Here is a 109,177-nt window from a genome sequence, read left to right on the forward strand (position 1 = left end):
CCCGGTTACATTCCGAACCCGGAAGCTAAGCCTTACAGCGCCGATGGTACTGCAGGGGGGACCCTGTGGGAGAGTAGGACGCCGCCGAACAAATCGTGAGAAAACCCCCGTACCAATAATCGGTACGGGGGTTTTCTGCGTTCCGCTACGGTGACTGTATGAGCTACAAGATCCGTTCCATACGCGCCGACGAGTGGGCCGAGGCAAAGGCCTTGCGCCTGGTGTCTCTGAAGGACCCCGTGGCGCATCTGGCCTTTCTGGAGACCTACGACGAGGCCTCGGCCCATCCCGACTCGTTCTGGCAGGAGCGCACTGCCGGCGGTGCCGAGGGTGCGCTCGGTGCGCAGCAGTTCGTCGCCGAGGGGCCGGACGGGGAGTGGGTCGGAACGTTGACCGTGCTGATCGAGGAGGCGGGGGAAACCGACTGGGCCGGGTTCCCGATCGAGCGGAAGCAGGGGCATGTCGTCGGGGTGTTCGTAAGGCCCGAACACCGCGGGATCGGTCTCACGGAAGTGCTCTTCGACGCCGGCCTGGAGTGGGCGTGGGGGCGTGACGTCGAGCGGGTGCGGCTCATCGTGCACGAGGACAACGGGCGGGCCCAGGCCTTCTACCGCCGGGCGGGGTTCACGCCCACGGGAAGGGTCGTACCGCTCGCGAACAACCCGGAGGACACCGAGCTGGAGTATGTCCTGGAGCGAGACGGAAGCTGAGCCGCTACACCGGCAGTTCGTCGTGCGGCCAGCGGGCGCGGCCCTGTTCGCGGGAGCGGAGCAGGGCCAGCGTGGGCAGGCCCCGGTCCGTCCCGGTGGACAGCAGCTCCGGGAGCTGGGGAAGCGGAGCCACTGCTGCGACATCGTCCAGGACGAGTGTCAGTGGTGGGTCGAGGCGACCGGAGGATGACCGTTCGGCCATGCGCCGGCCGCGCTCGACCACGCTCGAGACGAGGGCCGTCAGGAGGGGCATCGCGCCTGGATTGGTCCTGGGGTCCTCGATGGATTCCCCCACCACATAAAGCGTGCCCCCTTCGTCGACGAAGGAATCCAAGGCGAGTGCATCAGTTCGGTTTGGAGTGCAGGCCTCGCGGATGTTGACCGTGAAGAGGGCGGCGAGGGCTCGGCTCGTCAACTCCTGGGCGATGTCGCGGCGTTCGGGGTGGGCGGTGAGCGCGGCCTCGAGTTCGCCGCCGGAGCCGTGGGCCGCCTTCGGGTTCGTACGGAGAATGCGGACCGCGTCCTGGATCTGGGTGCCCTGGGACCAGCGGTGGACGTGGCGGATGGTGCGGCCGTCGATGGCGGCGGCGTGCAGATAGCTGCGCAGTAGCGTTTCCGCGGTGTCGCTGACCGCCTGGTCGAGTCGTGAGGTCGGCCGGACCGGGGTCAGGAGGGCGGCTGCCGTCGACGCCGCCGTCTGTTTGTTCTCGCAGCCCGTGGTGGGGGACCAGTGGACGCGGGCCGGGGTGTCGCAGGCGTGGGTGGGGTCGTAGAGGTGGACCGGGCCCAGTTTGGCTCGGGCGTCCTTCGTCTCCTGCCAGAGGGAGGGGTTCGAGGTGACGACGAGAGCGGGGCCCTCCGCGTCGCGTACGGCCTGGGCCGCGGTGGTCTGGCGGCTTTCCCTCGGGGCTACGAGTATTTTCTCCCAGCCGCCGACCGGTTTTGCGCCGAAGAGAGGGGCGGGCGTCTCGGCCGTATCCACTGTCTCGGCCGTGTCCACTGCTTGCTCGTGGAATTCCGTGGGTTCGGGTTGGAGTGGTGCCGTCCTCGGTGTCGGTACCTCGTAGTGCTGCGGTGCGGGCTCACTCGTGGCGGTGGGTTCTTCGAACGCGGCTGCCCGCTCTGCCCGTCGCCGCAGGCGTCCCGCTCGCCAGCGTGCGACCGTGCCCATCACGAACACGGTCAGTACGAACAGGATCATGAGCTGGCCGATGAACAGGCCCCAGAACAGGCCGTATCCGGAGAGCTGCGTTGCCGGTGTCTCAGGCCAGGCGCCGGCGATGTCGTGCGGTTCGCCGATGAGGTGGCGCATGGCGATGGGTGTGCGGGTGAAGGTGATGCCGTCCGGCCAGGAGCCCTTGGCGAACCAGCCGGCCAGGCCGGTGGCGGACCACACCAGCAGGGTCATGCCGAGGAGGAAGGCGAGTATGCCGATCAGTAGCCCGTCGGGGATGCCGCCCTGGCCCTCCCGAGCGTCCCGTCTCCGGTCGTCCGGTCTCACCACTTCTGCCTCCCGCTACGCCACCGTCGACTCGGACGAGCCGTCGAAGTCGCTGAGGTGCTGCTCCACGAAGGCCGCAGCCCGCTCCTCCGCCTCCATTTCGGCGGCGTGCAGGGCGTCGTCGGCCAGGTCGGCGGACGACTCCGTCATCGCGCGGTCGGTGAAGACCAGCGGGCGTTCCGTCTCCGTGACCAGGTGTTTGACGACCTGGACGTTGCCGTTGACGTCCCAGACCGCGATGCCCGGGGTGAGGGTCGGGATGATCTCCACCGCCCAGCGGGGCAGGCCCAGGACCCGGCCCGTCGCTCTCGCCTCGTCGGCCTTCTGGGCGTAGATCGTCCGCGTCGACGCCATCTTCAGGATCGCGGCCGCTTCCTTCGCGGCTGCTCCGTCCACCACGTCGGACAGGTGGTGGACGACCGCCACGAAGGACAGGCCCAGGCGCCTGCCGAACTTCAGCAGGCGCTGGAACAGCTGGGCCACGAACGGGCTGTTGATGATGTGCCAGGCCTCCTCGACCAGGAAGATGCGCTTCTTCCGGTCGGGGCGGATCCAGGTGTGCTCCAGCCAGACGCCGACGATCGCCATCAGGATCGGCATGGCGATGGAGTTGCGGTCGATGTGGGACAAATCGAACACGATGAGGGGCGCGTCCAGATCGATGCCGACCGTCGTCGGGCCGTCGAACATGCCGCGCAGGTCACCGTCGACCAGACGGTCCAGGACCAGCGCCACGTCCAGGCCCCATGCCCGTACGTCCTCTATGGCGACGTTCATCGCCTCGGCCGACTCCGGCTCCGGGTGCCGTAGCTGCTCGACGATGTCGGTGAGGACCGGCTGGCGTTCGACGATCGTCTCGTTGACGTAGGCGTGCGCGACCTTCAGGGCGAAGCCGGAGCGCTCGTCCAGCCCGTGGCCCATCGCGACCTCGATGATCGTGCGGAGCAGGGCCAGCTGGCCGGTCGTCGTGATCGCCGGGTCGAGAGGGTTGAGGCGGATGCCGTGGTCCAGGGCCGCCATCGGGTCCAGGCGGATGGGAGTTATCCCCAGCTCCTGTGCGATGAGGTTCCACTCACCGACGCCGTCCTCGCCCTGGGCGTCGAGGACGACGACCTGGCGGTCGCGGAAGCGCAGCTGCCGTAGGACGTACGTCTTCTCCAGGGCCGACTTGCCGTTGCCGGACTCGCCGAGGACCAGCCAGTGCGGGGCGGGCAGCTGCTGGCCGTACAGCTGGAAGGGGTCGTAGATGTAGCCCTTCCCGGAGTAGACCTCGCGGCCGATGATCACGCCCGAGTCGCCGAGGCCCGGGGCGGCCGTGGGCAGGTAGACGGCCTGGGCCTGGCCCGTCGACGTGCGCACCGGCAGGCGGGTCGTCTCGACCTTTCCGAAGAGGAAGGAGGTGAAGGCGTCGGTGAGGACGGACAGCGGATCCCGCATCAGAACTCAGCCCCTACCTTCGGATGCCGGTGGCGAACGGAAGCGTGTTCACGAAGGCGCGATGGTGTTCCCGGTCGCACCACTCCAGCTTCAGGTACGACTTTCCGGCCGAGGCGCGGATGGTCCGCTTGTCGCGGGCGAGGGCCTCGGGGGAGCGGGAGGAGACGGTGATGTAGCCGACCAGGTTGACGCCCGCCGCGCCGCTCGCCAGGTCCTCGCCGCGCTGGTCCAGGCGGTTGTGGGCGGCGACGTCGCGGGGGTCGACCGTGCGGTTCATCTTGGCGGCGCGGGAGGCCTCGGCCTCGTCGTTGGTCTTCTCGGTCAGCATGCGTTCGATGGCTACCTCGGTGGGCTCGAGATCCATCGTCACGGCGACCGTTCGGATGACGTCCGGGGTGTGGACCAGCAGAGGCGCCAGGAAGTTCACGCCGACCGGGGTCATCGGCCACTCCTTCACCCAGGCGGTGGCGTGGCACCAGGGCGCGCGGGTGGAGGACTCCCGGGTCTTGGCCTGGAGGTACGTCGGCTCCATGGCGTCCAGCTCGGCCGGCCAGGCGTTGCGCTTGGTCATCGCCTGGATGTGGTCGATCGGGTGGTCGGGGTCGTACATGGAATGGATGAGCGACGCCAGCCTGCCTTGTCCCAGCGGCTGGCGGACGCGGATGTCGGCCTCCTGCAGGCGCGAGCAGATGTCGGTGAGCTCACGGGCCATGACGACCGCGAGTCCGGCGTCCCGGTCGACCTTGCGGCCGCTCTGGGGACGGGCCGCGCGTGCCATCGTGTGTGCCTCGGCCGCGAGTTCGCGGGTGAAGTGCATGCAGGCGACCAGGTACGCGCGGTGCTGCTCGCTGCTGGTGGACACCATGGACTGCAGTTGGTCGTACGACGACTGCAGCCACGGCAGCGACTTCTCGTCCCCGCGTACGGCGACGTCCTTGGCGTGGGCGTCCGGGTCGGCGGGGAGGGTGCGGGCGAGCATCTGCAGGCGGGTGACGAAGCCGTCGCCGTTGGCCACGTGCTTGAGCAGCGTGCCGAAGCGGTCGACGAGGGCCTCCTGGTCCTCGGAGTCGCGCAGGCCCACGCCGGGGCCCTCGATCTCGATGGCCGCGGTGACCGTCCTGCGGTCGGCGTGCAGGAGCACGGCGATCTCGTCGGGGCCGAAGGGGGCGGCCAGCCAGGTGATCCGGCCGATGCCGGGCGGCGGGCCGATCTCGACCTCCCGCCCGTCGAGGTGGGTGCCGGCCTCGACGACGCCGCTGCGGTAGACGGTGCCCTGCTTCAGGGTGCGCTTGTAGCTGCGGTTGATCTCGAACCACTTGTAGAACGTGCGGTGCTTGTACGGCACGTAGACCGCCGCCAGGGCGACCAGCGGAAAGCCCATCAGCAGCACGATGCGCAGCGACAGCACCGGGACGAGGAGTCCGCACATCATGCCCAGGAAGGCGCCCGCGATGATGAGCGCGATCTCGCCGGACTCGCGGTTCCGGCCGACGATCGCGTTCGGCCGGGCGCGGCCGATGAGATATGTACGGCGGGGCGTGACCGGATGGGACAGGTGGGACTCGGTCGTCAACGCCCTTCACCTCCCGTGCGGTTGCTACTGCTGTTGCGGGTGTTGCCGGCGTGCGGGGTGTTCACCGGGCTCGACGAACGGGGTGCGGGTGCGGCGGAGGGGACACTTCCGCCGCCACCACCGTTCGAGGTGCGGGTGCTGTGGGCTGCGACGCCGCCGGAGACCGGGTTGGCCGGGCGGGCGCCGCCGTTGGAGGAGGACTGGCCGCCGCCTCCGTTGTCGTTCGCGCGGGCGCTGTGCGTCTTGATGCCCTGCGCGACCATGGTCGCCGGGGAGCTGATGACCGCGGCGGCCTTGCTCTCGGCGCCCTGCATGATGCGGTTGTTGCGGGAGCTGGCGATCTCGTCGCCGAAACCGGGGACGAAGCGGTAGATCATCGCGCTGGCGAAGATGGCCAGCAGGATGATCGCGAGGCCGGAGACGACTGCGGAGAAGGCGTTGGGGCCGTTGTCGGAGGACAGTGCGCCCGCGAGGCCCAGGACGATCACGATCACCGGCTTCACGAGGATCACGGCGATCATGATGCCCGCCCAGCGGCGGACGTGGCCCCACAGGTTCTTGTCGACGAGACCGGCGTAGACGACGGTGCCGAGGAGGGCGCCTACGTAGAGGAGGGCGGCGCGGATGACCAGCTCCAGCCACAGGACGCCCGCGGCGAGGATGCTGACCAGGGACACGACGATCAGCATGATCGGGCCGCCGCCGATGTTCTCGCCCTTGTCGAGTGCGCCGGAGAAGGTGCCGAAGAAGGTGTCCGTCTGGTCGCCGGTCGCCTTGGCGAGGACGTCTGTCACGCCGTCGGTCGCCGATACGACGGTGTAGAGGATGAGCGGTGTGAAGGCGGAGGCCAGGACGGTCAGCCAGAGGAAGCCGATTGCTTCGCTGATGGCCGTCGTGAGGGGGACGCCTCGGACGGCCCGCTTGGCCACGGCCAGCAGCCACAGCACGAGGGTGAGGATCGTGGAGGCGGCGAAGACCACGGCGTACTGCTGAAGGAACTTGGTGTTGGTGAAGTCGACGTTGGCGGTCTCCTTCACGGCCTCGCTGAGCTTGTCGATGGTCCAGGAGGCGGCGTCGGCACAGCCCTTGGCGAGGGAGGAGAGGGGGTCGAGGGTGGAGGTGGGGTCGATGCCGCCTCCGGTGCCGGTGGTGCCCTTGTCGCCGTTGCCGCGTTCGCAGTACTGCTTCGCGGGGCCGACGATGAGGTCGCACTTGTCGTCCGAGGTCGTCGGCGACGGAGAGGGAGCTGCCGCGGCGCGGGTGGCCAGCAGCACGGCCGTGGTTTGTACGGCTGTGAGGACGGCGGCGACCTTGAGTGCGCGGCGCGGGCTACCGGGCATAAGTGAAGCCTCCGTACTCCTCGACGGCCTTGGACATGTCGTCGGCGCTGGATGCCTTGTCGTCTCCGGGGACGGGTGCGGGGCCGTCCTTCTGGGAGAAACTCTCGACCTTCCAGTCGCCGTCCACCCAGCGGAGCTCGAGCGCCATGGTGAACCAGTCGCTGGTGACCGGGTTGGTCGACTTCTCACCCGCCGTGCCGTACAGCCCGGTGCACCAGACCTCGATGGCCGCCGTGGTGTCCGAGTAGGCCGTGGTCTTGGTGCCGATCGGCACGGTGCGCGAGACGTAGGTGCTGCCCGCAGCCGCGTTGCCGTTCTCGTCCAGGCCGATCTTGCTCAGGAAGTCCTTTGAGTAGGCCTTGTTCAGCTTGTCCAGTAGCTCGGCCTGCTTGTCGGCGACGAAGACCTGCTGCACGATCCCGGTTCGCTGGGTGGGCTTGAGAATGTCGGCCGAAACGAGCACCGTCGCATAGTTCGCCGCCGCGCTCTGCGCCCCCTGCATGTCGTGCGCGAACCCCGTCGCGATCCCCCCGGCCTTCGGCTGCACCGGCTTCGTGCCGCTGGCTGCCGTCGTCGACGACTCCGGCTTGTTTCCGGAGGTGTCCGTGGAAGAGGAATCGTCGCCTCCACGGTTCGCGAAGGCGATCGCGGCGATCAGGAGGACCACCACGCCGACCACCGTGACCAGGCTTCGGGACGACGAGCGGCCGCCCCGCCGCGCGCCCCCGTACACATCGCCGCCGCCCTCGGGCAGCCGTGTACGAGTCTGGCCCGTACCCCCGTAACCGCCGGAGGCATCCCGCTCGTCTCCGAGACTCATGCCGCGTACGCCCTCTCCACCTCGTAGACATACGACGGTAGCCGTGCTGGTTCCCGCATGGGCGCGGTGTGGTGACTCGACATCAGGGAAACGCAACCTCAGCCGGTGAGCACGACGGTCGGGTGGGGTGAAGGGGGAGGGGGTGGGCTAGACGGCCATGCCGTACACGATGGTGAAGAGCGTGCCCAGGGAGCCGATGATGAATACGCCGGTCAGACCGGCGATGATGAGGCCTTTGCCTTGTTCCGCGCTGAAGGTGTCGCGGAGCGCGGTCGCGCCGATGCGCTGCTTCGCGGCGCCCCAGACGGCGATGCCGAGGCAGAGCAGGATGGCGACAGCCATCACGACCTCGATCATGACCTTGGCCTCGTTGCCCAGGCTGCCGAAGGGGCCCCAGTCCGGAGCGATCCCGCCGATGATGGTGTTGATGTCTCCCTTGTCGGCCGCAAAGAGCATGTAAGTCACCGCCCCTGGTGGGTAGTTCCGGTTCCGCAGCCCCCTGCGGGGTGCAGAGGTCAGGCTCATTCTCGCCGACAATGCTGCCGTCGTATGTCGACTTGGCGTCATTGCCTGGCGGGTTTCGTACGAAAAGCACGTACGGTCACTCTGTGTATCACGGCAGGTCACGCCGGGCAATGAGGCCTGGGCGGAACCTTTGTGTGGTTCCGTCGTTGACCCCTCTTGTGCCCCGGCCCGTTTCTGACGGTTTGTCGGGGTGAGTCGTCGTGCCGGTGTTCTCCGGGTGAAGGGTATCCCGCGCACGGCGAGCGGGCCGCGGCTGGTCGCCGCGGCCCGCTCGGTGACGGAGAGTCAGCCGGTCAGCCTGTGAACGCGGAGACTCCCTCCGGAGTGCCCCAACCCGTCGGGCCGTCGTATCCCGACTGGGCGGTGCACAGATAGGTGGTGGAGCAGCTGCCGTTGTTGCCGCTGGTCACGTCGTTCAGTGCAGAGGTGCCCGCCGCGGCGTACGGGAAGGAGGCCGGGTAGGAGGACGACGACGGGGTGCCGGCCAGTGCGTAGACGCCCGCGATGATCGGGGACGAGGCGCTCGTTCCGCCGAAGGTGTACCAGCCGGCGGTGATGCCGTAGGAGTCGTAGACCGAGACTCCGGTGGCGGGGTCGGCCACCGCGGAGACGTCCGAAATCGTGCGCCTGGTGCAGCCGGTGTCGGTCTGCCAGGAGGGCTTGGCGTCGTACGACGAGCAGCCGGAGCCTGTCGCCTCGGAGCTCGATGTCTTCCAGACGGTCTCCGACCAGCCTCGGGTGGTGGAGGCCGCCTTCGAGAGGGCCGTGCCGCCCACCGACGTCACGTACCTGGAGGCCGCCGGGTACTCGGCGCCGTAGCCGCTGTCGCCCGCGCTGACGGTGATGGCGACGCCCGTGTGGTTGAAGTACGAGGAGTCGTAACTCGTGTCCGACGAGGACTCGGAGCCGCCGTAGCTGTTCGACACGTACTTCGCGCCCAGGGTGACCGCCCTGTTCACCGCCGTGCCCAGGTTGGCCATCGTCGCTGAGGTCGCCTCGACGAGCAGGATGTTGCAGTTCGGGCAGATGGCGGAGGCCATGTCGAGGTCGAGGGAGATCTCCTCGGCCCAGCCCGTGTTGGCCGACGGGAGTGAGGTCGTGGAACCCGTCTGGCTGACCTTCTTGAAGCAGCCGTTGGCCGTCGTGCAGGCGCTCAGGCCGTAGTACGAGCGGTAGGTGGCGAGGTCGGCCTCGGCGTTGGGGTCGTCGTAGGCGTCGACGATGGCGATGGTCTCGCCGGAGCCGTTGGAGGCGGCCGCGGAGGTCAGGCCGTAGGCGGACTGGAGGTCGGTGGGGCCGTAGCCGGAGGGGGTGGCGGCGTCGGCGGCCTTGGGGGTGACGCCGGTCTTCGCGGCCTGCTGCTTCTGGAAGGCGGTGAGGCCGCCGGTGACGCGGTAGGAGTTGCAGGCGAGTTCGCCCTTGTGCTGCGGGGTGGCGCAGGGGGTCGCGGTCCAGGTGACCTTGGTGGACGCGGTCTGCTGTGCCGCGTCGGCCTGGACGGCGGTGCCGAAGCCGGTGAGGAGGAGGGCGGCCGTGGCGGCCGCTGCGGTGCCCATGCGGCGCAGGCCGCGGCGGGCGGTAGGTCTGTTGGGGGGAGTGGAACGCATCGTGCAGCCTCCTGGTGTTCCGGTGGTCCTGATGGGGGTGGAACAGGGGCGGTGCGGGTGCGATGCCGACCATCTCTTGTTGAGTACGCGACAACAAGGGAGTCCTGGAATCCTGACTTCCGGCTTACTGAACCAGGTCCGGCGCTTTACTCAACTCACAGGTGTCTCAAGGGTGTTGTACGGAAAAACGGGCCGCGGCCGGCTGCCGTGACCCGTTTCCCTTTCCATGCCGCCGAGGAGTCCCCACGTACTCCTCACTCGGGCGGCTCCCCGTGACCCGACGGGGAGGTCCTGCTGGGTACTGCTGCTGTCAGCTCGCCGTGAAGGCGTCCAGGCCCTCCGGGGTGCCCCAGCCGGTCGGGCCGTCGTAGCCCGACTTCGCGGTGCAGAAGTAGCTGGTGGAGCAGGTGCCGTTGTTGCCGCTGGTCACGTCGTTGAGGGCGGACGTGCCGGCCGCGTTGTACGGGTACTCGGCCGGGTAGTCGCTGCTGCCGGGGGTGCCGGCGAGAGCGTAGACCGACGCGATGATCGGGGACGAGGCGCTGGTGCCGCCGTAGGTGTTCCAGCCGGTGCCGTCGGAGCCGTAGGTGTCGTAGACGGAGACGCCGGTGGCGGGGTCGGCGACGGCGGAGACGTCACTGATCATGCGCTTGGTGCAGCCGGTGTCGGTCTGCCAGGACGGCTTGGCGTCGTAGGAGGAGCAGCCGGAGCCGGTGCCCTCGGTGCTGCTGGTCTTCCAGACGCTCTCGGTCCAGCCGCGGCTGTTGGAGGAGGTCGACAGCTTGGTGCCGCCGACCGCGGTCACGTACTTGGAGGCGGCCGGGTACTCGGCGCCGTAGCCGCTGTCGCCCGCGCTGGCGGTGATGGCGACGCCCGGGTGCTTGTAGTACGAGGAGTCGTACGTGGTGTCCGAGGAGGACTCGTCGCCGCCGTAGCTGTTGGAGACGAACTTGGCGCCGAGCTTGACGGCCTCGTTCACCGCGGTGCCCAGGTTGGCGTCGGACGCCGACTTGGCCTCGACGAGGAGGATGTTGCAGTTCGGGCAGGTCGCGCTGACCATGTCGAGGTCGAGCGAGATCTCGCCGGCCCAGCCGCTGTCGGCGGAGGGGAGGGAGGTCGTGGAGCCGGTCTGGCTGACCTTGGAGAAGCAGCCGTTGTCCGTGGTGCAGTCGGACAGGCCGTAGTACGAGCGGTAAGTGGCCAGGTCCGCCTCGGCGTTGGGGTCGTCGTAGGCGTCGACGATGGCGACGGTCTCGCCGGAGCCGTTGGAGGAGGCGGCGTCGGCCAGGCCGTAGGCCGACTGGATGTCGCTCGGGCCGTAGCCGGTCGGGTCGTCCTGGGCGGCGTTCGGCTTGATGGTCTTGGGGGTGACGCCCTTGAGGGCGGCCTGCTTCTCCATGAAGGCGGTGGTGCCGCCGGTGACACGGAGGGCGTTACAGGCGGCGTAGCCCTTCTTCGGGGTCGCGGCGCAGGCGTTCTCGTACCGGACATGGGCCTTCGCCACCTGGGCGGCGATGGTCCTGGCGCTCACCTTGTGGGCGGAGGTGGTGGCCGCGTTCGCGTGGACCGCGGTGCCGAGGCCGGCGAACACGAGGGCTGCGGTGGCGGCGGCTGCCGAGCCGACGCGGCGCCATCTGCCGGATATGTGGGGGGAGTTGGGGGTGGACGTACTCAACGTACAGCCTCCTGGGAGTGGGTTGCAGAGGCCTGCGGGTGGGGGGTCCACCGGTGAGGTTGCCGGTGGGGGCGGCGGCCCGCGACGACCATCGCTTGTTGAGTACGCGACAAACAAGACAGTTTCGGAATTCTGACTTCCGCATTACTGAAGAGTGTTGGGGGGTTACCGGTCAATGGGCGGGCGATGGAGGGAGGTTGGCGGTGGCTTGACTTCGCGCACAGGGGGTGCACAGAGGGTGCACAGGTTTACGCGCGTGGACCGGGCGTGCGTCGGGTCGTCGGACGGTCATCGCTCCAATTGCCGCTTCAGGTTCCGGTAGCTGATCGGTGCTCCCTTTGCCGCCTGGCGCCGGACCAGGGGCAGGAGCGGTATGCCGATGCCCTGCGGCTCGAAGTCGAGGGAGAAGGTGATGCGGGAGGCCGTGCCGTTCGCCAGCGGCTCGACGGTGATGTCCATCAAGGGGCGCAGCGGGCCGTCCAGGCCGCGGGCCGACCAGTGGGACGGAGGCCGGGAGTCGGTGACCTCCTGGGTGAACGTCCGTTGCGAGGGGCCGATTCGGCGGGTGGTGGTGAAGCGGCCGCCGCCGTCCGTCTCCACCTTCACCACGTCGCCCTGCCAGTCGGCGAAGTGCGCCGGGTCGGTGACGTAGGAGAAGACCTCGTCCGCCGTGCGGGCTGTCTCGATGCTGGACACGAGCGGTGCCATGATGCGCCCTCCTGGCTCTGTGTGTGCCTGGGTCTGCTTCTTCTACGTCCCTGACGGATCGGGGGCCTCGTCTGTGACCGGCGGGCTTGTCGCCGCCACCCGGTCTCTTGCGAATCAAATCCATCCGCGCGCGCCTATTCGCAGGCCGGCGGGTGACGGTGTACGAGCGCGTCGCGTCGGCCCGTACCGGGCACTGACCCGGACCGTGTACGCCGACGTCACGCCGAGGTGCCGTCGGCAGCGGAGGCGGAGACGGCGGGCGCACCGTACGGTGGTGGCATGTGTCTGTTGCCCGAGGTGCCCCAGTCGCAGAAGGGGCCGTTCACGGAGAGTTTTCAGTGAACGGCAGACGTTTTTCTCACCTTCGTCGGTCACAGTGGTTTCCGATGAAGCGCACCTCACGCATCAACAGCCGCGTCGCCATGCCCCTCTACGCCGCCGTCGTCCTGCTCGTGCCGGCCGTCACCTCGGCCTCCCTGGCATCGGCCGACGACGGTCCGGGGCCCTTCGGCGTGACTGCCGTCGCCGCCGCGACCGCGCAGAGCGCCCGGGTCGGGGCCCTCTTCGGGGCCGACCGGAGGTCCAAGCTCGCCGGCGGGCACTTCTGTACGGCCTCCGTCGTCCACAGCGCGCGGCGGGACCTCATCGTCACCGCCGCGCACTGTCTGGACGGCGACAGCGGGGACCTCGTGTTCGTGCCCGGATACCGGGACGGCCGGGCGCCTTATGGGGTGTGGGACGTGAAGAAGCGGTTCCTGCCCGACGGGTGGGCCAAGGGGCAGGACGAGGACAGCGACGTGGCCTTCGCCGTCCTCGGCGACCGGGACGGCAAGGGGGTCGAGGACGTCGTCGGCGGGAACAGGTTCGCCGCCGGGACCGCGACCGGGGCCACCGCCGTCACCGTCACCGGGTATCCCAACACCCGTGAAGTGCCGGTCAGTTGCACCAACAAGCCGAGCGCTCACAGCCGCACCCAGCAGCGGATCGACTGTCCCGAGCTGAGCGGTGGGACCAGTGGCAGCCCCTGGGTCAACGGGGACCAGGAAGTCGTCGGAGTGCTCGGCGGGCACGAGGAGGGCGGGGCCACGGACGACATCTCCTACAGCGTGGTCCTCGGGGCGGAGGCCGCCGAGTTGTACCGGGACGCCGCGTCGGATCCCTGATCCCCTGATTCCCTGACCGCCCCATCCGCTCGGCTCGACCGGTTCGGGATGTACGGCCGGATCGATCACCCCGGAACCCGGGACGCGCCCCTACACTGACGTGGGCGAACGGACTCGTGGGCGGCGAGGGGCGGTTGACGGTGCGTAAGGCATGGATCGTGGCGACCGTTGTCGTCGGCTCGGCCCTGTCCTTCGTGATGCTGCTCGTCGTCGGGGTGTACGTCGTCGCCGGGAACCTCATCAACGGGGTGGGCGGAGGGACCAAGGCGCTGGCCAAGGGGTCGGTGCCCGCCGCGTACTCGGCCATCGTGCAGAAGTGGGGCAACCTCTGCTCCGCCATCAACCCGGCGCTGCTGGCCGCCCAGCTCTACCAGGAGAGCGGGTTCAACCCGAACGCGAAGAGCGCGGCCGCGGCCGAGGGGATAGCTCAGTTCATCCCGGGGACCTGGGCCACGCACGGGATCGACGGCAACGGGGACGGCGTCAAGAACGTCTGGGACCCGCAGGACGCGATTCCGTCCGCCGCGTCGTACGACTGCAAGCTCGCCTCGTACGTGAAGGACGTACCCGGGAATCTGACCGAAAACATGCTGGCCTCGTACAACGCCGGGGCCTACGCGGTGATCAAGTACGGGGGTGTGCCGCCGTACAAGGAGACCCGGAACTACGTCAAGACGATCACGACGCTCGAGGAGAGCTTCGCCGCGCCCACGACGCGGGTGGATCCGTCCAAGCAGGCCGCGGGAGCCATCTACTACGCGCAGAAGAAGCTCGGCACGCCCTATCTGTGGGGCGGCAACGGAACAGCCGCCGACGACGGGCGTTTTGACTGCTCGGGGCTGACCAAGGCCGCGTACGAGAGCGTCGGGATCACGCTGCCGCGGGTGGCCAACGACCAGTACAACGCGGGGCCGCACCCGAAGCGGGACGAGCTGCTGCCCGGCGATCTCGTGTTCTTCTCGAAGGACCCGACCGACTCCCGGGCCATCCACCACGTGGGGATCTACGTGGGCGGCGGATACATGATCGACGCGCCGCGCACGGGTGCCGTGATCCGCTTCGACCCCATCGACATCTCCGAGTACTTCGGGGCGACGAGGGTCACCGAAGATGGCGCGAAAGCATTGCCCACCACGGTGTGAACCGAGCGTGAACCCACCCCCTGAGCTGCGGCGATGAGTCTCTCTTCGATAACGTCTGCGTGATCATTCGGTGGAGTGTGGAACGTAGTAACCGGGACCGTGCGTTCCTGTTCTCGTAGTCATCTGTAGTTGTCTACAACGTGATCTACAACCACGGGGGTGGGTAAGCGCGGCGCACGCGAGTGCGCCCGAGGCAGACGACGAAGGGGCCGCAGCACGATGGCTGGACTCGCCGAATCCGGGTCGAACCCCGACGTCGACCTGCTCTACGACATCAATGGCCTGGCCAAGGACGCGCCGCGCTGGATCGACCGGGTCATGGAGTTCGTCGGGGAGTACGGGCTGCTGCTCGCCATGGTGCTGCTGGTGGTCTGGTGCTGGTGGTCCGTGCGCCGGCGCGGGGCCGAGGACGCCGCGACGTCCGTGGCCGCGCTGGTGTGGACGCCGCTGGCCGCCGCGCTCGCGGTGCTGGTGAACGTGCCGATAAGGGGCTTCGTCGAGCGGCCCCGGCCGTTTCGCGACCACCAGGGGCTCGACGTCCTGGTGTCCGGCAAGACCGACTACTCCTTCGTGAGCGACCACGCGACGATCACCATGGCCATGGCGGTCGGACTGTTCGTCGCCAACCGGAAGTTCGGGCTCGCGGGCATCGCACTGGCCCTGCTCGAAGGCTTCTGCCGGGTGTACATGGGCGTGCACTACCCGACGGACGTGGTCGGCGGGTTCGCGCTCGGCACGGCCGTCGCGCTTCTGCTGTCGCCGCTCGCCATGGCCCTGCTCACACCGCTGACGAAGGCGGTCGAGCGGTCGGCGTGGGGCGGATGGATCGTTCGGGCCCGGGGGCGGTCGGCCGTAGGGCAGGACGCCGTGATCCCCGGGGCCCGCAAGGACGTCGAGTCGGAGGAGCGGGACCTCGCCGCGTAGCGGCCTTACAACGCCTGGGGGTAGGTGAAGAAGCGGTTCGGGTCGTACTGCTTCTTCACGGTCGCCAGCTTCGCGGCCGCGTCGCCGTAGTACGCCTTCCGCCAGTCCGTCAGGGTCGGGTCCGTGTAGTTCTGGTACGCCGCTCCGGAGGCGTACGGCCGCATCGCGTCGTGGGTCTTCGTGAGCCAGGACTGGGGCGCCGTGCCCGTCGTGCCGGCGCGCCAGGACGCGATGTACTGGGCCAGCATCCGGGAGCGGCGGTGGACGAAGGCCGTCGCCGTGGGGGAGACGCGGTTGACCGCGCCGCCCAGGGCCGTCAGCGCGATGCTGCCCGCGCCGCCCGGGACGGAACTGATGCGGGTGAGCAGGGTCTGGATGCCGGCCGCGGAGATCGAGCGGTCGAAGAAGTCCGAGCGGGCCGTGTAGGTCTCCCGGCCCAGGGCGCCCTGCGGGTTGCGGCCCGGGGTGGAGCCGGGCAGATGGCACTGGGCGTCGGTGGCGAAGGACGAGCAGCCCGCGTACGCCTCCATCGCGCCCTCGTAGGTGTGCCGTTTGAGGGTGGCGCTGCGGGCGGGCGAGCCGACCCTGGAGACCAGGCGGTCGATCGCGTTCTGCAGGTCGCCGTACGTGCCGATGGAGAAGGCCGCGACCGACACGGTGGGCGAGCCGCCGTTCTCGAGGTGGCAGGAGGACCAGATCTCGTCGGGCTGGTCGGGGCCCCACTCCTGCCAGGCCTTCACCACGGCGGCGGCCTTCGACCAGGGCCAGGTCACGTACGCGGACACCGCCTGCGGTGCCGGGTGGGTCTTGAAGTGCAGTTCGGTCACGACGCCGAAGTTGCCGTTGCCCGCGCCGCGCAGGGCCCAGAACAGGTCCTTGTTCTCACTCGCGTCGGCGGTCAGCTGCTTGCCGTCGGCCGTGATCAGCGTCGCCTGGGTGAGGCTGTCGCAAGTGAGGCCGTACGCCCGGGAGACGACGCCGTGGCCGCCGCCGAGGACCAGGCCGGAGACACCGACCGTGGGGCAGGAGCCCGCGGGTATGGTCACGCCCTTCGCGGTGAGCGCGCGGTAGACGTCGATCAGCTTGGAGCCGGCGCCGACGACCGCCTGGCCGCCGCTCACCCGGATCTGCTTCAGCTTCGAGACGTCGAGGATCAGCTTGCCGTTGCCGGAGGACCAACCCGCGTAGGAGTGGCCGCCGTTGCGGATCGCGACCTTGATGCCGTGCGCCCGGGCGTAGGCGAGGGTCGTACGGATGTCGTCGGCGTGGGCGACGTAGGCGACGGCCGCCGGCTTCAGTCCGTCGAAGCGCGTGTTGTAGAGCTGGTGGGCCGTGGCCCAGTTCGCCTCGCCCGGGCGGATCAGGCTGCCGTCGAGGTCGCGGGCGAGGGCGGTCCAGTTCGCGGGAGCCGCGGCGGCGGACCTGATCGACGTACCGGAAGATGACGACGAGCCGGTGGTGTCCGCGTCGGCGGACCCGCCCTTGCACGCGGCCGTGGCGACCGCTGCGATCGCGGCCGCGCCGCCGCCTATGAACGTACGCCGTTCCATGCTGTGCCTCCCGATTGCTCTCGGGGGATGAGATGGCTCGCCGATCTCCCGGGTTCCGGCGGAAGTGTCACTCCTGTGTCACCGTAGAGTCTGTGACCTGTGTCACTGCCTGCTTGTCCACCGGATCAGCCCGGCTTCGTGGCCCGGGACCTTCACGTGCCCTCCCCGTGAGCATTCCGTGACCTAACCACAAAGTCTGCAGGGGTTCACCTCTCGTTCATTTGCGGCCATCGGCGCCTTCACCTGATCTGCCTAATTTCAGCCTCAACGCGATGTGGGCCGCGGCCGAGCAGTACGTGTCCCCATCACCCGGAACTTCGCACGCCGCCGGATTCAGGCCGACGGCTCCTGGAAGGAACTCCCTCAGTGAAGCTTCAGCGCATGAACCGGCGGGCCATCGCCCTCGGTGCCCTCGCCGCGTCCGGCGCCCTGGTCCTCACGGCGTGCGGCTCGGACGACACCAGCAGCAGCAGCGGCGGCAGCAGCGCTTCGGCGACGACGGGCGGCAGCTCGATCAAGTGTGACGACGCCAAGGGTCAGCTGCTGTCCGACGGCTCGTCTGCGCAGAAGAACGCGATCGACGCCTGGGTCGCGCAGTTCTCCAAGGCCTGTGGCGTGCAGATCAACTACAAGGCCGGCGGTTCCGGTGCGGGTGTCACCTCCTTCACCCAGGGCCAGCTCGCCTTCGCCGGTTCCGACTCCGCGCTGAAGCCCGAAGAAGTCACCGCCTCCAAGAAGGTCTGCTCCGGCGGCCAGGGCATCGACCTCCCGATGGTCGGTGGCCCGATCGCGGTGGGTTACAACCTGTCCGGCGTCGACAACCTGGTCCTGGACGCCCCGACCCTTGCGAAGATCTTCGACAGCAAGATCACCAAGTGGAACGACCCGGCGATCAAGAAGCTGAACCCGTCCGCCAAGCTGCCCGACCTCAAGATCCAGGCGTTCCACCGCTCGGACGAGTCCGGTACCACGGACAACTTCACCAAGTACCTGATCGCCTCCACCCCGGACAACTGGAAGTACTCCGGCGGCAAGGCCTGGCAGGCCAAGGGCGGCCAGTCCGCCGCGCAGTCCTCCGGTGTGGCCGCGCAGGTCAAGCAGACCAACGGCGCCATCGGCTACTTCGAGCTGTCCTACGTCGCCGAGGGCGTGAAGGCGGTCAGCATCGACACGGGCGCCAGCGCCCCGGTCGCGCCCAGCAGCGACAGCGCCACCAAGGCCATCGCGGACGCCAAGGTCGTGGGCACGGGCAAGGACCTGTCGCTCCAGCTGAACTACGCCACCAAGGCCGACGGCGCGTACCCGATCACCCTGGTCACCTACGAGATCGTGTGTGACAAGGGCAACAAGGCCGACACGCTCCCCGGCACCAAGGCGTTCCTGCGCTACATCGCCTCCGAGGACGGCCAGAAGGTTCTGCCCGACCTCAAGTACGCCCCCATCCCCGCCGACATCATCGCCAAGGTCCGCACCACCATCGAGGGCCTGAGCTGATCTGAGTGCGGCCCGGTCCCGGGCCTGAAAACCCGGGACCGGGCCGCATCGTCCGGTGCACCGCCGCCACGAGCCGTACGTCGCGTACGGCTTCGCAGAGCCGCACAGCGCGTGCGGTTCCGCAGACCGGAGAACCCGATGGACACATCAACACAGATAACCGACGCACCGCCCCCCACCCCTGAGCCCTCCACGGCCGAGCAGAAGCGCGCGGCCCGTGGCGCCACCCGACCCGGCGACCGGATCTTCCTCGGTCTGTCCCGTGGGTCGGGCATCCTGCTGCTGGTGATCATGGCCGCGATCGCGGTCTTCCTCACCTACCGCGCCTCGCTCGCGATCAGCAAGGACCACGGAAACTTCCTCACCACCTTCGAGTGGAACACCAGCCTCCAGCCGCCGTCCTTCGGTATCGCCGTCCTGGCCTACGGCACGGTGATCTCCTCGATCATCGCCATGGTCATCGCGGTCCCGATCGCGGTGGCCATCGCGCTGTTCCTCACGCACTACGCCCCGCGCAGGCTGAGCGGTCCCATCGCCTACGTGATCGACCTGCTCGCCGCCGTGCCGTCCATCGTCTACGGCCTCTGGGGCGCGCTGATCCTCGTTCCGCACATGAACGGCCTCTTCGGCTGGCTGAACGACTACTTCGGCTGGACCGGCCTGTTCTCCTGGGACGAGGGCGCCCCGCGCTCGATGCTCACCGTGGGCATCCTGCTCGCGATCATGATCCTGCCGATCATCACCAACGTGAGCCGCGAGGTCTTCCGGCAGGTCCCGCAGATGCACGAGGAGGCCGCGTTGGCCCTCGGCGCCACGCGCTGGGAGGTCATCCGCATGGCCGTCCTGCCCTTCGGCCGCTCCGGCGTGATCTCCGCCTCGATGCTCGGCCTCGGCCGTGCGCTCGGCGAGACGATGGCCGTCGCGACCGTGCTCTCCCCGGACTTCCTGATCCACGCCAGCCTGCTCAACCCGGGCGGCGGCACCTTCGCCCAGAACATCGCCAGCAAGTTCGGCGAGGCGGACGAGTTCGGCCGTGACGCGCTGATCGCCTCCGGTCTGGTCCTGTTCGTCATCACCCTGCTGGTCAACGGCGCGGCTCGCATGATCATCGCCCGCCGTGCGGAGTACTCGGGGGCCAACGCATGAGCAACGCCGCCATCGCCGAAAAGCGCCCCAGCACCCTGCGCGGCGCCTCCCTGCCGAAGTGGTCGCCGTGGGCGATCGCCGTCGGCTCCGTGGCCGTGGCCGTCGGCATCGGCCTGGCCGCCGGTCTCGACAGCAAGGTCCAGTGGGGCCTGATCGCCGGTCTGGTCTTCCTCGTCGCCACGTACGGCATCGCCGCGAGCGTCGAGGGCCGCCGGCAGGCCAAGGACCGCATCGCGACCGCCCTGGTCTGGGTCGCCTTCCTGCTCGCCGTCGTGCCGCTGGTCTCCCTGGTGTGGACGACCGTCGCGCGCGGCGTGAAGGTCCTCGACATCTACTTCCTGACCCACTCGATGGGCATCGTCGCCGACTCCCAGCCGGGCGGCGGCATCTACCACGCCATCATCGGCAGCCTGGAGCAGGTCGCCCTCGCGACGCTCATCGCCGCCCCGATCGGCGTGCTCACCGCGATCTACCTGGTCGAGTACGGCCGCGGCAAGCTTGCCCGGGCCGTCACCTTCTTCGTCGATGTGATGACGGGTGTCCCGTCGATCGTCGCGGGTCTGTTCATCCTGTCGCTGATGCTGATCTTCGACATGGAGCCGTTCGGCTTCGCCGGATCGCTGGCCCTGGCCATCCTGATGATGCCGGTGGTCGTCCGCTCCACGGAGGAGATGCTCAAGCTCGTTCCGAACGAGCTGCGCGAGGCCTCGCTGGCGCTCGGTGTCCCGAAGTGGCGCACCATCCTGAAGGTGGTCCTGCCGACCTCGATCGGCGGCATCACGACCGGCATCATGCTGGCGATCGCCCGTATCGCCGGTGAGACCGCGCCCGTGCTGCTGCTGGTGTTCGGCAACCGCTTCATCAACAACAACCCCTTCGAGGGTGCGCAGCAGTCGCTTCCGCTGTACATCTATCAGCAGTACGCGAACAGCGCAGGCAACAACGCGGCGTACGACCGAGCCTGGGCGGCGTCGCTCACGCTGATCGCCTTCGTGATGATCCTGAACCTGGTGGCCCGCGGCATCGCCCGCTGGAAGGCCCCGAAGTCCGGTCGCTGACGCGGCCATACAGCGACCAGTCTCCCCTCGAAAGAAGCAGTGATTTCCAATGGCCAAGCGAATTGACGTCAGCGGCCTCAGCGCCTACTACGGCTCGTTCCGTGCCATCGAGGACATCTCGATGAGCATCGAGCCCCGTACCGTCACGGCCTTCATCGGCCCGTCCGGCTGCGGCAAGTCCACGTTCCTGCGCACCCTCAACCGGATGCACGAGGTGACGTCGGGCGGCCGGGTCGAGGGCAAGGTCATGCTCGACGACGAGAACCTGTACGGCGCCGGGGTCGACCCGGTGGCGGTGCGGCGTGAGGTCGGCATGGTCTTCCAGCGTCCGAACCCCTTCCCGACGATGTCCGTGTTCGACAACGTCGCGGCGGGTCTGCGGCTGAACGGCTCGTACAAGAAGAGCGAGCTGAGCGACGTCGTGGAGAAGTCGCTCAAGGGCGCGAACCTGTGGAACGAGGTCAAGGACCGTCTGAACAAGCCGGGTTCGGGTCTGTCCGGTGGTCAGCAGCAGCGCCTCTGCATCGCTCGCGCGATCGCGGTCGAGCCGAAGGTGCTGCTCATGGACGAGCCCTGCTCGGCGCTCGACCCGATCTCGACCCTCGCCATCGAGGACCTGATCGGTGAGCTGAAGGAGCGCTTCACGATCGTCATCGTGACGCACAACATGCAGCAGGCGGCGCGTGTCTCGGACCGTACGGCGTTCTTCAACCTCGCGGCGGTCGGGCAGCCCGGCAAGCTGATCGAGATCGACGACACGGAGCGGATCTTCTCCAACCCGTCGGTCCAGGCCACGGAGGACTACATCTCCGGCCGCTTCGGCTAGGCCGCCACAAACCCCTCGCGGTGCTGCATGGCGGTGCCACCGCGAGGACGATGAAGGGCCCGCCCCCGGCTCCCGGGGGCGGGCCCGTCGTCGTATCGGAAGGGCTTACAGGAACGCCAGGTTCACGACTCCGAACGCGCCTGCCGCCACCAGTGCTGCTGCCGGCATCGTGATGAACCAGCCCAGGATGATGTTCTTGGCCACGCCCCAGCGGACCGCGTTCAGACGCTTGGTGGCGCCGACGCCCATGATGGCCGAGGTGATGACGTGGGTCGTCGAGATGGGGGCCTTGAAGATGTAGGCCGTGGTGAACATGATCGACGCGCCCGTGGTCTCGGCGGCGAAGCCCTGCGGCGGGTCCAGTTCGATGATCTTGCGGCCCAGGGTGCGCATGATGCGCCAGCCGCCGGCGTAGGTGCCCAGGGAGAGCATGACCGCGCAGACGATCTTCACCCAGACCGGGATCGGGTCGCTGAAGGTCTGGTGGCCGGAAATCACCAGGGCCATGACGACCACGCCCATCGTCTTCTGCGCGTCCTGGAGGCCGTGACCGAGGGCCATGCCGGCCGCGGAAACCGTCTGCGCGATGCGGAAGCCTCGCTTGGCCTTGTGCGGGTTGGCCTTGCGGAAGAGCCAGAGGATCGCGGTCATGACGAGGTAGCCGGCGATCAGGCCGACCACCGGAGACAGGAACATCGGGATGACGACCTTGTCCAGGACGCCGTTCCAGTGCACGGTCGTGCTGCCGGCCAGTGCCGCGCCCACCAGGCCGCCGAACAGGGCGTGGGAGGACGACGAGGGCAGGCCGTAGTACCAGGTGATCAGGTTCCAGACGATCGCGCCCGTCAGCGCCGCGAAGAGGATGCCCATCCCCGTCGCGCCCTCCGGCGTCGAGATCAGGCCCTCGCTGACGGTTTTCGCGACTCCAGAACCGAGGAAGGCGCCCGCGAGGTTCATCACAGCGGCCATCGCCAGGGCCGCTCGCGGGGTCAGTGCCCGCGTCGACACCGACGTCGCGATCGCGTTCGCCGAGTCGTGAAAGCCGTTGGTGTACGTGAAGAAGAGCGCGACCGCGATGGTCACGACCAGAGCGAAGGTGTCCATGAAGGGGTCAGGACTCCTTGACGGCGATGGTCTCCACCGTGTTCGCCACGTGCTCGAAAGCGTCCGCGGCCTCTTCGAGCACGTCCACGATCTGCTTCAGCTTCAGCACCTCGATGGCGTCGTACTTGCCGTTGAAGAGGTGGGCGAGCAGCTTGCGGTGGATCTGGTCCGCCTGGTTCTCCAGGCGGTTGACCTCGATCCAGTACTCGGTGAGGTTGTCCATCGTGCGGAGGTTCGGCATGGCTTCGGCCGTGAGCTCGGCCGCCCGCGCCAGCACCTCGATCTGCTGCTCGACGCCCTTGGGGAGCTCCTCCACGTTGTAGAGGACGACCAGGTCGACGGCCTCCTCCATGAAGTCCATGATGTCGTCGAGGGACGAGGCGAGGGAGTAGATGTCCTCGCGGTCGAAGGGCGTGATGAAGGAGGAGTTCAGCTGGTGGAAGATCGCGTGCGTGGCGTCGTCACCTGCGTGTTCAGCGGCCCGCATACGCTCTGCGATCTCGGCCCGGGCGGAAGTGTCCGCCCCGAGCAGTTCCATCAGGAGCTTCGAGCCCGTGACGATGTTGTCCGCGGATGCGGCGAACATGTCATAGAAGCTCGTCTCCCTGGGGGTCAGACGAAAGCGCACAAGGGGTCCTCGGGGTGCATCGGTTTCGGTCAGGCTGATGCTAGGTGCATCATCCGGCCACGGCTAATGGGCCGTCCCCCAGTGTCGCCCATCGAGCAGAGTGATCAGCACGGGGGCGGTACGGGGCTTCGTTCCGGGCCTTGGCCAAGGGCCCTATACCCCGCAAAGTTCGTTACGATATACCCACTAGGGGTATATGTCTGGAGCTGGAGGACGCGATGACGACCACTGAGGCCGGCGCGGCTGCGCCCTCCGCGCACGAGACGCACGGCTACCACAAGCAGAAGGACGAGCACCTCAAGCGACTGCGCAGGATCGAGGGCCAGATCCGTGGCCTGCAGCGCATGGTCGAGGAGGACGTCTACTGCATCGACATACTCACGCAGGTGTCCGCCTCCACCAAGGCCCTGCAGTCCTTCGCCCTGCAGCTCCTGGAGGAGCACCTGCGCCATTGCGTCGCCGATGCCGCCGTCAAGGGCGGTGACGAGATCGACGCCAAGGTCGAGGAGGCGACGAAGGCGATCGCCCGCCTGCTGCGGACCTGAGCGGCCGTCGTACCGCTGTGGCTTGATCGGGGTGCCTCCGGCTCAGTCGCCGGAGGCTTCCTCGCGTTCTTGGGCCACTTTCAGCACCTCGTCGATGCTCTCCAGGCTGAGCCGGTCCTCCGCGGCCGAGGCCGCGATGATGAGCTCTCCGCACAGCTCGATCTCGGCGAGGGCCACGTGGTCCTGAACTGCCGTACCGCCGACCGGAGCCACGTGCATCACCTCTTCTCTGCCGTTACCGACTTCCTAGAGTAGGGAGCGGCCTACACACCGCGCATGGCACGGAAGGGCTAGTTCTTGACGCCCGTCGGTCCTCCGTGCGTAGGGCCTCGGGGGCCTCAACGCTCGGCGATCTTTCCCTCGTAGATGTCCTTCGACGCCGGCAACCGTACGTCGACGGGGGTCCCGAAGTCGTACAGCAGCGTCGTCGAGGCGACCGCGACGGTGGCCTGCTCGCGGCCGTTGACGAAGCTGAAGCGGTGGCGGATCTTGCGGATGCGGCCCTGGTCGTCGAGGTACACGTCGAACGGGACCCGGGTCGTGGCGAACCCTTTCGCCGCCGCGGCAAGTGCCTCCCGGGTGCCCTTGGCGGCGCCCTTCGCGGCCAGCGCGAGGTCGGCGGTGCCGCGGTAGTGCCGCACCTTGGCGCCCGCGACCTCGGTCCGGCCGAGGTAGGTCGCCGTGCGCGTCCCGCGCAGCAGCTCGGCGGAGGTGAGCGGGTCGGTGGCACCGCCGGTGACCAGATTGCCGTCGGAGAGCGTGGCCGTGTCCACCCGCACCCACTTGTCGGCGGGGACCCCCGCACCCCGGTTCTTCATGAACAGGGCGCCGGGCGCGAGGAGTTCGGTGATCGGGCGGTGCTCGGCGGCGCCCGCCGGGTCCGTCGGGGGCTGGACCTGCAGCCGGCCGAGTTGCTCGGTGTAGTCGTAGACGCCCTCGCCGCGAATGGTGACGCGGGTGCCGCCGGTGGCCATCTCCATCGACGTACGGGCCTTGGAGCTGCCCGCGTCCAGGAGGGTGCCGGCGGCACGCTGCAGGGTGTGGACGGGGTCGGCGGCGCGGGCGTCCTCCGCGGCCGCGCCGCTGCCGGAGCACCCACTGGCCCCGAGACAGACGACGAACCCCGCGACAACCGCTCCGCCGACCCTGCGCTGCCGCTCTGCCATCGCCTGCCAACCCCCAGCCGGTACGTCCGTCACGGGCCCCCTGTCGTTCCGCTTAACGACGGGTACGGGGGGCCGTCACGCGCATACTCGCCCTTTACTCGGGCTGGGTAACGTTGTCAGCGTGGCGCAGCAGGAACATCGCACGACAACGGTCGAACAGGGCCGTTTCTGTTTTGCCCGGTGCAGCTGCGGATGGCGCGGGCCTGCCCGCAGAGCGCGGAGTCAGGCCCGGACGGACGCCGAGGGGCACGTCGGCCTTCAGGCGTGACGCAGGGTGGTGAGCAGCTCGTCGACCAGCGTGCGGTCCCGGAACTGGGTCAGGCGGCTGCGGGCGGCGGCGGGGGAGAGCCACAGGATGCGGTCCACCTCCGCGGTGGGGGCGAAGCTGCCCGAGGTCGCCTCGGCCGCCCAGTAACGGACCTGCTTGGGCCGGTTCTGGGCGAAGTAGCGGAGGGTCGACAGCTCGGCTCCCGGGTCCGCTCTGTAGCCCGTCTCCTCGGCCACCTCGCGCAGGGCGGCCGCGAGGTGTTCCTCGCCGCGCTTGAGCTTGCCCTTGGGGTGGGACCAGTCGTCGTACTTCGGCCGGTGGACCAGGCAGACCTCCAGGTCGCCGTCGACCGGGGAGCGGCGCCACAGGACGCAGCCGGCCGCCTCGATGGGGGTGTCGTTGCTGTCGGGGTTGTGCGTCACGTACTCACCACCTGTTTCTGCCAGGACTGTTGGAACGCGAAGCGGGCTGCCTCCACTTCGTGGCGCTGGTCGGCGTGGAGCACGCCGAGGGCGTACGCGGTGGCCGGGGCGATGCGCGGAGTTCGGGCCGCGGAGGCCGCGGCGGCCGCCGCCTCCGAGGCGTCGCGGTGGCGGTCGAGGGCCTGGCCCGCGGTCAGCAGGCGGACGTCGATCGGGGCGCCCGTGCCGTAGAGGGTCTCGCGGGCGTAGCGGTGCAGGCGCAGGAGCAGGCGGACCTGGTGCCAGGGGGCGTCCTGCGGGTGCGGGGAGGGGTCCGGGGAGAGGCCGTGGATCAGGGCCTCCGCGTTGTAGGGGCTGCCGGCGGTGACCAGCGGCAGCGCGGTGACCGCGTCCGTGAGGCGTTCCTCGGCGGCGGCGGCGAGGGGGCGCAGGTCCGCGCCGGGGGCGGTGGCCGTGAGGGGGACCTCGCTGGCCAGGACGGCGACCTTGTCCGCGACGGCGTGGAAGCGGGAGGAACCGAGGGCCTGGAGGGCGGTGCTGTGGGCCCGGGTGCGGGCGAGGGTGAGCTGGCGTTCCAGCAGGGCGCCCGCCTTGGCCGCGCCAACTGTCAGGTTGCCGCGGTCCGTTGGGGGCGGGGCGGGCGGACCGGCGGTGGTGCCGGCCGCGGAGACGGCCGCGGCCACGCCCGTCTGCGCCGGGAAGACCGCCCCCGACAGCCTGTGCAGCGCCAGCAACAGGCGCTCCAGGCGGCACGCGTACGCGTTCTCCATCGACAACGTCCCCGAAAGCCATGCCAGTTCGGGGCGCAGACCCTCCGACCAGTCGGCCTCCAGGAGCGGGCGGAACGTGTGCATGCTGCCGCTGATGCGGCGGACCGAGCGGCGCAGGGCGCGCGCCGCGTCGACGGACTCCTCCGTGCCCGCCGCGGCCGGGCCGGTTTCCCGGTGCAGCCGCAGGGCGCGGAGGAACTCCGTGGCCTGGGCCCGCAGGTAGCCCGCGAGGGCATCCCCGACGGGAGTATCTCCCGCTCGAGCGGAGTCGAGAGTGGGGGAGGGCCCGGCCGCGGGGTCCGTCGGGTCAAGGTGTTGCTGTGCCACGCCGGCGCCTCCGGGCGTCTATGAGCATCTCCTGAACGTTGCGCAGGGGTTGGCCGTCCGCGTCGGTGGCGTGCCGGGTCCACTCACCGTCCGGGCCGAGGTGCCAGGAGGCGGTGGTGTCGGACATGCCGGTCTCCAACAGCCGGTTCAGGGCTGCGCGGTGGGCCGGGTCGGTAACCCTGACCAGGGCCTCGATACGGCGGTCGAGGTTGCGGTGCATCATGTCGGCGCTGCCGATCCACACTTCCGGTTCGCCGCCGTTGCCGAAGGCGAAGACACGGGAGTGCTCGAGGAAGCGGCCGAGGATCGAGCGGACGCGGATGTTCTCCGACAGGCCCGTGACGCCGGGGCGGATCGCGCAGATGCCGCGCACCCAGACGTCGACCGGCACGCCGGCCTGGGACGCGCGGTAGAGGGCGTCGATGAGCGCCTCGTCCACCATCGAGTTGACCTTGATGCGGATGAACGCCGGGCGGCCCGCGCGGTGGTGCTGGGCCTCCTTGTTGATCCGTGCGATCAGGCCGTCACGAAGGGACTTGGGGGCGACGAGCAGGCGGCGGTACGTCTCGCGGCGGGAGTAGCCGGAGAGGCGGTTGAAGAGGTCCGAGAGATCGGCGCCCACCTGGGGGTCGGCGGTGAGCAGGCCGAGGTCCTCGTACAGCCGGGCCGTCTTGGGGTGGTAGTTGCCCGTGCCGACGTGGCTGTAGCGCCGTAGCGTGTCGCCTTCCTGACGGACCACCAGGGACAGCTTGCAGTGGGTCTTCAGGCCGACCAGGCCGTAGACCACGTGGCAGCCGGCCTCCTCCAGCTTGCGCGCCCACTTGATGTTGGCGTGCTCGTCGAAGCGGGCCTTGATCTCGACCAGGACGAGGACCTGCTTGCCGGCCTCGGCGGCGTCGATGAGCGCGTTGACTATGGGGGAGTCGCCGGACGTCCGGTACAGGGTCTGCTTGATCGCGAGGACGTCGTCGTCCTCGGCCGCCTGCTCCAGGAACGCCTGCACCGACGTCGAGAAGGAGTCGTACGGGTGGTGCAGCAGCACGTCCCGGCTGCGCAGGGCGGCGAAGATGTCGGGCGCGGACGCCGACTCGACCTCGGCCAGGTCGCGGTGGACGCCGGCGATGAACTTCTTGTACTTGAGCTCGGGACGGTCCAGACCCGCGATGCGGAAGAGGCCCGTGAGGTCCAGGGGGCCGGGCAGGGGGTAGACCTCGGCCTCGGAGATCTTCAGCTCGCGCACCAGCAGGTCCAGGACCTCGCGGTCGATGGACTCCTCGACCTCCAGGCGCACCGGCGGCCCGAAGCGGCGCCGCATGAGCTCCTTCTCCAGGGCCTGGAGGAGGTTCTCGGCGTCGTCCTCCTCGACCTCGAGGTCCTCGTTGCGGGTGAGCCGGAAGGCGTGGTGCTCCAGGACCTCCATGCCCGGGAACAGCTCCTCCAGGTGGGCGGCGATGACGTCCTCTATCGGGACGTAGCGGCCCGGGGAGCTCTCCAGGAAGCGGGACAGCAGCGGCGGCACCTTGACGCGCGCGAAGTGGCGGTGGCCGCTGACCGGGTTGCGCACGATGACGGCCAGGTTCAGGGACAGGCCGGAGATATAGGGGAAGGGGTGCGCCGGGTCGACCGCCAGCGGGGTCAGGACCGGGAAGATCTGGTGCCGGAAGAGTGTGAAGAGGCGGGCCTGCTCCTTCTCCGTCAGCTCGGCCCAGCGGACCAGGTGGATGGCCTCCTCCGCGAGCGCGGGGGCGACGTCCTCGTGGTAGCAGGCGGCGTGCCGGGCCATGAGCTCGCGGGAGCGGGCCCAGATCATCTCCAGTACCTCGCGCGGCTGCAGGCCGGACGCGGAACGGGTGGCGACCCCGGTGGCGATACGGCGCTTCAGACCGGCCACCCGGACCATGAAGAACTCGTCCAGGTTGCTGGCGAAGATCGCGAGGAAGTTGGCGCGCTCCAGCAGCGGGGTGTTGGGGTCCTCGGCGAGTTCGAGGACCCTCTCGTTGAACGCCAGCCAGCTGCGCTCCCGGTCGAGGAAGCGGCCCTGCGGCAGCTGAGGCCCGTCGTACGGCGACTCCTCGTACGCATCGAGATCTGCGTCGATGTCGGGTTCCAGGTCGGAGACCGCGGCGGCCACCGTGTGCGGGCGGTGCGCGGCTATGGAGCCCACGGAGGGCTGCGCGTGCTGGACCTGTGCCTGGGCGGTGTCTGGCTGACTCATGAACCCATTCTTCCGCGCTCCGAGCGAAACGGGCGCGTCAGAAGCAGCGGGCGGGAGCGTGTACACGGATCGGAGGGCGTCCCCGTTCCCCGCGGGCCCCTCAGGGGGCGGCGAAGGCTCTGGCGCGGCGGGCGTCATTGGCCGAGCGTCGCAAGCCCGTCTGAACCGTTGGTTACGGCGACATGGCGTGCGGGATATCTGGGGGCGGCTCCCGGGCGTCTACGTCGGCGGGACCGACGTAACAGCCTGCTGGGAGCCGCCCCGAGAATACGTACGTCCATCCCCCCGTGGAAGGACGTACGCGCATCGGATGCCTCACACGGCGCTGCGGCGCAGCAGCCGGAGGGCGATCACCACGGCCGCGGCGGCGACGGCGAGGACGAGCCCGGTCTCGACGAGGCGCAGGGGCCAGGAGTGGGGCAGGAGGTGCCGGTTGCGGGAGTAGCCGGTCGCGACGAGCACGGCTTCCGTGCTCGCGACGGCGACGGCCATTGCGGGCAGGGACCGGCGCAGCACCAGGCCGGCGAGGGCGCCGAGGGCGAGGCCGAGGAGGGGGTTCGCCAGGGCGAGGGCGCTGTCGGTGGGGAGGTTCTGGCTGTCGTTCCAGCGCCAGTCGTACGGGAACGGGGGCGTCGCGGCCATGAGGTGGTGCAGTACGACGAGGAACGCGGAACCGGTGGTGAGCAGTACGGCGGGCAGCGCGAGCTTGGCGGTGAGCCAGCGGGCGGGCGGGACGCTCTGGGTCCAGGCCAGGTGGGCGGTGCCGGACTCCAGTTCGCGGCCGGTCAGGGCGGCGCCCGCCCAGGCGGCGATCGGCAGCGGGAGCACCGCGATGACGGCCTCCGCGAGGGTGCGGGCCCGGTAGTAGTCCGCGATCGCGCTGCCCCATGTGCAGGGCACCCCCGGGCCGCAGGTCCGCAGCCACTCGGCGCGTGCCGCGTCGTGTCCGGGGCCGTGGGCCCACAGCATGAGGGCCGAGGTCAGGGCGACCAGGACGGCCCAGGTGATCAGGGCCGGGCGGTGCAGCCGGAGAAGGACGGCCGGGAGGCCACGGCTTCCCCCGGCGACCGGTGCCATGACCGGCGCCTTGATGCCGGGCGCGGTCATGCGAGCGACTCCTTGCGGGGCGTGCGGGCGGTGCGGTGCCCGAGGACGAGGAAGGCGGCGGCGGTCGCGAGGGCGGCGATGGTGAGGAGGATGCCGGTCTCCACGAGGTTCATGGGCCAGAAGTGGGACTGGGGGTGGTAGGTGGCGGTCCGGCCTGTGGCGGAGGTGCGGGTCACCGTCGGCCAGAGGTCCTCGCGGTGCGGCTCCATGTACTGGTTCAGCGCGATCATCACGGCGACGGCGACAGCGAGCGCGGCCAGTGAGCGGCGCAGTGCGACGGCGGCGAGCGCGCCGACCGCGAGGGCACACAGGGCCCACGCCACCACGGCCGGGCCGCGGGCCGCGAACACGTCGTTGAAGGTCCAGTCGTCGCCCATCAGGTCCCGGTTCGCCGACCAGGCCCAGCGGAAGACCGGGACGAAGAGCGCACCGCCGAGGACGAGCACCAGCGCGGGCACGGCGAGCTTCGTCGCCAGCCAGCGGGCCGGGCTGACGCCCTGGGTCCAGGCCAGGCGCGCGGTGCCGTTCTCCAGTTCACGGCCGATCAGCGAGGCGCCCGCCCAGGCGGCGACGGCCCAGAAGCTGTAGTAGACGACCGTGCTGATCCAGCCCATGGGTTCGGTGTAGTCGCGGGTCGCCAGGAAGGCCGAGCAGAAGCCCGTGTCGGGCTTGCAGGTGGCCGCCTGCGCACGCGCGTCGGGCGCGGTGACCTCGTTCAGCCACACCAGATACGCGACGGCGCCCACGATGAACGCGGCCCACACGATCAGCGCCGTGCGGTGCACCCGCACCACGGCGCGCGCGGTGCCGGTGGCGAGGGCGGTCATGCGGCGGACTCCTTGCGGGCGGCCCGGGTGCGGCGGGGCAGGAGGCGGAAGGCGAGGACGGTCGCGAGGGCGGCCACGGCCAGGACGATGCCGGTCTCCACGAGGTGCAGGGGCCAGTAGTGGGACTGGGGGTGGTAGACGGAGTAGTAGCCGGTGATGTCCAGGTCGGCGGCGCACCGCTTGACCTGGGCGGGGTTGCCCTCGCACGGCGAGCTGCCGGTGTATGCGACGCGGTGGCCGTGCTGGATGGTGCCGTTCTCCACCTGCCATGCGTGCCTGGGCCACAGGAGTTCGTGCGCCGAGACACGGGTCACCGACGGCCAGAGGCGTGCGCGGCAGTTCTGCAGGACGACGCTCAGCAGCCCCATCGCGGCGAGGGAGACGCCGAGGGCGGGCAGTGCGCGGCGCAGCAGCAGCGCGGTGAGGGTGCCGACGGCGAGGGCGCACAGGGCGTAGGCGACCGTTGCCGGGCCGCGGGCCACGAAGGTGGCGGCGGAGGTCCAGTCGCCGTCGCGCATGGCGGGGTGTGCGCTCCAGGCCCGGCGGTAGGTCAGGACCAGTGCGGTGGAGCCGAGCGTGACCAGCAGTGCGGGCACGGCGAGCTTGGCGGTCAGCCAGCGGGCGGGGGAGACGCTCTGCGTCCACGCCAGCTGCGCCGTACCGGACTCCAGTTCGCGGCCGATCAGCGCGCCGCCCGCCCAGGCGGCGACGCCGAGGAAGCAGTAGCTGACGAGCGCGGCGATCCATGCCGTGCGCTGGCTGTAGTTCAGCATGTTCAGGATGTTGCAGGTCTCCTGAACGTCGCAGGAGGCCCGTTCCTTCTCGCCCACGCTCGACGTCACCGTGTTCAGCCAGACCAGCCAGCCGATCACGGCGGCGACGAACACACCCCACACGATCAGCGCCGGGCGGTGCAGCCGCAGGACCGTCCGGGGCAGCCCCGGCAGCGGGAGTGTGCTCACAGCGCGGCCTTCTCGTGCTCGGCCGGGGTCGTGCCCGGGGCCTCGGGGTTGCGCAGATAGGACAGGACGAGCTCCTCCAGGGAAGGGGTGCTCGTGCGCAGGCCGTCCGGGAGCGGACCGGAGGGGCGGATCAGGGCGGACAGCTGGCGCCCGGTCGTACGGGACTCGACGATGGTGTGCGGTTCGAGGGAGGTCTCCGCGAGGCCGGACACGCGTACATGTGCCTCGAGCAGGTCGTCGATCTCGCCGGCGAGGCGGACGCGGCCGCCGCCTATGAGCAGCAAGTGATCGCAGGAGCCCTCGAGTTCGGCGACCACGTGCGAGGACATCACGATCGTCGTGCCGTACTGCGCGGCCTGCGCCATCAGCACGCCCATCAGTTCGTGCCGGGCCAGCGGGTCGAGGTCGGCCATCGGCTCGTCCAGGAGCAGGAGTTCGGGTCGCTTGGCGAGGGCCAGGGCGAGCGCGATGCGGGTGACCTGGCCGCCGGAGAGCGCGCGGATCTTCGTCTTCGGGTCGAGGCCGCCGTCGGCCACGATCCGCTCGGCGACGTCCGCGTCCCAGCGGCCGGGGTTGAGGTCGGCGCCCGTGCGCAGCGTCGCGGCGACCGTGAGCTGCGGGTACAGCGGCTTGTCCTGCGCGACGAAGCCCACGCGGGTGCGGGCGGACGCCGGGTCCGTGCCGAGGACGGTGACCTTGCCCTCGGTCGGCACCAGCAGGCCTGCGGCGAGGGCGAGCAGCGTGGACTTGCCCGCGCCGTTCGGGCCGACGACGGCGCACACTCGGCCGGCCGGCAGCCGGAAGCCGCAGTCGCGCAGCGCCCAGCGGGACCTGCGCAGCCCCCCGAAGCGCTTGCCCAGAGCGGCCGCCTCCAGGGCGAGGCCGGCGGTGTCCGTCATGAGGGGTCCCCCTGGCTGTGCTTGTCGAAGTGCTTCTCGAGTACGGCGGTGAAGAGCGCGGCCACGTCGTCCCGGTCCAGGCCGGCCTCGCGGGCCCGCGCGGCCCAGGCGTCCAACTCGCCGTGGAGCGGGGACTCGGCCGGGGCGGTGCCCAGGGAGCGTCGGACGAAGGTGCCCAGGCCCCGGCGGGCCTCGACCAGGCCCTCGCGTTCCAGTTCCCGGTAGGCCTTCAGGACGGTGTTCGGGTTGATGGCGGTCGCCTCGACCACCTCGCGGGCTGTGGGCAGCTTGTCTCCCGGCTCCAGGAGGCCCAGACGGAGGGCCTGCTTGGTCTGCTGCACGATCTGGACGTAGGTGGCGACGCCGGAGCGCCGGTCGATGCGGTACTCGACCACGCCTGCAACCACCCTTTCACTAATTGAGTAGTGAAAGGGTGGTGGAAGTGGCCTGAGAAAGTCAAGAGCGAAAGTCGGGAGCGATCGTGTGAACCGATCCGTGGGTCCGGTCCGATGAGGAGACGTGAGCGAAACGAGAAGCGACGGTGAGCTGCTGCGGGCCGCAGCGGACGGGGACCGGCGCGCCTTCGAGGAGCTGTACCGGCGGTACGCGCCGTGGCTGACCGCGCGCCTGCGCGGCCGGTGCGCCGACGCCGGTGTGGTCGACGACGTCGTACAGGAGACGTTCCTCGCGATCTGGCGGGGCAAGGCCCGCTATCACGAGGACGGCGATGTGGCCGGGTGGCTGTGGCGCATCGGCTCGCGGCGGCTGATCGACGCGCTGCGCGGCGACGGGGCACGGGGGCGGCTGCGGCAGACGCTGGCGCGGCTGCGGCACCGGGACGAGGCGTCCGCGGAGGAGCGCGTGCTCGCGGGGGTGGAGCACGGGGACCTCGCGGGCGCCCTCGTCCGGCTGTCGCCGGAGCTGCGCGCGGTGCTCCAGGCCACGGTCATCGACGGGCTGACCACCCGGGAGGCGGCCGTCCTGCTCGGGATACCGCCGGGGACGGTCAAGACGCGGGCGATGCGGGCCCGCAAGCAACTGCGGGAGGCGCTGGCATGACATGGCATGTCGACACGGAAGATCTACGGGCCTACGCCCAGGGCGAGTTGGCGCCACCCATGCTCTGGTCGGCCGACACGCACCTCACCGCGTGCGCACAGTGCAGGGGTGTGCTCGCCGACGTCGGCGACGCCGTCTCCCTCGACGCCGGCTGGGAGCGGCTGGACGCCGAACTCGACGCCCCCCGGCCGGGGCTGTTCGAGCGGCTGCTGCTGCGGATCGGCGTCGCCGACCACATCGCGCGGCTGCTGTCGGCCACGCCCGTGCTGCGCCGCTCCTGGCTGGGCGCGGTCGTCGCCGTGCTGGTCATGTCCGTACTGGCCGCCCAGATCGCGGACTCGCCCGCGCTCTTCCTCGCCCTCGCGCCGCTGCTGCCCCTCGCCGGGGTCGCGCTCTCGTACGGGCCTGCGCTGGATCCGACGTACGAGATGGCGGTCGTCGCCCCCGTGCACGGGTTCAAGCTGCTGATGATCCGCACGGTCGCCGTCCTCGCCGCCGGCCTGGGCCTCGACGGCCTGGCGACCCTCGCCCTGCCCGGCTTCGGCCTGCGCGCCCTGGCCTGGCTGCTGCCCGCGCTCGCGCTCACCTCGACCGGCCTCGCCCTCTCCGCGCGGCTCGGCCCGGTGCTCGGGCCGTCGCTGGTCGGCGGGGCGTGGGTGGCGCTGCTGCTGGCGGCCCACGCCCACGACGCCAGGGCCACGCTCGTGCCGTTCACCGCGGCCGGCCAGGGGGTGGCGGCGGGGGTCGCCGCGCTCGCGGGCGGGCTGCTCTTCCTCGTACGTGACCGATTCGACCGCTTCCAGGGGACCGCCGTATGACACCCACCGTTTCCGCCTCCGGGCTCAGCCTCCGCTACGGCGGGACCCGTGCCCTCGACGACGTGTCGCTGCGGCTGACCCAGGGCGTCACAGGGCTGCTCGGGCCCAACGGGGCCGGAAAGACCACCCTGTTGAGGGTGCTGGCCACTGCCGTGCCCGCGGACCGGGGTGCCTTCACCGTGCTCGGACAAGACCCCGGCACAGCGGCCGGCCGGCAGGAGGTGCGGCGCCGGCTCGGCTATCTGCCGCAGACGCCCGGCTTCCATCCGGACTTCACGGCCTTCGAGTTCGTCGACTACGTGGCGATCCTGAAGGAGCTGACCGACCGGGGCGCACGCCATCGCGAGGTGCGGCGCGTGCTGGACGAGGTCGCCCTCGCCGACGTACGCGCAAAGCGCATCAAGAAGCTGTCCGGTGGCATGCGGCAACGGGTCGCGCTGGCCGCCGCGCTGGTCGGCGACCCGGGATTCCTCGTCCTCGACGAGCCGACGGTCGGTCTGGACCCCGAACAGCGCATGCGCTTCCGGGAGTTGATCGCGCAGGCGGGCGAGGGGCGGACCGTGCTCCTGTCCACCCACCAGACCGAGGACGTGGCGATGCTCTGCCACCGTGTGCTGGTGATGGCCGGCGGCCGCATCCGCTTCGACGGCACCCCCGCCGAGCTGACCGCACGGGCCGCCGGACGGGTGTGGAGCAGCACGGAACGCCACCCCGAGGCGAAGGCGGGCTGGCGCACCGGCACGGGCGCCTTCCGCAACGTCGGCAGTCCGCCGGACGGCGCCGACCTTCTCGAACCGACCCTGGAGGACGGCTACTTGCTCACTCTCGACGACGCCGGGGCGGAGGTGGCGGCGGTATGAGCGCGGTACTGGAAACGACGGCCCCGCCCGTCGCACGGGACGAACAGCGCAGGCCGTGGGCGGCCGTGATCGCGCTCGCCCGCTTCGAGGCACGCCAACAGCTGTGGTTCCTCCCGGTGTTCGCGACCCTGCTGATCTACATCGGCTACACCGTCTGGCAGTTGGTCTTCCCGAAGGACGGCATGGCCGCCTTCCCGGCCCTCCAGGACGCCGACCGGGCGACCCAGTCCGGGCCGATGCTGCTGGGCGTCGCGCTGTTCATCTGCGTCAACCGGGCCGCGCTGCGGGACCGCCGGCGGGGCACCGACCGGCAGTTCGACGTGCTGCCGATGGAGCTGTGGCGGCGCACCCTCGCGCACCTCCTGTCCGTGGTCCCGTACGCGGTGGTCACCGCACTGATCGTGCTCGGCGAGTTCACCTGGCAGGCGCTCCGGCCGGGCGCGGTGGGCCACGGTTCGCCGGCCGAACTGGCCGTCGGCCCCCTGTTCGTGCTGCTGTGCGGCACCCTCGGCGTCCTGGCCGCCCGGCTGGTCCCGTCCTCCGCCGCTGCCCCGCTGCTCGTCTTCGCCCTCTTCACCGGCAGCGTCCTCGTCTCGGCCGGCACGGGGGGCGCGGAGTGGTCCCGCTGGCTGTCGCCGATCGTGGGCGAGATCAGCCACGACACCCTTCCCTCGGACCTGATCGGGCGGCCCGCCGCCTGGCACGCGCTCTACCTGACCGGGCTGGTCCTCCTGGTGGCCGTCGGCGCCGTGCTGGCGGGCGGCGGACGCACCCGGGTCCTGGCGGCGGGCCTCGCGGGCGCGCTGGCACTCACGCTGGCCGGTGCGGTGGGCCAATCGGGCGGTGTCTCACCGGAGTTGACGGCTGCCCGGGAACGGGCCTCGGTCAGCCCGGAGAAGGAGCAGACCTGTGTGCGCGAGGGCGGGTCGACGTACTGCGCCTTCCCCGAGTGGACGGTGCGCACCGGCACCTGGGCGGGGGTCGTGCACGAGGTGCAGTCGCTGTCCGGCGGCACCGCGCACACCCAGCCACTGCTCGTCCAGCAGCGCATCGAGGCCCGCTACGGCCTGGACGGCGACGCCGCGATCGAGCCGTCGACCACCCCGCACCAGGTGACCGTCGGCGCCGCGTGGGGCGGCAACCGCGTCCCCGAGTTCTCGGCCGCCGTCGCCTCCGTACTGGTCGCGGGCAACGAGAAGGCGGCGGGCGAACTGTGCGACGGCCGCATGGTGACCGTCATGTGGCTCGCCCTGTCCTGGCAGGACCACCCGATGCAGTCCCTGCGCAACGTCCGCCTCGACGACAGTGTCACCGGCTCGGCGATCGTCCTGGCACCGACGGACCCGCTGAGCATGACGGCGGCCCAGACGGATGTCGTACGGCAGTTGCTGGGCAGGGGACGTGACGAGGTCGGGGCGCGGGTGAAGGCGCACTGGGCCGAGCTCACGGCGCCGAAGCTGACGACGGCACGGGCGGCGAAGCTGCTGGGCGTCGCGGTGCCGAAGGGGAAGATGGACAAGTGCGAGGCGTGATACGAGAGTTGACGCCCCCGGTCTGCCGCACCCTGCCCTGGCGGGCGTTGGCCGTCGGCAGCGGGCTGGGTCTGCTGCTCGCCGCGATGCCCCGACTGTCGGACAGCGTCCTCGCAGGCTGGTCGCCCCTCACTCTGCTGCGCACCGCCGCCATCGCCCACGCCCTGTCCCTCACGTTCCTCCTGGACGACCCGGCCCGGCACACCACCGCTGCGGTGCCGACCCGGCGGGCGCTGCGCACCGGCATCCGGCTCGGGCTCGTCGTCCCGCTCACCGCGCTGTGGTGGACGGCCGCACTGCTCCTCGTCCCGTCGGAGGCACGGCCCCCGGCATTGGGCGTCACCCTGGAGGCGGCGGCGACCTGCGCCCTCGCACTCGCCGCCGGCACGGCCGCGATCCGTCTGACGGACGAGCCCCGGCCGGGCCCCTCGGTGGCGGCGGCCCTGCTCTTCACGGCCATCATGGCCCCGCTGCTGCTGCCGGAGCGCTGGCAGCTGTTCGTGTGGCCGGAGGACGAGCGGTGGGACGCGGTGCACGAGAGGTGGGCGTGGTTGCTGGTCGGGGCGGTGGCGGCGCTGGCGCTGTGCCTGCCGGAGCCGGTGAGACGCTTTCAGCCCCTCCGCAGGTTGAGGGTCACGTCTCCGAGCGGTACATCAGGTCCGTCTCGTACGTCGTGAACCCCAACCGCTCATAGACGGAGACCGCGGCCTTGTTGTCCGCGTCGACGTACAGCATCGCCGTCGGCAGGCTCTGGGCCTCCAGGTGGCGCAGGCCGATCGTGGTGAGGGCCTTGCCCAGCCCGCCGCCCTGCGCCCCCGGCCGCACTCCGAGGACGTACACCTCGCCCAGGCGTTCCGCCGCGTGCACCTTCGTCCAGTGGAAGCCGACGAGTTCGTCGCCGCGGAAGGCGAGGAAGAAGCCCGCCGGGTCGAACCACGGTTCGGCCTTGCGGTCGTCGAGGTCGCGTTGGGTGAGGGAGCCCTGCTCGGGATGGTGGGCGAAGGCGGCGGCGTTCACCGCGAGCCAGGCGGTGTCGTCCTGGCCGGGGACGAAGGTGCGGACGGTGACGTCCAGGGGGAGCACCGGCTCCGGCAGGTTCAGGTCCGCCAACGAGCGCCGCATCTGGCGGAGTTCGCGGAACAGGGTCAGGCCCAGCACCTGCGCCAGATGCCGCGCCGCCGAGTGGCCCCCGTGCGCCCACACCCGCAGCCGCTTGCCGGACGCCGCGAGCAGGGCCGCCCCCAGCGCCCGCCCGTGACCGTGGCCCCGGTGCGCCGGGTGGACGACCAGTTCCGCGGCCGGCGCCTCCACCGGGTCGGTGTCCTCCAGCTGCGCGTAGCCGACGAGTTCGCCGCCGACGCTCAGCAGCAGATGGGACACGCCCTCGCGTTCGCCACCGCGCAGCTGCAGCCGGCCCTGCTCGGACACCGCCTGCTGCCCGTCGTTGGCGGCGGCCTCCGCCAGCAGTGCGAGCACGGCCTCGGTCTGCTCGGGCGAGAGCACGGAGTAGGTCTCGATGGAGCGGGTCCGGCCCGCGTGTGCGGTGTCGTCGCTGGTCATGCGTACGAGGGTAAGGGGCGCGCCCGACAAAGTGGGGGCACGGGGCAAACGGAGCAGAAAGGCAAAGCAGAGGGCAAAGGGAAACCAGGATGTAACCAAGAACCCCCTGTTGTGCTACGCGCGTTGACCCTAGGCTGCGCCGGACGGGGACATGACACCCAGCAGACCCACAGGGGGGCGCATGCCAGCCACTTCCCAGCCGTACCCGCGCCGCAGACGGACGTACCGTCTCATCGCCGCAGCCGCCGGACTCGCCACCGCCGGTGCCCTCGCCGCCGCTCTGCCGGCGGACGCGCACGAGAGCAAGCCGGGCGGCCACCTCCCGAGCCGCTACCAGGACGTGCAACTGCTGTCCTTCAACGACCTGCACGGCAACCTCGAACCGCCGTCGGGCTCGTCCGGCCGCGTCACCGAACTGCAGGCCGACGGCACGACCAAGACCATCGACGCCGGTGGTGTCGAGTACCTCGCGACCCATCTGCGCGAGGCCCGCAAGGGCAAGGCGTACTCCATCACCGCGGCAGGCGGCGACATGGTCGGCGCCTCCCCGCTGATCTCGGGCCTCTTCCACGACGAGCCCACCATCGAGGCGCTGAACAAGCTCGACCTGGACGTCACGTCCGTCGGCAACCACGAGTTCGACGAGGGCGCCAAGGAGCTGGCCCGGCTGCAGAACGGCGGCTGCCACCCGACGGACGGCTGCTACACGGACGAGGAGTTCGCGGGCGCCGACTTCCCGTACCTGGCCGCCAACGTCCTCGACGAGAGGACCAACAGGCCGATCCTCAAGCCGTACTGGGTCTGGAAGAAGAAGGACGTCCGGATCGGCTTCATCGGCGTGACGCTGGAGGACACCCCGGGTGTCGTCTCCGCCGACGGCGTCAAGGGCCTGAAGTTCAAGGACGAGGTCGAGACGATCAACAAGTACGCCAAGGTGCTGCGCGCACAGGGCGTGAACTCGATCGTGGCCCTGATCCACGAGGGCGGCCTGCCAGCCTCCGGCTCGTACAACTACAACTGCGACTCCCCGGGCGCCGGTGACGGCATATCCGGCCCGATCGTCGACATCGCGAAGAACATCACGCCGTCGGTGGACGCCCTCGTCACCGGCCACACGCACGCGGCCTACGTCTGCACCGTCCCCGACCCGTCGGGCAAGCCCCGCATGGTCACCTCGGCCGCGTCCTTCGGCCGCCTCTACACGGACACCACGCTGACGTACGACCGCTTCACCGGCGACATCGCCCGTACGTCCGTGAAGTCGGCGAACCACGTGGTCACCCGGACCGTCGCCAAGGCGCCGGACATGACCGAGCTGATCGGCAAGTGGAACACCCTCGCGGCGCCCGTCGGCAACCGCTCGATCGGCTACATCTCCGCCGACATCGCCAACACCGGCACCGAGTCCCCGATGGGCGACCTGATCGCCGACGCGCAGCTGGCGTACGGCAAGGAACTGGACCCGGAGACCGACCTGGCGCTGATGAACCCGGGCGGTGTGCGGGCCGGGCTGACCTACGCGGCCAAGGGCAGTGAGGGCGACGGGGTCGTCACCTACGCCGAGGGCTTCACCGTCCAGCCGTTCTCCAACACGGTGAACCTTCAGGACTTCACGGGCGCGCAGCTGATCCAGGTACTGAAGGAGCAGGTGAGCGGCACGAACGCCGCCTCGCCGAAGGTCCTGCAGCCGTCCTCGGGTCTGACGTACACCCTGGACCTGACGAAGACCGGCGCGGACCGGGTGGTCACCGACTCCATCAAGCTGAACGGCACCGCCATCGACCCGGCAGCCACCTACCGCGTCGCGACCAACAGCTTCCTCGCGGGCGGCGGCGACGGCTTCGCCACGCTGGGCCAGGGCACGAACGACCTGGTCGGGTCCGACGACCTGGCGGCGCTGGCGAAGTACCTGACGGCCAACTCCTCGGCCACCAGCCCGATTTCACCGCCGGCGGCGAACCGGATCACGATCGTGAGCTAGATCGCATACCTGAGGTACAGGTTGCGGGTGGGGGGCGTTCGCATGGTCGGATGGATCGATGCGTGCCCCCCACCACATAACGACGCATCCTGATACAAACATCAACGACTTCGTTGCGAGTGTCTTTGTCGCAAGCGAGGTCGAGGAAGAGGACGAGCCCTGGGCCCCGCCCAACCACCGCCGTGGCGGCCGACGCCGTAGGCGAAGCCGCTTCGCGGGCCTCCCGCTCGCGCTGAAGGCGGTGGTGGGCGTCGTCGTCCTCGCCGCCTTCCTCACCCTCGCCGACCGCTGGGCGCTGCTGTACGCAGAGCGCCGGGCCGCCGATGCGCTCAAGGACCGGATGCACCTGAGCGCGGCGCCCGAAGTGGAGATCGCCGGCTTCCCCTTCCTCACCCAACTCGCCGACGACCGGCTGAAGTCGGTGACCGTGACCGTCCCGGACGTCGCGGCCGACCGGGTCTCGCTGGCCCGCGTGACAGCGACCGCACACGACGTACGGCTGAACGCCCCCGACGGCCCGACCTCCGTACGGGGCGCGGGAATTCCCCGCCTCGACGGCGACGTCCTGCTCTCCTTCGACGACCTGAACCGCGAACTCGGCGCGTCCCAGGTGTCGTTCACCGGACACGGCCACGACCGCGTCCTGGCCCGCGGCACGCTCCCCGTCGCCGGACACGACCTGCGGCTGCGCGCCGACGCCCGGATCCGCCGCGACGGCGACCGCGCCGTCGCCACGCAGATCGGCGGAATGCGCCTCGACATAGGGGACCTGGCGACCTACCGGCCCGGCGTGCGCGCCTCCGAGGGCCTCCATCTCACCCGCAGCTCCGCCGCGCGGCTCGCGCACGAGACCGGCAAGGCGAAGGCGCTGTTCGCGGTTCCCTCGGTGGTACGGCGGCTCGGCGTGCCCGACTCCGCCGTGCGCGAGGCCCTGCGCTCCGACGCGAAACTGGCGCGGGTGACCGGCACGCCGCGCTTCGTCCACCGGGCCATGCGGCTCAACCTGATCGACCTGGCTCTGGAACACCCGGCGCTGCTGAAGCGGCTCGGCTTCGCCCCGGCGCTGCTGGACGCCCTGCCCCGGCTCACCCGCCCCGTCCTCGCCGACCAACTGTCCCTGGGCTTCCGGCTGCCCAAGCCACAGCGCGGGGAACTGCGCCTCAGGGACGTGCGCGTGGAGAAGGACGGGATCCGGGTGCGGATCGAGGGCTCGGGGCTGGCCGTTGGTCGCTAAAACCTGTGTAAGCACGGGTTCGGTTCCCGGGTTCGCCTGAGATTTTATTTTCAGAGGCAACTCACAACGATCCTTATTGATGTCTAAGGCGAAAAGGCTTTTTTGGCTTCGGGAATGCCGTAGTGTTTTCCATGTCGAAAGCGAACGACGCAGACGACAACCAACGACGCGAAAGCGAAGGAGAACACGATGAGCTTCCACAGGATCGCCCCGGTGAAGAAGGCCCACAAGCCCGCCCCGGCCCCGAAGAAGAAGGCCCCGAAGAAGCCCGCACCTGCGCCGAAGCGCCGCCCGGTCGGCCACAAGTAAGCCCGCGTAAGCCCGGCGTAAATCGAGCCTGAGACAAACATAAGAATTCAGGGAGGGAACTAACCATGAGCTTCCACAAGATCGCCCCCGTCAAGAAGGCCCACAAGCCCGCTCCGGCGCCCAGGAAGAAGGCCCCGAAGAAGCCCGCTCCGCGACGCAAGCCCATTGCCCACAAGGGTTGACGCGGAATTTACCGAAGTAAATCACAGGCAATTGCAGCAGATCGGTAGAAGGACTGTTGCAGAACCGCAGCAAAGAGGGACACAGACATGAGCTTCCGCAAGATCGCCCCGGTGAAGAAGGCCGACTGCAAGAAGGCCGCCCCGGCCCCCAGGAAGAAGGCCCCGAAGAAGCCCGCCCCGAAGCGCCGCCCCGTCGGCCACCAGGGCTGAGCCACACCGCGCGGCGGGGTCACCGGTTGGCGAGCGTGCTCGCCCGGTGGCCCCGCCCGGCCATGTCCTGGCCAGTCGAAGGGAGTCGACCATGAGAGAGGTCCGCGAGGCCTTCCGCCGTTTCTGGCCGCTGACCCGCGGCGACCGCAAGTGGCTCGCGGCGATCGTCGCGTGCGTGGTGGTGTCCGCGCTCGCCGAGACCGCCTCGATCCTGCTGTTCGCCGAGCTCACCGACAACGCCCTGGAGGCCGGCTCGCTCTCCGCGTTCTGGGGTCCGGCCGGCGCCTGGCTGGGCGTCGCCGCGCTCGGCGCACTCGTGGGCTACCTCGGCAACTCGCTCGCCACCTGGACCGCCGAGAGATTCGTCCTGCGCCTGCGGGCGAACGTCTTCCGGCACGTCCAGGGCCTGCCCCCGCACTTCTTCCAGAAGCACCGCCAGGGCGACCTGGTCGAGCGGCTGACCGGTGACGTCGAGGCCATCGAGCAGATGGTGGTGTCGGGCGTCGTCGGCACGGTGTCGGCCGCCTTCTCGGCGGTCTTCTACTCCTGCGCCGCCCTCTACCTGCGCTGGGACCTGGCCCTGGCCACCTTCGTCCTCGCGCCCCTGTTCCTGCTCGCCGCCCGCCGCTTCTCCGGCCGTATCAGGACGGCCTCGCAGGACGAGCGGGTCGCCGACGGCGCGATCACCTCGGTCGTCGAGGAGTCGCTCGGCAACGTGGTGCTCACCCAGGCGTACAACCGCCGCGCCGACGAGGAGAAGCGGCTCGACGTCGAAGCCCGCGCCTGGATGAGGGCGAGCGTGCGCGGCGCCCGGCTCAGCGAGATGTACGAGCAGTTCGTCGAGGTCGTCGAGACACTGTGCGTGCTGGCCGTGATCGGCCTGGGCGTCTGGGAGATCTCCGCGGGCCGCATGACCCTCGGCCAGCTCCTCGCCTTCGCCGCCTTCATCGGCTACCTCTACCCGCCGGTCCGCAACCTCGGCCAGCTCGGGCTCACCCTCACCGCCGCCACGGCGGGAGCCCAGCGCCTGAACGAGATCCTCGACACCAGGCCCGCGGTCACCGACCCCGCCGAACCGGTCGCCGAATGGCCCGTGCGCGGCTGGCTCGGCCTGCACAACGTCTCCTTCCGCTACCCGGAGTCCCGCCGCGCCTCCCTGCGCGACGTGTCCTTCACCGCGGGCCCCGGCGAACTCGTGATCGTCACCGGCCCGAGCGGCGCCGGCAAGTCCACCCTGTCCAAACTGCTCACCCGCTTCTACGACCCCGCACAGGGCACGATCACCCTGGACGGCGTCCCGCTCACCGACGTACGGCTGGAGTTCCTGCGCGAGAACGTGGCGCTGCTGCCCCAGGAGACACTGATCCTGAACGGCACCATCCGCGAGAACATCGAGTGCGGGCGCCCCGGCGCGAGCGACGAGGAGATCGAGCGGGCGGCGCAGGAAGCGGCCGCGCGCAACTTCATCACCGCACTCCCCGAGGGCTACGACACCCACATCGCACCCGGCACCGCCGCCCTCTCCGGCGGCCAGCTGCAGCGCATCGCCATCGCCCGCGCGATGCTGCGCGCCGCACCGGTCCTCGTCCTGGACGAACCGACCGCGGGCCTGGACGCGGTGGCCGCCCGCCAGGTGGTGACACCGCTGCGCAAGCTGATGGCGGGCCGTACGACGATCATGATCACGCACGACCTGAGCCTGGCGCCCGACGCCGACAAGATCCTCGTCGTCGACCGCGGACGCCTGGTGGAGGCGGGCACCCACAAGGAACTCGTCGCACAGGGCGGTGCCTACGCGGCACTCGCCGAACCGCTGCCGGACGCCGTGGCCGACGTACCGCAGGCGACGGACGAGACCATGATCCTCAGGTGGTAGCCCTGAGGGTGTAACCGAGCCCCCGCACGGTCTGGATGAGCCGCGGTTCGCCGCGGCTCTCCAGCTTTCGCCGCAGGTACATGACGTACACGTCGAGGGTGTTGGAGGCGGGCTCGAAGTCGAACCCCCAGACGTCACGCAGGATCTGCGTCCGGCTGAGCACCTTCGCCGGATGCCGCATCAGATACTCCAGCAGGCAGTACTCGGTCTTGGTGAGGTCGAGCGGCCGGCCGCGACGGGTGACGACGCGGGTGCGCGGGTCCATGACGACGTCCTGGAAGGCGAGCCGATCGTCGGCCCTCGGGGCCTCGGCTGCCGTCCGGGGCGCGCGTCGGAGCAGGGCCCGCACCCGCGCGAGCAGCTCCTCGACCGCGAAGGGCTTCATCAGGTAGTCGTCGGCGCCGTTGTCGAGGGCGACGATCCGGTCGCCGACCGCGTCCCGCCCGGTGATCATCAGGATCGGCACGGTGCACCCGGAGGCCCTGATCCGCCGCGTCGCCGCCAGCCCGTCCAGCCCGGGCATGGTGACGTCCATCAGCACGAGATCGGGGGCATCCTCGTCCTCGGCCATCCCGACCAGCTCGACGACGGTACGTCCGTCCCCGGCGAGCAGGGTGTCATACCCCTCGAACCGGAGCAGCCGCCCGACACCTTCCCTCAGGTCCGCGTCGTCGTCGGCCAGCAGAACCGTTGTCTTGCGCGCCATGTGAACAAGGTGTGGTGACGGGCTGTGCTGATGCTGGCAGGCGGTTATGGGTGAGCTGGGGGCTCTTTCAGGTGTGCGCTGCTGGTGTCGGCGCCCTGGGAGGGCGACGGCACGGCCGCGAGCAAGCCGAAGCAGGGGCCGTTGACCGGCTCCCACCAGGGGGCGTTCAAGATCGGCACGACCTACCGCTGCGAGTTCGAGCGGCACCACGGAAGCCGCTTCGGCCCGAACACCGAGATCGCCGTCAAGCGCTTTTAGGCCGCCAGGAAGCTGCCCGACGTCGACGGACTGGTCGGACCGCAGACCTGGGGGGCGCTCGGCAAATGAGCGCAGACGCGCCGGAATGCGTGCGGCTGGCCGAGGCGCTGCGCGAGCTGCGCGGCGGTACGGGCCTGAGCCTGAGCGCGCTCGCCGCGAGGATCACCTTCAGCAAGTCGTCCTGGGAGCGGTATCTCAACGGCCGGAAGCTGCCGCCGCGTTCGGCGGTGGAGGCGCTGTGCCGGGTGGCGGGCGTGCCCGCCGGGGGTATCCGGCGCTCTGGGACTGGCCGAGGTGGCATGGAGCGGCCGGGGTGCCCGTCCCGCGGTGGCTCAGCCAGAGCCTGAACCCCCGGTCACGGACACCCCGTTGTGGCACCGTCCCCCCGGTGACGGCGGCCGCGGGCATCGTGGTGTGTGCGCTCGCCGTGGTCCTGACGATGGCGCTCTGGCCGACCGGCGAGCCGCCCGCTCCCTCTCGTGCCGACGCGCGGAGCGACGTCGCCCGGCAGGTTCTCTGCCACGGTGCGGGTGCACCGGCCAGGAGCCCTTGGCGACGGGCTGCGGGGACGTGGAGGTGCAGGGGGCGCCGAAGGTCCTGCGGACGCTCAGGAGATCGGGCGTCGAGGTGCAGATCCGCTGCAAGCCGGAGTGCGGCGCGGCCGCCCAACACCTCGTGATCGCGGACAAGTTCGTCACGGGGATGTACCGCGCGTCGCCGATGGTCGCGGTGCAGGCGGGGGACACCAGGGCGGTCCGGGCATGCGCCGGGTTCGCCGGAAGCGGCGCACGGGAGTGCTTCCGGCCGCAGCGGGGGGACGGCTGCCCTCGCCACGGCCGGAGCAGACCTCAGGAAGCCGTCGGCGTCCAGTCGCCCAGCCAGTCCGCGACCTCCTGGCCGGCGGCCTGGGCGTCGGTCAGTTGCGGACGGTCGCTGCTCGCCGCGCCCGAGCCCGCGCCGGTGTTCTTGTACTCGGCGAAACGGTCGTCCTTCCAGGAGAAGCCGCCCATGTCCGACCAGGGGGTGGACTTGATCGCGGCACTCAGGGTGGTGTTGCGGACCGTGGTCTGCGGGTCGACGGTCGTGCTGCCGCCGGGGTGCCAGTTGCGCCCGAGGTAGAAGGAGGCCGCGGAGACATCGCCGTTGACCGTCGACTTGTTGATCAGGATGCCCTTGCGGTTCGCGGCGGTCGACGGGGCGGTGACGTAGCCGGCCGAGGTGCCGTTCCAGCGCTTCTTCAGAGTGATGACGGACTTGTCCACGACAGCCGTCGCCCGGCCGAAGATGAAGTCGACGTTGCCCGTGATGTAGGAGTTGGCGATGTACACCCGGCCGAGCTTGTCCGCGGCCGCGGTCTCCATCTCCAGCGTGTCCTGGTCGCCGTTGACGATGATCCCGTCCAGGAAGATCCGGTCCGCCTGTGTCAGCAGCGCCACCGCCTGGCCCGCGATGTCCTGGTGCGCGGCCTCGTCGAAGTCGTTGGTGACGGTCAGGTTGCGCAGCTGGGAGTCGTCGGACAGCACGGAGACCGTGGCGCTGCCGGGAGTGCCGTAGGTCGACCCGTCGGGCTTCTTCGTCCCCGCCGCGTTGTTGTAGACGATCACCGTGTCCTTACGGCTGCTGCCCGCGCCCTGGATGGTGACGTGCGGCTTGTTCGCCGGGACCTTGACGACCTCGCGGTACGTGCCCGGCTTCACGGAGATGACGACACGCGAGGAGTTGTTCGCGGGTACGGCGTCCACGGCGGCCTGCACGGTCTTGTACTGCCCGCTGCCGTCCTTGGCGACGGTGAGCGTGGTGGCAGCGGCCGAGGTGGTCGTGGCAGTGGTCGTACCGATCGAACTGCGCGGCCCCGCACCGGACTTGAGCAGGCTCGGCACATCGGCGGCCTTGTCGAGCGTGTAGCTGTAGTAGCTCTTCGGGTCCCAGGAGGCGCCGGAACCCCCGCTCTCGTTCTTGCCCGTGGTCCCGGAGAAGACGTTGCCACGCTGGACGAGGGTGGCGGTGGAGTCCCGTACGACCGGGTTGTTGATGCCCTGGAAGTAGGAGTTCTCCAGCAGCATGTTGGTCTTGCCGCGGGAGTAGTTGCCGTAGGAGGACGTGATGTCCGTCCCCGCCACGTCCTCCAGGTAGTTGTTGTAGAGGTGGGCGTGGGCGACGTTGTCGGTCGACGGGTTGCGCTGCTCGGTCTCGCGGATCCAGTTGTGGTGGACCGTGATGTTCGCGGTGACGTTGTCGGTCCAGCCGATGCCGAAGGCCTTGTTGTCCTGGCTGAGCTTGTTCCAGGAGACGGTCAGGTAACTGGTGTCCTTGCGGCTGTCGATGAGGCCGTCGGCCATGTGCCGGATGTCGTTGTGATCGATCCAGACGTGATGGGCGCCGTCCATCTGGATGCCGTCGTAGTCGTGGTCCTTGTCGTTCCAAGTGCCTTGGTACGTGTCCCGGATGGTGAGGTTCCGGATGATCACGTTGTGGACGCCGGAGCCGAGGAAGAATCCGCCGCCGACGATCTGCCCGGCCGTCCCCGACCCGACGATGGTCTTGTTGCTCTGGACCTTGATCTCTTTCCCGACCGGATCGATGTTGATCGCCGCGGCCACGACGATGACGTACGGATCGGCGGACGTCGCGTACTTCTCCAGGTCGGCGGCCGACTTCACGGTGACGGTCTTGCCGTCCCGGCCCCCGTAAGTGCCGTTCTGCCCAAGGGCGTTGACGGAGGCGAAGCCGTCGGCGGTGGCGGTGGCCCAGGCGGGGGCGGTGGTCGCGGCGGAAGCCGTGCGCTGCGCGTCCGACCCGAAGAGGCCGAGGTCCGTGCCGTAGGCGAGAGCACCGGCGGCGGTCAGGGCGAGGGGAGCGCCGAGAGCCAGGGCGGTTCCGCGCCGGCGGTGGCGGGCCTTGCGGGTGCTGTCACTCATGCGGGTTCCGTTCCATGCGGGGGATGGGCCGCTGAGCAGTCGCCACCCTGCACGGAAAGGTTGCCGCCCGGAATGAACCGGTGCGAGCGCCCGGCCAGGTTCGTGGGGGGAGTGCCGGGCCGGGCGCCGCGCCTCAACTCTCGCGGTCCCCGGCCCTGCCAGACCTCGGCCGAACGGTCAGGCCTCGCTCCGGGGTTCGGCCGAACGGCTGAGGCGGGTGTCCAGGCCCTCGGTCACGGCGCCTCGGGCGGAGCGGTCGGGGCCCCCGGCAGGCGTACGGTCGCCACCGTGCCGCCGCCGTCCGCGCGGGCCAGGGTGACCTCGCCGCCGGCCTCTTCCACCGTGCGGGCGACGATCGACAGGCCCAGGCCCGAGCCGGGGAGGGCGCGGGCGCTCGGGGAGCGCCAGAAGCGGTCGAAGACATGGGGGAGTTCCTCGGCGGGGATGCCGGGGCCGTGGTCCCGCACGGTCAGGATGCCGCTGCCGAGCTCCACCTCGATCGTGCCGCCGTCCGGGCTGAACTTCACCGCGTTGTCGAGGATGTTGACGATCGCGCGCTCCAGGGCGGAGGGCTCCGCGCGGACGTACCAGGGCTGGAGGTCGGCGTTGATGGTGAGCTCCGGGCCGCGGAGCCTCGCCCGGCGCAGCGCCGCCTCGACCGTGTCCTGGAAGGACACCACCTGCACGCGCTCACCCCGCTGCCCCTCCGACCGCGACAGCTCCTGCAAATCGCCGATCAGGGACGCCAGTTCGGTCATCTGCGCCTTGACCGAGGCGAGCAGCGCCTTGCGGTCCTCCGGGGGGATCGGGCGGCCGGTCTCCTCGCTGCGGGTGAGGAGTTCGATGTTCGTACGCAACGACGTGAGCGGTGTACGCAGCTCGTGACCGGCGTCCGCGATGAGCTGCTGCTGCAGTTCGCGGGAGCTGGCCAGGGAGGAGGTCATCGAGTTGAAGGAGCGGGAGAGCCGGGCGACCTCGTCCTCGCTGTCGTCCTCCACCGGGATGCGGATGCTCAAGTCCTCGGTACGGGCGACGTGTTCGACGGCTTCGGTGAGCTTGTCGACGGGACGCAGACCTGCGCGTGCGACCGCGAGACCGGCGGCGCCGGCGCCGATGACTCCGATGCCGGAGACGAGCAGGAGGATCAGCGCGAGGTCGTTCAGGGTCTTCTGGGTGCTCTTCAGGGGGACGGCGACGACAATTCCGATGTCGGGGCCGGCCTCTCCTGCGGAGTTGGTGGTGGGGGCCAGGTAACGCGTCATCACGCGTACTTCGGTGCCGTCGTCGGCGGTTCCGTTGCGGAAGTAGAGCTCGCGGACGTTCGCCTTCTTGATCACGTCCTTGTCGGCCTGGGTGATTTTGACCGTGCCGACGGAGTCATCGGTGATGCAGACCTTCCCGTTCTCCGTGACCACCTGGGAGTAGGTGTTCCGGAAGAAGCCGGCGGTGTTCTGCGGGTTCTTGGTGCAGTTGATGATGGCGATCTGGGCCTGTTGGATCTGCCCTCCGGGTCCCTTCCCCTTCTGCAGGTCACTGTCGAGCTGCTGGTACAGCTTCCCCTGCACGATGAACCAACAGGTGACCGAAACCGCCGCCACCCCGAACGCCACCGCCGCAGCCACCAGCATGGCCAGCCGCGTCCGGATCGGCAGCGTCTGGAACCGGCGCAGAACCTTCTTCACTCCGCCCCACCCTGCCGCAACACATACCCCACGCCCCGAACCGTGTGCACGAGCCGCGGCTCGCCACCGGCCTCGGTCTTCCGGCGCAGGTACATCACGTACACGTCCAGCGAGTTGGAGCTCGGCTCGAAGTCGAAGCCCCACACCGCCTTCAGGATCTGCTCACGCGTGAGCACCTGGCGCGGATGGGCCATGAACATCTCGAGCAACGTGAACTCGGTACGGGTCAGCTCCACCGGCCGTCCACCCCGCGTCACCTCCCGCGTCGCCAGATCCATCCGCAGGTCGGCGAAGGTCAGCGCCTCGTCCTCCTGAGCCGTACCGGCGACAGCCGCGGCCGCGTACGAGCTGCGCCGCAGCAACGCACGTACACGCGCGAACAGCTCGTCCAGTTCGAAGGGCTTTACCAGGTAGTCGTCCGCGCCGGCGTCCAGACCGGTCACCCGGTCACCCACCGTGTCCCGCGCGGTCAGCATCAGGATCGGTGTGGTCGTGCCGGCCCCGCGCATACGGCGGGCGGCGGTCAGGCCGTCCATGCGCGGCATCTGGATGTCGAGGACGACCAGGTCGGGCTGGTACGCCGTGGTCTTCTCCAGGGCGTCCGCGCCGTCCACGGCGACTTCGGTGTCGTACCCCTCGAAGGCGAGGCTGCGCTGGAGTGCTTCGCGCACGGCCGGCTCGTCGTCGACGATCAGGATGCGCTGGGGGTCACGGTCGCCATCGGCGGGGCTCATGGGCTTCGGATTCCTCGGTGCGGTGGGACGACATGGGGCCGAACGTGCTGGACGCCTTCAGCCTCGCATGTTTCCCGGTGGGCGCGTAAAGAGAGGAGCTCGGGAGGAACTCGGCGAATCAGCCGCGCATCGCCGCAAGCCGGTTCAGCTGCACCTTGCGGCGGTGCGGGCGGCCGGCGGTGGCGCGCAGCCCCATCATCTGCGGGGCCAGCTCCGGAGCGCGGGTCGCCGGGGCGTGCAGTTCGTACGCCACCTCGAGGGCCAGGGCGAGGCCGGCCGGATCGGTGCCGGCGACGGTGTGGGAAACCTGCTTGATCATGACGTACTCCCTGCTGGTGAGGTGCGGGGTCAGTTGGTGGAACCGGACCGGAGCGTGGCCAGGTCGGACTTGACGGTGTTGATCGGGATGGCGAAGCCGAGGCCGACGTTGCCGGCGTCCGAGGAGCCGGAGGAGGACTGCGAACTGGCCGAGTACATCGCGGAGTTGATGCCGATGATGTTGCCCGCGGCGTCGATCAGCGCGCCGCCGGAGTTGCCCGGGTTGAGGGAGGCGTCCGTCTGGATCGCCTTGTACGTCGTCGTGGACGAACCGGTGTCGCCGTTGAACTGCTGGCCGCCGAAGGAGAACGGCCACTGGCTGTTGCCGCCGCCCTGACCCTGGTCCTGGCTCTGGCCCTCGTCGGTCGCGACGGTCACGTCGCGGTTGAGGGCCGAGACGATGCCGCTGGTCACGGTGCCGCTCAGGCCCTCGGGCGAGCCGATCGCCACGACCGTGTCGCCGACCTGGACGCCGTCGGAGTTGCCGAGGGTGGCCGCCTTCAGGCCGGAGGCGTTCTCCAGCTTGATCAGGGCGAGGTCCTTCTTGCTGTCGGTGCCGACGACCTTCGCGGTGTAGCTCTTGCCGCTGCTGGTCGTGACCTTGATCGACGAGGCACCGGAGATCACGTGGTTGTTGGTGACGATCTCGCCGTCGCTGGTGATGATCACGCCGGAGCCGGTGGACGAGCCGTTGCTCAGCGTGGCGCTGATCTCGACCACGCTCGGGCTGACGACCGCGGCGATGGTGGCGACGTCGCCCTTCTTGCTGGACGGCACCACGTTGGTGCTGGTGCTGCTGGAGGCGACGGTGTCGCTGCCGGTCAGCTCCTGTATGCCGTACGCGGTACCGCCACCGATGGCCGCGGCGACGATCGCCACGGCGGCCAGGAGGGCGAGGGGCCCGCGGGTCCGCTTCTTCGGAGCGGGCGCCGGGGCGGCGGGCTCCGCGGGAGGGGCGGAGAGGAGAGCCGTACCGCCACCGCTGCCGTCACCGCCGTACCCGGAACCCTCGACGGTGACCGGCTGCACCGGCGGCTGCGCCGGCGGGGGCGGCCACTCGGGGTTCACGGGGGCGGAGGCGTGCTGCTGGACGCCCTGGTACGGGTTCTCGTAGCTCTCGTACTCGCCGCTGAGGCGGAAGCTCTCGGTCATGACAACGAGCTTGTCGCGCAACCATGAGAGCTTCCTGAGCGCCCGCTGAGAAGCCCGGCAGAACCTCGTATGCCCGATATAAAGACGGTACTGGCAGCTGGGCGGGGCCTCTCAGCCAAGGTTCATGGAAGCGCCCCGTCAGGGGCGCGGGGAACTGCGCGACCAGCCACAACGCACCGCAGGACGAACAACGGCCGAACCAGCGGAGCTACTCGCAGCCGCAGGACCTACGCACAACCAACCGCGACGGAAACGTCTTCAACCGCTCCCGCCGAGCCCCCGCCACCCGAAGCCCGTCATCCAGCACAAGATCCACCGCAGCTCGAGCCATGGCGCTACGGTCCGATGCAACGGTGGTCATCGGAGGATCCGCAAGCGCCGCCTCCTTGATGTCGTCGAACCCGACGACCGCCAGCTCCCCCGGCACATCGATACGCAGCTCGCGCGCGGCCCGCAGCACACCGATCGCCTGGTCGTCGGTGGAGCAGAAGATCGCGGGCGGCCGCCGCGGCCCGGAGAGAATCTCCAGCCCCACCTGATACGCGTCATAGCGGTTGTACGGCGCCTCGAAGAGCCGCCCCTCGGTGGAGATCCCGGCCTCGTCCATCGCCCGCCGCCAGCCCTCGACGTGGTCGGAGACGGGGTCGCCGACCGCGGGGGTCTCGGCCGTACCGCCCATACAGGCGACGTACTCGTAGCCGTGCTCGATCAGATGCTGTACGGCGAGCCGGGCGCCGCCCAGGTCGTCCGTGACGACGGCGACGTCGTCTATGGCCTCGGGCCGCTCGTGCAGCAGCACCACCCGGGCGTCCCAGGCCTCGATCTCCGCGGCGGCGAGGTCGTTGAGGGCATGGCTGACGAGGATGAGCCCGGAGACCCGCATCCCGAGGAAGGCGCGCAGGTAGTGGACCTCGCGCTCGCCCACGTAGTCGGAGTTGCCGACGAGCACCATCTTTCCGCGCTCGGACGCGGCCTGTTCGACCGCGTGCGCCATCTCCCCGAAGAAGGGCTGGCGCGCGTCCGGCACGATCAGGCCTATGAGGTCGGTGCGCCGGGACGCCATCGCCTGGGCAACCCGGTCCGGCCGGTACCCCAGCTCCTTGATGGCGGCGAGGACACGCTCGCGCGTGGCCGGGGCGACCGGCCGGGGTCCGTTGTTGATGACATAGCTGACGACGGCGGTGGAAGTTCCCGCCAGCCGCGCCACATCATCCCGAGTCACCTTGGCCACGCGCGGAGTCTACGCGGATATACCGGCTCTGGGCAGGGCGAGAAGGAGCTTCGCTCGACGCTCCCTGTGCGGAAGCAATGCCCTGCCCGGGCGGCCGCTATGCCTCCGCCGGTACCTCGGCTGCGTCCAGGGCGGCCGTCTCGTCCGCATCCTCCGGCTTTGCGGCGGCGGCCTTGGCCTTCGCCTCGTCCGAAGTGCGGTCGGCCTTCTCGGGAGTAACGAATCGATAACCGACGTTCCGGACGGTTCCGATCAGCGACTCGTGCTCGGGTCCGAGCTTGGCGCGCAGGCGTCGTACGTGGACGTCGACGGTCCGGGTGCCGCCGAAGTAGTCGTAGCCCCAGACCTCCTGCAGCAGCTGTGCGCGCGTGAAAACACGGCCGGGGTGCTGGGCGAGGTACTTCAGGAGCTCGAACTCCTTGAAGGTGAGGTCGAGGACGCGGCCCTTGAGCTTCGCGCTGTAGGTGGCCTCGTCGACCGACAGGTCGCCGTTGCGGATCTCCATGGGGGAGTCGTCGTTGACGATCTGCTGCCGGCCCATGGCCAGGCGCAGACGGGCCTCCACCTCGGCCGGACCGGCGGTGTCGAGCAGTACGTCGTCGATACCCCAGTCGGCGGTGACGGCGGCGAGACCGCCCTCGGTGACGACGAGGATGAGCGGACAGCCCGGGCCGGTGGAGCGGAGCAGCTGGCAGAGGCTGCGGACCTGCGGCAGGTCACGGCGGCCGTCGATGAGGATGACGTCGGCGCCGGGTGTGTCTACGAGGGCGGGGCCTTCCGCCGGAGCCACTCGCACGTTGTGCAGGAGCAGGCCGAGAGCGGGAAGCACCTCCGTCGACGGCTGGAGGGCATTGGTCAGGAGCAGCAGAGAACTCATACGTCTGGTTCCTCCTCGGTCCCTGCGAGGACGTTGTGCGGTGCGGCACTGCTCTGCGATCCCGAAGGCCCGTACACCTGCGGTTTCCCGCGTCGTATACAACGCTTCCGAAAGCACAAAAGGACCCGGGGGCTACGCTGCCCGAGTCCTCTGCCCAGCAGAATAGCCCACATGAGCACTACTCCGGCAGGTCATGTGGCGCGATCCACCGTTCGTCCGAACTCCGAGACGATCAGACGCACATCTTTACGGACGTTTCTACACACGGACGACGGCGTCACGATCGATTCCGTATACGACCCGGGCCGGGCCGTATACGACGCCTCCGCGCCACCTGCCGTTGATCTCGTGTTCGTCGTCGCCCACGGCTTCACCGGCGATGTGGACAAGCCGCACGTGCGGCGGGTGGTCGAGGCGTTGACGCAGTACGGGGCCGTGGTCACGTTCTCCTTCCGCGGCCACGGGGCCTCGGGCGGGCGCTCGACGGTCGGTGACAAGGAGGTCCTGGACCTGGCTGCCGCGGTGCGGTGGGCACGCTCGCTCGGTCACACGCGCGTGGCGACCGTCGGCTTCTCCATGGGCGGCTCGGTGGTGCTCAGGCACGCGGCGCTGTACGGGGCCGACGGGGAGCGGCACGAGGGGAAGCGCGAGGGGCGCACGGAAGCGGCGACGGACGCGGTGGTTTCGGTGAGCGCTCCCGCCCGTTGGTACTACCGGGGCACGGCCCCTATGCGGAAGCTCCACTGGCTGGTAACGCGACCCGAGGGCCGGCTTGTGGGCCGCCATGTGTTCCGTACGAGGATCCATCACCGGGAGTGGGACCCGGTGCCGCTGTCTCCGGTGGAGGCGGTGCCGGGCATCGCGCCGACGCCGCTGCTGATCGTGCACGGCGACCGGGACGGATACTTCCCCGTCGACCACCCCCGCATGCTGGCCGCCGCGGCGGGCGACAACGGCGAACTGTGGCTGGAGGGCGGCATGGGCCACGCCGAGCACGCGGCCACCGACGACCTGCTGGCCCGTATCGGGGACTGGGCTGTCTCTCGCGCGGGCTAGCCTGGCGGAGTACACAGCCGACTGACTGCCCACTGATCACTACTTGAGGAACCGGATGCCAAAGGTCACGGTGCGCTACTGGGCCGCCGCGAAGGCCGCGGCCGGGGTCGCCGAGGAGCCGTACGACGCGGCCACCCTCGCCGAGGCGCTCGACGCCGTCCGCGAGCGACACCCCGGGGAACTCGCGCGCGTGCTGCAGCGATGCTCGTTCCTCATCGACGGTGACCCCGTGGGCACCCGCGGACATGAGACGGTACGGCTGGCCGACGGCGGCACGGTCGAGGTGCTCCCGCCGTTCGCAGGAGGGTGAGGATGACCGATCAGCCGTACGACCCCCGGTACCAGGGGTACGACCCGTATCAGCAGCAGCAGCCGCAGCAGGCGTGGCCGGGCCAGCAGGGGCACGAGGACCCGCATGCGGCCCAGCAGTACACGCAGCAGTGGCAGGGGCAGACCTGGGAGACACAGCTGCACCAGCCGGTGTCGAACACGGAGACGGCGTACCTGCCGCCGCAGGCCCCGACCGGTCCGCCGGCCCACGGGGCCCAGGCCTGGAACCGGCAGCAGCCCCCGCAGACACCGGCGCCCGAGCACCCCGGCGAGGTGCCCGGGGCCGCCTACGGTCCGGCCACCCTGGGCGGCAACTCCCGCGTCACCGACGCCCAGCGGGCCCGCCTGGAGGGCCGCTCCCCGATCATCGAGCCGGGCATGCAGCCGGCCGCGCTCACGGCGCTGCTGGGCCTGCTCCTGTCCGGTACGGCGGCGCTCGGCTCGTACGCGCTGCTGGTGCCGCTCGTCGTCCTGCAGGCGGTCACCGCGGCGGGCTGGTTCCGGCTGAACGGCATGTGGCCGGCCCGGCAGGGCATCGCGCTGGCGTTCCTGGGCGCACTGGTGGCGGACGCGGCGCTGCTGACGGCGGGCCGCGAGCAGGGGCCGGAAGCGATCCTCGGCACTCTCGGCGTCTGGGTTCTGTTGTCCCTGGTCCTGCAACTGCGCTCGCACGCGGACCCGGACGAGCGGATGTACGGCCTGATGGCGACGGTCGCCTCGGCGGCACTGTCGATCGTGGCGGCCGGTTACCTCGCGGCCGCCGAGGACGCGGTGTCGGTGGGCGCGGCGGCGGTCGCGGTCGCCCTCCTGGCCCGGGCCCTCCCGCTGCCCACCCCGGCCTCGATCCTGGTCTCCCTGCTCGCCGCGGCGGGCGCGGGCATCGCGGTCGGCGCAACGACGGACCTCGGCCCGAGCGGCGCCCTCCTGGGCGCGGCCGCAGCGGCCTGCGCCCTGATCGGCCACCGCGTGGCGAGCTACGACTACCCGTCCCGCTTCGTCCACTTCACAGCGGGCGTGGCCCTACCACTGACCGCTGCGGCGCCGGTGGTGTACGTACTGGGCCGGGCACTGGGCTGACGCCACCGGTCGACAGGTCACCGTGGTCGCTTCTTGCCGTCCAGTTCGTCCCACCACTCGTCGGACTTGGGGTCGCCCGACGGGTCGTCCCACCAGCGGTCGTCGGGGCCCCGGCGGTTGGCGACCATTGCGGCGACCGGGGGGATGACCATCGCCACCACGCACATGGCGACGGCCGCCGGGATCGACCAGAGGCGTACGACTCCCCAGGCCAGGACGAACAGCGTGATACAGGTGCCCATCATGGCGAAATACACGTGACGCCGACGTGCCAGCATGCCTCCAGGGTAGAACCGGGCACGCCGAAGGGCCGTACCGCAAAAGGTACGGCCCTTCGTTCGTGCCGGTGCCGTCAGACGGCGATCGCGACCTCCGCGAGGCCGCCCTGCTGGGCGACGACCGTGCGGTCGGCGGTGGCGCCGGGCACCAGGGCCCGGACGGTCCACGTGCCCTCGGCCGCGTAGAAGCGGAACTGCCCGGTGGCGGAGGTCGGGACCTCCGCGGTGAACTCGCCGGTCGAGTCCAGCAGGCGGACGTAGCCGACGACGGGCTCGCCGTCCTTCGTCACCTGGCCCTGGATCGTGGTCTCACCGGGCTTGATCGTCGAGGCGTCCGGGCCGCCGGCCTTCGCTCCACACATGTCTTTCTCCAAGAGGGGTCTGACCGGAGGAAGGCCGGTCGGGATTTGCGGGTCTGTTCGCTTGCTACTGGTCTTACTTGTTGGCGCCGAGCTCGATCGGGACGCCGACGAGGCTGCCGTACTCGGTCCACGAGCCGTCGTAGTTCTTGACGTTCTCGACACCGAGCAGCTCGTGCAGGACGAACCAGGTCAGGGCCGAGCGCTCACCGATGCGGCAGTAGGCGATGGTGTCCTTGGCGAGGTCCACCTGCTCCTCGGCGTAGAGCTCCTTGAGCTCGTCGTCCGACTTGAAGGTGCCGTCGTCGTTGGCGTTCTTGGACCACGGGATGTTGCGGGCGGACGGGACGTGACCCGGACGCTGCGACTGCTCCTGCGGCAGGTGGGCGGGAGCCAGCAGCTTGCCGCTGAACTCGTCGGGCGAACGGACGTCCACCAGGTTCTGCGAGCCGATGGCCGCCACGACGTCGTCGCGGAAGGCACGGATCGCCTTGTTCTGCGGCTTGGCCGTGTAGGTGGTCTCGGCGCGCTCCGGGACCTCCTCGACCAGCTCGCGGGCGTCCAGCTCCCACTTCTTGCGGCCGCCGTCGAGGAGCTTGATGTTGTCGTGGCCGTAGAGCTTGAAGTACCAGTAGGCGTACGACGCGAACCAGTTGTTGTTGCCGCCGTAGAGGATCACCAGCGTGTCGTTGGCGATGCCCTTCGACGAGAGGAGCCTCTCGAAGCCCTCCTGGTCGATGAAGTCGCGGCGGACCGGGTCCTGCAGGTCCTTGGTCCAGTCGATGCGGATCGCGTTCTTGATGTGGTTCTTCTCGTAGGCGGACGTGTCCTCGTCCACCTCCACGATCGCGATGGCGGGGTTGTCCAGGTTGTCCTGGACCCAGTCGGCGTCAACGAGGACGTCGCTGCGGCTCATGCTCTTTCTCCTCCGGGGCAGTTGCGGCGGGGCGTGCGAGTGCGAGGGGTGCGCGCGCTCGTGCGAGGGCAGCACACGGGTGCCCTGGTCAGGGCGAGGGGGATGCGGAGCTCTGCGCTTCCGCTCAGAAGGGGCGACAGAGCATGGCGGCGACGCGGCACAGGTCGACTGCCCGCCGCTTCGTGAGATCCGCCTGTCGCTTCATGGGCTCGATCGTAGGGACGGACAGCCGGGCGTGTCACCGGTGTGTCGTATTTTGAGACGCGATCGTCCGGGATGTGGGAAGCGATCAGTGCCCGAGCCGTCTCCGCGCGGTTTCCGGGCGTATGTATCCGTCGTCACAGCTGCGGTGCGGACGATGCCGTCTCACCTTTCGGACTCCGTTGTTCCGTTGAACGGCGTCCTACCCTGCGAGCTTGACGTTCGAACCCTTCACCGTGATCTCCACACCGTTCTGCGCAGCCTGCACACTGTCCAGCTGCACACCGCCCGGCAGCTCGTCGATCTTCTGCTGGAAGTCGGTGATGGACCGGATCCGGGACTCGGCGAGGTCGACGACCAGCTTGGGCAGGTTGTCGGCGTGCACCTTCACGGTGTCGCCGGCCACGGTGACCGTGCTGAGCACCGGGTACGTCTGCGAGGCGCCGGCGACCGAGACCTTCACATCGACCTTGATCTTGCCGTTGCCGCCGTCGGAGAGGCCGACGACCTGGGCGGTGACCCCGGAGATGATGTCCGTCGGCTGGGACTTGGCCGCCTTGAGCAGCTCGTCGTAGGCGATGGTCGCGGTGCCCGTCGCGGTGGACGCGGTGGCCGAGCTGTAGTCGCCGGAGAACTTGACGCCCTTCATGTCGGCCTTGAGGTCGTCGATCCGGATGGTCTTCGGGGCGCCGCTGCCGGAGGCGCCGGTGCCCGTGTCGGCCTCGTAGTCCTTGATGCCGACCTCGACGTCGTCCAGCTCGCCGGAGGCGACCTGGGTGAGGAAGGGGAAGCCCTTGATGGACACGTCCGGGGTGGAGGTCAGGTTCTCGGTGGTCTTCAGCTTGTCCGCCGCCTCGTTCTCGGCGAAGTGGACCGCCACGCGGTCGGCGATCACGAAGAGGCCGCCCAGGATCACGACGACGATCAGAAGTATTCGCAGGGCGCGCATTCGGTGTTTCCCCCACCTGGCCGGACGACAACGACGACGGTCACGACGACCGGGTGGCCGTCTGGCGCGAGACTAACCCCGCGGCGAGCTGCGGCCTCGGGATTGTCGATCACCTGTGACAGGAGATGCGGCTGACCGGAGATACGGGCGGGGAAGGCTTCCCGGCTCAGTACACCAGCGCCTGCGTCTCGTCCCCCAGCGCCTCCTGGACGAAGACCTGCGCCCCCGCGATCCGTACGCCCTCGATGACGTCCTTCTCCGTGATGTCCCGGCGGGCCGCGCACTGGGTGCACAGCGTGACGTGGCCGGCTGCGAGGACCGAGTCGAGCAGATCGGGCAGCGGGGCCGCGTGCGGCAGCTCGAACTCGGCGGCCCGGCCCGGCAGCGCGAACCAAGCGGACTCGCCGGTCAGCCAGAGGGAGACGTCGACACCGCTGGCCACGGCCACCGCCGCCACCGTGAACGCCTGCGAGCACCGCTCGGGCGCATCGGCGCCCGCCGTCACCTTGATCACGAGCTTCTTCGCCATGGCCGAATCGTAATCAACTCCCTTACAACTCCGACCCCCGGCAGTGAGTCTCCTGTGAGCGCGCATATGGAATGCGCGCTTCACGTTCTGTGGGGGGACGTCTTGGAAGTACCCGAAGAGGTGGCCGACGCACCGGTTGTGCCAGGTGCGCCGGTTGTGCCGGTTGATCCGGCCGCTGTACCCGTTGATCCTGCCGCCGAGCCGCCCCGGCCCCGGCGCCGTGGCCGCACCACCCTGCTCATCGCCGGTGCCGCGGTCCTCGGCGTCGTCGCCGGCACCTGTGTCGGCTACGTCGTCCAGGCCGACCGCGAGCCGACCAGGCTGCCGTCGCTGTCCCAGCCGAAGCTGGCCCAGAGCAAGGGCAACGGCCCCGAACCGCTGTCGGCCGCGCAGGACCGCCGCGTGAGGACCGACGGCGACCTGCGCAAGCTGCTGCTCAAGAAGCCGGCCGGCACGAAGAACGCCGACTGGCTGACCAGCTCCGACGGCTGGATGGACCTGGCCGGTTACGCGGAGACGTACACCAAGCCGGCCGGCATGTTCGGCGACCTCGTCGGCAGCGAGTTCCGCCGGGCCGCCGTCACCGGCTGGGAGAGCGGCAACTACGACGTGGAGATCCGGCTGATCCAGTACCGGCAGGAGGAGGGCCGCGAGGCCGCCGACGCCAACGACAACAACGAGTACTGGGCGGACACCAAGGCCGGCACCGACAACTGGTCGATCGCGGGCACCGGGGACGGCGAGGCCTATGTGCACTCCCGGCCCCGCACCGAGGCCGGCTATCTGCCGCAGTACAGCGCGGAGGCCTTCGCCTGGCGCGGCGACATCTCCGTGGAGATCTTCATCTGGGACACCAAGCCCGTCCCCAAGGCGAAGATCATGGACCTGGCAAAGCGGCAGATGGAGCGGCTGTGAGCGAGAACCGGAACGAGCAGCCGGACCGGAACGAGCTGACGGACCAGAGCCGGCAGCCGGACCAGAGCGCGCTGCCGGTGGGTGACGAGCAGTTGGTGGGTGCGGTCGGCCCGGTCGAGTTCGTGACGCCCGACATGGCCCCCGGCTTCGCCGCGGCGCCCTTCGCCGTGCCCGCCAAGCCGCCCGTCCGCCTCGGTCGTGTCGCCGCCGTCGCCGGGTCCGTGCTGCTCGCCGTGGCCGTCGTCGTCGGTGTCGTCACCACCGTCGTCACCGTGAACGGCGCCGACCGCGACGCGGGCGCCCCGGTGTGGAAGTTCCCCGCGGACAAGGCGAAGGACGCGAAGGCGGCCGCCCCCAAGGGGCTCGCCGCGATGCTCGTGCCGTACGGCGCCGACGGCTGGAGCCGCGGGCCCGACATCGCGGAGTTCGGCTCGGACGCGCAGCTCAGCGGTGCCGAGGCCACGGCGCTGCGCAAGGAGTCGCTGAGCGACCTGCCCCGTTCGCAGCGCAAGCGGCTGGAGAAGCAGATCGACAAGGAGCGCATCAAGGGCATGGCGATGCGCAGCTACGTCAGCACGGACGAGACGTCCTCCGTGTACACGAACAAGGCGTCCACCGTCTCCGTCCAGCTGGCCCAGATGGACAACAAGGCGGCCGTGCGGAACATCTCGGAGTTCCAGAACGAGTTCCTGGACGCCCTCGGCGTCTTCCGCGACGGCCCGCGGATCGAGGGCCACAAGAACGCCCGGTGCTTCCTGCCGCCCGCGGACGCCAAAGAGAAGCTCGACGCGATGTACTGCTCCGCCTACCAGGGCGACGTCCTGGTCACCCTCACCGCAAGCAGCGCCAAGCCGCTGCAGAAGACAGGAATCGCGATGCTGCTGAAGGAACAGCTCGACCGCATCGCCGAGCCGGGGGAGGCGGTATGACCGAGCAGCAGCACACCGAGGTGCCCCCGATGCCGGACGCCGCACCCCTCGTACCGCAGCCCGCGCCGAAGAAGGACCGCCGGGTCCTGCGCGCCGTGCTGCGCTGGACCGCGGCCGTCGTGGTGTTCGCGGCGGCCGGGGCGGGGACGGCGTACGGGATCACGGGCATGGAACGGACGGACGTACCGGGTCTGAAGACCGAGTCGGACGGGCGCTGGGACTACCCGACGCTCACCAAGCCGCCGCTGCCGTCCGGCAGCCCCGGGCCCTTCGCCGAGGACAACAAGGCCGGCGCCCACTACGCCGACCTGCGCGCCCTCGTGCTGCCCGCGCCCAAGGGGGCGACCGAGGACAAGGCCCTGAGCGGCAAGGACGGCTGGCTGGCGACGAAGGACTTCCTCGCGGAGTACGCGCAGAAGGACGAGCGCGAGACGCTGCGGCAGAAGTTCGTGGACAACGGTCTGCGGCACATCGCAGCCCGCGGCTGGACCACCCCCGACGGCACGCACACCCGCATCTACCTGCTGCACTTCGACACCGCGGCCGTCGTGGACGACATGTTCTCCTCCGACATCGCCCCGTACAGCAGCCCCGGTTACCAGCTGCGCGGCGCCGGTTCCTCCGTCAACGACGAGGGCTTCGCGCCTCAGGCCCGGGTCGAGGAGGTCCCGTACTCCGCGTACGTCGAGACCAAGCCGTACGGCGCCGAGATGGTCCGGCAGGCCTACCTGTCCGCCGGCGATGTCCTCGGGGTGATCGTGCAGTCCCGGAAGGGCACCGCGCAGCCCGTCCCCTTCCGGCAGACGGTGATCCTGCAGAGCCAGCTGTTGGGGTGACCCCCGTAGGGCCTACCTCACGAGGAGAGCCGGACCCCACCCGACTAGAGTGGGGCCCGGCTCTTGTGTACTGCCAACCCTCGCTCAACCAAGGAGCACCCCGTGCTTGAGGCATTCTTCGAAGCCCTGCTGGTCCTGGTCTGCGTCGGCGTCCTCGCCTTCGCCGGGCTGACCGTGAAGAAGCTGTACCAGGGCCAGCGCTGACCCCCGTCTAGGAACCGCCACTCATGATCGAGATCCCGTCCGACCTCCACAAGGAGCTCGTCCCGCTCGCCTTCCTGCTCGGCAACTGGGCCGGCGCGGGCGTGCACGACTTCCCCGGCTCCGAGAAGTGCAACTTCGGGCAGGAGGTCACCTTCACCCACGACGGCCGGGACTTCCTGGAGTACCACTCCCACACCTGGGTCCTGGACAACGACGGGAACAAGGTCCGCCCCCTGGAGTCCGAGTCCGGCTTCTGGCGCATCGACGCCGAACGCAAGGTCGAGGTCACCATGGTGCGCAACGACGGGGTCGTCGAGGTCTGGTACGGCGAGCTCGCCGACAAGAAGCCGCAGATCGACCTGGTCACGGACGCGGTGGCGCGCACGGCGGCCTCCGGCCCGTACACCGGCGGCAAGCGCCTGTACGGCTACGTCAAGAGCGACCTGATGTGGGTCGGCGAGAAGCAGACCCCCGAGGTCGAGCTGCGCCCCTACATGTCGGCCCACCTGAAGAAGGTCGTCACCCCGGAGGACGTCGAGCGCTGGGCCAAGGCCCTGCCGGACGACATGCCGGACGACGGCATCGCCTTCTTCAAGTAGGCGTTCGGCTTCTTCAAGCAGACGTTCGTCCGAGTGGGCCTAGACTCGTCGGTGTGGTGAGCACCGACTGGAAGAGCGACCTCAGGCAGCGCGGCTACCGGCTGACGCCGCAGCGACAGCTTGTCCTCGAAGCAGTGGACACCCTCGAGCACGCGACCCCCGACGACATCCTCACGGAAGTGAAGAAGACGGCGTCGGGGGTCAACATTTCCACCGTGTACCGCACCCTGGAGCTCCTGGAGGAGCTCGGGCTGGTCAGCCACGCCCACCTGGGGCACGGCGCTCCGACGTACCACCTCGCGGACCGGCACCACCACATCCACCTCGTCTGCCGCGACTGCACGAACGTGATCGAGGCGGATGTGAGCGTGGCCGCCGAGTTCACCGCCAAGCTGCGGAAGGAGTTCGGCTTCGACACGGACATGAAGCACTTCGCGATCTTCGGCCGGTGCAAGGACTGCGCCCAGAAGACTTCGCTGAAGAGTTCAACTACCGAGTCGTAGGCTAGGTGTATGAAGAGCCCTCTGTTGTCCCTGCCCGGCGCCGTCCCCGCCGAGGGCGTGGACGAAGGCGTAGCCGCCCACTACGGAGAACTGTTCCGCGAGCAGCGCGCTCTCGCCGACGGCACCGGCTTCGTCGACCTCTCGCACCGCGGTGTCGTCACCGTCTCCGGCGAGGACCGCCTGAGCTGGCTGCACCTGCTGCTCACCCAGCACGTCAGCGATCTTCCGACCGGTCAGGCCACCGAGGCGCTGATCCTCTCCGCGCACGGCCACATCGAGCACGCGCTCTACCTGGTCGACGACGGCGAGACGGTCTGGGCGCACGTGGAGCCGGGCACCCAGGACGCGCTGATCGCGTACCTGGAGTCGATGAAGTTCTTCTACAAGGTCGAAGTCGCCGACCGGACGGCCGAGTTCGCGGTCGTGCACCTGCCCGCCGGTTCGATCGCCGAGGTCCCGGAGGGCGTCGTCGTACGTGAGACGGCGTACGGCCGCGATCTGTTCCTGCCGCGCGCGGACCTCGAGTCGTACGCCGAGAAGGCCGGACCGCCGGCCGGGATCCTGGCGTACGAGGCGCTGCGGGTGGAGAACCACCGCCCGCGCCTCGGCTTCGAGACCGACCACCGAACCATCCCGCACGAGTTGGGCTGGATCGGCTCCGCGGTGCATCTGCAGAAGGGGTGCTATCGGGGGCAGGAGACGGTGGCCCGCGTGCAGAACCTGGGCAAGCCGCCCCGCCGCCTCGTCTTCCTCCACCTGGACGGCAGCGAGGTCCATCTCCCCACCCCCGGCACGGAGATCCGCCTCGCCGACGAGGACCCCGACGGCCGCAAGATCGGCTTCATCACCACGTCCGTACGCCATCACGAACTGGGCCCGGTCGCCCTCGCCCTGGTGAAGCGGAACGTGCCGCTGGACGCACGGCTGGTGGCGGGGGACACGGCGGCCGCCCAGGAAGTCGTCGTAGAACCCTAGGGGTTCAGATTTCGAGGAGGACGGTGAACGGGCCGTCGTTCGTCAGCGACACCCGCATCTTCGCGCCGAAGCGGCCCGTCTGCACCGTCGCTCCGAGAGAGCGCAGCTGGGCCACGACCTCGTCGACCAGGGGCTCGGCAACGTCGCCGGGGGCAGCCGCGTTCCAGGTGGGGCGGCGGCCCTTGCGGGCATCCCCGTAGAGCGTGAACTGGCTGATCACGAGCAGCGGGGCGTCGATGTCGCTGCACGACTTCTCGTCGTCCAGCATGCGGATCGACCAGAGTTTGCGGGCCAGTTGGGCCGCCTTCTCCTTGGTGTCCTCGTGGGTCACGCCGACGAGGACGCACAGGCCCTCGCCGATGATCTCCCCGACCGTATCGCCGTCCACGACGACGCTCGCGCCGTCCACCCTCTGCACCACTGCTCGCATACGACCATCATGCCGGGCTGTTCGCGGCGGACCGCACGGGGCTTCGCGGGAGATCGCACGAGGCTTCTTATTGATCCTTAACCCCCCATCTGGGGCCGATCGGGGGCACTCGGTCACATAGCGGCCACTTGGGGTGGCACGATGCTTCCACACGCCGGTCGAGGGGACGGTAGAGGCACATGAGCACACCGAGTACCGGGCGGCTGGAGACATGCCGGCCGCCCGTTCAACGCACGGACAGCGAGGCGCCGCAGCCGCCCGCCGATCCGCCCGAGCACGACCTGACGGTGCTCAGCCTGCCCGAGCTGCGCACCCTGCGCCGGGACGCCCAGCGCGACGAGGCCGATCTCAGTTATGTACGGCGGCTGCTGCAGGGGCGGATCGACATCCTGCGCGCGGAGCTGGCGCGCCGCCGGCCGGCGTCCGTGGTGGACGCGGGGGCCCCTGACCAGGGCCTCGGCGAGGCGTCGGTGGTCGACCGGCTCCCGGAGATCCTGACGGACGCCCCGGCCCGGCACCGCTCCTCGGCCCGCCATGTGACGCTGGGAACCCCGCACAGCGAGGAGTACCGGCGGCTGGCCGCGGAGATGCTCGCCGAGGTCGAGCTCTCCGACCTGGACGCCCGTACAGACCTGGAGCTGAACACCGCGATGGGCCGGCTCGTGCGGTACGAGCAGCAGGTCTCCCGCTGCCGGCAGCGGCTGCAGCGCACGACGGACGACTGCAGCGGGGAGATCGCGCGGCGCTACCGTGAGGGGGAAGCGCAGGTCGACGACCTGCTGACCTGACCCCGCCGTCGTGACGCCTTCGGAGGACCGCCGCCGTGTCCCAGCCCGCCATACCGCCGGTCCTCTGCGAAGTCGTACGTTCCGGGTTCGTCGAGGGCCGGCATCGGGGCAGTCTGGTGGTGCTGGGCGCCGACGGGGCGGTGGAGCTGGCCCTCGGGGACGTGATCTCGCCCTTCTTCCCGCGCTCCGCCAACAAGCCGATGCAGGCGGCGGGCGCGCTGCGGGCGGGGTTGGAGCTGGCGGGGGAGCGGCTGGCGCTGGCCGCGGCCAGCCACTCCGGGGAGCTCTTCCACCGTGACCTGGTACGGAAGATGCTCGCCGAGCACGGTCTGGACGAGGGGCAGCTGCAGTGCCCGCCCGCCCTGCCGCTGGACGCGCAGGAGCAGGAGGCGTACCTGGCGTCGGGCGAGACGCGTTCCCGGGTCGCCATGAACTGCTCGGGCAAGCACGCGGCGATGCTCGCGGCGTCGGCGTACCGGGACTGGCCGCTGGAGAGCTACCTCGACCCGGCCCACCCGCTGCAGCAGCTCATCCACAGGGTTGTGGAGGAAGCTGCGGGTGAGCGCGTCGCCGCCGTCGGTACGGACGGGTGCGGTGCCCCGCTGATGGCGATCAGCCTCACCGGCCTCGCCCGCGCCTACCGCTCCTTCGTGCTCGCGGCCCCCGGGTCGCCGGAGCGCCGCGTCGCCGACGCCATGCGCGCGCATCCCGAGTACGTGGCCGGCAACCGGCGGCCCGACACCTGGGTCATGCGCGGGCTGCCGGGCGCCCTGTCGAAGATGGGCGCGGAGGCGGTCCAGGCGGTGGCCCTGCCGGACGGCCGGGCGATCGCGTTCAAGGTGGAGGACGGGGCCGGGCGGGCGCTGGGACCGGTGCTGGGGCGGGTGCTGGAGCTGCTGGGCGTCGACGGGCCGGTGGTGGCGCGGATCGGGAGGGCGCCGGTGCTCGGGGGCGGACGGGAGGTGGGGGAGATCAGGGCGGTGTTCTGATCTTCGGGTATGTACGACGCGGTGATCGGCGGCTTCCGGTGATCGGTGGCTCGGATGATCGGCCGCTTCGGATGATCGGCGGCTTCGGGCGTTCGGCGGCTTCGGCGAGCGGGAAAATCCCCGCGACACCCCATACGCCGTACACCTACCGTGATCCCATGACCCGCGCGCGCTCCGACATAGACGTCCGCCCGATCACCGAGGCAGAGCTCCCCGAGTGGCTCCGCGCAGTGCATGCCGGCTTCCTGCGTGAGCCCAGCGTCTCCGACGAGGAACTCGAGGCCCGCAGCACGCAGTTCGAACCCGGCCGCTATCTCGGCGCCTTCGACGGAGCCCGCTGCGTGGCGACGTTCCGGTCCTTCGCCCAGGAGGTCACCGCGGTCGGCGGCGGCCTCGTCTGCGCCGACGCGATCTCCGGCGTCACCGTCACCGCCACCCACCGCCGCCGCGGCCTGCTCACCCGCATGATGAACCGGGACCTCGAGGCGGCCCGGGACCGCGGGGACGCCGTGGCCACGCTGATCGCCGCCGAGTACCCGATCTACGGCCGCTACGGCTTCGGGGCCGCCACCTCGGCCGCCGAGTGGACCGTCGACGTGCCGCGCGCCGGCCTCGACCCGCGCTGGTCCGGCCCGGACGACGGCGGCCGTATCGACGTCGTGGACGCCGCGGACGTACGCAAACTCGGCCCCGAACTCCACGACCGCGTCCGCCGCGCCACCCCCGGCGTCGTCAGCCGGGACGACTGGTGGTGGCAGCTCAACACGGGTGCCGTGCGCGTCTTCCCGAAGTGGACCGAGCCGTATTTCGCCCTGTACCGCGCGGCGGACGGCACGGTCGAGGGACTCGTGGCGTACGAGGTGGACGACAAGTGGGGTGACGGCAAGCAGCCGTTGGACACGGCGACCGTGCAGGGGCTGATCGCGGCCACGCCGGCCGCCGAGCGCGCCCTGTGGCTCTACCTCTGCTCGATCGACTGGGTCACGCAGGTCAAGAGCGGCCCGCGGGCCCCGGACGACCTGCTCCCGCTGTTCCTGCCGGACCCGAGGGCCGCCCGCATCACCACGCAGTCGGACTGGCTGTGGGTGCGGATCCTGGATGTCGTACGGGCGCTGGAGTCGCGCATGTACGAGGGTGCGGGTTCGCTGGTGCTGGAGGTCGCCGACCGTGCCGGGTTCGCGGGCGGCCGCTACCGGCTGGAGGCCTCGGCGCAGGGTGCGTCGTGCACGCCCACGACCGAGAGCGCCGAACTCGCCTTGGATGTGGGCGAGTTGGCGCGGCTGTGGCTGGGTGACGAGTCGGCGGTGCGGCTGGCGGCGCTGGGCCTGGTGCGGGAAGAACGAGCGGGCGCCGCCCGAGTGGCCGACGCCCTGCTGCGTACGTCCAGGCGACCTTGGTGCCCGGACATGTTCTGAAGCCCCTTCCTGTCGACGGCGGTTGATGACTCATCCGTAGCTGTGCTCTTCAGTTGTGGGTGTTGAGGTCGGGCTGTTCAGTTGTGGCTGTGCCGGGTGCAGCTTGCGCTGCTGTTCAGTTGTCGATGTTGAGTTGTGGCTGTGCGTTTGGTGCAGACTGGCCGGGCTCCCGGCTCCCCTCCGGAAGGGAGCCCGGCCAGCCGGATCCTGGGTTCAGTTCGACTGGGCGAGCAGCATCACGAGAATGATCGCTCCGAGTCCGCTGATGGCGGTGTTCTTGGCCTTGAGCCCGATGGTGAGCGCGATGAAGGCGATGATGCCCATCGGCCCGTACTTCCACTGGATGAGCTGCTCGAATCCGATGGCGAGGGCGGCGACTACGAGGGCGACGAGCGGCATGACGGTCCCTCCTTCGGGACGGGGAGGCGGACCCCTGGTTGCGGCCAACCCTCCGGAAGTTTGACCATGTTGCTCAAGTTGGCGACCAACTTCACTCTGCTTATCTCCGCTTGGAAGCGGCTTATAACCACCTTCCCGAGAACTGCCAAAAGATGGCGGGAAGTTGTAGTGTTTGGTTGTGGACCCGAAACACGCCTCCGTCAATGGACGGAAGAGGTCACAGCGGCCACAGAAGTCACATCGAGAGGTGGCCGACGAGCTTCGCGCCCGCATCCGCTCGGGTGCGCTGCGCCCGGGTCAGCGCATGCCCACGCAGGCCAAACTGGCCGACGAGTTCGGCGTCGAGCGCGGCGCCGTACGCCAGGCCCTGCGCATCCTGCAGTCGGAGCACCTGCTGACCAATGTGTCGAAGGGCGCCCCCGCGACCGTCGCCCCCGACCTGGGCCTGACCAAGGCCCTGACCGGCCCCGCGGCCCCGCCGCTGCCCACCATGGTGGCCCTGGCCCCGCGTATCGCGGACGCCTTCGCGGCCCCCCACGTCGAGGTCGACGCCCTCTGCCTGACCTCGGTCTCACTGACCCTCGCCATCGGCGAACCGCTGCGCCAGATCCACGCCGGACAGCTGAAACCGGCCAAGGTCGACGTCCGCGTGATGCTGCCGAGCCGCGACATCGACCTCGCCTTCCCCACCCCGGTGGAGAGTTCGGCGGACGGGCGGCTGCAGCGCCGCTGGCTGGCCCACCGCAACGCACAGGGGCAGGTGCTCCAGCACAACCTGCTGGCCCTGCGCGCCACGCACGGCATCGACGTCAACGTCACCTTCCGCGCGCTGCCCTTCACGCCGCCGGTCAAGCTGTACCTGCTCAACGGCATGGAGGCGCTCTTCGCGTACTACACGCTCACGCGGCGCAAGGAGGAGATCGACCACGAGCACCTGGAGATGTACGACGCCACGGGCACCCAGTCGATGCTGTTCGCCTTCGAACAGGGCGCCGGCCTGCGCGACACGACGTTCGTGGAGCAGTCCCACCTGTGGTTCAACGCACTGTGGGAGACGATCAGTTCGGAGCTGACGCTCACGAGCTGATGTCTCCCACAGTCACCGACCAGGGGGTTTGCGCTCATAGAGCGGGCCCCGCGACCAGTAGGGCGAGCACCACGGCCCCCATGGAGCTGACGGCCGGGTTCTTGGCCTTGATGCCTATGGTGAGGAGCAGCAGGCCGATGATGCCGGTGGCGCCGTACTTCCACTGAAGGGTCTGCTCGATGCCGACGACGAAGACGGCGGAGAGGAGGGCGAGGGCAGGCATGGTGTTCCCCCTTCGTGCTTCGTGCTCGTGGGCGGGACGGGGCGGTGGGGGCGAGGCGGTTCCAAGGAAGCAAACCTTCCGCCAACTCGGTCGAGTTGGCAACCAACTCCACCTAAGTTATCCCCACTTGGCTCCCACCTATAAACAAGTCACAAACAACTCCCCGTAGATGGATCTGAGTTGTAGCGTTTGGTCGTGACCCAGGAGAACGTGGCAGTGAACGGCAGCAGAAGGCTCTCCCCCCAGGAGATCGCCGACATCCTGCGTGACCGCATCCGCAGCGGCGACCTCAAGGCGGGGGACCGCCTGCCCACACAGGCCGAGCTGGCGGACGAGTTCGGCGTGGAACGCGGCACGGTCCGGCAGGCACTGCGGGTTCTCCAGGAGGACGGTCTCCTGACGAATGTGAGCAAGGGGAGCCCGCCGCGGATCGCGGAGCCGGCGCCGGTCGTCGGGGAGCCTCAGCCGACGATGGTGGCGCTCGCGCCGCGGCTGTCCGAGGCGTTGGCTGCGCAGCACGTGCGGATAGACGCGGCCTGTCTGACGGCCGAGAGCTTCATGACGGCAGTGAGCCAGTCGGTCCGCCTGATCCACGAGGGCCGTGCCCGTCCCGAATCGATCGACGTCCGTGTGTTGCTCCCGTCTCGGAAGATCAATCTCGCCTTCCCGGTCCCGGTTGAGGGGCGCGGCGACGACGACCCGGTCCATCAGCGCTGGCTGAGAAACCGCAACGCCCAGGCGCAGGTGCTCCAACACAATCTGCTGGCGCTACAGGAAACGCACGGCATCGACGTCCACGTAACCTTCCGCGCCCTGCCCTTCACGCCGCCGGTCAAGCTGTACCTGTTCAACGGGAAGGAAGCACTGATCGGCTATTACGTGCTTGCGGAGCGAGAGGCGGAGTACGAGAGCCAGACGCTGGAGATGTACGACACGCTGGGCTCCCAGTCGGTCCTCTTCTCCTTCCAGAAGCGGGCCGGCCAGCGCGACGCCGCATTCGTGGAGGAATCCCAGAAGTGGTTCGACGCCCTCTGGGAAACCATCACGACGGACCTGACACTCTCCTAGTGACTAGTGATACGACGCAGACTGAACCGGTGACAGCAGAGACCGAGAACGACACGGAGAAGCTCCGAGAACTGATCGCACGCGCGCGCGTCGTGCTGTGGGACTTCGACGGCCCGGTCTGCCGGCTGTTCGCCGGTCATTCGGCGGAGCGGGTGGCGATCGAACTGGCCGGGTGGCTCGAGGGCCAAGGCCTGCACGGCTTGCTGACGGAATCCGAACTGGAGTCCCTGGACCCGCACGTCGTCCTGCGCGCGGTGGATCGCCGGCATCCGCGCAGTGACCTGGTGGCGGAGTTGGAGGAACGTCTCACCCAGGAGGAACTCCGTGCGACGACCACCGCGTTGCCGACGGCCTACGCCGATCCCCTGATACGCACCTGGACGGCGGTCGGCTCGCGTCTGGCCATCGCCACCAACAACTCCCCACGCGTGGTGCGCAGATACCTGAAAGGCCGAGGACTCACCTCCTGTTTCTCGCCCCACATCTACGGCCGCACCCAGGACCTCCACCGTCTCAAGCCGGACCCGCACTGCCTCAACCGCGCGCTGAACGCCATGGGCGCGTCACCGTCCGCCGCTCTGATGATCGGCGACACACCCTCGGACTACGAGGCCGCACAAAGGGCCGAGGTCCCGTTTCTCGGCTACGCGCGTAACGAGTTCAAGGAGAAACGGTTGCGCGACGCGGGCGCCACGCACATCGTGTCTTCGCTCGAGTCGGTCCTTAAGCTGCTCAGGAATCAGGCCTGAGTCATCAGCAGCGCGAACAGGACCGCGGCCCCCACGGCGAGCCTGGTGTGTCGTGCCCGGATGCTTGCGCCGATCACCAACAGGAGCAGTACGCCGACCGCGCCCAGATGCGTCTGCGCCGTCATGCCGAGGGCCCATTGGGCGAGTCCCCAGAGCACTTGGATCAGAAGCATGCCCCCCACCTACCCTCCACTTTCCGCTTACCGATCAACTAGCCGTCCAATTGGACTGTGGTGCTTGAGATTGGTCTGCCCTGTCGCTCTGATCCCTTAACTCGCCAGTCCAATCTGGGTTGTTCAGTTGACTGGAAGTGGTGTGCCGGTGGGCTGGTGGCGGTAGTTTCAAGACGTGGATGGACACCAGAGTGCCGATGGCGGCGGCAGGGAGTTCCAGCGGGTCTCTGACGAACTGCGCGCCAGGATGACGGACGGCACGTATGCGCGGGGTTCCTTCCTTCCCTCGCAGCGTGATCTGGCCGAGGAGTTTGGTGTCTCCAGGGACACCATCCAGAGGGCCCTGCGGGAACTGGCCAGCGAAGGCTGGATCGAGTCGAGGCAGGGCAGCGGATCGCGTGTCATCAAGACACAGCGCATACAGTCCTCGACACCCAAGGCCAGCAGGACACGGCGTGGTATGACGCTGGGGCCGCTCATCAGTGAGGCGTTCGAGCAGCCCGAAGTCACCTTGGACGTCTACACGTTGACGTCCGAGTCGCTGGATGCGCACATCCGCCTGCAGGCGGAGCGCATTCACGGAGGCGTGATCAAGCCTCAGCGGATCGCTCTGCGCATGCTGCTGCCCGACAGGGCTCTGGTTCTTCCCTATCCGCGCGCCAAGGACGACAAGGACGACCTCCGTCCGCTGCAGAGGTTGCACGCCATCACGCAACGGCACACGGACTCCCTGCGTGGGCTGCTGAAGGATCTGAAGACGGAGAAGCTGGTCAATGACATCGACGTGCAGATCCGTTATGCGCCGCTGATCCCGACCTTCAAGCTCTATCTGCTCAACGGCGTCGAAGTGCTGCACGGTATGTACGAAGTGATCGAACGTCAGATGGAACTGGACTCCGGCGAGGTCGTCACGGCTCTCGACGTCCTGGGCCTCGGAGCAACGCTGACGCATCAGTTGAAAGACGCCGACGCCGAGTCGTCCGGCTCGATCTTCGTCGACAGCATGCAGGTTTGGTTCAACTCGGTGTGGGACCGGTTGGCTGTATCTGAGTGACAGTCACGCAGCGTGATGGAAAGCTGTGCGAGGCTGAAATGTTGCCAACACATCGGTGCGCTAGCATGCCGCAATCTCCGGTGAGCAACAGCTCGCTTTCATGCGTAAGAGATGGCAAAAAACATGCCAGTCTTCGAGCGACCAGATGCAGAAGTGGGGCACACCACCACCCGTTGTGGCCACTCAGCTGTGACTTTGGTCGAGTCGTGTATCAAGCTGCGGTTAACACAGTTGTCTCTTGCCACCTGTCGAGCTATTACCCGGAGGGTCAGTGGGTACGCAGTCTGCCCCTCATGTCGCGGCCAGGGCGCACGCCAACAGCCTGCCGTCGGAGAACATCTACCAGGCGTTCGTGGCACGTGCGGGGAAGTTGGGGCAGGCGAGCAACGGCTTCCACAACCAGAACTACGTGCTGCCGCTGACCGCGCCCATGGCGCGGTTGCTGAATCGTGATCTCCGGACTTCCGTCACTGTGCGTATCCGGCGTACCGAGGCGCTTCCTGTAGTGATCAGGACCTGGCAGGACGAAGCGGAGATTCTTCGGGCCATCAGGGGCGTTCTGCCCAATGTGCCGGAATGTCTGTTCCAAGGGGCAGGATTCGCGATCCACAGCTATGTGGAAGGTGTACCTCTTTCGAGTGTCTGCGGGAATGGAAAGCCCGTCGACACACTGCTCATGAAAGCACTGGCCGACCTCCTCGCAGAGATGACGCAGGTGCGCGTGGAGGACCTGCCGTCACTGCCGTCGATCTGGCCCGTCGACCACACGGACAGCCAGGGCTTCCTTCAGACGCTCGCGAGGATGGCGGACGTACAGATCCGGGAGCCCAACTGGCCTGAATTCGGGGCTTTGTTCGCGGCACTGGGCATCCCGGAGGACGCCCTCATCCGGCTGGCCGAGCGGGTTCCAACCATGGCAAGGCGTCCCTACAGCCTGTTGCACGCTGACCTGCACCGCGACAACCTGATCATGTCGTACGACCGTGAGTCGCCCCTCATCTGCGTGGACTGGGAGCTGGCCACCTACGGCGATCCGCTGCACGACCTCGCGACGCACCTGGTCCGGATGCAGTACCCGGGCCACCAGCGGGACGAGGTCGTGAACGCGTGGGTGGACGCCATGGAGCGGGTCCGCCCGGCAGCAGCCAGTGGCGTGAGCGAGGACCTGCGTCACTACATCGCTTTCGAGCAGGCCCAGTCCGTCTATCCCGACGTGATGCGCGCGGCAAAGACCCTTGAGGGCCCCATCGACCAGAAGGGCTTGGACGCGGCGACACAAGCGGTGCGGCGCGCCCTGGAGGCCGCGGCGGAGCCGCTTCGGCTGGGGAAGGTGCCGAGCGAACACAGGATCGAGCAGATCCTGTTCCGGTGGCGGGCCTCCCGCACGAGCGGTGGTCTGAGCCTGTACGCCACGGGCTCCGATTGGCATCGGGACGAGCGGGTTCTCGAGCGCACCGACTTCCCCCACCAGGCAGTGAGTGACGCACTTCAGGCAGAGAGTGCGGCACCGGCCAGCAGGGTGTTCAAGGGAACTGCGCATGTCAACACGGTGGTGCGCGTGCCTGGCGTGGACTCCTGCGTCGTGGTGAGGCGTGTTGTGCCCGGTGTGCGCCGACGTGAGCGTGGCTTCCTCAGCGAGCATGCGGTCCTGGGCGCCATCGAGAAGTCGGACGTCGAGGTGGCGGCTCCGAAGATCCTCGCACTCGGTTGGAGTCATGACGGCGCACGATTCGCCATCCATACCTATGTAGGCCCCAGCCATATCCACCGGCCGCCCAGCCACCCGGTGAATGGTCTGCTTCCACGCGAGGCGGACAGACTCGTCGATCAGCTCTGTGCTCTGACGAAGGTCGACTACCTTCAGGTCGACCCGCTCGCCGGCCAGGGACGTTTCTTTGGCTGGCTGAGCGATCAGCTGGTGGCCCTGGTGCGGGGACTGCCGAAGGAGTCGCAGCAACTCGCCCGTGTTCTCGGGCTGCCAGGCGCAGACCTGTTGGCCCAGATTCTGGCCCGGCACACGGTCAGCCACCGGGCGCCGGCCCTGCTGCACGGAGATCTGAACCCCTGGAACCTCGTCCGCCGCGACGACTCGCTGGCCCTGACCATCATCGACTGGGAGATGGCCCTGGTCGGTGACCCTCTCTACGACTTGGTCCGCCACATGCACCTGACGCCGACCCGTTCGGAGATCCGCGAACGCATGTTCCGCCGTTGGGAACGGCTGCTGCCAGTCCAATACACGACCAATTGGCGGCAGGACTGGCAGGTCTACCGGCGGATCGAGATCGTGCGATCTGCCTACGTCGATCTGGACCGTCTGGTGACGGGCGCGAGCCTCGACGCCCCGAACGTGCAGCGCGCCGTGGACTCGTACGCGATGACCCTGGCCGCAGCCACTGCTTCCCTGGGGATGCGCGTCCGCACGGAGGCGAACCCCTATCTTGCCCGCACCCTGGCGTAGGTAGACCATGACTCCACCACAGGCGGGCATGTACGCGGGCAGATGAAAGCCGGCGGACGGGCCGATGGGGGGAGGGGCGGGCATGGCCGAGCGGGGGAACGGGCAGGCCGAAGCCCGCATGGGACGGCAACTGAAGCGCTATCAGGACCGGTTCGAGCCTCTGGTGACACGTGCCCTGCTGCTCGGCATCTTCGTCACGGGACTGACTGCGCAGTTCGTCAAACCGGTGGGTGACGCCTTGGAGGGCAAGGCCTTCCTCGGTGGCGCTCTGCTCAGCCTGGTCGGATACGTGCTGTACGACGCGGTACGTGAGCTCTCCTCGTCGGTGCGGGTGCCGTCGCGCGCCCTGGTCAACTCCAGTCAGTTGGGCAGCTTCGTCAGCGAAGCCTTCCATGCGAGGCGGGTGGAGATCAGCTTTCTCGGCTACACGGGGGAGACGCTGTACAACGAGCTGTACCACCGCCTGGAGGATCTTTTCGACAGCCCGGGCCCCATCCGCAAGGTCTCGGTGCGCATGCTGGTTCCGGAGTTCGGGGAGCCGATGACCGTGCCGTCCAGGGTCGGCGACGACTCGCGGCCGGTGGACGACCCGGTGTTCCGGGAACGCATGTCACAGCGCTGCCAGGAGTACGACGGAATACTCTCGGACATCGCCGAGCGGCTCACCGCCGCCGGGCGGCTGGTGGTGGAGTGCGAGTATCGCTGCTACCCCGGCATTCCACGCGACAAGATATGCATCTTCAACCGGGTTCAGGTCCTGCACGGCCTGTACGACCTCTCCGCCCGGATGCGCCTGAACCACCTGGGCCCGGAGTACTACGACCCCAAGGGGTACAGAACGGACCTCAACGTCTGGTCCAGGGAGGGCACGGCTGCCGCCGAGGCAGCCGTTTCCACATGGATCAAGCACTTCGACGACCTGTGGGACCTTGCCGTAGAGCCGCGATGGCGGCAGGGGGCGGTCCACTGAGAGGCGACGACGCCGTGGACCCGTTCACACTTCCAGCAGCACCTTCCCCACCAGCCGTCGGCTCTCCACGGCCGCATGAGCCTGCGCCGCCCGTCCCAGCGGAAACACCTCCCCGACCACCGGCCGCAGCCGCCCCGCCGCCGCTTCATCGAGGGCGTGTGAAGTCAGCCGGTGCACTTCCGCCGCTCCGAACTGCACATCCCCGATCCCGAACAGCTTGATCCCGCGCCGCGCCGCCTCCCCACCGTCGATCGCCGCGAAGCCACCCGTCGGCGCCCCATGTGCCGAGAAGCGCCCGCCATCCACCGTCAACGCAAAGGCGGCAGCCCCGAGTTCACCCCCCACCCCGTCCAGCACCACATCCGCAGCCCCGCCCAGCTCCTCCCGCGCCCGTTCCACCCACCCCTCGCCGGAGACATCCACCGCGGCCCTCGCCCCCAACTCGCTTACCAGTGCGAGCTTTTCCGCGCCCCGAGCCAGTCCCACCACCCGAGCCCCGAGCCCACGCGCCAACTGCACCAGCAGCGTGCCCATACCTCCCGACGCGCCCAGGATCAGAACCCGCTCCCCAGCCGCCACCCCCGTGAGCTCCATCAATCCCGCCGCCGTCACCCCGTCATGCACCAGAGCCGCCGCGGTCAACAGATCCAGGCCTTCCGGTACGACCGTCAGGCCCGAGACCCCCGCCACCGCCCGCGACGCATAGCTGCCCTGGACGAACGACGTGACCCGGCGGCCCAGCCACTCCTCCGGTACCTCGGGACCGAGCGCGGTGACCGTTCCGGAGACCCCGCCTCCGGGGACGTACGGAGGCGTCACCGGGAAGTAGTCGCGGCCCCAGCCCGATCGCACCTGGGTCTCCACGAAGATCGTGTCGGCGTAGGCGACGTCGATCAGTACCTCGCCCGGGCCCGGCACCGGGTCCGGGAGGTCCACCGGGACCAGGACCTCCGGGCCGCCGAACTCCTTCACCTGTGCTGCTCGCATCACATGCCCCCAGTCGTCGTACGGACTCGTCGGCAGTCTTCGGCCTCAACCGCGCTTGAGGTCAAGCAGTGGTCGGCGCGTAGGCTCGCGCCATGGCTGAGATGGGTCTGCGGGAGCGCAAGAGGCAGCGGATGTACCAGGACGTCTCCGACATCGCCGTCCGGCTGTTCATGGAGCGGGGGTTCGACGCCGTGTCGGTCGCGGAGATCGCCGCCGCGGCCGCGATCTCCAAACCGACCCTCTTCCGGTACTTCCCCGCCAAGGAGGACCTCGTCCTGCACCGCTTCGCCGATCACGAGGACGAGGCCGCCCGGGTGGTGGCGGACGAGGCGAAGCCCCTCGCCGCGCTGCGGCGGCACTTCCTCGACGGGCTGGAGCGGTGCGACCCCATCACCGGGCTGAACGACCACCCCCAGGTGCTCGCCTTCCACTCGCTCCTCTACGGGACTCCCGCCCTGGTCGCCCGCCTGTACGGCTACCTCGAGCGGTCCGAGGCCGCGCTCGCCGAGGCCCTCGGCGGTGGGCTGGACGCGCGGCTCGCCGCCGGGCAGATCGTCGCCGTGCAGCGCATCCTCGCGCAGGACAACTTCCGGCGGATCGTGGACGGGGAGTCGGTGGAGGAGGTGCGGCCGGACGCGGTGGCCGCGGCCGAGCGGGCCTTCGAGCTGCTGGCGGCCGGGATGCCCCACTTCGCCTAGAGCCTGGAAGTCATCGTCCCACCCTTCAGAGGCTCGGTAAAAGATTTAACCCGGTTACGTTATTTGGGTATGCTCGTCGCCATGACGTCAGCCGACCCCGCCCTGACCGAGCCCGAGTCCCTCCGCACCTCCCTCCACCGCGAGCGCGCCCACCACGACCGCTCCCGCACCGCCCTCGCCGCGATGGTCGACGGCGCCCAGGAGCAGGTCGTCGTGGGCGAGGACGTCTCCGCCTCCGGTGCCGACGCCGAGGTGCTCGGGTACCAGCTGCGCAGTCAGGCGAAGCACATGCGTGAGCTGCCCGAAGGGCCGCTGTTCTTCGGGCGGTTGGACTTCGGGCGGGGTGCCGGTGATCATTCCGGGCAGAGCTACCACATCGGGCGGTTGCGGATCAGCGAGCACCCGGCCGCACCGCCCCTCGTCGTCGACTGGCGCGCACCCGTCTCCCGCGCCTTCTACCAGGCGAGCGCCCGCGACCCGCAGGGCGTCACCGTCCGCCGAAGGTTCGGCTGGGCGGCGGGCAGCCGCGGCGACTCCACCGATCTGACCGGGCTGGAGGACGAGCATCTGGAGAGCGGAGAGTCGCAGGTCAGCGATATCGTCGCGCGCGAGATCGAGCGGCCCCGGGTCGGGCCGATGCGGGACATCGCGGCGACCATCCAGCCCGAGCAGGACGATCTCGTACGAGGAGATCTCGGCGTTTCTGTGTGTGTCCAAGGTGCTCCGGGCACCGGCAAGACCGCCGTGGGCCTGCACCGGGCCGCCTACATCCTCTACACCCACCCGCAGCGCATCCGGCGCGGCGGTCTGCTGATCCTCGGGCCCAACCGGACCTTCCTCTCCTACATCTCCCAGGTGCTCCCGGCCCTCGGCGAGTCCGGCGTACGGCAGTCGACCCTGCAGGAGGAGATCGCCGCGCACCCGTTCAAGGGGGTCGACGGGGAGCGGGCCGCCGCGGTCAAACACGACGCACGGATGGCCGAGGTGCTGCGCCGGGCGCTGTATGCGCGGGTGTCCGGCAGCGGGGTCGAGGCAGCCGTCGTCGTGCCGGACGATTCGTACCGGTGGCGGGTGGGATCCGGGGAACTCCTGCGGATCGTCGAGGGCGTACGGCGCGAGGAGCCGCCGTACGGGATCGGGCGGGAGCGGGTGCGGATGCGGGTCGTGCGGCGTATTCAGGAGCAGGCCGAGCGGCGGGCCGGGCCGCAGACGAACGCCTGGGTGCAGAGGATCTCGCGGGCGCGGCCGGTCGGCGCGTACGTCGACGCGGTGTGGCCCCGGGTGCGGCCGGAGGAGGTCCTCGCCCAACTCCTCACCGATTCAGGCACGTTGGCGGCGGCCGCGGACGGACTGCTGGCCGAGGACGAGCAGCGGGCGCTGCTGTGGGCGAAGCCGCCGCGGTCGTGGAAGTCGGCGCGCTGGTCGGCCGCCGACCTGGTGCTCCTGGACGAGGTCGGCGGGCTGATCGAGCACCCCGAGGGGTACGGCCATGTCGTCGTCGACGAGGCGCAGGACCTCTCCCCGATGGAGTGCCGGGCCATCGCCCGCCGGGCGTCCTTCGGCTCGCTCACCGTCCTCGGCGACCTGGCCCAGGGGACCACGCCCTGGGCGGCGCGGTCGTGGGACACGGTCCTACGGCACCTGGGGAAACCCGACGCGGTCGTCGTACCGCTGACGACCGGATTCCGGGTGCCGGAGGCCGTCGTCACGCTCGCCAACCGGCTGCTGGCCCGCCTCGACGTCGACGTCCCGGCGGGCCACTCCCTGTGCAGGGACGGGGAGTTGAGGGTGCGCCAGGCGGGAGCCGATCTGCCGGGCGCGGTCGTGGACGCCGTACGCGATGCGCTCGGTCGTGAGGGGTCGGTCGGGGTCGTCGCCGCCGATGCCGATGTCGCCGGAGTGGCGGAGGCGCTCGGCGCGGCCGGCATCGCGACCGCCGGACCGGACGACCTGGGCGCCCGCGTGACCGTGGTACCGGCGACCCTCGTCAAGGGCCTCGAGTACGACCACGTCGTCGCCGTGGAACCGGCGGCGATCGCGGAGGCGGAGGAGCGCGGGCTGCACCGGCTGTACGTCGTCCTGACCCGGGCGGTGTCGCGATTGGACGTGGTGCACGGGCGGCCGTTGCCGTTCTAGAGAACAACGACGGCCACCCGCGAATCAGAACGTTCAGGCAGTGGCGTCGAGGAGGGGGATCAACTCCGCCTCCTCGTACGTGAGATGGGCTTCGAGGTCGAGCGTGAGGCGCTCCACCTCGGCGCGCGCCGCGGCCGGGTCCGCGTGCTCGCCGGCCAGCGCGCGGCGCAGCTCCGCCACGAGGACGGCGATCCGCTCGTGCTCCTCGCTCAGCCGCTTCAGTACCGGGGCCGCCTCGGGGTGGCGGTCGGTGAGGAACGGGAACATCATCGTGTCCTCGCCGGTGTGGTGGTTGTGCAGCCCCTGGCAGAACGTCAGGCAGTTGACCCGCAGCTGGGCGCCGAGGGTGCCGTTGCCGGCCGCCATCTCCTTGCGGATCAGGGCGAGTTCATGGCGGAAGGCGTCGTGCACCACCTTGATCGCCTCGCCCGGCGAGGAGGCGTTGATGTGCCCCGGGCCGCCCTGCGCGATGTTGTGCAGCGCGACCACCGGAATGACCCGCTCGGTCTTCCTCTGGTACGCCGCCCAGCCCGGCTCGGCCTCCACCGCCCGCGCCCACGCCTGCTCCCACTCTTCTCCCTCCAGTACGACGGCCTGCGCCTCGTACGTGAACACGCCGCTCTCGACGGTGACTTGGGGATGGGCGAGGAGGTTGCGGTACCAGTCCGGGTGCTTGGGCGCGCCGCCCGCCGAGGCGATGACGAGGACGCGCTCGCCGCCGTCGGGGAGGTAGCCGACGGGCGTGGTGTGCGGGGTGCCGGTGCGGGCGCCGGTGGTGGTCAGCAGGAGCAGGCGGCCACCCTCGAAGGGGCCGCCGACGCGGCCGTGGTTCGCGCGGAACTCGTCGATGACCTGTTGGTTGAAGTCGATGAACTTCTGCTTGTCGTCGTTGGGCATTCTCTGCTTTCTCTGTCGCTGGTTTCCGTCGATGCGGATCTCGATGGGGAAGGCGCAGAGAAAGAGGCGGACTTCTTGCCCGCCGCGACCTCACTCAGAGGCCGGGCACCCAACTCGCTCACGGCACAAGGCCGACCCGGCAGTCATGGAAGGGACGGTAGCGTCCGGCGTATGACTGACGCCATCGAATTCCAGGCCGTCCCGACCACCACCCTTGCCGACCTCCTGGGCCGCGGGCAGGTCATGGACGTCGGAATCCGCCCGCTGTGGGGGCCGGGCGAACGGGTCGCCGGTCCGGCCTTCACCGTGCGCTGCCCTCCCGGCGACAACCTCATGCTCCACGCGGCCATCCACCGCGCCGAGCCCGGCTCGGTCGTCGTGGTGGAGTCGGGGGACCTGGACTGGGCGCTGGCGGGCGGCAACGTCTGCGCGGTCGCCCAGCGCCGCGGTGTCGCGGCCTTCGTCCTGGACGGGCTGATCCGCGACCTCGCCGAGGTGCGGGAGCTGCGCTTCCCGGTGTTCGCCCGCGGCGTCATCCCGATCCCGGGTGCCAAGTCGGCCGCAGTACCGCTGGGCGAGCCCGTGACCTGCGGCGGCGTACGGATCGAGGCCGGCGACATCGTCGTGGCCGACGAGGAGGGCGTCGTCGCCGTGCCCGCCGCTCGTCGCGCCGAGGTGCTCACGGCGGCCCGGGCCAGGCTCGCGAAGGAGGCCGCCGAGTCGCTGGACGCGTGGGAGGTGGCGCACCGGGCGCGCATCGACAAGATCCTGGCGGAGCAGGGGTACGAGGGCTGATCCTGTCCCTGATGCTTCTCTTCCTCGACGTCGACGGAACGCTGCTCCCTTTCGGGGCGGCGCGCCCGTACCTGTTGTACGAGGCACGTTTCGCGTTGCCGGACACGGCTGCCGACCATCCGCTGCTGAGCCGGGTCGATCCCGAGCTCGGTGCGCGGCTCACGGAGCTGGGCTGCGAGCTGGTGTGGGCGACGACCTGGATGGACGACGCGAACCAGTGCCTCGCGCCCTGGCTCGGGCTGCCCTCGCTGCCGCTGGTGGACTGGCCCGACGAGGACGAGCTGCCGGCGCCGCTGCACTGGAAGACCCGGCCGCTGGTGGCGTGGGCGGACGGGCGCCCGTTCGTCTGGGTCGACGACGAGATCACCGGCGCCGACCGCGCCTGGGTCGCCGCGCACCATCCGGCACCCGCGCTGCTGCACCGTGTCGACCACCGGTACGGGCTGACCGAGCGGGACTTCGCGGTCGTGGCGGAGTGGCTCAGAGGGAGTCGAGCCACGCGGTGAGGCGGGCGCCCTCGCGGACCGTCACGTCCGGGTCGCGCAGGGCGTTGGTGAGCAGCGACATGCCCTGGTAGGCGCCCACCAGCGTCAGCGCGAGGCCGTCGGGGTCGGGCAGGCCCAGCTCGCGGAACTGGCCTTCCACCCACTCCAGCAGCAGTCGGATCACCTTGCCGGCCTCCGCGTCGAGGCCGCCGTCGGCCGAGCGCTTGCCGAGCTCGGCGGCGAGGGTGCCGGTCGGGCAGCCGTAGCGCGCGGCGAGGTCGCGCTGCTCGACCCAGCCGCGCACCAGGGCCTTGAGGCGCTCGCGCGGGTCCGGGAGCCGGTCCAACTCGGCGGTGATCCGCTCCAGTTGGCCCGTGTGCTCGGCGAGTGCGGCCGCGACCAGGTCGTCCTTGGTCTTGAAGTAGTAGTAGACGTTCCCGGTCGGGACGCCGGCGGCCCGCGCTATGTCGGCGATGGTCGTGCGCTCGACGCCCTGCCGGTGCACGACCTCGGCGGCCGCGCTCATCAGGCGCCGCCGCTTGTCCCCGGCGCTCCTGGCTCTCGCGCTCTGTGAGTCAGTCACCCGACTGACTATACGGCTGACCGCGCGGCGTGGGTCGTGCTAGCGTCCTTCTTAGTTAGTCAACTGACTCACAACTGGGGGTACGTCATGTTCGTCGTCACGGGCGCCACGGGAAACGTCGGCCGGACCCTCGTACGACTGCTGATCGGGGCCGGCGAAGAGGTCACCGCGGTGGCCCGGAGGATCACCGAGGCCGATGTGCCGGCCGGTGTGCGGGCGGTTGCGGCCGATCTGGGGGACACCGAGGGCCTGCGGCCCGCCTTCGAGGGGGCGCGGGCGGTGTTCCTGCTGGTTGCCGGGGAGGACCCGCACGGGATCGTGGGGGCGGCCAAGGCGGCCGGGGTCCGCAGGCTCGTGCTGCTGTCCAGCCAGGGCGCCGGGACCCGGCCGGAGGCCTATCGGCACGCGGGGGAGTTCGAGGCGGCCGTACGCGGGTCGGGCCTGGAGTGGACCGTCCTGCGCTCCGGCGGCCTCGCCTCCAACGCCTTCGCCTGGGCCGAGCCGATCCGCCTGCACCGCACCGCCGCCGCGCCCTTCGCGGACGTGGCCCTGCCCTTCGTCGACCCGGACGACGTGGCCGCCGTGGGCGCCGCCGTCCTGCGCGAGCCGGGGCACACCGGGGCGACGTACACGCTGACGGGCCCGGCTCCGACCTCCCCGCGCGAGCGTGCGGAGGCCCTTGCCGATGCCCTGGGTGAAAGGATCCGCTTCGTCGAACAGTCCCGCGAGGAGGCCCACGCGCAGATGTCCGCCTTCATGCCCCTCCCGGTCGTCGAGGGCACCCTCTCGGTGCTGGGCGAGCCGACGGCGGAGGAGCGGCGCGTCAGCCCCGACGTGGCACATGTCCTGGGCCGCGCTCCCCGCGCCTTCGCCGAGTGGGCCGTACGGAATGCCGAGGCGTTCCGGTGAGCCGACGGCGAGTGGCGGGGCCGGGTGTCACATCCGCGGGCCGGCCGGTGTCTTCATGCCACACAGTCGGAAGCCCAAGGAGAAGGACATCATGGCGCCACGTGTTCCGAAGGCCGAGCTCCCCGCCGAGCTCCGCGACCTCATGACCAAGCAGCTCGGTACCGTGCCCGAGCCAGTCGAAGTGCTGTGGAACAACCCCCAACTGGCCGCGGCCAACCAGGAGTTCTCGGCCAGGGTGGCCGAGTGGGACGCGGCCGACGCGGGTCTGAAGACGTTCGCGCACATGGCCGTCGCGGCCCGGGTCGGCTGCAGCTGGTGCCTCGACATCAACTACTTCCTCGCCCTGAACCAGAACCTGGACCCGGCCAGGGCGAGCCAGGTGCCGCGCTGGCGGCAGTCGGAGGTGTTCACGCCGCTGGAGCGGGACGTCCTCGAGTACGCGGAGGCCATGACCGACACCCCGACGACCGTCACCGACGAACTGTCCGCGCGTCTGCTCGACCGGCTCGGCCCCGCGGCACTCGTCGAACTCACCGTGTACATCGGCTTCGCCAACATGGCGGCCAGGTGCAACACCGCCCACGGGATCACCTCGCAGGGCTACTCCGACGCCTGCGAGATCCCGCCGGCCGCGCGTTTGGAGACCCCCGGCGTCGGGTCGTCGGCGGCATGACCGAGGACCCGTTCGTCACCCATCGCAGCCTGCTGTTCACGGTCGCCTACGAGACGCTCGGCTCGGCGGCCGACGCGGAGGACGTACTGCAGGAGTCCTGGCTGCGATGGGCCGACGTCGACCACGCCCAGGTGCGCGACCCGCGGGCGTATCTCGTACGGCTCGTCACCCGGCAGGCGCTCAACCGCCTGCGCACGCTGTCGCGCCGCCGCGAGGAGTACGTCGGCGAGTGGCTCCCGGAACCCCTGCTGACCAGCCCCGACGTCGCCGAGGACGTCGAACTGGCGGAGAGCGTCTCGATCGCGATGCTGACCGTGCTGGAAACCCTCGGGCCGACGGAGCGGGCGGTGTTCGTGCTCCGCGAGGTCTTCGAGATGCCGTACGGCGACATCGCCGAGGCGACGGGGAAGCCCGCGGCCACGGTGCGGCAGATCGCCCGGCGGGCCCGCGAGCACGTGGCGGCCCGGCGGCCGCGGGTGCGGGTGAGCCGGTCGGAGCAGCAGGCCGTGGTGGAGCGGTTCCTGCTCGCGCTGCGCACCGGGCAACTGCAGGAGCTGATGGAGGTCATGGCGCCCGACGTGGTCCTGATCACCGACGGCGGCGGCATCGTGACCGCGGCTCTGGCGCCGATCCACGGGGCCGACGTGGTGGCGGAGATCCTCGCCCGTGTGAACCGTGTGGTGACCGACCTCGAGACGACCGCCGTATGGCTCAACGGCGAGCCCGCGGGCCGTATCGACATGGACGGCGAGCCGGCCGCGGTGAGCCTCGTGGTGGACGGCGGGCGGGTCACCCGTGTCTACGTGGTGCGGAACCCCCGGAAACTGACGCGACTGGAGGAGCCGGCGGAACTCACGCGGTAGCTCCGACGGCCTCCGCGATCTGCAGGGCGGCCTGGGCGGGCGTGAGATGCGTGGTGTCGACGACCTCGGCCTCGCCGTGCAGCCAGGTGCGGGCCGCCTCGGCGTAGGGCTCGAGGTACTTGAGGCGGAACGAGGAGGGGCCGAGAACCGTGTCCCCCTCGATGCGCCCGCGGAGGGTGTCCTGGTCGGCGTGGAGGACGAAGTGCCGTACCGGAATGGCATGTTGGGCGAGGCCCGTGCTGATCTCGCGCCAGTACTGCTCGACCAGGACGGTCATGGGGATCACAAGTGTGCCGCCGGTGTAGTCGAGCACGTGGCGGGCGGTTTCGACGACGAGCGGCCGCCACGGCGGCCAGTGCTGGAAGTTGTCCGTCCCGGGCAGCCCCGGAGTGATGTCCATGAGTGTCTCGCCGACCTTCTCGGCGTCGAACACCCGTGAATCCGGGATCAGTTGCTGCACCAGTGGACTGGTCGTCGTCTTGCCTGCGCCGTGGGTGCCGTTGATCCATACGATCATGGGTCCCAACGCTAGCGCTGTGCGAGCCGCGGGAACCGGCACGGCAGAGGTCAGGACTGCGCGGTCCGGAACGCGAGATACCGGCTGAAGGCTTCGTGGCTGTCGGGGGTGAAGCGCCACTCCAGCAGGGCCGACCGCAGCTCCGGCTCCGTCAGCCAGCCATGCCAGGCGATCTCATCGGGATCGGGGACCACGGCATCCGGCATCACGGCTTCGTGCACGCCGAGCCAGTGAGGGCTCAAGCCGCTGCGGTTGATGAACGTGAACAGCAAGCGCGGCAGCACACGAGCGCCCAGCTCTTCAGCCAGCTCCCGCGCGGCGGCCTGTTCATAGGACTCACCGACATCCACGGCGCCACCGACCACGACCTCGTGGAGCCCGGGGAAGCGCGACAGCTGCTCCGACCGCCGGTGGACGAGGATCCGCCCACGCTCGTCACGGCACACCGTCACGGCGACCCGGTGCAGCCAACCCTCCCGGATGGCCTGCCGGCGGCTGACCGCCACCCCCAGCACACGATCTTGATCGTCGACACGCTCCACCAGTTCATCCACGACGCACACCCTGGCAGAGCCCACCGACAACGCCGCCTGCCGGCGACTCGCGGAGGGCGTCCCGAGCGCACCTGCACCAGGAGGTCGGACGGCGACAGTTGTCGTGCAGGTACGGCACCCATCGTGCTCAGGCTCGCGCGTCCGTCCGAGTGGCGTGGCGCACTTTTGCAAGCGGGTGCTTGCAATAGTTAGCGGGGGTGGTGCAAGGTGGAGGCATGGCATCGCTCAACGTCGGCAATCTCGGCGAGTATCTGCGTGAACAGCGGCGCACCGCGCAGCTGTCGCTCAGGCAGCTCGCCGACGCCGCCGGGGTGTCCAATCCGTATCTGAGCCAGATCGAGCGCGGGCTGCGCAAGCCGAGCGCGGAGGTGCTGCAGCAGGTCGCCAAGGCGCTGCGGATCTCCGCCGAGACGCTGTACGTGCGCGCCGGCATCCTCGACGCCGAGCGGGACCGGGACGAGGTGGAGACGCGCGCCGTCATCCTCGCCGATCCCACGCTGAACGAGCGGCAGAAGCAGGTGCTGCTCCAGATCTACGAGTCCTTCCGCAAGGAGAACGGATTCGGGATCGCCACGGCCGACGAGGCGACCGACCTGGCCCCGGCGGACGGCGAGGTGGTCCTGACCGCCGAGCCCAGCCCGGGCGCGACGGATGCGCAGGACGAACAGGACACCGACACCGCGATACGCCGCACCCGCAAGGGCGACGGCGAGCAGACCGGCGAGCGCCGAACCCGCAAGACCCGCACGGCCGGCGGACGCAAGTCCGCCACGCGCCGCACCCGCACGTCCGACGGCAGCGACGCCGAACCGCACGACCCGCAGCAGCCCGCCAGTTGACCGGGCCGGCCGCGGTAACCAAAACCCTCAGCTGCAAGCGATCCGGGAGGACCATCACCATGGCCATCACCGACGACCTCCGCAAGACCCTCAGCGACCCGACGCCGCTCTACTTCGCCGCCGGCACCGCCGACCTGGCCTTCCAGCAGGCCAAGAAGGTGCCCGGCATCGTGGAGCAGCTGCGCGCCGAGGCCCCGGCCCGTATCGAGGCCGTACGCAACACCGACCCGAAGGCCGTCCAGGAGAAGGCCCAGGCCCGCGCCAAGGAGGCTCAGGCCCGCGTCAAGGAGACGCAGGAGTCCCTCCAGGCCAAGGTCACCGAGTTCCTGGCGACCGTCGACGGTGACATCAAGAAGCTCGGCGCCACCATCGACGCCGACCTGAAGAAGTTCGGCGAGTCCGCCCAGGACTTCGCGCTGCGCGGTGTCGGCGTCGCCGCCGAGTACGCCGTCAAGGCCCGCGAGACCTACGAGAAGGTCGCCGAGCACGGCGAGCAGGCCGTGAAGACCTGGCGTGGCGAGGCCGCCGAGGAGATCGAGGAGCTCGCCGTCGCCGTCGAGCCCAAGGCCGAGCCGGTCGAGGTCAAGGAGGAGGCCAAGCCCGCCGAGGCCAAGGCCGAGCCCGCCCCGGCGAAGAAGACCGCCGCCAAGAAGGCGCCGGCCCGCAAGACCACCACCACCACCGCCAAGAAGGCGACGCCGCCCGCCAAGTGACACGGAAGTGACACGAACGGGTGATCGGTAACGGGTCGGGCACTCCTTGGGTGCCCGGCCCGTTCTCCGTGTAGCGGTCCTGCCGGAACGGGTACGGTGACCGCGTAGGAACAAGCCGAGTCTGGTGGTGGACGTTGTGCTGATGCAGGGGTTCGCAGGGTTCATGTGGCTGCTGAGCGTGGCCCTGATCCTTTTCAGCGGCTTCGCGTTGATCGACGCCGCCACGCGTCGCGAGGACGCCTATCGCGCGGCCAGCAAGCAGACCAAGCCGTTCTGGCTGATCATCCTCGGCCTCGCCTTCGTGGTGAACCTGATCTTCAACATCCTGTCGTTCCTGCCGGTCATCGGCCTGGTCGCCACCATCGTGTACATGGTCGACGTACGCCCGGCGCTGCGAGGTCTGCCCGGCGGCGGCCGGAGCCGCAGGGGTTCGAGCAGCGACGGCCCGTACGGCCCTTACAACGGAGGGCGCTGACGGGCGCCCCTTTCCCGGCCGCAGGCGTTACGCCACCCGATCCAGCAACAGCACCGCAACGTCATCCGTCAGCTCGCCCCCATTGAGCTGACGAACCTCGTTCACCGCGGCCCGCAGCAGAGCCTCCCCGCGCAACCCCTCGGACAGCTGCCGCCGCACCAGCTCCACCATGCCGTCCTGCCCGAGCCGCTCGAGCCCCCCGCCGACGCGCCCCTCGATCAGCCCGTCGGTATAGAGCATCAGGCTCCACTCCCGCCCCAGCTCCACCTGCATCCGAGGCCATCGGGCCCCCGGCAGCAGCCCGAGGGCGGGCCCGTTGTTGTCGTACGGCAGCAACTCCGCCGTCCGACCGGGCCGGGCGACCAGCGGCGACGGATGCCCGGCGAGGCAAAGGCCCGCGCGGCGACCGTCCGGCGAGATGTCCACCGTGCACAGGGTCGCGAAGATCTCGTCGTCGGCCCGCTCATGCTCCAGCACCTGCTGCAGCGTCCCGAGCAGCTCGTCCCCGCACAGCCCCGCGAGCGTCAGCGCCCGCCAGGCGATCCGCAGCTCCACACCCAGCGCGGCCTCGTCCGGGCCATGCCCACAGACATCACCGATCATGGCGTGCACGGTCCCGTCCGGGGTCCGTACGACGTCGTAGAAGTCACCGCCGAGCAGCGCACGCGACCGCCCCGGCCGGTACCGCGCGGCAAACCGCAGCGACGACCCCTCCAGCAACGGCGTCGGCAGAAGCCCCCGCTCGAGCCGGCGGTTCTCCTGCGCCAGCACCCGCCCCTCGGCAAGCCGCCGCTCCGCCGTGTCGGAACGTTTCCTCTCAACGGCGTAGCGGATCGCACGGCTCAGCAACCGCCCGTCCAGCTCGTCCCGGAAGAGATAGTCCTGGGCGCCCACACGCACCGCCTCGGAACCGCGCTCGGCGTCGCCGGACGGGGCGAGCGCGAGGACGGCATGCCGCGGCGCGAGCTCCAGTACGTGCTTCAGCACGGCGAGCTCGTCCTCGTCGTCCGACCGGCCGGGCGCGGGCAGCGCGAGGTCCAGCAGGATGCAGTGCACGTCGTCGGTCAGCAGCCGCGCGGCCTCGGTGAGGTTGCGGGCGGTGCGGACGCGGATGGGCTTGCCGGCCGAGTCCTGCAGTTCGGGCACGACCGTCGAGCCGCCCGGATCGTCCTCGATCAGGAGCAGCGTCAGGTTGGTGGCGGCGTTGTTGTCGACCTTGGCTTCCTTGCTCGGGGTCGCTTCCTTGGAGGTGCCGCCTCGTTGCGCGGCCGGCGCCTGACCACTCTCCGCGGCCGGGATCGCTCGCTGCCGCGGTATGGGTACGGGCATCGTGTTGAGTTCCTTCCCTCCCCCCGAGGGCGCGGCGGAGCAAGGGACCTCGATCCACCGACGGGGACCATAGCGGGTGCCGGTGCCGTAAAGGAATGGTGTGAGACACGCTGCTTGGTGACGCGCCAGAGTCATATGCCGCGATCCGTACCGCAGTTGGACACCTGGGGCCCCTGGTGAGGATGACGAACATCACGTCCGCAGGGAGTTTGGCGAACCGCCCTGCGTGCAGTGGGTCACGTGACCGGGATCTCAGGCATCCGGCCGTACGACCCCGAGGATCGGCATGGACCCCGCACCCGTGATGGTCACCGTCCGCCCAGGTCGCGGGGCATGAACGATCGCGCCGTCACCGATGTACATCCCGACATGGCTGGCGTCGTCGAAGTAAATGATCAGGTCGCCGGGCCGCATGTCCTTGATGTCGACGTGCTTCAGCTGCTTCCACTGCTCCTGCGAGGTGCGCGGAATGCCGTGCCCGGCGTTCAGCCAGGCCTGTGAGGTCAGCCCCGAGCAGTCGTACGTGTCAGGCCCCTCGGCGCCCCACTCGTAAGGCTTGCCGATCTGCTTCGTGGCGAACTCGACAGCCTTCTTGCCCTGTTCGGATGCTTTTCCGCTGATTTCATCCAGTATCCCGGAGTCGAGCCAGGCGGTCTGCGCCTTGAGCGCGGCCTCCTGCTCCAGCTTGGCGAGGCGCTCCTTCTCCTCCTTCTCCAGCTGGGACTCGAGCTTCTCGGCCGCCGCGATCTGCTTCTTGATCTTCTTGCGAGCCGCATCCTTGGCCTTGCGGTTGGCCTCCAGCTTCTGCCACTGGTCGGAGGCATCGGCGGCGTACTGCTTCAAGTCCTCCTGGGTGCGGGTCATTTCCGCGATCAGACCCTTGGTGGCCCGCTGCCCCTGCAGCACCCGCCCCGCCCCGTCGAGAAACTCCTGCGGATCGTCGCTCAGCAGCAACTGCGCCTCGTCGGGCAGCCCGCCGTTCCGATACTGGGCAGCCGCGGCCGCACCGGCCCGATCCTTCAACTCATCGAGCTTCTTCTGCCCTTTGACGATCTTCTTGGCCAGATCGACGATCGCGGCGGACTGCTTCTCGGCCTTCTCCTCGGCGGCGTTGTACGAATCAGTGGCCACCGCAGCATCGTGATAGAGCTCGTCGAGCTTCTCGCGAACAGCCTCAAGGTCTTTGCCGGATCCGCCAGTCGGGGAGGCGCTCGGGGACGAAGTGGGATCCGGACTCGCAAACGCCGTGCCAGGGGCCGCCAGTACGGTGACCGCACAGACCACGGTCACGGCCGTCGCGATCAGGCCGCGCTTGCCCGAACCCATGCCACTTCCCCCAACCTGATTTACCGTCAGTAACTTACGACCGCCCGGGGGATGGTGCCACGCCGACGCGCAAAGCAACAGAGGCAGTACCAGAGGCACCGCAACCCCGTCCTTCCCCCCTTTCCCTCCCCGTCATGACGATCTCCCCGCCTTTGTGACGAACGACTCACGGCGTTCGTTCCCCGCAGGTCAGAAACGAGGACGAGGCGCCAACGCCTCCCACGCCACGGTCACTTCACCCTGTCGCCACCGCCCCACCCCGTCCGCCACGGGCCAGTCGACACAGAGATCCCGCACCGCACGAATCCAACGCTGCCGGGCGCCGTAAGAGGCATAGGCCGCCGCGGCGGCCCAGGCCCGATCGAAGTCACGCAAAAAGGCATGCACGGGTTCACCCGGAACATTCCGATGAATAAGCGCCTTCGGCAGCCGCTCGGCAAGATCCGAAGGCCGCTCCAACGACCCGAGCCGCGCAGCAAAAGTGACGCTCCGCGCCCCCTCCGGCCCCAGCGCAACCCACACATGCCGCCGCCCGACCTCATCACAGGTCCCCTCGACCAACAGCCCGCCATGAGAGAACTCCGTGGGCCGGGCCAGCCGCGCACACAACCGCTCCCACACCCCAGCGACCTTGTCCTCGTCGTACTGACGAAGGACGTTGGCCGCACGGACGAGATGCGGCCGCTCGGGAATCGGAATCTCAAATCCACCGTGCCGAAAGACGAGCCCTTCACGTTCATAGGGCTTCGCCGCGGCAACCCTGGCCGGTTCGATCTCGACGCCGACCACACGTGCACGCGGCGCTGCCGTACGAAGCCGCCCAAGCAGTTCAACGGCGGTCCAGGGCGCGGCACCGTATCCAAGGTCGACGGCGACGGGATCGACGGCGCGGCGCAACTCGGCGCCATGCACGGCAGCGATCCACCGATCCATACGGCGCAGGCGATTCGGATTGGTCGTCCCGCGAGTGACCGTGCCCACAGGGCGGGAGGCGGCGCGGGATGTCATGCGTACGAGAGTAAGCGGCGCACCACCCGCACCCGCCCACGGCGGAAAGGGGACGTGCCGGGGGGTGTCCGCCCGCAGCGGCGGGCGTCCATCACCGAGCACAGCCCCACAAAACACCAACCGCCCGACCGAGGACGGACACCCCCCCGGCGCGGCCCCGACCCCCAACGCCCCGGCAGGCGCTACGCGCACCCCCACCGAATCCGCCCATGCGCCGCAGGCATACGCAACGCACCCATACTCCGAACAGTTGAGCGACCAACGGTAATACCCAGGCAAAATTCCCCATCCCCGGAATGGGAACCCCACCCTCCGGTGTTGCACCCCCTTGGAGGCCGCCCCACACCCTCCACCAAGGCATGCCCGCACAAGGAGGAACGCCACGTGAGCCAGTACGTAAGCAGGCTCGGGCGTCGCTCCCAGACGGCACCCACCAGGCTCAGGCTCCACCGCCGCCCCCGCCGCGTAGCCATGCTCTCCGTACACACCTCCCCGCTCCACCAGCCCGGCACCGGCGACGCAGGCGGCATGAACGTCTACATCGTGGAGCTGGCGCAGCGCCTCGCCGCGATCAACATCGAGGTCGAGATCTTCACGCGCGCAACCACCGCAGCGCTCCCACCGACCGTGGAACTGGCCCCCGGCGTCCTGGTCCGCCACGTGGACGCAGGCCCCTACGAGGGCCTCGCCAAGGAGGACCTCCCCGCCCAGCTCTGCGCCTTCACCCACGGCGTGATGCAGGCCTGGGCCGGCCACCGCCCCGGCTACTACGACCTGGTCCACTCCCACTACTGGCTCTCCGGCCACGTCGGCTGGCTGGCAGCCCAACGCTGGGGCGCCCCCCTGGTGCACGCCATGCACACCATGGCCAAGGTCAAGAACGCCAACCTCGCCGACGGCGACACCCCCGAACCCGCCGCCCGAGTCATCGGCGAGACCCAGATCGTCGCAGCAGCAGACCGCCTCATCGCCAACACATCCGAAGAGGCCGACGAACTCGTACGGCACTACAGCGCCGACCCCGGCAAGGTCGCAGTCGTCCACCCCGGCGTAAACCTCGACCGCTTCCGCCCGGCAGACGGCCGCGCAGCAGCCCGCGCCCGCCTGGACCTCCCGCAGGACGCCCTCGTCCCGCTCTTCGCCGGCCGCATCCAGCCCCTGAAGGCCCCGGACATCCTCCTGCGCGCGGTGGCCGTCCTCCTGGACACCCGCCCCGAACTCCGCTCCCGCATCGTCGTCCCGATCGTCGGCGGCCCCAGCGGCAGCGGCCTCGCAAAACCGGAAGGCCTCCAAAAACTGGCGGCGCGCCTGGGCATCGCAGACGTGGTCCGCTTCCGCCCACCGGTCGACCAGAACCAACTGGCGGACTGGTTCCGAGCCGCCTCCCTCCTCGTCATGCCCTCCTACAGCGAGTCCTTCGGCCTGGTCGCCATAGAGGCACAAGCAGCCGGCACCCCCGTACTCGCGGCATCGGTGGGCGGCCTCCCCGTGGCCGTGCGCGACGGTCACACAGGTTTCCTCGTGCGAGGCCACAACCCGGCCGACTACGCGCGCGTACTCAGCGATTTCGCCGACGACAACACGCTCCCGTCCCGCATGGGCGCAGCGGCCGCCCACCATGCGCAGTCCTTCGGCTGGGACACCGCGGCCGCCGCCACGGCGGACGTGTACACGGCCGCGATGCAGTCGTACCGCCGTCGCGTACGCTCCCACCATGGCTGATGGAGACAAGACAGCACAGGCGGCCAAAGTCGTCGAGGACGTCCTGAAGGACGCCGAGCTCGAGTGGGAGAGCCCCGCAGCCGGCAACTACGTGGTGAAACTCCCTGGCACCCGCAAGCTGTCGACAACGGTCTCCCTCCTCCTGGGCCGCCACTCCCTCTCCCTGAACGCCTTCGTCATCCGCCACCCCGACGAGAACGAACCCGGCGTCCACCGCTGGCTCCTGGAACGCAACCTCAAGCTGTACGGCGTGAGTTACGCGGTCGACCAGCTCGGCGACATCTACGTCACCGGCAAACTCCCCCTGTCCGCCGTGACCCCCGACGAGATCGACCGCATCCTCGGCCAGGTCCTGGAGGCGGCGGACGGCAGCTTCAACACGCTCCTGGAGCTGGGCTTCGCGTCCGCGATCCGCAAGGAGTACGCGTGGCGCGTGTCCCGCGGCGAATCCACACGAAACCTGGACGCGTTCACACACCTGATCCAGCGCCCCACAAGCTGAACCGCACCACAGCCCAAACTCACCCCTGACCAACCCCTGCGCGCACCCTTCCCGCATCGGGGTTCCCATGGCATGCTCACGCCCGACGCAGATCTGAACGTCGTTCACATCCATGAAAGCCACATGGAAGGACGCACGTACATGAGCAACGCGCACCACGGCCTCACCAGACGCACCCTGCTCGCCGGAGCCACGGCCGTCGCACTCGGCACGGCGACCGGCACCGCACGGGCGGCGTCCGCCGAAGTCCCGTCCCTCTGGCGGGAGTTCACCCGTACCCCCTTCACCCACCCCCAGATCCCGTACGTCGGCCGGGCCGGCTGCAGACGCGGGGCGGCGCACTTCCCCCGCCGCCCCGCAGTGGCCGACGTACGGGACTACGGCGCCGTACCGGACGGCACGACCGACTGCGCCCCCGCGATCAACCGTGCCGTCGCCGCCGCCGGAAGGGCCGGCGGCGGCACGGTCACCATCCCGCCCGGCACCTTCCGCATCGACGGCCTGATCCACATCGGCCACGACGGCGTGGTGCTGCGCGGCGCCGGCAGCGGCCGTACGACGCTGTACGCGACGAAGAGCCTCACCGAACTGATCGGCGTGTACGGCTCCCGCTACGGCGGCACGAAGTCGGCCTGGTCCTGGGCGGGAGGCCTCATCTGGCTGGCACCGAAGGCCCGTTGGGACTCACTCGTCGCAGCCATCAAGGCGCAGACGTGGCCCTTCGAGGGCTGGACGGGCAACAAGCGGGACGAATGGGAGCCCCTGACAGCCGTCGAACCGGCCCGACAGGGCTCATGGACGGTGACGGTCGCCGACGCAACCCACCTGACCCCCGGCCGCCTGGTCCTCCTCCGCGTCGCGGACGACCCGTCCCACACCCTCCTCCAGCACATGTGCGGCGGCGGCCCGGGCCCGGCGTCGTACTACTGGACCGACAAGACCAAGCTGCTCAGCTACGTCCCCTACGAATGGCCCGTCCGCATCGCACACGTCCGCGGCCGCAGAGTCACCCTGGAACGCCCGCTCCCACTGGACCTGCGCCCCGAGTGGAACCCCCAATTCACCACACACGTAAGGGAGTTGACGGGCGCGGGCGTGGAAGGCCTCACCCTGGAAGTGATGGAGACCCCCCAGTCCCCGCACCTCCTCGACAAGGGATACAACGGCGTCGTACTCCAATGCACCTACGACTGCTGGGCGGACGACGTGACGGTCCGCAACGTCGACAACGGCTTCGGCCTGGTCGCCGCGTCCTCCTGCACCCTGCGCCGCACCCGGGTCGGCGGCCGGGGCGAACACCACCCCTACTTCTGTCGCGAGGGCTCGCACGACAACCTGATCGAGGACTTCACGATCGAGCAGCGCACGGTCCCGGCCCCCGCCGACACCCAACTCCACGGCATCAACGTCGAAGGGCTCTCCTCCCACAACGTCTGGTCACGCGGCGAGATGCAGATGGGCACCTTCGACAGCCACCGCGGCCTGCCCTTCGCCAACGTCCGCACCGACATCACGGTCAACAACAACGGCCGCCACGGCGGCGACGCGAACGCCGGCCCGCTCTTCGGCGCCCGCTTCACGCACTGGAACGTCCGGGTGACCAACGGCAGGGCGGGCCTGATGAAGCTCGACGGCCTCGCCCCGTACTCCGCGACGGTCGGCCTCAACACCGTCACCGACTTCGACCAGATCGACGTCCCCGACTTCACCGGGGACCTGCACACACGCCTGGAGCTCTACGGCACGACGGGCGCCGTACGGCCGCGGAACCTGTACGAGGCGCAACGGGAGCTGTGACTCAGGAGCGGCGCAGGGTGTCGTAGCCGATGAAGTCGAACATGCGCTCACCGAGCGGGAGTCGGCGGGGCTTTCCGGTGTACCGGTGGGCGCCGACGGCCTGGACGAATCCGGGATCGGACACCCACTGCCGCTCGAACCCGCGCTCCTCCAGCCAGGCGCAGACCTGTGGGACGAGGTCGGGGGCCTTGCGGTTGCGGGTCCACACCACTGTGCCGCCCGTCCGGCACAGCTGCGTGCAGTGGTCGAGGACGCGTTCGACGTCGGCGTCGGTGATGTTGCCGAGGACACCGCAGAGCAGCACGAGGTCGGCGGGCGCCAGGTCCGGGTAGTGGTCGGTCGATGCGGCGTCTCCGACGACGACCTCGACGCCCGGGAGCCCGGCGGCCTCGGCCGCGCGCCGGGCCGCCGCGACGTTCCGCTCGTCCAGTTCCACCAACCGCGCCCGCACGTCGTGCCGCCGCGGGTGCCCGGTGAGCGCGCCGATCAGGTCGTGTCCCTGTCCGGCACAGACACTCACCGCGGTGAGCGGGCCCGCGGGCGCGCGGTCGAGGGCGTCACGAATCCGGCCCTGGACGGTCGCCAGCCGCTGAACGAGCGGGGAGTCCGCTCTGTCGTACGTGTCGTGCCACTCGTACCAGTCCATGATCCGGACGATACGGTCACGGCCGCCGCGCGGCCGTCCTTGTCACACGCTCTTCGCATACCGCCCCGGCGTGACCCCCACCAACTTCCGGAAATGCCGGGTGAGATGGGACTGGTCGAAGAACCCGGTGGCCGAGGCGACCTCGCCCGGCGGCCGGCCGTCGAGGAGCAGCCGGCGGGCACGGTCGACGCGGCGGGAGTTGAGGTACTGGTGCGGTGCGATGCCGTACGCGGTGCTGAACGCCCGGACCAGATGGGCGGGATGGGCGTGCACCAGCGCCGCGGCCTGGTCGAGGGTGAGGCCGTCGACGACGTGCTCGTCGAGGAGTTCGCGCAACCGGCGGGCGAGGGCGGGATCGGACCGGGCGACCCCGGAGGTGAGGCTCGGCCGCAGATGGGCGCGCAGCCGCTCCCCGATGAACGTCAGCCTGCTCTCGGCCTCCAGCTCGTCCCCGGCATGCGCGAGCGTGGTGTGCAGCTGACCGACCCGCAGCCGCAGGACGGGATCCTGGAGGTCCGGCTGATCGACGGCGGCCCCGATGAGACCGTCGGGCAGATGTGTGCCGTCCAGATACAGGACGCGCTTGCGGAAGCCGTGCGGGGTGGCGGGGGAGCCGTTGTGCGGGACGTGCGGCGGGAGCAGGGACACCGTGTCGTGCGGGGTGCCGTGCTCGTGCCGGTCGAGGTCGTACCGTACGGCGCCGTCGTCCACGATGAGCAGCGTCCACGCCTCGTGGACGTGCATCGGGTAGGCGTACTCGGTGAAATGCGCGTGGAAGACCTCCACGACACCGGGGATGCGGGGCCGCCAGGCCGACACTTCCGGCCGAGAACGCTGCGGGGCCATGCAAAGAACGTACAAGACGACGTCGTACGACGCCCGGCAGTCTCGATGCATGAGCAGCGCGAGTACTGAACCCGTCCGTTTCGACACCAAGATCGCCGTCCTGCTGCGGGAGGACCTGGAGCCCTGGCAGCGGCTGAATGTCACCGCGTTCCTGGTCAGCGGGCTCGGCGCGGAGATCCCCGAGGTGATCGGGGAGCCGTACGAGGACGCCGACGGCGTGGGCTACCTGCCGATGTTCCGCCAGCCGGTGCTGGTCTTCGAGGGCACCAAGGAGACGCTGAAGGCGGCGCACGCACGCGTGCTGTCCCGGGCGCTTCCGCGGGCGGTCTTCACCTCCGACCTCTTCGCGACCGGCAACGACCGGGACAACCGGGCGGCGGTGCGGGCCGTGCGGACGGAGGAGCTGGACGTCGTGGGGCTGGCGGTGTACGGGCCCAGGAACGCGGTGGACAAGGTGCTGAAGGGCGCCCGGATGCATCCGTGACGGAATCTGCACAGTGATTGCGCAACCTTGGTGCGGGCGGGTTCCGTTGGTGCGGAGTTGTCCTGTTCGCGGCAGCCGGGGCAATACCTGTCGGCCGGCTGTGACCCGCCTGCTGTAGAGAAGCTGGCCCCAATTGGTGTGGGCGCGCACACCGTTCGGTCGCGTGGTCGTTCAACTGCCCCGTCACGAGCGGCTTTGCACTGGATGCCGGGCACGCTCCGTGGTTTGATCCTGCGCACCGCGCCCCGCTTTCTGTCCCCCCGCGGGCCGCTCCCCCATGTGCACACCCATGTGAAGGGCAGTTTCCTCATGAACTCCGCTCCCCAGGTTCAGACCGCCGAGATCTCCGACGCCGAGCTCGACACCGTCTCCGGCGGCCTGAGCCCGCAGATCGCCGTCACCGCGGGCGACACGACGCTCAGCAGCTCGGACCTCCTGGCCCAGTTCGGCTCGCTCCAGGGGCAGGTCCTGGGCACCGCCGCGGGCACCCTCGGCGCGCTTCCCCACCAGGTCGGCGTGAACGCCAGCCTCTGATCGACGAGCGCGGCAACGCGACAAGCCCCCTACCGCCGGAGAAGTGCGGGCAGGGGGCTTGTCGCCGTTTCAGGCCGCGCTGACCTCGGGCCTCGCGGTGGCGGGCGGCTCGGTGGCGGCCGGCTCCCCCGCCGGCAGCCGCCGCATCAGCACCGCGTACCCGAGCCCGGCCGCCGTACCGACGACCGCGCACAGCCCCCACAGCCACTCCGCACCGAGCCGGTCGATGACGAGGCCGGACATCAGCGGCGCGACGAGCGCGGCGAGGGACCAGGACAGGGTGTACATGCCCTGGTAGCGGCCGCGGCCGTGGACGGGGGAGAGGCGTACGACGAGGCTGGTCTGGGTGGGCGCGTTGACGATCTCGGCGAGGGTCCACACGCACACGGTGAGCGCGAAGACGCCGACCGACCCGGCGAAGGCGGTGAGCCCGAAGCCGTACCCGGCCAGCAAAGACGAGGCCACGAGCAGCCGTCGCGGGTCCCGGGTCTCGATGAACCGGGTGACCGGGATCTGCAGCGCGACGATCAGGACACCGTTGACGGCGATCGCCATGCCGTAGTCGGCGGGCGTGAACCCGGCCTCGCCCATCGCGACGGGCAGACCGACCGACCCCTGCTGGAAGACGAGGGCGACGAGGAAGGACAGCCCGACCACACCCATGTAGCGCCGGTCGCGCAGGACGGTCCGCAGACCGACCTGGTCCGCCGCCTTCTCGACGGAGGTGCGTTCCGGCCGGGACTCGGGCAGCTTCAGGAACACGACCACCGCGCATACGGCCGTCATGCCCGCCTCGATCAGGAAGCCGGCGAGATAGCTGAACTCGGCGATGAAACCGGCCGCCATGGAGGAGACGGCGAAACCGAGGTTGATCGCCCAGTAGTTGAGCGAGAAGGCCCGCACCCGGTCCTCGGGCCGCACGATGTCGGCCATCATCGCCTGGACGGCGGGCCGGGAGGCGTTGGACGCCATACCGACGAGGAAGGCGACCCCGGCGATGGCGACGGGGTCGTGCACGAAGCCGAGCAGTGCGACGGAGGCGGCGGTGGAGGCCTGCGCGACGAGCAGCGTCGGTCGCCGCCCGAGCCGGTCGGTCATCACACCGGCGCCCACGGAGGAGACGACGCCGCCCAGCCCGTGCAGAGACGCGACGAGACCCGCGTACGAAGCGGAGTAGCCGCGATCCAGCGTCAGATACAGCGCCATGAAGGTGGCGACGAAGGCCCCGAGCCGATTGACGAGGGTGCTGGTCCACAGCCACCAGAACTCACGGGGAAGCCCGGAGACGGTCTCGCGGGCAGCACGTCTCAGACTGGCGACTGACATAGAAATCCCCCACGGATGGCCGACCAGGGAACTGGCGCGGCTGTAAGCGGCTCAGGCAGTGATCACAACTTACGAAGGTTGCCCTGTCCATGGCCACTCAATTAACGGATCCCGTCAACCGACCGCCGACTGTCCGCCTGCTGGGCGGGCCTCCTGGGGTCCGAACACGTGGATTACGCTCTGAGGCATGGCCGACGCACCGTACAAGCTGATCCTCCTCCGCCACGGCGAGAGCGAGTGGAACGCGAAGAACCTGTTCACCGGCTGGGTGGACGTCAACCTGAACGAGAAGGGCGAGAAGGAGGCAGTCCGCGGTGGCGAGCTCCTGAAGGACGCCGACCTCCTCCCCGACGTGGTCCACACCTCGCTCCAGAAGCGCGCGATCCGCACCGCCCAGCTCGCGCTGGAGTCGGCGGACCGCCACTGGATCCCGGTCCACCGCAGCTGGCGGCTTAACGAGCGCCACTACGGCGCCCTTCAGGGCAAGGACAAGGCGCAGACCCTCGCGGAGTTCGGCGAGGAGCAGTTCATGCTGTGGCGCCGCTCCTACGACACGCCCCCGCCGCCGCTCGAGGACGGCACGGAGTTCTCCCAGTCGGACGACCCGCGCTACGCGTCGATCCCCCCGGAGCTGCGCCCGCGCACGGAGTGCCTGAAGGACGTCGTCGTCCGCATGCTCCCGTACTGGTACGACGGCATCGTCCCGGACCTCCTCGCGGGCCGCACGGTCCTGGTGGCGGCCCACGGCAACAGCCTCCGCGCCCTGGTCAAGCACCTGGACGGCATCTCGGACGCGGACATCGCCGGCCTGAACATCCCGACGGGCATCCCGCTCTACTACGAACTCGACGCCGACTTCAAGCCGGTGACGAAGGGCGGCAAGTACCTCGACCCCGAGGCGGCAGCGGCAGCGATCGAGGCGGTCAAGAACCAGGGCAAGAAGAAGTAGGCTCCGTGATCATGCCTCCCACCTGCACTTACGGTGCAAGTGGGAGGCATTTTCGTGCCCAGGGACCTCTCTGGGACCTCAGCCCGTGTGATCTTGGGGCCTGAGTTCTCCGGCGAGGTCGGTCCTGCCGTTGACCGGTGGTCCGAGCAAGGTCACGCCTTCGCCGCCGTGGAGGCAGTCGAGCTGTCCGCCGTGCTCGACGGATCCATCCACATGACCTGCCAGCCGTGGCCGTCGAGGTCGAAGAAGCTGCGTGAGTACATGAAGCCGTGGTCCTCGGGGCCATCCGCCTCGGAGCCGCCCGCGGCGAGCGCGGCCTCGGCGACCGTGTCGACCTCATCGCGGGATGACACGCTGAAGCAGTACAGCGCCAGCGCGTGCGTGGTGGGATCGGCCATCGGCAGCTTCGAGTACTGCGCGAACGTCTCGCGGCTGAGCAGCATGACGGAGGCTTGCTCGCCGACGAGCATGCAGGCGGCGGTCTCGCCGGTGAACATCGGGTTGTAGCCGAACCCGAGCCGCGCGAAGAACGCCTTGCTGCGCTCGAGGTCCGCCACGGGGATGTTCACGAACAGCATGCGGCCGGCGTGTGCGGGAGTGGTCATCGTGGGTCTCCAGTCCGAGGTTCGATGGCGTACGCCGGAGTAGACCGGCCCAGCCTGCGGAACTCATCGGTGGATTTCGCAACTCGCGTTCACCTGTCGCGGGCAGGTTCCACTCCACCCCCGGCCATGGCATCGTGGCGCGATCAGTTCTGAGGGGGCGGGGAATCATGGAGCGGCAGCTCACTGCGGCCTGGTGGGTGGGGCTCGCGCTCGCCGGTGTCGTGCTCGGCGTCGTGTGGGCGGTGGCCGGGTACGGGGGCGGGGTCGTGGCCGTCGTGTTCCTGGCGTGTCTGGTGAGCGGCGGCGGGGTCGTGCCCGCGCGGGCGCTCGCGCTTCGGTGGGTCGGGAGGCTTCGCGCACCGGAGTGGGTTGTTCATCTGGGGACTGCTGTTGTCTGGTCCTGTCTTCTGTCCCTGCTGACCTCCGCCGTACTCATCGGCCTGCCGCACGGTTGGGACACCGCCACCTCACCGGCCGACATCTTCCTCCGCACCGTCCGGATCGTCGACGTCCTCGTCCCCGTCGTCCTCGGCACGCACCTCGTGATCCGCCTCCGGGCGCGCCGCCGCGCCGCGCACTGATGTCGTCAGACCGTCAGCGGTACCGGGACGATCTCGTCCGCCTTGTGGCCCGCCCGCTCGTGGATCCGCTGGACCGCTTCGGCCGAGGGCGCCTCGGAGAGGCAGTAGACCGTGCCGGACTCGGGGTCCGCCCAGGCCTTCTCGAAGTGGACGGCCTCGTCCTTCTCTATGGCGAGGTCGGCATTGTGGGCCTGCCGCAGCTGCTCCGCAGTGATGCCCTTCATCCCGTGGTGTACGTCCATGAACTTGGCCATGACACCGCGCCTCCTTTTCTTCCGGTCTTCGGCTACGCCCCCCATTCCTCTCCTCTTCCATGCTGCGCCCGCACGGCCGCCTGTGCGAGCGCATGACGAAGGGCCCCGGTGCACGTGGTCACCGAGGCCCTTCGTCGGCGTACGAGAAGAGTCACCGTCGTACAAGAAGAGCGGCCTGCGCACTCAGCCGCACTGGCAGGGATTGCCCGACTGGCACCCGCAGCCGCAGCCCGAGCCGCAGCCGCACGCTCCGAAGAGCGGGAGGCTCCTGATCTCGGCGGGCTGGTCCGTCTCGCGCTCCTGCGTCGGGTCCGGCGTGGTGGGGGCTTCGGCCATGGGTCCTCCTGGAGGCCTAGAGGCTGGTGCCTGTGCCCATTGGATGCCCGTTCCGCTGGGCGCATCAACGGCGCACTGTGGCGCCCGCACGCCCTGCCCCTCCGGTTTACGCCCCCTCGACCCCCGCCACCGGCTGGATCTCCGGCTGGATGTCGGCCTGCAGCTCGTCCGCGTGCTCACCCGTCACCAGGAACACGACGCGCTTGGCCACCGACACCGCGTGGTCGGCGAACCGCTCGTAGTAGCGGCCGAGGAGGGTGACGTCCACCGCCGTCTCGATGCCGTGCTGCCAGCGGTCGTCCAGCAGGTGCTGGAAGAGCGTGCGGTGCAGGAGGTCCATCTCGTCGTCGTCCTGCTCCAGCTGCAGCGCCAGGTCGACGTCCTTGGTGACGATCACCTCGGCCGCCTTCGCCATCAGACGCTGCGCCAGCTGGCCCATCTCCAGGATCGTCGCGTGCAGGTCGACCGGGATCGCGCGCTCGGGGAAGCGGAGGCGGGCGAGCTTCGCCACGTGCTGGGCCAGGTCGCCCGAACGCTCCAGGTCGGCCGACATACGGAGCGAGGTGACGACGATACGGAGGTCCGTGGCCACCGGCTGCTGCCGGGCCAGCAGCGCTATGGCCCGGGCCTCCAGGTCGTGCTGGAGGTCGTCGACCTTCTTGTCGGCCTCGATGACGTTTTCGGCCAGCTTCAGGTCGGAGTCGAGGATGGCGGTCGTGGCGCGTCCGATCGCCGACCCGACCAGCCGGGCCATCTCCACCAGACCGTCGCCGATCGAATCCAGTTCCTCGTGGTACGCGTCCCGCATCAGGGGTCCCTCTCTTACGTATGCCTCAAGGCTTCCGGGGGTCGGAAACCAGCCGCGAAAAACCGGCCCTGTGACCCCACGCTCCCACGATCCGGCTTGTACGCGTCGGTTTCCGTCACCCCAAATGAACCATCCCTAGCTCCTAGGTGAACTCTGGGCGACGAGTGTTCGAGGTCGCACCTCGACGGCTGTGGGGATGTCGTACCCCATGCCTAACCTGTTTGCATGGACGTGAACGCGGCGGTCGCCGCAGCGGCAGCGATCGCCGGGGTGCTCACCGGCGTGATCGCCATGCTGGCGTTCCGCTGGAGCGAGCGGGAGCAGAAGCGCCCGACCCGCACCTCCCTGCACACGGACCCGGTGCTTCCGCCGGGCGTGGACACCGTCCTCTCCGTGCTCCGCTCCTCGGCCGTCGTCCTGGACGAGGCCGACGCGGTCGTCAAGGCCAGCTCGGCGGCGTACGCCCTCGGCCTGGTCCGCGGCGGCCGGCTCTCCGTCGAGCCGATGCTGAAGATGGCCAGGGACACCCGGCGGGACGGGGAGATACGCCAGGTGGAGCTGGACCTGCCGCGGCGGGGGACCGGGCGGGGCGAGGCTCTCGCCGTCTCCGCGCGCGTGGCCCCGCTCGGCTCCCGGCTGGTGCTCCTGCTGGTCGAGGACCTCACCGAGGCCCGCCGCATCGAAGCGGTGCGACGCGACTTCGTCGCGAACGTGAGCCATGAGCTGAAGACGCCCGTCGGCGCGCTCTCCCTCCTGTCCGAGGCCGTCATGGACGCCTCCGACGACCCGGAGGCGGTGGAGCGCTTCGCCGGCCGTATGCAGATCGAGGCCACCCGGCTCACCAACCTGGTGCAGGAGCTCATCGACCTCTCGAGGGTGCAGAACGACGACCCCCTCGAGGACGCCGAGCCCGTCCGCGTGGACGAGCTCGTCGCCGAGGCCATCGACCGCTGCCGCCACCAGGCCGGCACCAAGCAGATCACCATGGCCGCCGGCGGCACCGCCGACCTGCACGTCTGGGGCAACCGCGGTCAGCTGGCCGCCGCTCTGGGCAACCTTGTGGAGAACGCCGTCAACTACAGTCCGGCCCGCACTCGTGTGGGCATAGCCGCCCGCCGGGTGACCGTGCCCGGCGGAGACCTGATCGAGGTCGCCGTGACCGACCAGGGCATCGGCATCTCCGACAAGGACAAGGAGCGCATCTTCGAGCGCTTCTACCGCGTCGACCCCGCTCGCTCCCGTGCCACCGGCGGTACGGGCCTGGGGCTGGCGATCGTCAAGCACGTGGCCGCCTCGCACGGCGGGGAGGTCACGGTGTGGAGCTCCGAGGGTCAGGGCTCCACGTTCACCCTGAGGCTGCCGGAGGCGGGGGCTGCCCGCGACCGCGCGCACCAACACCCCGACCCGGACGATCTCGACGACGAGGCCGGCCGAACCACCCCCCAGTCATCCCCGTACGAACCGCTTCCCGCCCCGGAGGTCCTTCCGTGACCCGTGTGCTCGTCGTCGAGGACGAGGAGTCCTTCTCCGACGCCCTGTCATACATGCTCCGCAAAGAGGGCTTCGAGGTCGCCGTCGCGACCACCGGGCCCGACGGACTCGACGAGTTCGAGCGCAACGGCGCCGACCTCGTCCTCCTCGACCTGATGCTGCCCGGCCTGCCGGGCACCGAGGTGTGCCGCCAGCTGCGCGGCCGCTCCAATGTCCCCGTCATCATGGTGACCGCCAAGGACAGCGAGATCGACAAGGTCGTCGGCCTGGAAATAGGAGCCGATGACTATGTCACCAAGCCGTTCTCCTCGCGCGAGCTGGTCGCCCGCATCCGCGCCGTCCTGCGCCGCCGCGGCGAGCCCGAGGAGGTCACCCCGGCCGCGCTGGAGGCCGGTCCGGTCCGCATGGACGTGGACCGCCATGTGGTCACGGTCTCCGGCTCCAAGGTCGACCTGCCCCTCAAGGAGTTCGACCTGCTCGAGATGCTGCTGCGCAACGCCGGCCGCGTGCTGACCCGCATGCAGCTCATCGACCGTGTCTGGGGCGCCGACTACGTGGGCGACACCAAGACCCTCGACGTCCACGTCAAGCGCCTGCGCGCCAAGATCGAGCCGGACCCGGGCGCGCCCAGGTACCTGGTCACGGTCCGCGGCCTCGGCTACAAGTTCGAGCCGTAAACCGCGCCCACCTACGCAGAAGGGCGGGACCTCCCGAAGAGGTCCCACCCTTTTCGTCTACGACGACGCGGACGCCGTACGGCTGCTCACTGAGCCGTCGCGCTCGCGGAGGCCGCGTCGGTCGGGGTGGCCGAGGTCGACGTGGACGCCGAGTTCGTCGGGGTCGGGGAGCCCGTCGCGCTCTCGGTGGGCTTGGGGCTGGTGGAGGGGGTGACCGTCGGGATGTTGGTCGGACCCCACTTCTTGAAGTAGCTGTCGGCCGGGACCACGAAGGCCCGCAGGCTCACGTCGCCGGTCTTGCTGAAGGTGAAGGTGACCTTGCGGACGCTGCCGTCCTGGACCGCCTCGCGTCCGTTGGCCAGCACGGCGCTGGCGTTGCCCTTGCCGCCGATCACCACGGAGCCGTGCGCCGGGACGACGATCTTGCCGCTGCCCTTGGCCGGCTTGACCTCGGCGGTCGCGTTGACGTTCGGGAGGGTGATCGAGTCCACGGTCTGCGCGGTGTCACCGTTGTTGAAGAGGGTCGCCGAGATCACGGCCGGGCCGGCCGCCTCGATCTTCGGCTGGGTGATGACCAGGGCGTTCTGCACCTTGATGTCGCCGACCTTGGTCGCCGCGTTGTCCGGCTCGACCTCCAGCGTCTGGGCGTCGCCGCCCGCACCGCACGCGGCGAGCGAGGTGATCGAGAACGCGATGGCGGCGGCGGCGAGAGCGCCGCGTCGAAGGCTGCTGCTCACGGCGGCGGCAACTCCTTGACTCGAGCGTGGCGACCGATAAAGCCGCCCTAAGTGTCTGTCAGCGGCCTTAGGTTACCGAGCCGTTCCCGAGGGACCGCACCCGACCCTCCCCAAGCGCTCCGCTTCCCTCGGCAGGGGGTAGCGGAGGGGGGCTCGTCCGGCATTCACATAAGTCCCTCCGCCATACCTGAGCGGCGTCGCGCAAAATTTCCGTGAAGGAATGCGCGACCGCCCCGGAATTGATCATCCGGTGGAACAACCGAGGAACAACCGACCACGCGGGCGGGTGTCTGTGATCAATTCCGGAATCGACGAGGAAGCGACTCCCGGCACCGAACGGAGTAGCGGAAGTCGCACATCTGGAACCAGACATATGCGGACGTTCGTCCACTCGTAGAGGGCTCCGGATGTGTGTAACGTACGCGTTTCACCTCCCCCGGAGAGCCGCTCCGACCTGCGAATACCTTCTTCCGCTCGGCCCGCGCAGCACGTTCCTGTTGCTGTTGTCAAGCCCCGAGATATGCCCTGACCTGCGAAAACGCCATTCAGAACGCGCGGTTTCCGTGTTACCCTGGATAGCCACGGAAGGGGTACCTGTCACATGACGTTCAAGGTTGGCGACACCGTGGTCTATCCCCATCACGGGGCCGCGCTGATCGAGGCCATCGAAACTCGCCAGATCAAAGGCGTGGACAAGACCTACTTGGTGCTGAAGGTCGCCCAGGGTGACCTGACGGTACGTGTGCCAGCGGACAATGCGGAGTTCGTCGGCGTGCGTGATGTGGTCGGTCAGGACGGGCTGGACCGGGTCTTCGAGGTGCTGCGCGCTCCGTACGCCGAGGAGCCCACGAACTGGTCGCGTCGTTACAAGGCAAATCTGGAGAAGCTCGCCTCCGGCGATGTCATCAAGGTTGCGGAAGTGGTGCGTGACCTGTGGCGTCGTGAGCGTGAGCGCGGACTGTCCGCCGGTGAGAAGCGCATGCTCGCCAAGGCCCGCCAGATCCTGGTGAGCGAGCTCGCCCTCGCGGAGAACACGAACGAGGACAAGGCCGAGGCCCTGCTCGACGAGGTTCTCGCGTCCTGAACCTGACGCAGGCGAAAGCCCGCTTCAGCACTCAGTACATCGAAATGCCGCGGTGCCCGATGACAGCTCCACTGTCGCCGGGCGCTGCGGCATGTCCGTACTCGGACGCCGTACGCACGTCTTGAGTACGTCTTCTTCGGGGCAGGCACCCGATACTTGGCGTGCCGGGCCCGGGCAGCTGGCTCGACCGATGTCACGGAAGGGTCCGGTCAAGGCGTCGCGCCCGGCACTCCCCAGGCCATACCCACCAAGGCCGAGCACACAAACCTGACAGGAACCGATGTCTGACGATTCGCGCCCTTCGCCCGTCGGAGACCGTACAAGTGCCCGAACGGCCGCCGTGATCCCGGCCGCAGGCCGGGGCGTACGCCTCGGTCCGGGCGCCCCCAAGGCGCTCCGTGCGCTGGGCGGCACTCCCATGCTGATCCACGCGGTGCGCGCGATGGCCGCGTCCCGCTCCGTCTCCCTGGTCGTGGTCGTGGCGCCGCCCGACGGCGCGCCCGAGGTGAAGTCGCTTCTCGACGCGCACGCACTGCCCGAGCGGACCGACTTCCTCGTCGTCCCCGGCGGCGACTCGCGCCAGGAGTCCGTGAAGCTCGGCCTCGACGCACTGCCGCCCGACTACGACATCGTGCTGGTCCACGACGCCGCACGGCCGCTCGTCCCGGTGGACACGGTGGACGCAGTGATCGAGGCGGTACGGGAGGGAGCGCCGGCCGTGGTGCCCGCGCTGCCCCTCGCCGACACGGTGAAGGAGGTCGAGCCGGCGGGCGAGGCGGGCGAGCCGGAGCCGGTGGTGGCCACCCCGGAGCGGGCCCGCCTCCGTGCCGTACAGACTCCGCAGGGATTCGACCGGGCCACGCTGATCCGTGCCCACGAGACGGTGACCGACGACGTCACGGACGACGCGAGCATGATCGAGCAGCTGGGCCTGCAGGTCGTGGTCGTACCCGGCCACGAGGAGGCCTTCAAGGTCACGCGCCCGCTGGACCTGGTCCTGGCGGAGGCGGTCCTGGCCCGCAGGAGGCTGAACGATGGCTTCTGAGCCGTTTTCGCCGCTGCCCCAGGTCGGCATCGGCACCGACATCCACGCCTTCGAGGAGGGCCGCGAGCTGTGGTGCGCGGGCCTGAAGTGGGAGGGCGAGGGCCCGGGTCTGGCCGGCCACTCGGACGCGGACGTCGTCGCACACGCCGCGTGCAACGCGCTCTTCTCCGCCGCCGGCCTCGGTGACCTGGGTCAGCACTTCGGCACCGGCCGCCCCGAATGGTCGGGCGCATCCGGCGTCACCCTCCTCACGGAGGCCGCCCGCATCGTCCGCGAGGCGGGCTTCCACATCGGCAACATCGCCGTACAGGTCGTGGGCCCCCGCCCGAAGATCGGCAAGCGCCGCGACGAGGCCCAGAAGCTGCTGTCCGAGGCGGCCGGAGCGCCGGTGTCGGTGTCGGGTGCGACGACCGACGGGCTCGGCTTCCCGGGCCGCGAGGAGGGCCTGATGGCGGTCGCAACGGCGCTGGTGGTGCGGGTCGACCGAGGGTGAACGTCACGAAACCGTCCCCCTTGAGCGGAAGGGGCGCAAGGCACTCCCTTCCGCCCACTACCCTGGAGTGGTGAC

117 protein-coding genes, 1 rRNA gene and 1 pseudogene (1 of these 119 cut by a window edge) are annotated in these 109,177 nt (G+C 69.7%); 62 read left to right on the plus strand and 57 right to left on the minus strand.

Annotation, left to right across the window (positions count from 1 at the left end):
• Together rrf and ABZ880_RS40900 are read left to right on the plus strand one after the other, a co-directional pair.
• A 5S ribosomal RNA gene (gene rrf, locus ABZ880_RS40895) occupies positions 1-90 on the plus strand; the annotation flags it as partial.
• 68 nt (positions 91-158) lie between these two features.
• Entirely contained in the window at positions 159-710 is a 552-nt protein-coding gene (locus ABZ880_RS40900; protein WP_361274335.1) for a GNAT family N-acetyltransferase, read from the plus strand.
• A 4-nt stretch (positions 711-714) separates the two neighbouring features.
• Here ABZ880_RS40900 and ABZ880_RS40905 read toward each other — a convergent pair whose 3' ends face one another.
• The 9 genes from ABZ880_RS40905 to ABZ880_RS40945 all read right to left on the minus strand — a co-directional run bounded on the left by ABZ880_RS40905 (position 715) and on the right by ABZ880_RS40945 (position 11,896).
• Entirely contained in the window at positions 715-2,211 is a 1,497-nt protein-coding gene (locus ABZ880_RS40905) for a type VI secretion protein (RefSeq protein ID WP_361274688.1), read from the minus strand.
• Between the two features lie 15 nt (positions 2,212-2,226).
• The gene (locus tag ABZ880_RS40910; protein WP_361274337.1) at positions 2,227-3,648 is read right to left on the minus strand and encodes an ATP-binding protein; all 1,422 of its coding nucleotides are present in this window, start codon (positions 3,646-3,648) and stop codon (positions 2,227-2,229) included.
• Positions 3,649-3,661: 13 nt separating this feature from the next.
• The gene (locus ABZ880_RS40915; protein WP_361274339.1) at positions 3,662-5,221 is read right to left on the minus strand and encodes an SCO6880 family protein; all 1,560 of its coding nucleotides are present in this window, start codon (positions 5,219-5,221) and stop codon (positions 3,662-3,664) included.
• Positions 5,218-6,561, minus strand: a complete 1,344-nt coding sequence (locus ABZ880_RS40920; RefSeq protein ID WP_361274342.1) for a hypothetical protein — start codon at positions 6,559-6,561, stop codon at positions 5,218-5,220. Before ABZ880_RS40920 ends, ABZ880_RS40915 begins: the two co-directional genes overlap by 4 nt.
• On the minus strand, positions 6,551-7,381 hold the full coding sequence (locus tag ABZ880_RS40925) for a hypothetical protein (protein ID WP_361274345.1): 831 nt from the start codon (positions 7,379-7,381) through the stop codon (positions 6,551-6,553). Before ABZ880_RS40925 ends, ABZ880_RS40920 begins: the two co-directional genes overlap by 11 nt.
• Before the next feature lie 147 nt (positions 7,382-7,528).
• Positions 7,529-7,837, minus strand: coding sequence for a hypothetical protein (locus ABZ880_RS40930; protein WP_014673544.1), 309 nt, complete (start codon positions 7,835-7,837; stop codon positions 7,529-7,531).
• 362 nt (positions 7,838-8,199) lie between these two features.
• The gene (locus ABZ880_RS40935; protein ID WP_361274347.1) at positions 8,200-9,513 is read right to left on the minus strand and encodes a S53 family peptidase; all 1,314 of its coding nucleotides are present in this window, start codon (positions 9,511-9,513) and stop codon (positions 8,200-8,202) included.
• Positions 9,514-9,823: 310 nt separating this feature from the next.
• Complete coding sequence (locus tag ABZ880_RS40940) at positions 9,824-11,188, minus strand: S53 family peptidase (protein ID WP_361274350.1); 1,365 nt, start codon at positions 11,186-11,188, stop codon at positions 9,824-9,826.
• Between the two features lie 288 nt (positions 11,189-11,476).
• The gene (locus ABZ880_RS40945; protein ID WP_361274352.1) at positions 11,477-11,896 is read right to left on the minus strand and encodes an SRPBCC family protein; all 420 of its coding nucleotides are present in this window, start codon (positions 11,894-11,896) and stop codon (positions 11,477-11,479) included.
• Positions 11,897-12,282: 386 nt separating this feature from the next.
• Here ABZ880_RS40945 and ABZ880_RS40950 point away from each other — a divergent pair, with 386 nt between their 5' ends.
• The 3 genes from ABZ880_RS40950 to ABZ880_RS40960 all read left to right on the plus strand — a co-directional run bounded on the left by ABZ880_RS40950 (position 12,283) and on the right by ABZ880_RS40960 (position 15,125).
• Complete coding sequence (locus tag ABZ880_RS40950; protein ID WP_361274353.1) at positions 12,283-13,059, plus strand: trypsin-like peptidase domain-containing protein; 777 nt, start codon at positions 12,283-12,285, stop codon at positions 13,057-13,059.
• 134 nt (positions 13,060-13,193) lie between these two features.
• Positions 13,194-14,201 (plus strand): bifunctional lytic transglycosylase/C40 family peptidase, encoded by a 1,008-nt coding sequence (locus ABZ880_RS40955; protein WP_361274355.1) that lies wholly within the window; start codon positions 13,194-13,196, stop codon positions 14,199-14,201.
• A 219-nt stretch (positions 14,202-14,420) separates the two neighbouring features.
• Positions 14,421-15,125 carry a phosphatase PAP2 family protein gene (locus tag ABZ880_RS40960; RefSeq protein ID WP_361274357.1) on the plus strand — a complete coding sequence of 235 codons (705 nt, stop codon included), beginning with the start codon at positions 14,421-14,423 and terminating at the stop codon, positions 15,123-15,125.
• A 5-nt stretch (positions 15,126-15,130) separates the two neighbouring features.
• Here the strand turns inward: ABZ880_RS40960 and ABZ880_RS40965 are convergent, their stop codons facing one another.
• Positions 15,131-16,675, minus strand: coding sequence for an FAD-binding oxidoreductase (locus ABZ880_RS40965; RefSeq protein WP_361274360.1), 1,545 nt, complete (start codon positions 16,673-16,675; stop codon positions 15,131-15,133).
• Between the two features lie 366 nt (positions 16,676-17,041).
• On the opposite strand from ABZ880_RS40965, the gene pstS reads away from it, so the two are divergent.
• The 4 genes from pstS (at position 17,042) to pstB (ending at position 21,199) form a co-directional block, all read left to right on the plus strand.
• Entirely contained in the window at positions 17,042-18,169 is a 1,128-nt protein-coding gene (gene pstS / locus ABZ880_RS40970) for a phosphate ABC transporter substrate-binding protein PstS (protein ID WP_361274362.1), read from the plus strand.
• Between the two features lie 138 nt (positions 18,170-18,307).
• The gene (pstC, locus tag ABZ880_RS40975; RefSeq protein ID WP_361274364.1) at positions 18,308-19,315 is read left to right on the plus strand and encodes a phosphate ABC transporter permease subunit PstC; all 1,008 of its coding nucleotides are present in this window, start codon (positions 18,308-18,310) and stop codon (positions 19,313-19,315) included.
• The gene (gene pstA, locus ABZ880_RS40980; protein WP_361274367.1) at positions 19,312-20,373 is read left to right on the plus strand and encodes a phosphate ABC transporter permease PstA; all 1,062 of its coding nucleotides are present in this window, start codon (positions 19,312-19,314) and stop codon (positions 20,371-20,373) included. Before pstC ends, pstA begins: the two co-directional genes overlap by 4 nt.
• Before the next feature lie 49 nt (positions 20,374-20,422).
• Complete coding sequence (gene pstB / locus ABZ880_RS40985; protein WP_361274370.1) at positions 20,423-21,199, plus strand: phosphate ABC transporter ATP-binding protein PstB; 777 nt, start codon at positions 20,423-20,425, stop codon at positions 21,197-21,199.
• 105 nt (positions 21,200-21,304) lie between these two features.
• Here pstB and ABZ880_RS40990 read toward each other — a convergent pair whose 3' ends face one another.
• A complete protein-coding gene (locus ABZ880_RS40990; protein ID WP_361274373.1) occupies positions 21,305-22,303 on the minus strand; it encodes an inorganic phosphate transporter in 999 nt (332 codons plus the stop codon).
• Positions 22,304-22,310: 7 nt separating this feature from the next.
• Positions 22,311-22,931, minus strand: a complete 621-nt coding sequence (locus ABZ880_RS40995) for a DUF47 family protein (protein WP_188289463.1) — start codon at positions 22,929-22,931, stop codon at positions 22,311-22,313.
• Between the two features lie 218 nt (positions 22,932-23,149).
• Between ABZ880_RS40995 and ABZ880_RS41000 the strand changes: the two genes are divergently transcribed.
• Complete coding sequence (locus ABZ880_RS41000; protein ID WP_361274376.1) at positions 23,150-23,476, plus strand: metal-sensitive transcriptional regulator; 327 nt, start codon at positions 23,150-23,152, stop codon at positions 23,474-23,476.
• Positions 23,477-23,518: 42 nt separating this feature from the next.
• Here the strand turns inward: ABZ880_RS41000 and ABZ880_RS41005 are convergent, their stop codons facing one another.
• From ABZ880_RS41005 to ABZ880_RS41050, 10 genes are all read right to left on the minus strand, one after another.
• The gene (locus ABZ880_RS41005) at positions 23,519-23,695 is read right to left on the minus strand and encodes a hypothetical protein (protein ID WP_361274379.1); all 177 of its coding nucleotides are present in this window, start codon (positions 23,693-23,695) and stop codon (positions 23,519-23,521) included.
• A gap of 119 nt (positions 23,696-23,814) precedes the next feature.
• Positions 23,815-24,642 (minus strand): hypothetical protein, encoded by an 828-nt coding sequence (locus tag ABZ880_RS41010; protein WP_361274382.1) that lies wholly within the window; start codon positions 24,640-24,642, stop codon positions 23,815-23,817.
• A 258-nt stretch (positions 24,643-24,900) separates the two neighbouring features.
• On the minus strand, positions 24,901-25,332 hold the full coding sequence (locus ABZ880_RS41015; protein ID WP_361274385.1) for an NUDIX hydrolase: 432 nt from the start codon (positions 25,330-25,332) through the stop codon (positions 24,901-24,903).
• A complete protein-coding gene (locus ABZ880_RS41020; RefSeq protein ID WP_361274388.1) occupies positions 25,329-26,429 on the minus strand; it encodes a CHAD domain-containing protein in 1,101 nt (366 codons plus the stop codon). The genes ABZ880_RS41015 and ABZ880_RS41020 overlap by 4 nt, the downstream gene beginning before the upstream one ends.
• Positions 26,410-28,644 (minus strand): RNA degradosome polyphosphate kinase, encoded by a 2,235-nt coding sequence (locus tag ABZ880_RS41025; protein WP_361274391.1) that lies wholly within the window; start codon positions 28,642-28,644, stop codon positions 26,410-26,412. Before ABZ880_RS41025 ends, ABZ880_RS41020 begins: the two co-directional genes overlap by 20 nt.
• Positions 28,645-28,959: 315 nt before the next feature.
• Positions 28,960-29,751 carry an ABC transporter permease gene (locus tag ABZ880_RS41030; protein ID WP_361274394.1) on the minus strand — a complete coding sequence of 264 codons (792 nt, stop codon included), beginning with the start codon at positions 29,749-29,751 and terminating at the stop codon, positions 28,960-28,962.
• Positions 29,748-30,578: a hypothetical protein gene (locus ABZ880_RS41035; protein WP_361274396.1), complete on the minus strand. Its 831-nt coding sequence runs from the start codon at positions 30,576-30,578 to the stop codon at positions 29,748-29,750. Before ABZ880_RS41035 ends, ABZ880_RS41030 begins: the two co-directional genes overlap by 4 nt.
• Positions 30,575-31,540 (minus strand): hypothetical protein, encoded by a 966-nt coding sequence (locus ABZ880_RS41040; protein WP_361274399.1) that lies wholly within the window; start codon positions 31,538-31,540, stop codon positions 30,575-30,577. Before ABZ880_RS41040 ends, ABZ880_RS41035 begins: the two co-directional genes overlap by 4 nt.
• Positions 31,537-32,439 (minus strand): ABC transporter ATP-binding protein, encoded by a 903-nt coding sequence (locus tag ABZ880_RS41045; RefSeq protein WP_361274401.1) that lies wholly within the window; start codon positions 32,437-32,439, stop codon positions 31,537-31,539. Before ABZ880_RS41045 ends, ABZ880_RS41040 begins: the two co-directional genes overlap by 4 nt.
• A complete protein-coding gene (locus ABZ880_RS41050) occupies positions 32,436-32,834 on the minus strand; it encodes a GntR family transcriptional regulator (protein ID WP_361274404.1) in 399 nt (132 codons plus the stop codon). Before ABZ880_RS41050 ends, ABZ880_RS41045 begins: the two co-directional genes overlap by 4 nt.
• Before the next feature lie 124 nt (positions 32,835-32,958).
• Here ABZ880_RS41050 and ABZ880_RS41055 point away from each other — a divergent pair, with 124 nt between their 5' ends.
• Genes ABZ880_RS41055 through ABZ880_RS41075 form a run of 5 tightly spaced genes read left to right on the plus strand, consistent with a single transcriptional unit; the run spans position 32,959 to position 37,385 of the window.
• Positions 32,959-33,498 (plus strand): RNA polymerase sigma factor, encoded by a 540-nt coding sequence (locus ABZ880_RS41055; protein WP_361274407.1) that lies wholly within the window; start codon positions 32,959-32,961, stop codon positions 33,496-33,498.
• Positions 33,495-34,316, plus strand: a complete 822-nt coding sequence (locus tag ABZ880_RS41060) for a zf-HC2 domain-containing protein (RefSeq protein WP_361274409.1) — start codon at positions 33,495-33,497, stop codon at positions 34,314-34,316. Before ABZ880_RS41055 ends, ABZ880_RS41060 begins: the two co-directional genes overlap by 4 nt.
• Positions 34,313-35,176: an ABC transporter ATP-binding protein gene (locus ABZ880_RS41065; protein ID WP_361274411.1), complete on the plus strand. Its 864-nt coding sequence runs from the start codon at positions 34,313-34,315 to the stop codon at positions 35,174-35,176. Before ABZ880_RS41060 ends, ABZ880_RS41065 begins: the two co-directional genes overlap by 4 nt.
• Positions 35,173-36,708 carry an ABC transporter permease gene (locus tag ABZ880_RS41070; protein WP_361274414.1) on the plus strand — a complete coding sequence of 512 codons (1,536 nt, stop codon included), beginning with the start codon at positions 35,173-35,175 and terminating at the stop codon, positions 36,706-36,708. The genes ABZ880_RS41065 and ABZ880_RS41070 overlap by 4 nt, the downstream gene beginning before the upstream one ends.
• Positions 36,705-37,385 carry an ABC transporter gene (locus tag ABZ880_RS41075; protein ID WP_361274416.1) on the plus strand — a complete coding sequence of 227 codons (681 nt, stop codon included), beginning with the start codon at positions 36,705-36,707 and terminating at the stop codon, positions 37,383-37,385. Before ABZ880_RS41070 ends, ABZ880_RS41075 begins: the two co-directional genes overlap by 4 nt.
• Here the strand turns inward: ABZ880_RS41075 and mshD are convergent.
• The gene (gene mshD, locus ABZ880_RS41080) at positions 37,342-38,268 is read right to left on the minus strand and encodes a mycothiol synthase (RefSeq protein WP_361274419.1); all 927 of its coding nucleotides are present in this window, start codon (positions 38,266-38,268) and stop codon (positions 37,342-37,344) included. The genes ABZ880_RS41075 and mshD overlap by 44 nt on opposite strands.
• Positions 38,269-38,449: 181 nt before the next feature.
• Between mshD and ABZ880_RS41085 the strand changes: the two genes are divergently transcribed.
• The 4 genes from ABZ880_RS41085 to ABZ880_RS41100 all read left to right on the plus strand — a co-directional run bounded on the left by ABZ880_RS41085 (position 38,450) and on the right by ABZ880_RS41100 (position 44,060).
• Complete coding sequence (locus ABZ880_RS41085; RefSeq protein WP_361274422.1) at positions 38,450-40,249, plus strand: bifunctional metallophosphatase/5'-nucleotidase; 1,800 nt, start codon at positions 38,450-38,452, stop codon at positions 40,247-40,249.
• 58 nt (positions 40,250-40,307) lie between these two features.
• Positions 40,308-41,483 (plus strand): DUF2993 domain-containing protein, encoded by a 1,176-nt coding sequence (locus ABZ880_RS41090; RefSeq protein WP_361274425.1) that lies wholly within the window; start codon positions 40,308-40,310, stop codon positions 41,481-41,483.
• A 578-nt stretch (positions 41,484-42,061) separates the two neighbouring features.
• The gene (locus ABZ880_RS41095) at positions 42,062-42,184 is read left to right on the plus strand and encodes a hypothetical protein (protein WP_361274428.1); all 123 of its coding nucleotides are present in this window, start codon (positions 42,062-42,064) and stop codon (positions 42,182-42,184) included.
• 91 nt (positions 42,185-42,275) lie between these two features.
• Positions 42,276-44,060, plus strand: coding sequence for an ABC transporter ATP-binding protein (locus ABZ880_RS41100; protein ID WP_361274430.1), 1,785 nt, complete (start codon positions 42,276-42,278; stop codon positions 44,058-44,060).
• Here ABZ880_RS41100 and ABZ880_RS41105 read toward each other — a convergent pair.
• Entirely contained in the window at positions 44,050-44,766 is a 717-nt protein-coding gene (locus ABZ880_RS41105; RefSeq protein WP_361274433.1) for a response regulator transcription factor, read from the minus strand. The genes ABZ880_RS41100 and ABZ880_RS41105 overlap by 11 nt on opposite strands.
• An 84-nt stretch (positions 44,767-44,850) precedes the next feature.
• Here ABZ880_RS41105 and ABZ880_RS41110 point away from each other — a divergent pair, with 84 nt between their 5' ends.
• Positions 44,851-45,024 (plus strand): hypothetical protein, encoded by a 174-nt coding sequence (locus ABZ880_RS41110; protein ID WP_361274436.1) that lies wholly within the window; start codon positions 44,851-44,853, stop codon positions 45,022-45,024.
• A gap of 65 nt (positions 45,025-45,089) precedes the next feature.
• Positions 45,090-45,290: pseudogene (locus ABZ880_RS41115) on the plus strand (helix-turn-helix transcriptional regulator); the annotation flags it as partial.
• A gap of 582 nt (positions 45,291-45,872) precedes the next feature.
• Here ABZ880_RS41115 and ABZ880_RS41120 read toward each other — a convergent pair.
• From ABZ880_RS41120 to ABZ880_RS41150, 7 genes are all read right to left on the minus strand, one after another.
• Positions 45,873-47,942, minus strand: a complete 2,070-nt coding sequence (locus tag ABZ880_RS41120) for a pectinesterase family protein (protein ID WP_361274438.1) — start codon at positions 47,940-47,942, stop codon at positions 45,873-45,875.
• Between the two features lie 233 nt (positions 47,943-48,175).
• Complete coding sequence (locus tag ABZ880_RS41125; RefSeq protein ID WP_361274441.1) at positions 48,176-49,624, minus strand: HAMP domain-containing sensor histidine kinase; 1,449 nt, start codon at positions 49,622-49,624, stop codon at positions 48,176-48,178.
• Positions 49,621-50,358 carry a response regulator transcription factor gene (locus tag ABZ880_RS41130; protein WP_361274443.1) on the minus strand — a complete coding sequence of 246 codons (738 nt, stop codon included), beginning with the start codon at positions 50,356-50,358 and terminating at the stop codon, positions 49,621-49,623. The genes ABZ880_RS41125 and ABZ880_RS41130 overlap by 4 nt, the downstream gene beginning before the upstream one ends.
• Before the next feature lie 118 nt (positions 50,359-50,476).
• Complete coding sequence (locus ABZ880_RS41135; protein ID WP_361274446.1) at positions 50,477-50,677, minus strand: hypothetical protein; 201 nt, start codon at positions 50,675-50,677, stop codon at positions 50,477-50,479.
• Between the two features lie 29 nt (positions 50,678-50,706).
• Entirely contained in the window at positions 50,707-51,828 is a 1,122-nt protein-coding gene (locus ABZ880_RS41140; protein ID WP_361274448.1) for a trypsin-like peptidase domain-containing protein, read from the minus strand.
• A gap of 208 nt (positions 51,829-52,036) precedes the next feature.
• Positions 52,037-53,059: a LacI family DNA-binding transcriptional regulator gene (locus ABZ880_RS41145; RefSeq protein WP_361274450.1), complete on the minus strand. Its 1,023-nt coding sequence runs from the start codon at positions 53,057-53,059 to the stop codon at positions 52,037-52,039.
• 97 nt (positions 53,060-53,156) lie between these two features.
• A complete protein-coding gene (locus ABZ880_RS41150; protein ID WP_361274453.1) occupies positions 53,157-53,936 on the minus strand; it encodes a response regulator transcription factor in 780 nt (259 codons plus the stop codon).
• A 171-nt stretch (positions 53,937-54,107) separates the two neighbouring features.
• On the opposite strand from ABZ880_RS41150, the gene ABZ880_RS41155 reads away from it, so the two are divergent.
• The 3 genes from ABZ880_RS41155 to ABZ880_RS41165 are packed head-to-tail and all read left to right on the plus strand — an operon-like array spanning position 54,108 to position 56,399.
• A complete protein-coding gene (locus ABZ880_RS41155; RefSeq protein ID WP_361274456.1) occupies positions 54,108-54,992 on the plus strand; it encodes an alpha/beta fold hydrolase in 885 nt (294 codons plus the stop codon).
• A gap of 55 nt (positions 54,993-55,047) precedes the next feature.
• The gene (locus ABZ880_RS41160) at positions 55,048-55,302 is read left to right on the plus strand and encodes a MoaD/ThiS family protein (protein ID WP_058924521.1); all 255 of its coding nucleotides are present in this window, start codon (positions 55,048-55,050) and stop codon (positions 55,300-55,302) included.
• A 2-nt stretch (positions 55,303-55,304) separates the two neighbouring features.
• The gene (locus ABZ880_RS41165) at positions 55,305-56,399 is read left to right on the plus strand and encodes a hypothetical protein (RefSeq protein ID WP_361274459.1); all 1,095 of its coding nucleotides are present in this window, start codon (positions 55,305-55,307) and stop codon (positions 56,397-56,399) included.
• Between the two features lie 17 nt (positions 56,400-56,416).
• On the opposite strand, the gene ABZ880_RS41170 is transcribed toward ABZ880_RS41165, so the two are convergent.
• The 6 genes from ABZ880_RS41170 to ABZ880_RS41195 form a co-directional block, all read right to left on the minus strand.
• Complete coding sequence (locus tag ABZ880_RS41170; protein WP_361274460.1) at positions 56,417-56,677, minus strand: DUF3099 domain-containing protein; 261 nt, start codon at positions 56,675-56,677, stop codon at positions 56,417-56,419.
• A gap of 74 nt (positions 56,678-56,751) precedes the next feature.
• Positions 56,752-57,039, minus strand: a complete 288-nt coding sequence (locus ABZ880_RS41175; RefSeq protein ID WP_003991226.1) for a DUF1416 domain-containing protein — start codon at positions 57,037-57,039, stop codon at positions 56,752-56,754.
• A 73-nt stretch (positions 57,040-57,112) separates the two neighbouring features.
• On the minus strand, positions 57,113-57,952 hold the full coding sequence (locus ABZ880_RS41180; RefSeq protein WP_361274462.1) for a sulfurtransferase: 840 nt from the start codon (positions 57,950-57,952) through the stop codon (positions 57,113-57,115).
• Between the two features lie 124 nt (positions 57,953-58,076).
• Positions 58,077-58,157 (minus strand): Ms5788A family Cys-rich leader peptide, encoded by an 81-nt coding sequence (locus ABZ880_RS41185; protein WP_350751515.1) that lies wholly within the window; start codon positions 58,155-58,157, stop codon positions 58,077-58,079.
• A gap of 198 nt (positions 58,158-58,355) precedes the next feature.
• Complete coding sequence (locus ABZ880_RS41190) at positions 58,356-59,102, minus strand: DUF2993 domain-containing protein (protein ID WP_361274464.1); 747 nt, start codon at positions 59,100-59,102, stop codon at positions 58,356-58,358.
• Between the two features lie 166 nt (positions 59,103-59,268).
• On the minus strand, positions 59,269-59,631 hold the full coding sequence (locus ABZ880_RS41195; protein ID WP_361274467.1) for a DsrE family protein: 363 nt from the start codon (positions 59,629-59,631) through the stop codon (positions 59,269-59,271).
• A gap of 156 nt (positions 59,632-59,787) precedes the next feature.
• Between ABZ880_RS41195 and ABZ880_RS41200 the strand changes: the two genes are divergently transcribed.
• The 6 genes from ABZ880_RS41200 (at position 59,788) to ABZ880_RS41225 (ending at position 64,592) form a co-directional block, all read left to right on the plus strand.
• Positions 59,788-60,546 carry a hypothetical protein gene (locus ABZ880_RS41200; RefSeq protein ID WP_361274470.1) on the plus strand — a complete coding sequence of 253 codons (759 nt, stop codon included), beginning with the start codon at positions 59,788-59,790 and terminating at the stop codon, positions 60,544-60,546.
• A 134-nt stretch (positions 60,547-60,680) separates the two neighbouring features.
• A complete protein-coding gene (locus ABZ880_RS41205) occupies positions 60,681-61,475 on the plus strand; it encodes a hypothetical protein (protein ID WP_361274690.1) in 795 nt (264 codons plus the stop codon).
• Positions 61,472-62,311 (plus strand): hypothetical protein, encoded by an 840-nt coding sequence (locus ABZ880_RS41210; RefSeq protein ID WP_361274472.1) that lies wholly within the window; start codon positions 61,472-61,474, stop codon positions 62,309-62,311. Before ABZ880_RS41205 ends, ABZ880_RS41210 begins: the two co-directional genes overlap by 4 nt.
• Before the next feature lie 227 nt (positions 62,312-62,538).
• On the plus strand, positions 62,539-63,114 hold the full coding sequence (locus ABZ880_RS41215; RefSeq protein ID WP_361274475.1) for an FABP family protein: 576 nt from the start codon (positions 62,539-62,541) through the stop codon (positions 63,112-63,114).
• A 53-nt stretch (positions 63,115-63,167) separates the two neighbouring features.
• Positions 63,168-63,617 carry a Fur family transcriptional regulator gene (locus tag ABZ880_RS41220; protein ID WP_361274478.1) on the plus strand — a complete coding sequence of 150 codons (450 nt, stop codon included), beginning with the start codon at positions 63,168-63,170 and terminating at the stop codon, positions 63,615-63,617.
• 9 nt (positions 63,618-63,626) lie between these two features.
• The gene (locus ABZ880_RS41225) at positions 63,627-64,592 is read left to right on the plus strand and encodes a folate-binding protein (protein WP_361274480.1); all 966 of its coding nucleotides are present in this window, start codon (positions 63,627-63,629) and stop codon (positions 64,590-64,592) included.
• A gap of 4 nt (positions 64,593-64,596) precedes the next feature.
• Here ABZ880_RS41225 and dtd read toward each other — a convergent pair whose 3' ends face one another.
• A complete protein-coding gene (gene dtd / locus ABZ880_RS41230; RefSeq protein WP_361274482.1) occupies positions 64,597-65,022 on the minus strand; it encodes a D-aminoacyl-tRNA deacylase in 426 nt (141 codons plus the stop codon).
• Between the two features lie 179 nt (positions 65,023-65,201).
• Between dtd and ABZ880_RS41235 the strand changes: the two genes are divergently transcribed.
• From ABZ880_RS41235 to ABZ880_RS41245, 3 genes are all read left to right on the plus strand, one after another.
• Entirely contained in the window at positions 65,202-65,810 is a 609-nt protein-coding gene (locus ABZ880_RS41235) for an aerial mycelium formation protein (protein ID WP_361274485.1), read from the plus strand.
• A gap of 35 nt (positions 65,811-65,845) precedes the next feature.
• The gene (locus ABZ880_RS41240; protein ID WP_361274486.1) at positions 65,846-66,799 is read left to right on the plus strand and encodes an asparaginase; all 954 of its coding nucleotides are present in this window, start codon (positions 65,846-65,848) and stop codon (positions 66,797-66,799) included.
• Between the two features lie 158 nt (positions 66,800-66,957).
• On the plus strand, positions 66,958-68,214 hold the full coding sequence (locus tag ABZ880_RS41245; RefSeq protein WP_361274488.1) for a GNAT family N-acetyltransferase: 1,257 nt from the start codon (positions 66,958-66,960) through the stop codon (positions 68,212-68,214).
• 213 nt (positions 68,215-68,427) lie between these two features.
• On the opposite strand, the gene ABZ880_RS41250 is transcribed toward ABZ880_RS41245, so the two are convergent.
• Positions 68,428-68,613: a hypothetical protein gene (locus tag ABZ880_RS41250; protein ID WP_361274491.1), complete on the minus strand. Its 186-nt coding sequence runs from the start codon at positions 68,611-68,613 to the stop codon at positions 68,428-68,430.
• A gap of 172 nt (positions 68,614-68,785) precedes the next feature.
• Between ABZ880_RS41250 and ABZ880_RS41255 the strand changes: the two genes are divergently transcribed.
• Positions 68,786-69,700 carry a GntR family transcriptional regulator gene (locus tag ABZ880_RS41255; protein ID WP_361274493.1) on the plus strand — a complete coding sequence of 305 codons (915 nt, stop codon included), beginning with the start codon at positions 68,786-68,788 and terminating at the stop codon, positions 69,698-69,700.
• Positions 69,701-69,734: 34 nt separating this feature from the next.
• Here the strand turns inward: ABZ880_RS41255 and ABZ880_RS41260 are convergent, their stop codons facing one another.
• A complete protein-coding gene (locus ABZ880_RS41260) occupies positions 69,735-69,923 on the minus strand; it encodes a hypothetical protein (protein WP_361274496.1) in 189 nt (62 codons plus the stop codon).
• Positions 69,924-70,112: 189 nt separating this feature from the next.
• Between ABZ880_RS41260 and ABZ880_RS41265 the strand changes: the two genes are divergently transcribed.
• The gene (locus ABZ880_RS41265; RefSeq protein WP_361274499.1) at positions 70,113-70,991 is read left to right on the plus strand and encodes a winged helix-turn-helix domain-containing protein; all 879 of its coding nucleotides are present in this window, start codon (positions 70,113-70,115) and stop codon (positions 70,989-70,991) included.
• 29 nt (positions 70,992-71,020) lie between these two features.
• Entirely contained in the window at positions 71,021-71,740 is a 720-nt protein-coding gene (locus tag ABZ880_RS41270) for an HAD family hydrolase (protein ID WP_361274502.1), read from the plus strand.
• Here the strand turns inward: ABZ880_RS41270 and ABZ880_RS41275 are convergent.
• The gene (locus ABZ880_RS41275; protein ID WP_361274504.1) at positions 71,731-71,913 is read right to left on the minus strand and encodes a hypothetical protein; all 183 of its coding nucleotides are present in this window, start codon (positions 71,911-71,913) and stop codon (positions 71,731-71,733) included. The two genes, ABZ880_RS41270 and ABZ880_RS41275, sit on opposite strands and share 10 nt — an antisense overlap.
• A gap of 175 nt (positions 71,914-72,088) precedes the next feature.
• Between ABZ880_RS41275 and ABZ880_RS41280 the strand changes: the two genes are divergently transcribed.
• The 3 genes from ABZ880_RS41280 (at position 72,089) to ABZ880_RS41290 (ending at position 76,398) form a co-directional block, all read left to right on the plus strand.
• Entirely contained in the window at positions 72,089-72,967 is an 879-nt protein-coding gene (locus tag ABZ880_RS41280) for a winged helix-turn-helix domain-containing protein (RefSeq protein WP_361274506.1), read from the plus strand.
• 430 nt (positions 72,968-73,397) lie between these two features.
• Positions 73,398-75,428 (plus strand): aminoglycoside phosphotransferase family protein, encoded by a 2,031-nt coding sequence (locus tag ABZ880_RS41285; protein WP_361274692.1) that lies wholly within the window; start codon positions 73,398-73,400, stop codon positions 75,426-75,428.
• Positions 75,429-75,510: 82 nt separating this feature from the next.
• Positions 75,511-76,398 carry a hypothetical protein gene (locus ABZ880_RS41290; protein WP_361274509.1) on the plus strand — a complete coding sequence of 296 codons (888 nt, stop codon included), beginning with the start codon at positions 75,511-75,513 and terminating at the stop codon, positions 76,396-76,398.
• Positions 76,399-76,422: 24 nt separating this feature from the next.
• Here the strand turns inward: ABZ880_RS41290 and ABZ880_RS41295 are convergent, their stop codons facing one another.
• Entirely contained in the window at positions 76,423-77,370 is a 948-nt protein-coding gene (locus tag ABZ880_RS41295) for a zinc-binding dehydrogenase (RefSeq protein WP_361274511.1), read from the minus strand.
• Between the two features lie 107 nt (positions 77,371-77,477).
• On the opposite strand from ABZ880_RS41295, the gene ABZ880_RS41300 reads away from it, so the two are divergent.
• Together ABZ880_RS41300 and ABZ880_RS41305 are read left to right on the plus strand one after the other, a co-directional pair.
• Positions 77,478-78,083, plus strand: coding sequence for a TetR family transcriptional regulator (locus ABZ880_RS41300; protein ID WP_361274514.1), 606 nt, complete (start codon positions 77,478-77,480; stop codon positions 78,081-78,083).
• Positions 78,084-78,164: 81 nt separating this feature from the next.
• A complete protein-coding gene (locus ABZ880_RS41305) occupies positions 78,165-80,219 on the plus strand; it encodes an AAA family ATPase (protein WP_361274517.1) in 2,055 nt (684 codons plus the stop codon).
• A 33-nt stretch (positions 80,220-80,252) separates the two neighbouring features.
• On the opposite strand, the gene ABZ880_RS41310 is transcribed toward ABZ880_RS41305, so the two are convergent.
• A complete protein-coding gene (locus ABZ880_RS41310) occupies positions 80,253-81,116 on the minus strand; it encodes a nitroreductase/quinone reductase family protein (RefSeq protein WP_361274519.1) in 864 nt (287 codons plus the stop codon).
• 171 nt (positions 81,117-81,287) lie between these two features.
• On the opposite strand from ABZ880_RS41310, the gene ABZ880_RS41315 reads away from it, so the two are divergent.
• Both ABZ880_RS41315 and ABZ880_RS41320 read left to right on the plus strand, forming a co-directional pair.
• A complete protein-coding gene (locus tag ABZ880_RS41315; RefSeq protein WP_361274522.1) occupies positions 81,288-81,911 on the plus strand; it encodes an RraA family protein in 624 nt (207 codons plus the stop codon).
• Positions 81,912-81,922: 11 nt separating this feature from the next.
• A complete protein-coding gene (locus tag ABZ880_RS41320) occupies positions 81,923-82,417 on the plus strand; it encodes an HAD domain-containing protein (protein WP_361274524.1) in 495 nt (164 codons plus the stop codon).
• Here the strand turns inward: ABZ880_RS41320 and ABZ880_RS41325 are convergent.
• Positions 82,392-82,979, minus strand: a complete 588-nt coding sequence (locus ABZ880_RS41325; protein WP_361274526.1) for a TetR/AcrR family transcriptional regulator — start codon at positions 82,977-82,979, stop codon at positions 82,392-82,394. The genes ABZ880_RS41320 and ABZ880_RS41325 overlap by 26 nt on opposite strands.
• Before the next feature lie 87 nt (positions 82,980-83,066).
• Between ABZ880_RS41325 and ABZ880_RS41330 the strand changes: the two genes are divergently transcribed.
• The 3 genes from ABZ880_RS41330 (at position 83,067) to ABZ880_RS41340 (ending at position 85,424) form a co-directional block, all read left to right on the plus strand.
• On the plus strand, positions 83,067-83,888 hold the full coding sequence (locus ABZ880_RS41330) for an NAD(P)H-binding protein (RefSeq protein WP_361274529.1): 822 nt from the start codon (positions 83,067-83,069) through the stop codon (positions 83,886-83,888).
• A gap of 91 nt (positions 83,889-83,979) precedes the next feature.
• On the plus strand, positions 83,980-84,561 hold the full coding sequence (locus tag ABZ880_RS41335) for a carboxymuconolactone decarboxylase family protein (protein ID WP_361274532.1): 582 nt from the start codon (positions 83,980-83,982) through the stop codon (positions 84,559-84,561).
• Positions 84,558-85,424: an RNA polymerase sigma-70 factor gene (locus ABZ880_RS41340; protein WP_361274534.1), complete on the plus strand. Its 867-nt coding sequence runs from the start codon at positions 84,558-84,560 to the stop codon at positions 85,422-85,424. The genes ABZ880_RS41335 and ABZ880_RS41340 overlap by 4 nt, the downstream gene beginning before the upstream one ends.
• On the opposite strand, the gene ABZ880_RS41345 is transcribed toward ABZ880_RS41340, so the two are convergent.
• Together ABZ880_RS41345 and ABZ880_RS41350 are read right to left on the minus strand one after the other, a co-directional pair.
• Positions 85,414-85,941, minus strand: coding sequence for an ATP-binding protein (locus ABZ880_RS41345; RefSeq protein WP_361274538.1), 528 nt, complete (start codon positions 85,939-85,941; stop codon positions 85,414-85,416). The genes ABZ880_RS41340 and ABZ880_RS41345 overlap by 11 nt on opposite strands.
• Before the next feature lie 50 nt (positions 85,942-85,991).
• Positions 85,992-86,504, minus strand: a complete 513-nt coding sequence (locus ABZ880_RS41350) for an NUDIX domain-containing protein (protein ID WP_361274541.1) — start codon at positions 86,502-86,504, stop codon at positions 85,992-85,994.
• Positions 86,505-86,710: 206 nt separating this feature from the next.
• On the opposite strand from ABZ880_RS41350, the gene ABZ880_RS41355 reads away from it, so the two are divergent.
• The 3 genes from ABZ880_RS41355 (at position 86,711) to ABZ880_RS41365 (ending at position 88,522) form a co-directional block, all read left to right on the plus strand.
• Positions 86,711-87,334 carry a helix-turn-helix transcriptional regulator gene (locus ABZ880_RS41355; protein ID WP_361274543.1) on the plus strand — a complete coding sequence of 208 codons (624 nt, stop codon included), beginning with the start codon at positions 86,711-86,713 and terminating at the stop codon, positions 87,332-87,334.
• A 59-nt stretch (positions 87,335-87,393) separates the two neighbouring features.
• Entirely contained in the window at positions 87,394-88,047 is a 654-nt protein-coding gene (locus tag ABZ880_RS41360) for a hypothetical protein (protein ID WP_361274546.1), read from the plus strand.
• Between the two features lie 142 nt (positions 88,048-88,189).
• The gene (locus tag ABZ880_RS41365) at positions 88,190-88,522 is read left to right on the plus strand and encodes a DUF2516 family protein (protein ID WP_361274548.1); all 333 of its coding nucleotides are present in this window, start codon (positions 88,190-88,192) and stop codon (positions 88,520-88,522) included.
• Between the two features lie 27 nt (positions 88,523-88,549).
• On the opposite strand, the gene ABZ880_RS41370 is transcribed toward ABZ880_RS41365, so the two are convergent.
• From ABZ880_RS41370 to ABZ880_RS41380, 3 genes are all read right to left on the minus strand, one after another.
• Positions 88,550-89,851: a SpoIIE family protein phosphatase gene (locus ABZ880_RS41370; RefSeq protein ID WP_361274551.1), complete on the minus strand. Its 1,302-nt coding sequence runs from the start codon at positions 89,849-89,851 to the stop codon at positions 88,550-88,552.
• A gap of 252 nt (positions 89,852-90,103) precedes the next feature.
• Positions 90,104-91,177, minus strand: coding sequence for an NlpC/P60 family protein (locus tag ABZ880_RS41375; RefSeq protein ID WP_361274554.1), 1,074 nt, complete (start codon positions 91,175-91,177; stop codon positions 90,104-90,106).
• Positions 91,178-91,366: 189 nt separating this feature from the next.
• The gene (locus tag ABZ880_RS41380) at positions 91,367-92,185 is read right to left on the minus strand and encodes a class I SAM-dependent methyltransferase (RefSeq protein WP_361274557.1); all 819 of its coding nucleotides are present in this window, start codon (positions 92,183-92,185) and stop codon (positions 91,367-91,369) included.
• A 384-nt stretch (positions 92,186-92,569) separates the two neighbouring features.
• On the opposite strand from ABZ880_RS41380, the gene mshA reads away from it, so the two are divergent.
• The 3 genes from mshA (at position 92,570) to ABZ880_RS41395 (ending at position 96,206) form a co-directional block, all read left to right on the plus strand.
• Positions 92,570-93,907, plus strand: a complete 1,338-nt coding sequence (gene mshA / locus ABZ880_RS41385; protein WP_361274559.1) for a D-inositol-3-phosphate glycosyltransferase — start codon at positions 92,570-92,572, stop codon at positions 93,905-93,907.
• Positions 93,900-94,409, plus strand: a complete 510-nt coding sequence (locus ABZ880_RS41390; RefSeq protein WP_361274562.1) for a YbjN domain-containing protein — start codon at positions 93,900-93,902, stop codon at positions 94,407-94,409. The genes mshA and ABZ880_RS41390 overlap by 8 nt, the downstream gene beginning before the upstream one ends.
• A gap of 141 nt (positions 94,410-94,550) precedes the next feature.
• Positions 94,551-96,206, plus strand: a complete 1,656-nt coding sequence (locus ABZ880_RS41395; protein WP_361274564.1) for a glycosyl hydrolase family 28-related protein — start codon at positions 94,551-94,553, stop codon at positions 96,204-96,206.
• A gap of 1 nt (position 96,207) precedes the next feature.
• On the opposite strand, the gene ABZ880_RS41400 is transcribed toward ABZ880_RS41395, so the two are convergent.
• On the minus strand, positions 96,208-96,852 hold the full coding sequence (locus ABZ880_RS41400) for a class I SAM-dependent methyltransferase (protein ID WP_361274566.1): 645 nt from the start codon (positions 96,850-96,852) through the stop codon (positions 96,208-96,210).
• Positions 96,853-96,894: 42 nt separating this feature from the next.
• Complete coding sequence (locus ABZ880_RS41405) at positions 96,895-97,698, minus strand: AraC family transcriptional regulator (protein ID WP_361274569.1); 804 nt, start codon at positions 97,696-97,698, stop codon at positions 96,895-96,897.
• Between the two features lie 49 nt (positions 97,699-97,747).
• On the opposite strand from ABZ880_RS41405, the gene ABZ880_RS41410 reads away from it, so the two are divergent.
• Positions 97,748-98,182 (plus strand): DUF2000 domain-containing protein, encoded by a 435-nt coding sequence (locus tag ABZ880_RS41410; RefSeq protein ID WP_361274571.1) that lies wholly within the window; start codon positions 97,748-97,750, stop codon positions 98,180-98,182.
• A gap of 309 nt (positions 98,183-98,491) precedes the next feature.
• Positions 98,492-98,716: a hypothetical protein gene (locus ABZ880_RS41415; protein ID WP_361274695.1), complete on the plus strand. Its 225-nt coding sequence runs from the start codon at positions 98,492-98,494 to the stop codon at positions 98,714-98,716.
• Between the two features lie 69 nt (positions 98,717-98,785).
• Here the strand turns inward: ABZ880_RS41415 and ABZ880_RS41420 are convergent, their stop codons facing one another.
• On the minus strand, positions 98,786-100,042 hold the full coding sequence (locus ABZ880_RS41420) for an MFS transporter (protein ID WP_361274573.1): 1,257 nt from the start codon (positions 100,040-100,042) through the stop codon (positions 98,786-98,788).
• A gap of 187 nt (positions 100,043-100,229) precedes the next feature.
• Between ABZ880_RS41420 and ABZ880_RS41425 the strand changes: the two genes are divergently transcribed.
• Positions 100,230-100,991, plus strand: coding sequence for a phosphoglyceromutase (locus ABZ880_RS41425; RefSeq protein ID WP_361274576.1), 762 nt, complete (start codon positions 100,230-100,232; stop codon positions 100,989-100,991).
• Positions 100,992-101,143: 152 nt separating this feature from the next.
• On the opposite strand, the gene ABZ880_RS41430 is transcribed toward ABZ880_RS41425, so the two are convergent.
• Positions 101,144-101,596 carry a VOC family protein gene (locus ABZ880_RS41430; protein WP_361274578.1) on the minus strand — a complete coding sequence of 151 codons (453 nt, stop codon included), beginning with the start codon at positions 101,594-101,596 and terminating at the stop codon, positions 101,144-101,146.
• A gap of 167 nt (positions 101,597-101,763) precedes the next feature.
• On the opposite strand from ABZ880_RS41430, the gene ABZ880_RS41435 reads away from it, so the two are divergent.
• A complete protein-coding gene (locus tag ABZ880_RS41435) occupies positions 101,764-102,177 on the plus strand; it encodes a hypothetical protein (RefSeq protein WP_361274581.1) in 414 nt (137 codons plus the stop codon).
• 5 nt (positions 102,178-102,182) lie between these two features.
• On the opposite strand, the gene ABZ880_RS41440 is transcribed toward ABZ880_RS41435, so the two are convergent.
• From ABZ880_RS41440 to phoU, 3 genes are all read right to left on the minus strand, one after another.
• Positions 102,183-102,431 carry an SCO4226 family nickel-binding protein gene (locus tag ABZ880_RS41440; RefSeq protein WP_361274584.1) on the minus strand — a complete coding sequence of 83 codons (249 nt, stop codon included), beginning with the start codon at positions 102,429-102,431 and terminating at the stop codon, positions 102,183-102,185.
• A gap of 183 nt (positions 102,432-102,614) precedes the next feature.
• Positions 102,615-102,767: a hypothetical protein gene (locus ABZ880_RS41445; protein WP_266682052.1), complete on the minus strand. Its 153-nt coding sequence runs from the start codon at positions 102,765-102,767 to the stop codon at positions 102,615-102,617.
• Positions 102,768-102,873: 106 nt separating this feature from the next.
• Positions 102,874-103,575, minus strand: a complete 702-nt coding sequence (gene phoU, locus ABZ880_RS41450) for a phosphate signaling complex protein PhoU (protein ID WP_361274587.1) — start codon at positions 103,573-103,575, stop codon at positions 102,874-102,876.
• Between the two features lie 225 nt (positions 103,576-103,800).
• Here phoU and ABZ880_RS41455 point away from each other — a divergent pair, with 225 nt between their 5' ends.
• A complete protein-coding gene (locus ABZ880_RS41455; protein WP_361274589.1) occupies positions 103,801-105,066 on the plus strand; it encodes an ATP-binding protein in 1,266 nt (421 codons plus the stop codon).
• Positions 105,063-105,743 carry a response regulator transcription factor gene (locus ABZ880_RS41460; RefSeq protein WP_015659563.1) on the plus strand — a complete coding sequence of 227 codons (681 nt, stop codon included), beginning with the start codon at positions 105,063-105,065 and terminating at the stop codon, positions 105,741-105,743. The genes ABZ880_RS41455 and ABZ880_RS41460 overlap by 4 nt, the downstream gene beginning before the upstream one ends.
• Before the next feature lie 86 nt (positions 105,744-105,829).
• Here the strand turns inward: ABZ880_RS41460 and ABZ880_RS41465 are convergent, their stop codons facing one another.
• The gene (locus ABZ880_RS41465) at positions 105,830-106,480 is read right to left on the minus strand and encodes a DUF461 domain-containing protein (RefSeq protein ID WP_361274591.1); all 651 of its coding nucleotides are present in this window, start codon (positions 106,478-106,480) and stop codon (positions 105,830-105,832) included.
• Positions 106,481-107,081: 601 nt separating this feature from the next.
• Here ABZ880_RS41465 and ABZ880_RS41470 point away from each other — a divergent pair.
• From ABZ880_RS41470 to cysS, 4 genes are all read left to right on the plus strand, one after another.
• Positions 107,082-107,564, plus strand: coding sequence for a CarD family transcriptional regulator (locus ABZ880_RS41470; protein WP_003953493.1), 483 nt, complete (start codon positions 107,082-107,084; stop codon positions 107,562-107,564).
• Positions 107,565-107,844: 280 nt separating this feature from the next.
• Positions 107,845-108,609, plus strand: coding sequence for a 2-C-methyl-D-erythritol 4-phosphate cytidylyltransferase (ispD, locus tag ABZ880_RS41475; RefSeq protein ID WP_361274594.1), 765 nt, complete (start codon positions 107,845-107,847; stop codon positions 108,607-108,609).
• Complete coding sequence (gene ispF / locus ABZ880_RS41480; RefSeq protein ID WP_361274596.1) at positions 108,599-109,102, plus strand: 2-C-methyl-D-erythritol 2,4-cyclodiphosphate synthase; 504 nt, start codon at positions 108,599-108,601, stop codon at positions 109,100-109,102. Before ispD ends, ispF begins: the two co-directional genes overlap by 11 nt.
• Positions 109,103-109,172: 70 nt before the next feature.
• A protein-coding gene (cysS, locus tag ABZ880_RS41485) for a cysteine--tRNA ligase (protein WP_361274598.1) crosses the window boundary here: on the plus strand, positions 109,173-109,177 show its 5' portion. The gene runs 1,393 nt beyond the window's last position; only the first 5 of its 1,398 coding nucleotides appear in the window; its start codon is at positions 109,173-109,175; its stop codon lies off the right edge, out of view.

This window comes from Streptomyces sp. NPDC047043, assembly GCF_040644055.1.
GTDB lineage: Bacteria > Actinomycetota > Actinomycetes > Streptomycetales > Streptomycetaceae > Streptomyces.

Bases quoted from the DNA above. Each gene is read 5' to 3' on its own strand.
- ABZ880_RS40900 (WP_361274335.1), top strand. From the start codon at position 159: ATGAGCTACAAGATCCGTTCCATACGCGCCGACGAGTGGGCCGAGGCA.
- ABZ880_RS40910 (WP_361274337.1), bottom strand. From the start codon at position 3,648: ATGCGGGATCCGCTGTCCGTCCTCACCGACGCCTTCACCTCCTTCCTC.
- ABZ880_RS40920 (WP_361274342.1), bottom strand. From the start codon at position 6,561: ATGCCCGGTAGCCCGCGCCGCGCACTCAAGGTCGCCGCCGTCCTCACA.
- ABZ880_RS40925 (WP_361274345.1), bottom strand. From the start codon at position 7,381: ATGAGTCTCGGAGACGAGCGGGATGCCTCCGGCGGTTACGGGGGTACG.
- ABZ880_RS40930 (WP_014673544.1), bottom strand. From the start codon at position 7,837: ATGCTCTTTGCGGCCGACAAGGGAGACATCAACACCATCATCGGCGGG.
- ABZ880_RS40935 (WP_361274347.1), bottom strand. From the start codon at position 9,513: ATGCGTTCCACTCCCCCCAACAGACCTACCGCCCGCCGCGGCCTGCGC.
- ABZ880_RS40945 (WP_361274352.1), bottom strand. From the start codon at position 11,896: ATGGCACCGCTCGTGTCCAGCATCGAGACAGCCCGCACGGCGGACGAG.
- ABZ880_RS40950 (WP_361274353.1), top strand. From the start codon at position 12,283: ATGAAGCGCACCTCACGCATCAACAGCCGCGTCGCCATGCCCCTCTAC.
- ABZ880_RS40960 (WP_361274357.1), top strand. From the start codon at position 14,421: ATGGCTGGACTCGCCGAATCCGGGTCGAACCCCGACGTCGACCTGCTC.
- ABZ880_RS40965 (WP_361274360.1), bottom strand. From the start codon at position 16,675: ATGGAACGGCGTACGTTCATAGGCGGCGGCGCGGCCGCGATCGCAGCG.
- pstC (WP_361274364.1), top strand. From the start codon at position 18,308: ATGGACACATCAACACAGATAACCGACGCACCGCCCCCCACCCCTGAG.
- pstA (WP_361274367.1), top strand. From the start codon at position 19,312: ATGAGCAACGCCGCCATCGCCGAAAAGCGCCCCAGCACCCTGCGCGGC.
- pstB (WP_361274370.1), top strand. From the start codon at position 20,423: ATGGCCAAGCGAATTGACGTCAGCGGCCTCAGCGCCTACTACGGCTCG.
- ABZ880_RS40990 (WP_361274373.1), bottom strand. From the start codon at position 22,303: ATGGACACCTTCGCTCTGGTCGTGACCATCGCGGTCGCGCTCTTCTTC.
- ABZ880_RS41000 (WP_361274376.1), top strand. From the start codon at position 23,150: ATGACGACCACTGAGGCCGGCGCGGCTGCGCCCTCCGCGCACGAGACG.
- ABZ880_RS41005 (WP_361274379.1), bottom strand. From the start codon at position 23,695: ATGCACGTGGCTCCGGTCGGCGGTACGGCAGTTCAGGACCACGTGGCC.
- ABZ880_RS41010 (WP_361274382.1), bottom strand. From the start codon at position 24,642: ATGGCAGAGCGGCAGCGCAGGGTCGGCGGAGCGGTTGTCGCGGGGTTC.
- ABZ880_RS41025 (WP_361274391.1), bottom strand. From the start codon at position 28,644: ATGAGTCAGCCAGACACCGCCCAGGCACAGGTCCAGCACGCGCAGCCC.
- ABZ880_RS41030 (WP_361274394.1), bottom strand. From the start codon at position 29,751: ATGACCGCGCCCGGCATCAAGGCGCCGGTCATGGCACCGGTCGCCGGG.
- ABZ880_RS41035 (WP_361274396.1), bottom strand. From the start codon at position 30,578: ATGACCGCCCTCGCCACCGGCACCGCGCGCGCCGTGGTGCGGGTGCAC.
- ABZ880_RS41045 (WP_361274401.1), bottom strand. From the start codon at position 32,439: ATGACGGACACCGCCGGCCTCGCCCTGGAGGCGGCCGCTCTGGGCAAG.
- ABZ880_RS41060 (WP_361274409.1), top strand. From the start codon at position 33,495: ATGACATGGCATGTCGACACGGAAGATCTACGGGCCTACGCCCAGGGC.
- ABZ880_RS41065 (WP_361274411.1), top strand. From the start codon at position 34,313: ATGACACCCACCGTTTCCGCCTCCGGGCTCAGCCTCCGCTACGGCGGG.
- ABZ880_RS41070 (WP_361274414.1), top strand. From the start codon at position 35,173: ATGAGCGCGGTACTGGAAACGACGGCCCCGCCCGTCGCACGGGACGAA.
- mshD (WP_361274419.1), bottom strand. From the start codon at position 38,268: ATGACCAGCGACGACACCGCACACGCGGGCCGGACCCGCTCCATCGAG.
- ABZ880_RS41085 (WP_361274422.1), top strand. From the start codon at position 38,450: ATGCCAGCCACTTCCCAGCCGTACCCGCGCCGCAGACGGACGTACCGT.
- ABZ880_RS41090 (WP_361274425.1), top strand. From the start codon at position 40,308: ATGCGTGCCCCCCACCACATAACGACGCATCCTGATACAAACATCAAC.
- ABZ880_RS41095 (WP_361274428.1), top strand. From the start codon at position 42,062: ATGAGCTTCCGCAAGATCGCCCCGGTGAAGAAGGCCGACTGCAAGAAG.
- ABZ880_RS41100 (WP_361274430.1), top strand. From the start codon at position 42,276: ATGAGAGAGGTCCGCGAGGCCTTCCGCCGTTTCTGGCCGCTGACCCGC.
- ABZ880_RS41105 (WP_361274433.1), bottom strand. From the start codon at position 44,766: ATGGCGCGCAAGACAACGGTTCTGCTGGCCGACGACGACGCGGACCTG.
- ABZ880_RS41120 (WP_361274438.1), bottom strand. From the start codon at position 47,942: ATGAGTGACAGCACCCGCAAGGCCCGCCACCGCCGGCGCGGAACCGCC.
- ABZ880_RS41130 (WP_361274443.1), bottom strand. From the start codon at position 50,358: ATGAGCCCCGCCGATGGCGACCGTGACCCCCAGCGCATCCTGATCGTC.
- ABZ880_RS41135 (WP_361274446.1), bottom strand. From the start codon at position 50,677: ATGATCAAGCAGGTTTCCCACACCGTCGCCGGCACCGATCCGGCCGGC.
- ABZ880_RS41140 (WP_361274448.1), bottom strand. From the start codon at position 51,828: ATGACCGAGAGCTTCCGCCTCAGCGGCGAGTACGAGAGCTACGAGAAC.
- ABZ880_RS41150 (WP_361274453.1), bottom strand. From the start codon at position 53,936: ATGAGTTCTCTGCTGCTCCTGACCAATGCCCTCCAGCCGTCGACGGAG.
- ABZ880_RS41155 (WP_361274456.1), top strand. From the start codon at position 54,108: ATGAGCACTACTCCGGCAGGTCATGTGGCGCGATCCACCGTTCGTCCG.
- ABZ880_RS41160 (WP_058924521.1), top strand. From the start codon at position 55,048: ATGCCAAAGGTCACGGTGCGCTACTGGGCCGCCGCGAAGGCCGCGGCC.
- ABZ880_RS41165 (WP_361274459.1), top strand. From the start codon at position 55,305: ATGACCGATCAGCCGTACGACCCCCGGTACCAGGGGTACGACCCGTAT.
- ABZ880_RS41170 (WP_361274460.1), bottom strand. From the start codon at position 56,677: ATGCTGGCACGTCGGCGTCACGTGTATTTCGCCATGATGGGCACCTGT.
- ABZ880_RS41175 (WP_003991226.1), bottom strand. From the start codon at position 57,039: ATGTGTGGAGCGAAGGCCGGCGGCCCGGACGCCTCGACGATCAAGCCC.
- ABZ880_RS41180 (WP_361274462.1), bottom strand. From the start codon at position 57,952: ATGAGCCGCAGCGACGTCCTCGTTGACGCCGACTGGGTCCAGGACAAC.
- ABZ880_RS41185 (WP_350751515.1), bottom strand. From the start codon at position 58,157: ATGAAGCGACAGGCGGATCTCACGAAGCGGCGGGCAGTCGACCTGTGC.
- ABZ880_RS41190 (WP_361274464.1), bottom strand. From the start codon at position 59,102: ATGCGCGCCCTGCGAATACTTCTGATCGTCGTCGTGATCCTGGGCGGC.
- ABZ880_RS41195 (WP_361274467.1), bottom strand. From the start codon at position 59,631: ATGGCGAAGAAGCTCGTGATCAAGGTGACGGCGGGCGCCGATGCGCCC.
- ABZ880_RS41205 (WP_361274690.1), top strand. From the start codon at position 60,681: ATGGCCCCCGGCTTCGCCGCGGCGCCCTTCGCCGTGCCCGCCAAGCCG.
- ABZ880_RS41210 (WP_361274472.1), top strand. From the start codon at position 61,472: ATGACCGAGCAGCAGCACACCGAGGTGCCCCCGATGCCGGACGCCGCA.
- ABZ880_RS41215 (WP_361274475.1), top strand. From the start codon at position 62,539: ATGATCGAGATCCCGTCCGACCTCCACAAGGAGCTCGTCCCGCTCGCC.
- ABZ880_RS41225 (WP_361274480.1), top strand. From the start codon at position 63,627: ATGAAGAGCCCTCTGTTGTCCCTGCCCGGCGCCGTCCCCGCCGAGGGC.
- dtd (WP_361274482.1), bottom strand. From the start codon at position 65,022: ATGCGAGCAGTGGTGCAGAGGGTGGACGGCGCGAGCGTCGTCGTGGAC.
- ABZ880_RS41235 (WP_361274485.1), top strand. From the start codon at position 65,202: ATGAGCACACCGAGTACCGGGCGGCTGGAGACATGCCGGCCGCCCGTT.
- ABZ880_RS41245 (WP_361274488.1), top strand. From the start codon at position 66,958: ATGACCCGCGCGCGCTCCGACATAGACGTCCGCCCGATCACCGAGGCA.
- ABZ880_RS41250 (WP_361274491.1), bottom strand. From the start codon at position 68,613: ATGCCGCTCGTCGCCCTCGTAGTCGCCGCCCTCGCCATCGGATTCGAG.
- ABZ880_RS41260 (WP_361274496.1), bottom strand. From the start codon at position 69,923: ATGCCTGCCCTCGCCCTCCTCTCCGCCGTCTTCGTCGTCGGCATCGAG.
- ABZ880_RS41275 (WP_361274504.1), bottom strand. From the start codon at position 71,913: ATGCTTCTGATCCAAGTGCTCTGGGGACTCGCCCAATGGGCCCTCGGC.
- ABZ880_RS41285 (WP_361274692.1), top strand. From the start codon at position 73,398: ATGGCGCGGTTGCTGAATCGTGATCTCCGGACTTCCGTCACTGTGCGT.
- ABZ880_RS41290 (WP_361274509.1), top strand. From the start codon at position 75,511: ATGGCCGAGCGGGGGAACGGGCAGGCCGAAGCCCGCATGGGACGGCAA.
- ABZ880_RS41300 (WP_361274514.1), top strand. From the start codon at position 77,478: ATGGCTGAGATGGGTCTGCGGGAGCGCAAGAGGCAGCGGATGTACCAG.
- ABZ880_RS41305 (WP_361274517.1), top strand. From the start codon at position 78,165: ATGACGTCAGCCGACCCCGCCCTGACCGAGCCCGAGTCCCTCCGCACC.
- ABZ880_RS41310 (WP_361274519.1), bottom strand. From the start codon at position 81,116: ATGCCCAACGACGACAAGCAGAAGTTCATCGACTTCAACCAACAGGTC.
- ABZ880_RS41315 (WP_361274522.1), top strand. From the start codon at position 81,288: ATGACTGACGCCATCGAATTCCAGGCCGTCCCGACCACCACCCTTGCC.
- ABZ880_RS41320 (WP_361274524.1), top strand. From the start codon at position 81,923: ATGCTTCTCTTCCTCGACGTCGACGGAACGCTGCTCCCTTTCGGGGCG.
- ABZ880_RS41330 (WP_361274529.1), top strand. From the start codon at position 83,067: ATGTTCGTCGTCACGGGCGCCACGGGAAACGTCGGCCGGACCCTCGTA.
- ABZ880_RS41335 (WP_361274532.1), top strand. From the start codon at position 83,980: ATGGCGCCACGTGTTCCGAAGGCCGAGCTCCCCGCCGAGCTCCGCGAC.
- ABZ880_RS41340 (WP_361274534.1), top strand. From the start codon at position 84,558: ATGACCGAGGACCCGTTCGTCACCCATCGCAGCCTGCTGTTCACGGTC.
- ABZ880_RS41345 (WP_361274538.1), bottom strand. From the start codon at position 85,941: ATGATCGTATGGATCAACGGCACCCACGGCGCAGGCAAGACGACGACC.
- ABZ880_RS41355 (WP_361274543.1), top strand. From the start codon at position 86,711: ATGGCATCGCTCAACGTCGGCAATCTCGGCGAGTATCTGCGTGAACAG.
- ABZ880_RS41360 (WP_361274546.1), top strand. From the start codon at position 87,394: ATGGCCATCACCGACGACCTCCGCAAGACCCTCAGCGACCCGACGCCG.
- ABZ880_RS41365 (WP_361274548.1), top strand. From the start codon at position 88,190: ATGCAGGGGTTCGCAGGGTTCATGTGGCTGCTGAGCGTGGCCCTGATC.
- ABZ880_RS41370 (WP_361274551.1), bottom strand. From the start codon at position 89,851: ATGCCCGTACCCATACCGCGGCAGCGAGCGATCCCGGCCGCGGAGAGT.
- ABZ880_RS41375 (WP_361274554.1), bottom strand. From the start codon at position 91,177: ATGGGTTCGGGCAAGCGCGGCCTGATCGCGACGGCCGTGACCGTGGTC.
- ABZ880_RS41380 (WP_361274557.1), bottom strand. From the start codon at position 92,185: ATGACATCCCGCGCCGCCTCCCGCCCTGTGGGCACGGTCACTCGCGGG.
- ABZ880_RS41390 (WP_361274562.1), top strand. From the start codon at position 93,900: ATGGCTGATGGAGACAAGACAGCACAGGCGGCCAAAGTCGTCGAGGAC.
- ABZ880_RS41395 (WP_361274564.1), top strand. From the start codon at position 94,551: ATGAGCAACGCGCACCACGGCCTCACCAGACGCACCCTGCTCGCCGGA.
- ABZ880_RS41400 (WP_361274566.1), bottom strand. From the start codon at position 96,852: ATGGACTGGTACGAGTGGCACGACACGTACGACAGAGCGGACTCCCCG.
- ABZ880_RS41405 (WP_361274569.1), bottom strand. From the start codon at position 97,698: ATGGCCCCGCAGCGTTCTCGGCCGGAAGTGTCGGCCTGGCGGCCCCGC.
- ABZ880_RS41410 (WP_361274571.1), top strand. From the start codon at position 97,748: ATGAGCAGCGCGAGTACTGAACCCGTCCGTTTCGACACCAAGATCGCC.
- ABZ880_RS41415 (WP_361274695.1), top strand. From the start codon at position 98,492: ATGAACTCCGCTCCCCAGGTTCAGACCGCCGAGATCTCCGACGCCGAG.
- ABZ880_RS41420 (WP_361274573.1), bottom strand. From the start codon at position 100,042: ATGTCAGTCGCCAGTCTGAGACGTGCTGCCCGCGAGACCGTCTCCGGG.
- ABZ880_RS41425 (WP_361274576.1), top strand. From the start codon at position 100,230: ATGGCCGACGCACCGTACAAGCTGATCCTCCTCCGCCACGGCGAGAGC.
- ABZ880_RS41430 (WP_361274578.1), bottom strand. From the start codon at position 101,596: ATGACCACTCCCGCACACGCCGGCCGCATGCTGTTCGTGAACATCCCC.
- ABZ880_RS41435 (WP_361274581.1), top strand. From the start codon at position 101,764: ATGGAGCGGCAGCTCACTGCGGCCTGGTGGGTGGGGCTCGCGCTCGCC.
- ABZ880_RS41440 (WP_361274584.1), bottom strand. From the start codon at position 102,431: ATGGCCAAGTTCATGGACGTACACCACGGGATGAAGGGCATCACTGCG.
- ABZ880_RS41445 (WP_266682052.1), bottom strand. From the start codon at position 102,767: ATGGCCGAAGCCCCCACCACGCCGGACCCGACGCAGGAGCGCGAGACG.
- phoU (WP_361274587.1), bottom strand. From the start codon at position 103,575: ATGCGGGACGCGTACCACGAGGAACTGGATTCGATCGGCGACGGTCTG.
- ABZ880_RS41455 (WP_361274589.1), top strand. From the start codon at position 103,801: ATGGACGTGAACGCGGCGGTCGCCGCAGCGGCAGCGATCGCCGGGGTG.
- ABZ880_RS41470 (WP_003953493.1), top strand. From the start codon at position 107,082: ATGACGTTCAAGGTTGGCGACACCGTGGTCTATCCCCATCACGGGGCC.
- ispD (WP_361274594.1), top strand. From the start codon at position 107,845: ATGTCTGACGATTCGCGCCCTTCGCCCGTCGGAGACCGTACAAGTGCC.
- ispF (WP_361274596.1), top strand. From the start codon at position 108,599: ATGGCTTCTGAGCCGTTTTCGCCGCTGCCCCAGGTCGGCATCGGCACC.